We start from the raw sequence: 115,343 nt of genomic DNA, 5'->3' as shown, positions 1-115,343 counted from the left end.
AGGCGTGGAAGAAGGGCTTTGTAAACAGGATGCCGATGAGGGCGAACAGAATCCAGGTGGCCACGCCCAGAATAGCGCCGTGGTTGGCCGCGTCGTTGGCGTCCTCGATCTTCTTTTCCCCCAGGCGGCGGGAAATGAGGGAATTGAGGCCCACGCCGGTGCCCACGCCCATGGCGATCATCAGCATCTGGATGGGGAAGGCCAGCGAAACCGCCGTCAGCGCGTTTTCCCCCACCTGCGCCACGAAGATGCTGTCCACCACGTTATACAGCGACTGTATCAGCATGGAAAACATGGCGGGAAGACTCATTTTGATAATCAGGCCCAGCATGGGCTGGGTTCCCATTTTGTTTTGTTCCAATCAAATACCTCCTTACTCTCTCTCTTTGGCGGACACGAGTTTGTCCACCGCTTCTTTCTCCATTTTTTCTCATCCATTCGGATTTTTCGTGCTCATAGTCACCCATTATAACACAATTAAAATTTTGATACAATCACCAATTTCGACAGGATTGCGGCCTTTTGGACGTCTTCCTTTGGAGGACATCGTCGAATGGGACACAAAAAAAGGACGGTGTTTCACCGTCCTTTTTTGCAGTCTGCGACCGCCTATTTTTTCGCCTTCTGCCAGCTGTCCTTGAGGGTGACAATCTGGTTGTAGGTGTTTTCATTCTTACTGTCCTTGCAGAAATACCCGAGCCGGACAAACTGGAACCGCTCTCCCGCTTTGACGTCGGACATGGACTCCTCCAGCTTGCAGCCGGTGAGAATCTTTTTGGACGCGGGGTTGAGATAATCGTCGTAGGTCTTGTCCTCCGGGATGTCGGACACGTTTTCGATGGTGAAAAGCTTGTCATAGAGGGCCACGTCCGCTTCCACGCAGTGGGAGGCGCTCAACCAGTGGATGGTGCCCTTGATCTTGTGCCCGTCCTCCGGATTGCGGCCGTTGGTGTAGGGATCGTAGGTGCAGCGAAGCTCCACGACCTCCCCGTTTTCGTCCTTGACAAAGTCCTCGCACTTGATGACATAGGAGCCCATCAGCCGCACCTCTCCGCCGGGTTTGAGGCGGAAGTACTTGGGCACCGGGACCTCCATGAAGTCACTTCGCTCGATGAAAAGCTCCCGGGTGAAGGGCACCTTCCGGGTGCCGGCGGAGGCGTCGTTGGGGTTATTGCTCACCTCAAAATACTCCACCTGATCTTCCGGGTAATTGGTGATGGTCACTTTGAGCGGCTCGGTCACTGCGATGCGGCGGGGGGCCGTGAGGTTCAGCTCGTCCCGGATGCAGTGCTCCAACAGCCCGATGTCCACCACGCTGTAATTTTTCGAGACGCCGGCGGTCTTTACAAATTCGAGGATGGAGGTGGGGGTATAGCCCCGCCGCCGCAGTCCGCACAGGGTGGGCATTCTCGGGTCGTCCCAGCCGTCCACTAAGCCCTCGTCCACCAGCTTTTTCAGATAGCGCTTGCTCATGACGGTGTAGGTGACGTTGAGCCGGGCAAATTCGTACTGATGGGGCTTTTTCTCAAAGCCGATGTTGTCCACCACCCAGTCGTAGAGGGGACGGTGATTTTCAAATTCGATGGAGCACAGGGAGTGGGTGATGCCCTCCAAAGCGTCCTGGATGGGATGGGCGAAGTCGTAGAGGGGATAGATGCACCACTTGTCCCCCTGGCGGTGGTGATGGGCCCGGACGATGCGGTAGATGGCCGGGTCCCGCAGATTCATGTTGGGGGAGGCCATGTCAATCCTGGCCCGCAGGGTGCAGGAGCCATCGGGAAATTCCCCGTTCTTCATTCTTTCAAAGAGGGCCAAATTTTCCTCCACCGAGCGGTTGCGGTAGGGGCTTTCCTTGCCCGGCTCGGTCAGGGTACCGCGGTACTGCCGCATTTGCTCGGCGTTTAAGTCGCAGACATAGGCCTTGCCATCTTTGATGAGCTTGACGGCGAACTCATAGCATTGGTCGAAGTAGTCCGAGCCGTAATAGATGCCGCCGTTGGGCTCGGCGCCCAGCCACCGCAGGTCCTCCTCGATGGCCTGGACGTACTCGTCGTCCTCCTTGACGGGGTTGGTGTCGTCGTAGCGCAGATTAAAGAGACCGCCGTATTTTTTGGCGGTGCCCGAGTTAATCCAGATGGCCTTGGCGCTGCCGATGTGGAGATAGCCGTTGGGTTCCGGCGGGAAACGGGTGTGAATCCGCTCCGAGAACCCGTTTTTGATGTCCTCGTCGATAATATCGTGAATAAAATTGGAACCGTACTCTTCCATGTGCCGTCAATTCCTTCCTTTTTTCGTCCCGATTATTTACAATCTGTATATTTATTTCTGTTTTATACGAGAAATGGCATCCTGGAGCCGCTGGGTGACCCGCTCTTTGCCCAAAATCCGCATGACGTCGTACATGTCCGGAGAGTTGGTGCGGCCGGTGACCGCCACGCGCAAAACCATGCTCACATCGCCCACATGGCCTTTAAAGGCGTCGGGGTTTTGTTTGTACTCTTTGGTCTTGGCGGCAAAGCCCAGGGATACGCCCAGATTGGTGATCTTTTCAAACCATGCGTTCTGATCGTCGCTTTCGTCATAGAGGGCGGGATACTGCTCCAGGATGGAGAGGATGTCCGCCTCGGAAAGCTGGGAGGGATACGCGCTGCCCGGCGTGTAGAGCTCGTCGAAGAAGAAGTCCAGATACGCTTTGACCTCGCTCCAAACGGCGATGTCCTTCCGGGGCTTTTTGCCGCCCCGGCCGATCTGGAAGATGGCGGTGGCATAGGCGGGGTCCCGGGTGAGCAGGGCGTGAAGCTCCGGGTCAAATTCTTTGGACCACTGGGCCACCTGCTCGTAGACTTCCCCCGCCGGCAGCAGGGCGATGGTGTTCTTGCTCACGTCCCCCAGCTTGTCCATATCAAAGAGGGCACCGGAGGTGCTCATCTTATTGGTGGTAAACTTAAAGTCTTCCAGCTTCGCGGTGGGATTGGCCAGCCGCCATTCCTCGAAGTTGGAGTTTAAAAGCGTCATCAGGTATTCTTTCACCGAAATGACTGGATAGCCCTGAGCCCGGTAGAAGTCTAGCGCCAGCTCCGGGTCCTTGCGCTTACTGAGCTTGCGTTTGGACGCGCCGTCCATCTTCATCAGCTGCGCGGTGTGGACGTATTTGGGCATCTTGAAGCCCAGCGCCCGGAACAAATCCACATGGATGGGCAGGGTGGCCAGCCACTCCTCGCCCCGGACCACATGGGTGGTATGCATGAGGTGGTCGTCGATGACATGGGCGAAGTGGTAGGTGGGGATGCCGTCGCTCTTTAAGAGCACCACGTCCTGGTCATTGACCGGCATCTCCAGCTCGCCCTTGACCAAATCCTTGAGCTTAAAGCGCTGGATCCCGTCGCCGGACGCCCGGAAGCGAAGGACATATTCTTTCCCATCGGCCAGGTTTTTCTTAATTTCGTCTAACGTCGTGTCCCGATGGACCGCCCACTTGCCGTAGTAACCAAAGTTGGCCTTTTCGGCCTCCTGTTTCTGGCGCATGTCGGCGAGCTCCTCCTCGGTGCAGAAGCAGGGGTAGGCCAGGCCCCGGCGGACCAGGTCTTTGGCATAGGTATGATAAATATGAGCGCGCTGCCGCTGTCGGTAGGGGCCGTAGGCGCCGTTGTCGCCTTCAATGGTGGCGCCCTCGTCAAAGGGAAGGCCAAACTCGTCAAAGACGCGGATGATGGTCTCTACGCCGCCTTCCACCGCCCGCTTTTGGTCGGTGTCCTCAATGCGCAGATAGAAGACGCCGCCGCTTTGATGCGCCAGACGTTCGTCGGTGATGGCACCGAACAGATTGCCCAGGTGCATGAAGCCGGTGGGACTGGGCGCCATCCGGGTGACCTTGGCGCCTTCCGGCAGGTCCCTGGGCGGGTATAGAGCCTCCATCTCCTCCGGCGTCGCGGTGACGTCGGGGAAGAGAAGCTCAGCAAGAGCCAGGTTGTCTTTTTCGCTCATAAGGGATTACCTCCGTCGATCATTTGAGAAGTATCATAAAGAAAAGAATAGCATATTTGCCTGTGAAATTCAATCCGCCGCCTACCGGCGGGGGATGCCGGGTGGGTGCGTGGATAGCGGGAGCGCCGAGGACGCGCAGAGGCCGAATCTCCGTCTTGGTTCCGCCGCCTACCGGCGGGGGACATCGCGCTGGGGTGCAACAAAAACCCAAACGCGGGCAACGCGGCAGTGGCTTAAATAAGACTGGTGTCGTGTCATCCTCGCCGGAGGCGCGCCGCCTGCCGGCGGGGGCATCACGCTGCGGTGCGATACGCGGCGGGAAGTCGGAACAAAAACAGTGGTGCATCCATCAGTTTTTGGGCGCTTCTTTTTGTAGGTAGACTTTCAGCGACGTCTCAAACGGCAGACAGACCGCAGCCTCCCCAGGCTCGGCTACCCAACCGGTGTTTTCACAGATTTTATCGGGACACTGGGCGTCGATGAACCGGATGCGGTCACCCTCCAGGGAGAAGGTGACGGTGTGGCCTTTGGCGTCCATGGAAAACGTCTCTGTTTTGGTGTTTTGAGTCAAATTGATAGACCTTTCCACCCGGCCACTGATGGTAATGACGGCGATGCGGTCGTCCCCGCGCCCGGCCCGTAACCAGAAAAAGAAAGCAGCGCCTAGGGCAATCAAAAGAAGAATGCCGATGGCTACCGCGTCGCCGCGGCGAAATTTTCTGCTCCCCATATTTTCCATCATGGCGCTTGGCCTCCTTTGCGTCGTTTTCCGATCCTTCTTATTGTAAACGATACAGGCAAACTTATCCAGAGGGCAGGGCTCATTTTCGCAAAAAACCGCCGTATTCGATAAGAATACGGCGGCTCAGGGAAGAGGTTAAACCAAATTTTTGACGGTTTCGTAGTATTTGGAGGTGTACTCCCGATATTTCTCCGAATAGACCGCGTTTTGGCCCGAATGCATCAGGCGGATATATTCGTGGCGGTCGAGACCCTTGTGGGTCCCTTCATGTCCCATGACATAGACGGCTACATTGGAACAGTGGTCGGAGATGCGCTCGATGTTGGTCAGCGTCTCTAAGAAGGCGACGCCCGCGTCCACCGTGCACTGGCCCAGCTTCAGCCGGTCGATGTGGCGGAATTTGAGCACGTCGATGATGGCGTCGATGGTCTCCTCCAGTGGCTCGATGTAAGCGGCCTGTTTGAGGTCAGAGTTGCCGAAGCACCCCACCGCCAAGCCGATAATCTCGCTCACCGCCCGGCTGAGAATGGCAAGCTCACTATGGGCTTTGTCGGAGAATTTGACGTCGTTATCGTAGAGGTAATCAGCCTGTTCCATGATGTTGACCGAGTAGTCGCCCACCCGTTCAAACTCGCTCATCACCTGCAAAAGCTCCGAAATTTCCCGGCTTTCCGGCTCGGTCAAATCCTTTTCGGTCAGGCGCAGCAGGTAGTTGTCCAGCCGGTCCTCCATCTTGTCGATGATGTTCTCATTTTCCTTGATGCGCTCGGTAGTCTTGGCGTCATAGGTGCGCAAGAGCTTGGAACATTCGTTAAAGTTGTATTCGGCCAGGTTTGCCATGGAAAGCACCGTCTCCCGCGCCTGGTTGAGGGCAAGGCCCGGAGAGACCAAGAAGCGCTCGTCCAGGTTGTTGGCGATGGCGTCCTGACTGAGTTCCGCCTCGTCCGATTTGATGAGATGATTGGCCAATTTTTCTAAAAGTCCCACAAAGGGGATAAACAAAACAGTGGTCACCACGTTAAAGAGGGTGTGGAAGTTGGCGATCCCCCCCCGGCTGATGACGTCGTCCCAGAAGGGGAAGCCGATGGTGTACTGAATGGCATACGTCACTACGAGGAAGATAGCCGTACCGATGACATTAAAGGCCAGATGGACACAAGCGGAACGTTTGGCGTTCTTATTGGCGCCGATACTGGCGAGGATGGGGGTGATACAGGTACCGATATTTTGGCCCATGATGATGGGGAAGGCCGAAGAAAAGGTGATGAGTCCCGTGGAGCTCAGGGCTTGCAGGATACCGATGGAAGCCGAAGAACTCTGGATGAGAGCCGTGACCAGCGCGCCCACGATGACGCCCAGGATGGGGTTGGAGAGGGCGGCGAAGAGCTCGGCGAACTGAGGCATGTCGCTCAAGGGCCGGACAGCCGCTTCCATGGAGAACATGCCGGTAAAGAGGACGCCGAAGCCCAGCAGAATCTGGCCGATGTCCTTTTGGCGGGACTTCTTGCTGGCCATGAGGAAGATGATACCCACGACGGCCGCAATGGGCGCCAGGGTGGTGGGCTTTAGAAACTGGATGAAGAAGTTGCCGCTATCCAGGTCCGACAGGCGCAGAATCTGAGCGGTGACGGTGGTACCGATGTTGGCGCCCATGATGACGCCGATGGCTTGCTTGAGCTTGAGAATGCCGGCGTTGACCAGACCGACGACGATGACGGTGGTAGCTGAGGAGCTCTGAATGGCTCCGGTGACCAACGCACCGAGCAGGACGCTTTTGATGACATTGCTGGTCATCTTTTCCAGGGTTTTTTCCAGACGGCCGCCGGAAAGGCGTTCCAGGCCGCTTCCCAGGGTGGACATACCGTATAAGAACAGAGCGAGTCCTCCCACCAGGTCCACAATACTAAAAAAATCCATACCTGCCTCCGTTATTATGTTTCTCTATTTCACAGATAGGTCTATTATATCATTTGGATATTGGGCTTGTATAGAGAAAAAATAGAAAAAACACGGGAAAAAGAAATTGTCTTATAAAAATGTCGGAAACGGGGAGGAAAGGTCCGCGGTTCATCCATAAAAAGCCGCGGGCAAAAGCCGGATGGCTTTCTCCCGCGGCGGAAGGGAAAAATGCGGCGTTTGACTGAAGGAAAAAGGAGGTTAAAGAGCAAATTTTGCCACATTATAGCCGCTTTGGCGCATGTGGTCGATGACGTCGCCCAGGATGGCGGTGTTGGTCTTGCTCACGGCGTGGAGCAGATAGATGGCCCCGGGATGCTCGCCTTTGCAGATTTTTTCATAGGCGGAGGCGGTGTCCGGCTGATTGTTGACGTCCCAGTCCTTGTAAGCCCAGGACCAGAAGAGGGTCTTGTAGCCCAAGCTATCGAGAAGTCCCAGCATTTGCTCGCTGAATTCGCCGTAGGGGAAGCGGAAGAGGGTCATGGTATAGCCGAAATTTTCCTTGACGTAGTCGTGGAGTTTAACGATGTCCTCCTGGGCTTTCTCAAGGGAAGTCTCGGGGAAGTGGGGATGGGTGTAGCTGTGGTTGCCCACCACGTGGCCCTCGTCGATCATCCGCTTGACTAAGTCCGCGTTTTTGGAGACATAATCATAGGTGACGAAAAAGACGGCGCTGCATTTTTTCTCCTTGAGGACATCGAGAATCTGGGAGGTATAGCCGTTCTCATAGCCCTCGTCAAAGGTTAAGTAGATATGGTTGCCCTCGTCGGGCGCGATGTAGTAGGCGTTATATTTGCCGTACTTCTCCTGAAACATGATGGAACCGGTGGGTTGATTCTTGTCATTGACCTCCACGCCCTGTCCCCAGCCCTGCGCCTTGGTGGGGAGGTTCGCCAAGCCCGCCAAATCAGACTGAAGGGCAGGAGCCGAAGGCTCCTGCGATTCAGGGGTGCTGGTAATGGCACCGCTGTCTGTACCGTTTCCTGTCGTGGTCCCGGATGTGGTGGGTTCAGATGTTGTGTTTCCGGATGTGGTGGTGGTCGTCGTGGTTGTCGTGATAGGAGCGCTCGAGGAAGAAGAACCGTTGTTCTTATCCTTATTGGTGCATCCGACCATGGCAAAACTCAGAACCAGCGCCAGACACAGGCCTACGGCGATCATTTTTAAAGACTTCATCAAATTTACCTCCAGATAATCCTTAAGTTCCATCTTACGAACTTTTGCCGATTGATGCAAGATGTTAGTTTTTCCGCTGACGTGCGGATTTGCAATCGACGTTACTTATTGTGCCGCTTCGGCAGAAAATTATTTATTAAAAATGCGGTATATATTAACAAAAAAATTGTACACTAAACATAATCTAAGCGTAAAAAGCGCAAATGGGAGGAATACCTATGAAATATTCGACGAGAATTGAAAAGATAAAAGGCCGGGAGATCATCGACTCACGGGGCAACCCCACGGTAGAAGCGGAAGTTACCCTCGCTTGCGGCGCCACCGGGCGGGCCGCCGTCCCCTCGGGAGCGTCCACCGGCATGTTTGAGGCGTACGAGCTGCGGGACGGGGACAGCGCCCGCTTTGGCGGCAAGGGCGTGCGCAAAGCCGTAGAGCATGTAAACGGCGTCATCGCACAGGAGCTGACGGGACGAAACGCCGCCAACCAGATGCAGATCGACCGGCTGCTCTGCGGGCTTGACCCCAGCGAAAACAAATCGAAGATCGGCGCCAACGCTATGCTGGCGGTTTCGCTCGCCTGCGCCAAAGCGGCGGCCAAGGCCTGCGGCCTGCCGCTGTTTCGCTATCTGGGCGGCTGTCACGCCCACGTGCTTCCCGTGCCCATGATGAATATCTTAAACGGCGGCGCCCATGCGGGCAACAACGTGGACATCCAGGAGTTCATGATCATGCCCACCGGCGCCCCCACCTTCCCCGAAGCGGTGCGCTGGGGGTGTGAAATCTTCCACACCCTGGGCAAGATTTTAAAGAGCCGGGGCCTCTCCACGTCGGTGGGCGACGAGGGCGGCTACGCCCCCAACCTGCCCGACGATGAGGACGCCATCAAGGTGATCTTGGAGGCGGTGGAGCAAGCGGGCTTCGTACCGGGGGACGACGTCAAAATCGCCATCGACGCGGCCTCCAGCGAATGGTTCTCCGACGGGGAATACCTGCTACCTAAGAAGCAGACTCGGATGACCACCGACGAGCTGTGCAGCTACTGGAAGGACCTGTGCGCACGCTATCCCATCATCTCCATCGAGGACCCGCTGGCCGAGGACGACTGGGAGGGCTTCCAGAAGATCACCCGGAGCCTGGGCGACAAGGTACAGCTGGTGGGGGACGATCTGTTCGTCACCAATGTCAAGCGTCTGCGCAAGGGCATCGAGCTGGGAGCGGGCAACGCCATTCTGGTGAAGGTCAACCAGATCGGCACCCTCTCCGAGACCATGGCCGCCATCGACATGGCCCACCGGGCCGGCATGACCAGCATCATCTCCCACCGCTCGGGTGAGACCGAGGACAGCACCATCGCGGACCTGGCCGTGGCCGTGGGCGCGGGGCAGATCAAGACCGGCGCCCCCTCCCGCAGCGACCGGGTGGCCAAATATAACCGCCTGCTGCGCATCGCCGACATGATTCCGTCGTCCGGCGTCTACCTGGGGGACGGAGCGTTTACCAATCTGCGTTTGGGGCAGACAAAAGGCACACTGGGCGAATAAAAGCGGGAACGATCCATGATCGCCGCTGCAAAACAAGAGCCGCGTAAGCGGCTCTTGCCCAGAGAGCGCGGCGAAAAGTCCGGGAAAATGATAACGGATAGCAACAAAAAAAGACGTACCGATTTCGGTACGTCTTTTTTCTTTAGAATGGAGAAGCGCGTCCACAAAGGACATTATTTCTGCTTTCTACCGGCAAAGACGGCTGCCGCGCTCACAGCGGCCAGAGCCAGGGCCAGACCCAGGACGCCGTTGTCGCCGGTGTCGGGATTGGTCTTGTCGCCCTTCTTGTCGGGATTAAGAGCCGCGAGAATCTTGTCGATGACGCTGCTGTTGCCGCTGCCGCCGGAGATGATACCGGAGCCGCTGCCGCCGTTTTTCTTGACGATGATGAACTCGGCGGTTAGGTCGGATTCATCGGACAAGGCGTAATTTTTGGCGGCGTCCTCAGAGAGGGCGGCGGTGACGGTGTAGGTGCCCGCTTTGGTGGGCGCGTCGGCGGAAACATTGCCCTTCGCGTCGGTATAGGTCAGGGTCAGCGCCACGCCGGAGGGATTGCTGATGCTGGATGCAGGATAGGGGATGGGGCTGCCGATGTAGTCGACCTTGGTATCGCCGAGGGTCACGGTGACCGGCGCTTTCTCGATGATGTAGGTGGCGCTCAGGACCGAGGCCTCATCGAGGATAAAGTCGTCTTCGGCTCCCTCAGAGAGAGCGGCGGTGACGGTGTAGGTGCCCGCCTCAGTGGGAGGAGTCACGCTGTTGTAGCCGTCGGCGCTTGTGTAGGTGAGTGTCAGGGGCGCCGCCGCGGGGTTGGAAATCTTCTCGGTCGGGAACGCCTGCTCCGCACCGTTATAGCTGGCGGAAGCGTCGGACAAGTCAACCTTGGCTGTGGTTCTGCCGTCCACGATGGCGAAGGTGGCGCTCAGTTTGGATGCGGCGTCGAGCTGATAGTGAGCGGCGGACGCGTCGTCCAGAGCGGCGGAGACGGTGTAGACGCCCACCTCGGTGGGAGCGGTGATGGAGCTATTGCCCACTTCGTTCGTATAGGTCAGAGTGAGGACCACATGGTCGGGATTGGAAATTTTATCGGCCGGGAAAGCGATTTCGCTTCCGGTGGCCGTAGCGCTGGCATCGGAAAGGTCCACTTTGGTGACGATCTTATTGATGGTCAGGGTGGCATCCACGTCGGAGCTTGCAGCCAGCTCATAGTGATCGGTGTCGTCCAAGGTAGCGGTGACGGTATAGAGGCCGGGCTCGGTGGGAGCGGTGGTGCTGTTATAGCCGCCGGCGCTTGTGTAGGTCAGGGTGTAGGGGGTGCTGTTGGGGGTGACGGAAATCTTGTCGGCGGGAAGAGGCTGCGGGTTGCCGTCATAGGTGACTTCCGTGTTGGTGAGCGTGACTTCGGCGCTGATTTTGCCGATGGTCAAGGTGGCGTCCAGATCGGAGTCGGCCGCCAACTGGTAATGATCGGTGTCGTCTAAGGTAGCGGTGACGGTGTAGACACCGGGCTCGGTGGGAGCGGTGGTGCTGTTATAGCCGCCGGCGCTTGTGTAGGTCAGGGTGTAGGGGGTGCTGTTGGGGGTGACGGAAATCTTGTCGGCGGGAAGGGACTGGGAATTGCCGTCATAGGAAACCTGCGCGTCGGTCAGAGTGATTTTTACGCTGACTTTTTCGATAGTATAGGTGGCGGAGAGCACCGACGCGGGATCGAGCGCGTAGCCGTTGGCGGCATCGGCGGTCAGCGCCAGGGTGACGGTATAGGTGCCAGGCTCTGTGGGGTCGTTGGTGCTGTCATAGGTGTCGTTTTTGTAGGTGAGGGTGTAACCCACGCCGGCGGGGATATCCACGCCGTTAAACGCGATGGGAGTACCCACATAGGTGACTGTGTCATCGGTCAGGTTGGCGGTGACGACGGTCTTGCCGTCCTCGATCTTGTTGGATACCGCGTCGACGGGGGTGCCCCCCGCGGTCAGGAGATACTGTCCCGCGGAGCGGGGAGTGGTGTCCTTAGCGATGGCGAAGCCGTCGGTGTCGGTGACAACAATCTTTCCAGTGACGATGGGAAGGGTGTTGCCGCTATCGATCACGCCGTAGGTTTTGGCATTGACCACAGCGCCGGTGCCTACGGTGAGCTGGCTGCTCTGGGCACCCAGCTTGATGGCGGGCTCGGTGGCGCTGGTCGTGCTCACGGTGGCGTTCTCGATGCGCAGGGAGGAGTTGGAAGCTAAGTCGATTGCCGTGCCGGTGGAGGACAAGGTGCCGCCGCTCACCTTCACATTGCTGTTGTCGATCACAATGCTGCCGGTGAGGGTGTGGCCCGCCAGGTCCAGCGTGATGTTTTTTCCGGTAATGGTGAGAGGGGCGCTCAGGGTCAGGTCGGTGGTGAGAGCGACGGTGTCCCCCTCAGACGCGTTGGCGATGGAATCGAGGAAGGTGTCCAGCGCCGCTTCCCCGGCGGTTTTGACGCTGCTGAGGAAGTAGTCGGAGCAGTGGTTGATGGAGAAGGTGAACTTCCCGTTTGCCACGGTGACATTCTGCTGGAACTCCACCTTGCCGGCGGAGGCGTTGTAATAATAGAGATAATAGGTGCCGTCGGGATAGACGGCGGTGTCCACGTCCACTGTGACGCCGACCGTCTGGGGCAGGACGCCGCTGTGGGCGAAGGAAAGCATCATGAGCTTCGCGTTTTCCGGCATCAGCGCGGCCACCGCATCCGCGTTTGCGGAGGTGGTGCTCATGGTATAATCGATGCCCGAGGCAATGTCCTCATAGGTCAGGCCCTCAATGGTGTAGGAGAGCTGATTCTTGGCGGAATCCTTGCCCGCCACGCCGGTGATGGAGAGGGGATCCTGCTTGGCCGCGTCGGCGGGGGAGAAGGTCTCGGTGGCGGAAGTCAGGGTTTTGGCCGTGGGGTCCCAGTTAAAGTTATAGTTTTTGCTGTAAGTGCGCACAGTGACTACCGCGCTGGTGACAGCGCCGTCGGAACCGTGCTGATATTCGACGGAAATGGGGGTCATGGTGATGATTTCGTCCTTATAGACCGCCTTGCCGTCGGCCATGATGCTCAAAGTCTCGCCGGCAGCGTTGTGATAGAGGTTGGCAAAGGCGGAAAAATCGGCGGAGGGTGCGGAGAACTTGTCGAGCGCAACGCGGGCGTTGTACTGATAGCTCTTGCCGCTCAGGTCGGCTACGGTGTGGACTGCCACGGAGGGGCCGTCCCACTCGCTGGAAGCCTTGGCCACCTCGGCTACCGGAACAGAGCACTCCCAATTTCCATTCAGGCTCACCACATGGGTAAAGTCATTTTCCTGGTAGGAGAACACCAGATGGTCCACATATTTCTTACTTTCCGCCGGGACCTCCGCGCGGAAATAGAGGGTTTCCTTGGTGGTGTCGATGCTAAGGGTGGATTTTGCATACCCGCCGGCATAGTTAAACTGCTCCGGGGTGAAGACCTGGGGATCGGAGAAATCGGCGTTATAGGAGAAGCGAAGGGTCAGCGGAATCCGCACATAATCGGGCGCGACGTCTCCCGCCGCCTTGACGCTGCTGAGGAAGTAATCAGAGCAGTGGTCGAGGGAGAAGACAAACTGGCCGCCGGAGACCTGGACGCTCTTTTGCAGCTCGGGCGTGCCGGTGGATTCGTTATAATAATAGAGATAATAGGCGCCGTCCGGATAGACGGTGGAATCCACCGCCATGGTGACGGTCGCAGTGGCGGGGAGGGCCCCGTCGTGGGAGAAGGACATGATCATCAGCTTGGCGTCCGCGGGCATGGCGGACTTGATGGCGGACTTATTGCTGGAATAGCTGCTGATATTTAGCGAGTTGAGGGTGGAAAGCTGATTGTAATTGAGGCCCTCGATGGTGTAGCCCAGCGTCGCACCGGCGCTGTCCCGGCCCATGGAGCCGTTGATGACCACGGGGGAAGATTTGTCGGCGCCGGCGTTGAGGGTGAAGACCTCAGAGGAGCCGTCGGGGCCGGTCAGGGTGTGAGCGACGGTATCCCAGTCAAAGAGGTAATTTTTGCTGTAAGTGTAGACTTTGACCTTGGAGCTTGCCACACTGCCGTCGGCGTTATAGGATATTTCGGTACTCACGGCCGAAGCAGCCGCGGCCTCGTCTTTGTACTGCGCCCGGCCGTTTTCAAAGATCATCAATTTTTCGCCGGCCGCGTTTTCATAGATGCCGGAGAGGTTGGAGAAATCGGTGTTGGGCTGGGCGAAGCTGCTGAAGTTAATGAGCCCGATAAACTCGATAGGCTTATCCGTCCCCACTACATTGGTGGTGACGGTGTAGTAAATACCTTCGTATTCGCTGATGGCCTTGGCCAAATTCGCAACGGGGAAGGTGACTTTGTAGCTGCCGCCGTCCTGGGTGGCAGCCACGATATGGGTGTTGTAGTTTTCCTGGTAGTTAAACTCCACCTTGGTCACTTGATCGCCGTACTCAGGAAATTCCAGCGTCAGGTAGAGATTTTCTTTTGTCGTATCCAAGGTGATGGTGGCGTCGTCATAGTCACCATAGTTGTTATAGTAATTATGTCCAGTGGGTTCCAGCACGGTGGGGTTGGAGCCGTCGCTTTCATAGGACAGGCTCAGCTTCACTGGAACAACGGAACCACCCGTTTCCAGCGCGATAGCAGGGGTGATGGCTGTGATACACAGCATCACGGCGAGCAATAAAGCCAGCAGTTTTTTCATCGTGTTACTTCCTTCCATATGAGTCACATTCTTGCAGACCCTTTTACATATAAGTATATTACTGTGACCAAATAAGTCAATCCGAATGACGAAAAAAAAGGAAAAACGTGAAAATTAACAAGATCACGCCTTTTTTTTGGAAGATTGGTATTGAAAAAAGGTACAAAAAAGCCCGTCGCATTTTATGCAACGGGCTAAAGTTCCACCAGGTGTAAAACAGGGTGAAATACATATGGAATCGACACAATTTGTCCGGTCACAGCGAGAATTCTTTGAGCGTCATCTTGAGCGCCATGGTTTCCAGGGTGTCGTCGTAGGCAATCTGCTCCCGACCGATGAGACGGCCGAGAAATTCCCGAGCCATCTGAGGGTTTTTGACGAGCACCGGCCCCAAGAGCCAGGTGGAAAAGAGGTTCTTATAGAGGTTGCCCTCAAAGGCGTCCCCCTTCTTTTCATCCCCGGCGCCTTTGACGATTTTGAAGAGATAGGGGCCTACATTGTCCTTGATGCGCCCAGTGCGGTTGATAAAGCCGTAGAGCAGGGACTCGTTGGTCTCGAACTGGGGGTTGGCCACCACGTCGCTGATAAAGACCTTCCCCGTCTCCTCGCCGGTGTAGGGGAAGAGCTCCAGCCCCTTAACAAAGGAGCCGTCCTCGTCGGTGTAGCCCTTGCCCAGAAGGAGCCGGGCGTTGCCGGTGACGAGAATGACCTTTTCTTCGTCGATGGCTTTGACGATTTCGTCTTTTAACGTCAGGATATGCTCACAGGCCCGGCGCAGGTTTTTGGCCTTGCCCGGCCCGATATAGACCATGTCGTATTCGCTGACCTTAGGGGAATCGGCGAGGCTCGCCCGAGTGAGGAACATCTGATAACCCAGCTGGGTCAGGCGCTTTTTGATGAGGGTCAGGTTGCCGCTGTCCCCATACAGGTCCAGCAGATCGTCGTAGAGCCACAGGACCTGGACGTTTTTTTCTTCGCTCATCGGCTGATCACCTCCAAAATGCCTTTGGCGTCGTAGAGTTCGGTGAGGACACAGATGGTGCCTTTGGTCTCGTCCACCGTGGCCTTGAGACGGGAGCGGAAGGGCTGGACCTTCACCTTCTGCATGTCGAAGTCCGCCATGTTGAGCCGCACCGCCAAGTCGTAGGCCCGGGGCCCGGTGCAGACCAGGTTTTCAATCTTTCCTTTGAGCCGCTCAAAGGCGATGTCGTAAAGCCAGGTGGTGTCCCGGTGGCCGGTGTGGTTGATGTTGTTGACATAGATGACCACCGTCTTTTCCCCCTCCATGGAGAGCACCTGAGAGATGGACTGGTCAAAGGAGACAGGATTCTGGTTCTTGGAGAGGATCATAACCGCCTTGCGCTCCCCCACCTGGAATTCGTCGTAGCGCTCTTTACTTACCTGGAAAGAGGACACGGCCTTGCAGGCCTCCTCCTCGGGGATGCCCGCCTCGCAGCAGACGGCCACACAGGCGGTCATGTTGAGGATGTTGAAGAGGCTGTTGTAGCCGGTCTTGACCGGGTGATCGTCGATCACAAAGGCGCCCTCGCTCAAATTCTCGATGCGGGAAACATACTTCATCTGCGGGTTTTCATACCCGCAGGCGTCGCAGTGGTAGCCGCCGATGTGGTTATAGTGGAAGTAGTCGTAGCGCAGCCGGTGGAAGCAGACCGGGCAGACCTTGGCGTCGTGGGTGATGCTCTGGCACTCCTTGGTGGAGGCCTCGCTTTCGCACAGGCCGTAGTAGACCCGCTCATTTTGCAGGGCCAGGCGACTGCTGATGGGGTCGTTGGCGTTGAGGACCAGCTTCACCTCGGGCCCGATGGCCTCGTGGAGCTTGTCGATGATGACGTCCACGTTGCCGTTGCGGGTCAGCTGGTCCCGGAAGAGGTTGGTGACCAGCATATAGTGGGGGGAGAAGGATTTAAAAATGATGCGGGAAAACCGCTCGTCCACCTCGAGCACCACATATTCCTGGGGGACGACGCCGGAAAAGTCGGCGGCGTTTAAAAGCGTGGTGGCCACGCCGCCGGTCATGTTAGAGCCTTTGGCGTTGTTGGTCACGGTGTGGCCGCACTGTTGGAGCACATGGGCCACCATGTTGGCGGTGGTCGTTTTGCCGTTGGAGCCGGTGACGGCGATGATCTTGCCTTTGATCTGAAAGCGTCCCAGCATATCCGGGCAGATTTTCAGGGCGATGTCACCGGGGAGATTGGAGCTTTTGCCCACAAATTTGCCGAAGAAATAGAGGATTTTACCGACGAGAAGCGCCAGCTTGAATTTCATAGCATCACTGCCTCCTAGTAGCTGATTTGATGGTGTCTGTCCCAGGCGTACACATTACAGGGTGATGCCGTACACCCGGCAGGCGTTTTCGCAGGTGATGTCCGCCAGACGCTGGGGGTCCACCTCTTTGACCTGGGCCAAGGCCCGGACGGTGTATTTGAGGAGCGTCGAATCGCAGCGCCGTCCCCGGCAGGGCTCGGGCGCCATATAGGGGGCGTCGGTCTCGATGAGCAGCCGGTCCAGCGGCACGGCCTTGGCCGCCCGCAGGGTCTTGGACGCGTTTTTGAAGGTGACGACGCCGGTAAAGCCGATATAAAGCCCCAGCTTCAAAAGCTCCTCCGCCATCTCCGGGGAGCCGCTGTAACAGTGGACGATGCCCCGGGGCCGGTATTTACGCAAAAGGTCCAGGGTGTCCCCGTGGGCCTCCCGGTCGTGGACGATGACGGGCAGGTCCAGCTCCCGCGCCAAGGCCAATTGGTCGGCGAAGATTTTCTGCTGCACCGGCCGGGGGGAGCCGTCGTCGTAGTGGTAGTCGAGACCGATTTCCCCGATGGCCATGACCTTGGGATGGCGGGCCAGAGTGCGCAGGGTGTCGATGGTTTCCTCCACCGCGGCCCCCGCGTCCTGGGGATGGAGCCCCACCGCCGCGTAGAAATAGGGGTACTTTTTGGCGTAGGCAATGGCTTCCAGGGAAGAGCTCAGGTTACAGCCCGGATTCATGACCGCGCGAACCCCCCGTGAAGGCAGGGAGGCCATCAGCTCGCCCCGGTCGGGGTCGAACTGGCGGTCGTCGTAGTGGGCGTGGGAATCGAATAGATTTTCCAAAGGAGTACCTCGTCTCTAGTGAATTTTCGCGCCGTTGGGGATGGAAGCGTCCACAAAGAGGACCTTGACGTCGTTGTCATGGCAGTCGGCGGCCAGAATCATGCCGTTTGAAAGCACGCCTCTGAGCTTAACGGGCTTGAGGTTGGCCACAATGATGACCTTTTTGCCCACGAGGTCCGCGGGGGCGTACCACGGGGCGATGCCCGAAACCACCTGGCGCGGCGCGGCGCTTCCGTCGTCGAGGGAGAGCTTTAAGAGCTTATCCGATTTGGGAACCGGCTCGCACGATTTGATTTCAGCCACCATGAGTTCCACCTTACCGAAGTCGTCGATGCCGATCTGGGCCACGCCCTCGGGCGCATGAGCGTCCTTCTTCTCCGCCTTGGGGGCTTCCTTGGCGGGAGCGGCCGCCGTTTTGCGCCCTGCTTTCTGCTCCTCCAAGAGGGCCAGCTCCTTTTTGACGTCAATGCGGGGGAAGAGGGTCTCGCCCTTGTGAACGGTGACCTGGGCGGGCAGGGTGCCGAAGCGGGCCGCGCTCTCCCAGGTGCGAAGATCCTCCGATGCGCCGATCTGGGCGAAAATCTTCTCGCAGGAGTCGGGCATGAACGGGGTCAAGAGCACCGCCGCCAAGCGGATGCACTCCAAGAGGTTGTACATGACCCGGGCGAGACGGGGACGGTTGGCCTCGTCCTTGGCGAGAATCCAGGGGGCGGTTTCGTCGATGTATTTGTTGGCTCTGGAAATGAGCTTAAAGGTCTCGATGAGGCCGTTTTGGAAGGCGTAGCGCTCCATCTGGGCTTCGTAGTTGTCCCGCAGGGCGTTTGCGATAGCAAGCAGCGGCGCGTCCTCAGGCCCCTCGGCCTGCTCGGCAGGGAGGGTGGAGCCAAAGTATTTTTCCACCATGGAGACGGTCCGGGAGACCAGATTGCCCAGGTCGTTGGCCAGATCGGAGTTGATGCGGCCGATGAGGGCCTCGTTGGAGAAGACGCCGTCCGAGCCGAAGGGGAACTCGCGCAGCAGGAAGTAGCGCAGGGCGTCCACGCCGTAGCGCTCGCACAGGACCACCGGGTCCACCACGTTGCCCTTGCTCTTGCTCATCTTGCCGCCTTCCAGCAGCAGCCAGCCGTGGCCGTATACCTTTTTGGGCAGGGGCAGGTCCAGCGCCATGAGCATGGCTGGCCAGATGATGGTGTGGAAGCGGATGATCTCCTTGCCCACAAAGTGGACGTCGGCGGGCCAATACTTGTCGTAGTCGTCGTACTTCTCATTGCCGTAGCCCAAGGCGGTGATGTAGTTGGAGAGGGCGTCAATCCAGACATAGACCACGTGCTTCGGGTCAAATTCCACCGGCACGCCCCAGGAAAAGCTAGTGCGGGAGACGCACAGATCCTCGAGACCGGGTTTAATGAAATTGTTGATCATCTCGTTGAGGCGGGACTGGGGCTCCACAAAGTCGGGGTGGGCCTCGTAGTAGGCGACCAGCTTGTCCGCGTAGGCGGAGAGCTTAAAGAAATAGGCCTCCTCTTCGGCGTCGATGACCTCCCGCCCGCAGTCGGGGCATTTGCCGTCGACGAGCTGGCTTTCGGTCCAGAAGGACTCGCAGGGGGTGCAGTATTTGCCCTTGTAAGTACCTTTATATATATCGCCCTGGTCGTAGAGCTTTTTGAAGATCTTTTTGACAGACTCCTCGTGGTAGTCGTCGGTGGTGCGGATGAAGCGGTCGTTGGAGATGTTCATCAGCTTCCACAGGTCCTTGATGCCGGCCACCACGTTGTCCACGTACTGCTTGGGAGTGACGCCGGCCTCCTTGGCCTTGAGCTCGATCTTCTGGCCGTGCTCGTCGGTGCCGGTCAGGAACATGACATCATACCCCTGCATTCGTTTGTACCTGGCCATGGTGTCGGTGGCGACGGTGCAATAGCTGTGCCCGATGTGCAGCTTGTCCGACGGGTAATAGATGGGGGTGGTGATGTAGAACGGCTTTCTACTCATGTTCATTTCCTCCTGCATGTATTGATTTGGGCGCCGCGTGGATAAAACGGCGCGCCTGATTCATCGTCCTTCCTGCCGCCGCGGCCCAAAACGGGCAGAATGCGGCAACAGCTAATAAATTATTATAGCAAATCTTCCCTTAAAATAAAAGGGGAGGAGGGGAAGAAGCGCCGGCGAAAAAGCAGAAAACTTCTCCTTTCCGACATTATGGACAAGAGAGGAGCGGGAATTCGGCGTCTTTGCCAAAAATATGTCTAAATCGTGAAAAAACTGTTGAATTTCTATGTTTGAGCTGGTATGATAAATGTGTCATGGGGCTCGAACACGTCCCCTAAAGCCAGATACAAACACTTGTGATTGTCAGTCGAAAGCGAAACGCATCACCAGTCTTGTATCTTTTTTGTTTTTCCGGGTGAATGGCGCGCGGCTCCCCGCGGGGGGAGGGCGCCGCCTGAGCAAATAAAATAAAGAAAAGAGGAGCTGTAAGCAGTGGACAAATTCTTTAAACTCAAGGAAAACGGCACCAATGTGAAAACAGAGGTCGTCGCGGGTATCACTACCTTCCTGGCAATGGCCTACATCATCTTCGTCAACCCCAACATCCTGGGGCTGGCCGGCATGGATAAGGGCGCGGTCATGGTCGCGACCTGTATCGCGTCGGCACTCGGCACGCTGCTGATCGGACTGTTGTCCAACTACCCCTTCGCCCAGGCGCCGGGCATGGGTCTCAACGCCTTCTTCGCCTTCACAATCTGCGGAACCCTCGGGTACTCCTGGCAGGCAGGTCTGGCGGCCGTCTTCATCTCCGGCTTGGTTTTCATCCTGATCACCGTCACGGGGCTCAGAGAGAAGATCGTCATCGCCATCCCCGGTTTCCTCAAAAAGGCCATCAGCGGCGGTATCGGACTCTTCATCGCCTACATCGGCATCAAGAACGCCGGGTTCCTCAAATTCACCATCGACCCGGGCAACTATGCGGATTTCGACGGCACCATCGTCGCCAACAGCTCCCCTGTTCCCGCATTTAACTTCGCTTCCGCCGGTGCGATTCTGGCCATTATCGGCTTAATCATCACCGTCGTCCTCTATGCTTACCACGTCAAGGGCGCCTTCCTCATCAGCATCGTGGGCACCTCCGTCATCGGCTGCATCATGCAGTTCGGCTTCGGCATCGAGCTTGGCATCACCCTGCCCACCGGTTTCTCCATCGCTTCCCTGGCTCCCACCTTCGGCGCTTTCCTGGGAGGATTCAGCGAGCTCTTTATCACCAGCCAAGGCATCTTTGTCGCCATCATCTCGGTGGTCGCGGTGCTCATCTCCCTGACCATGGTGGACATGTTCGACACCATCGGCACCCTGGTGGGCGCGGCTGCCAAAGGCGGCTTCCTCGATAAAGACGGCAACCTGCCCCGGGCGGGCAAGGCCCTCTTAGCCGACGCCATCGCCACCTCCTGCGGCGCTGTCCTGGGCACCTCCACCGTCACCACCTATGTGGAATCCTCCGCCGGTATCGCGGCGGGCGGCAAGACGGGGCTCACCTCCGTCACCACCTCCATCCTCTTCCTGCTGGCCATCGTCTTCTCCCCGGTGCTGGGACTGGTCCCCACTGCGGCCACCGCTCCGATTCTCATCATCGTGGGTGTGCTGATGATGGGCGCCATCAAGGACATCGACTGGCACGACTTTGAGGTGGCGGTCCCCGCTTTCCTGACGGTCGCCTGCATGCCCCTTGCTTACTCCATTGCCGACGGTATCGCGGCGGGCTTCATCTTCTACTCCCTGATCAAACTCTTCCGCGGCAAGGGCAAGGAAGTCAGCCCCATTCTGTACGTCATTTCTATTTTGTTCATCATCCGTTACTTTATTATCATGATGTAGTTTTCTTGGGTCCGCTGTGCTATAATAGAGCCAGCGGACGCAAAGATTAAGCAGCGGACTGCAAAAGCCGCCTTTCCTTCGTCCAAAGAGGGAGGGGCGGCTTTTTGGACGCTTTCCTTTGACAAAAACGGGCCGCGGCAGCGGCTGACGAACCAGGGAGGAATTCAGATGGAAAAAAGCTATAAAATGACGGTGGCGGGGCTCGAGAGAGAGCTGCCGCTGTGCAAGCTGTCGGATGAACTGTACATCGGGGCCTTTGTCATTTTCGGCGATGTGGAACTGACCATCGCGGCGGCCAGAGAACTGGAAAAGATCGCCCCCGAGCACGACATCATGATCACGGCGGAATCCAAAGGTATCCCGCTGCTCTATGAGATGGCCCGGCAGGAGAAGTCCAAGAAATACATCATCGCGCGAAAAGCACCCAAGCTCTATATGAAAAACGTCATTTCCACCGAGGTCACCTCCATCACCACGGCCAAGAAGCAGATGCTGTATCTGGACAGCGAGGACATGGAGGCCATGCGGGACAAGCGGGTCCTCATCATCGACGACGTCATCAGCACCGGCGAATCCCTCCGAGCGGTGGAGAAGCTGGTCAAGCGGGCAGGCGGCAAGATAGTGGGCAAGATGGCCATCTTGGCCGAGGGGGACGCCAAGTACCGGGACGACATTCAGTACTTGGAATATCTGCCCCTCTTTAACGCCGACGGCACGCCCAAGGCCGAATAAGAATAGCCATAGGCTATTTTTAGCGCATGAGAAGTGGAGCGCGCAGCGCGAACTTCAAGCGCATTGTTTTCATGAAGCCATAAAAAATGCCCCCAAAGGGGATTTGATGTATGATGGCGTCCGGCCGCCCTTGTGCGCGGGCGCCGCAACTGAATCAGCGAGGAGGATTCATATGAAACAATCCTATAAGGACAGAGTCGCCATCGTCACCGGCGGAGGCGCCGGTATCGGCCGGGCCATCGCCGTCGCTTTGGCCCAGCAGGGCATGCATCTGGTCCTGTGCGGACGCACCGTGGCCAAAATGGAGGAAACCGTACAGATGGTGAGCGAATACGGGGTCAAGACCCTGATTTGTGCCGGGGACCTCAAGGAGGAAGACTACCTCATCCGGGTGGTGGACGAAACCATGAAGACCTTTGGGCGCATCGACGTGCTCATCAATAACGCCGGTGTATCCATGGCAAAGCCCATTGTGGAATGCACGGCCCAGGAGTTTGACGACATCATGGACACCAACGCGAGAGCCCCCTTCCTGCTGTGCAAATACGCCATCCCTCACATGAAGGCGTCCGACTGCGGCACCATCATCAACATCGCGTCGGTGGTGGGCCACAAGGGTTACATCAACCAGAGCATTTACGGCGCTTCCAAGCACGCCCTGACCGGGTTTACTAAGGTGCTGGCCCAGGAGGTGCAAAAGGACGACATCCGGGTGCATCTGATCTCACCGGGCGGCGTTTACACCGAGATGGTGGCCCAGGTCCGGCCTGATTTGGACCCCACCTACCTGATCAAGCCGGTGGACATCGCTAATATCGTCACCTTCCTGCTCGAAAGCAGAGGAAATGCTGTCATCGACTCCATCAATGTCCACCGCATTTCTAATACCCCTTTCATTTAACTGAACGAATAAAAAAAGGCCCCTCCTACGAGGGGCCTTTTTGCTGGAATGCCGCCGGCATCCGGGGAGGAAGGGCGGAGAAAGCCTTCGTGGGGTGCTTCGTGGGGTGGGAGGAGGATGGGGAACAGACGGATCAAAGCGGGGCAAAAATAGCGAGAGAGTCCGGGGAAAAGCCGCCCCAGGTTTCATCGGACAAGGCAACACCGGTGGAAATTTGGCCGATTGATAGATCCCCATAATTAAAAGATGGCGTCATCTCATTTTCGCCAAGGCAGAATCCGATGCGGGAAGTACGCAGTATTTGATAGGGCGTCCCTGTGGCAGCGGCCATGCGGGCGTATTGATGATTATGATACAGGAGCTGAAGGCGGTGAGACCATCAAAATCGGAAGAGAAGAAAGGAAGTTGCCTATGAAAGTAAACTGGAAGGTGCGGGCAAAGAATCCGGTGTTCTGGGCGCAGATTGCAGCTGCCGTCCTGCTGCCCATCCTGGCCTATTTCGGCCTTCAGTGGCAGGACATGACCACCTGGGCGGCCATCGGAGAGGTGCTTGTCCGTGCCGTCAGCAATCCCGTCGTGGTGGTGGCTGTGCTGGTGAGCGTCGTAAATGCCGTCAACGACCCCACCACTGCGGGGCTGCAGGACAGCACCCGGGCCCTGACCTACGAGAAGCCCTACCCCAAGGAGGGGAAGTAGCATGGAAGTCAAAGGCATCGACGTCAGCTACGCCCAGGGAGTCATCGACTGGAAGAAGGTCAAAGCTTCGGGCATCGGATTTGCCATCATCCGGGCCTGCTTCGGTTGGGACAACGACAAGCAGATTGACCGGTACTTTAAGCAGAACGTGGCAGGTGCACAAGCGGCGGGAGTGCCCTTTGGCCTCTACCATTACAGCTATGCCACCACCCCCGAAGAGGCGGTGAAGGAAGCGAAGTTCTTCCTGCGGGTCATTGCGGGCCTCAAACCTACCTACCCCGTTGTCTTCGACCTGGAGGATCCCAGTCAGCAGAAGCTGGGGAAGGCAAACCTGACGGCCATAGCCAAAGCATTCCTTTCCACGGTGCAGGAGGCGGGGTATTACGCCATGCTCTACACGAACTTAGACTGGATCCGGAACCGCTTGGATATGAGCCAGTTATCCTCTTACGACATATGGCTGGCCCAGTGGTCGAGTAAACCCAGTTACACGGGACATTTTGGGATGTGGCAGTACACGTCCAGCGGAAGTGTGAGCGGCATTGGGACGAGGGTGGACATGGATATTGCCTACCAGGATTATTCGGGCATTATCAAGGGAGCGGGGCTCAATGGGTGGAAGGCAGAGGAAGAGCCGCCCATTGTAGGTCCGACCGTGGATGAGAAGTACGAGATACTCTCGAAGGAATACGACAAGCTGGCAGAGAAGTACGAAAGGCTCAAAAAGGAGCTTGGCGGCGTCTTGGAAAGGTATTTGTAGGGGGTGGAACGATGAGTTGTGAAACATGCCCCAACGAGGACCGGATCAAGGCGCTGGAAGGCGACAGCGAGCGCAATCAAAAGACGCACAAGGAGTTTTTCTCCAGGTTTGAGGAGATGAAGGTGGAAGCCAAGGGGATTCAGAAGGACTTCCAGAACATCCTGAGTGTTCTCAATGAGGTAAAAAGTGACGTCAAGGAACTCAAGGACAAGCCGGGAAAGCGGTGGGAGAGCGTCGTGAATCTCCTGTTGCAGTGGGCGGTGCTGGGACTTCTGGCGGCCACCATGATCTTTCGGTAGGATTTCGATACCCTGAAATTGCCTGTAAGAATTAGGGGAGACAAAAAGGCCCCGTTCCTTGCCTCAGTTGAGGTGGGAGCGGGGCTTTTTTTATGTTTTTGATGTACTCATTACAAATATATTTTATAGAATAATGGTACATTTTATAGCAACTTAATTAAGTTGGACGTGATTATCAGATTTAATATGGGAGGTTTTTGCATGTACGTTTACATATTCTAGAAGATAATCAAACGGGTAATCCATCAAATTCGTGGGAACAGAGGAAATTCATTGTCCCTCGCGAGCTAATTTGGATGAGATGGTACCATTGTCAACTGAAAAGAAGGTGGCGAGAGTCATATCGAATTATACAATATGGTATAAATAGTAAAAATCAAGAGGATGCTGTATCGAATAAGGAATGGAAAGTTACCCATGAACAACTACCTATGGATGAAATTAATGAAGAGATTGATAAATTGTTTGATGAAAGTTATAATGATTTTAAAGAACAATTAGAGCTCACTATACTATCATCCTATTATAACACCATCTATAACGACAAAAAATATCAGACTTCTGTAGCAGAGGGGCTGGTAAGAGACTTTCCTGAACTCCCAGTTGATATGACAAACAAAAACGACCCGAGAGATCAATATAGGATTATACAAGGTGTAGAGCTTTATGAAAAAGTACATAAAAAGAACAGTTAATTTAAAGGAAAAATCCAGGATAAAGGGTAGCGAAAAAAGAAAATGGCCTGAATGTTTGATATTATCACTATCATGCTATGCAAGCATTCTGCTCTTTTGTGTATTGAGTCCAACAATGATTCCGTTTTATATGGCTGGGCCGTGGATCATTGGAACAATCCTAATGTACATAGCCTCTTTCATACTTGCGATTAAAATGAGGGAAGAAGAAAAAGCTACAAAGAAATTAAGAGACATTGCTCTCATATTGAATATTCTTTTAGCATTTTTATTCCTCCTCATCTTACTTCTTGTTTTATTATCGTTTTCGATAGAACCCGATTTTTGATTCTTGCTTCGACGGAGGCAAACGCCTCGGTACGGGACATCCATCACCGGATGCCGGTGGTGCTGCCGGAGGAGAAGATACCGGCCTGGATAGAGGACACGGGTGCGGCCTAACCATCCTCAAAGAGACGCCGCCGGAGCTTGAGAATTACCCGATGTAGGCGACAACTTAAAGACTGAATTTATGATGCATTTTCTGTGTAACATGGTACGGATTTTTATGCTTTTTCACACCATTTTATTCCACCATAATATGAGGGGATAAAAGCCGTTAAACCACATGGCTAATAAAAAACTTCATGAAAAAAGGCTCCGTAGATGCTTTTCTACGGAGCCTTTTTTGGCGGAGAAGGAGGGACTCGAACCCTCGCGCCAGTTACCCGGCCTACGCCCTTAGCAGGGGCGCCTCGTCACCAACTTGAGTACTTCTCCATGGTAACAATGATGATCTATAAAATTGTGAGGGCGTTCGTTGGCGGAGAGGGTGGGATTCGAACCCACGGCTCTTGCGAGTCACTGGTTTTCAAGACCAGCTCCTTAAACCGCTCGGACACCTCTCCATAGCAATGTGACGCAAATTATAATAGCATAATTTGCGTCACAAGTCAACCTTTATTTGGTTTTGTTGCCCAAAGAATCAGGATTTTGCGCCTAAAATTCTGGCGGCATTGAGGACGCACAGGACCGTGACTCCCACATCGGCAAAGACAGCCATCCACATGGCGGCGTATCCCAGTGCGCCGAGGATGAGAACCAGCGCCTTGACGGCAATGGCGAAGATCATGTTGAAAGTGGCGATGGACATGGTGCGCTTTGAGAGGCGCACAGCGCTTTCCAGCGCGCCCAGCCGGTCGGACACCAGCACCACGTCGGCGGCGGAGATGGCCGCGTCGCTGCCAAGGCCCATGGCCACGCCCACGTCGGCCCGGGCCAGCACCGGTGCGTCATTGATGCCGTCGCCCACGAAGGCGGTGGCGCCGTACTGGCGCGCAAGCTCTGCCAGATGGGACACTTTGTCGCCGGGCAGCAGCTCATAGAAGGCTTCGTCGAGTCCGGCGGCCGCCTTGGCTTTGAGGGCGGCGTTTCTGCCGTCCCCGGTAAGGAGCGCCACCTTTTCCACACCGGCGGCTTTGAGGGCGGAGATAGTCGCCGCCGCGTCGGGCCGCAGCTGGTCGGACAGGATAATGGCGCCCAGCAGTACGCCGTCCCGGGCCACATAGACATTGGCTTCCGGCGCTTTTGCCGTGTCCACGCCGAAGTCGTCCATCAGCTTCTTGCTGCCGCACAGGACTTCACTGCCCTCTAGGATGACGCGGATGCCCTTACCTGGCATCTCCTCCGTGGCTTCCACAGCGCCGGTCATACCGGGAGCGTAAGCGCAGACGGCTCGGGCCACCGGGTGGTCGGAGTAGCTTTCACACAGGGCGGCCAGGCGCATGACCTCTTCTTCGCTAACACCGAAGGGGGTCACCTGGTCCACCATCAGGCTACCGGTGGTGAGAGTGCCGGTTTTGTCAAAGACCACGCATTTGAGCTTGGAGAGGCTCTCCACAAAGCGGGAGCCCTTGATGAGCACCCCCTGCTTGGAGGCCGCGCCGATGCCGGAGAAGAAGGACAGGGGGATGGAGATGACCATGGCGCAGGGACAGGAGGCCACCAGGAAGACAAGGGCCCGCATGAGCCAGGTGGTGAAGGTGCCTAGATTCAACAGGGGAGGCACCAGGGCGATGAGCACGGCCAGGAGCACCACCACAGGGGTGTAAATGGTGGCAAAGCGGGAGATGAATTTCTCGGTGGTGCCCTTTTGCGCCGCCGATTCCCGGACCAGCTTGATGATGGTGGAGGCGGCGGAGTCCTCAAAGGTGCTCAGGGTCCGGCACTTGAGGGAGCCGTTTAAGTTGATCATGCCGGACATCAGTTTGGTTTCCGGCTGGGCGGGACGGGGGACGCTTTCGCCGGTGAGGGCGGCGGTGTCCACGTCGGAGGCGCCTTCTAGCACCACACAGTCCAGCGGCACCTTTTCGCCGGCCTTGATGAGGATGAGGCTGCCCACCGGCACTTCCCTGGCCTTGACTTCTCGGGCCGCGCCGCTTTCATCGAGGAGGTTGGCGTACTCCGGACGAATGGCGGTGATGGCCTCGATCTGCCGTTTGGAGCGGCCCACCGCCACCCCTTCCAGGACGTTGCCCAGACGGAAGAGGATGGTCACCAGCATGGCTTCCGGATACTCTCCGATGAGAAAGGCGGCGGCCACCGCCACGGTCATTAAAAAGTTTTCGTCAGGCCGCAGCTTCATGACCCCTTTGAGTCCGTCCCAAATGATGGGAGCGCCCGCCACTAAGATGGAGCAGAGGGCCGCCGCCGCTTGCAGCCAGGGGATGGGGATCAAAAAGTAGCCGCCCAGCAGCAGGGTGGAGAGGATGACCACCGCCACATCCCACTTGCCTGCGGAATGTTCGTGTTCGTGGCCGTGGTCGTGTTCTTCCTCGTGTCCGCCGCAGCAGGGACAGCCGCCGATGTGGCAGAGCTCTTCATCCAGTTCGCAGCCGGCGTCGTGTACGTGGCCGTGCTCACCACTGTGATCGTGTTCGTGTATATGTTGGTGCTCCCGGCTGTGGGAGGAAGCCTGCAGTGCGGTGCAGGAGCATTCCGCTGCAGCGTCTGTCAGGACTTTTTTATTCGTTTTCATGATGTTCGCCCCTTCTTTCTAATACGTGGTCCAGTCCGGCCCGGATAATGCTGGAGATGTGCTCGTCGTCCAGGGTGTAGTAAACGAGCCTTCCCTCCCGGCGGTATTTGACCAGGCGGTGGGACCTCAGGATTCTCAGCTGATGGGAAACCGCCGACTGGCTCACGCCCAGGGCGTCGGTGATATCGCAGACGCATAAGGGGCCGGTGAGCAGGGCGGATATAATTTTGACGCGGGTCGTATCGCCAAAAACACGGAAGGTGTCCGCCAAATCCATCAGGGCATCTTCGTCCGGGAGCTTTTGCTGGAGTGACTCAATGGCGTCGGCGTGGTGATGGTGTTCGCTGCACAGTTCGCCGCCGGCCGCATGGAGCTCAGATTCTGTCATGTTCGCTCGCCTCTCTTTATTTAAAACTAATATATGAGCATGTGTTCATATGACAATATTATATTATGCCCGATTGACAGAATTGTCAAGGCTTTTGGAGTAAAAATTACCGGTATCGGGGAATCATATGCCTATGGTTTCCCTTGCCTTTTACCATGGGGGGTGCGCGCCTACTCCATACATGCCGGGACGCGGCATCCTCCACCGGCAGGTGGCATCAGGCGGCCCGGTCCTGCACCGCACCACCGGCGCGTGGTGCGCGCCTACTTCATACATGCGTCGGGACGCGGCATCCTCCACCGGCAGGTGGCGGCAGGCGGCCCCTTGCAAAGCGGGGTGGGCTTCCTGTATGATAATTGAAAGACCAAGCGGCGCATGATCTGCCGGGTGTGTCCTCCGTGCCGCTTTGGCGGCGGGAAACGATGACAAAAAATCCCGGTTCGTGCTGCGGCGTAAAAAATTTTATACAAGCGGCAAAATAGGGGTTGACTCTCCTGCTGGGGGAGGCTGTAAAGTGGAAACACAGGAAGGAGTGAGGACGATGTTCAGAATCGGAGAATTTTCCAAGATGGGCAAAACGACCATCAAAACCCTGCGCTACTACGACGAGGCGGGACTGCTTAAGCCTCAGTCCATCGACCCGATGACCGGGTACCGCTTTTATACCACCAACCAACTGATGCAGCTGCATAAGATCCAATCTTTGCGGCAGTGCGGACTCTCCATCGACGAAGTCAGGATGGTGCTAAGCGGCGAACAGCCGCGGTTCATTTTGGAGCGGCGCAAGGCGGAGATGGAAGCGGAGCTCCGGGAAGTTTCCGATCAACTCTCCCGCCTGACCTTCCTATTACAGGAAAAACAGGAGGAATTACTGATGAACTACACTGCCACCATCAAAGATCTGCCCGGCTGTATTGTCTATTCCAAAAAACTGACCGTGCCCAACTTCCGGTCGAACTTTGAGCTGATTCCCGCCATCGGCGCCAAAGTGCAGGAAAAGTATCCCGATCTCAAATGCACGGTCCCCGAGTACTGCTTCATCGTGGAATTGGATAAGGAATACCGGGAGACGGACATCCATCTGGAATTCTGCGAGAGCGTAGATCAGATGAAGCCCGATTTTGACGACATCCACTTTAAAGAAATGGAACCGATCACCGTGGTGTCGGTAATGTGTAAGGGTCCCTATGATCGGATTCCCCAGGCGTATGCTTTCGCGTTCCAGTGGATGGAGGAAAACGGCTACGCGGTGGGTGGGGCGCCGCGGGAAAGCTATATCGACGGCATTTGGAACAAGGAAAAGGAGGAGGACTGGCTGACGGAAATCCAGGTCCCCATCCTCAATCGATAATATCCCATATAAAAAGCGCGCGCCGCTAAAAGCGGTGCGCGCTTTTTATATGGGAGAAACTCAAAAGTCGATATTGACAAGACTGACGCCAGTGTAATAGTGGGTGAGAATTTCGGTGTAATCGCTGCCCTGTCGGGCCATATAGTCGGCGCCATATTGACTGAGCCCCACGCCGTGGCCGTAGCCCTTGACAAAAAAGGTGAAGCTGCCGTCCTGGTAGGAAACGGTAAAATGAGGGGAACGCAGGCTGAAAAGGCTGCGGATCTGGGTGCCGGTCAGAGTCTGGTCACCCACCGAGGCGGTGAGCACGGTACCGCTGTCGGACTGGGAGAGAATTTGAATCCACTTCTTTTCGCTGGGATCCAGGGCGATGGAGGGGTAGGCCGTGGTCAGGATTTTCTGAACCTCTGCCTTTGACAGGGTGACGGTGCTCTCATAGCCCGGCGCGATTTCATCTCCACTGCTGTCCACGCTCCGCAGATAGTCGCAGGAAGAGCTCCAAATATTCTCGCTGTTTTCGGTGGCGCCGGGGGAGATGGCGTGATAGGCGGCCACAATGGGGGAATTATTATAGGAAAGCCCCATGTGGAGGACCTCGTCCACCGCCTTTTCAATTTTGCCGTAATACAGGTCGAAGTTTTCCCCAAAGCGTTCCTTGGCCTGGTCACGGGTTACATAGCCCAACCAATGGGAGGGATCGGCGGAAAAATCCGCCCCTTTGAGAGAGTCGGTAGGGGATTGCTTCTGCTGCTCCCGCAAGCGCAGGGCATAGGTGTGGGAGGCCACGGCCTGGGCCTTGAGGGCCTCGGCGTGGAAGGTGGGGGGCATCTCAGCACAGACGGCCCCGATGACGTAGTCCCGCTCTTTGACCTTTGCCACCTTGCCGGTGGTCTCGTCCAGAATCTGAAAATACCCGTCGCTCTTGAGTGCCCCGTCGGTGGAGGCCGGCGTCTGTACCGGCGTCTGCGCCGGGGTATCCACCGGCGAGATGGGTTGAGGCTTGCCGCCCTGAGGGGCGCTTTGTCCCGATGATGCCGGCGGCGCCGGGGAAGAGGGGAGGCCACCTAGGGAGAGCAGGGGGACGGTAAAGAGCAATACCCCGATCAGGCAGAGAAAGCATACGTTCCATTTCCACATCGACAAAACCTTGCCTTTCCTGTTGTGTCATTCCAATTCTTGAAAGGGAACGGATGACAAACTTTCATATTTTTCAGCGAACAGCCGGTTTGTTTCCAAAATATGCCCAATTCCTGGAGATAAAATGAATGAAAACATGTAGAATTATGCATATTCTGCTTCTCCTCACTGGAAAAATATTGACTTTCCCATAGGGGGAAGATACAATATAGAAATAAAAGCCGACTGGAGGCCCGCCGGCCGTCCCGATGAGAAGGCTGGAAGAAGAGAACAGGGGTCAGTATCGAGAAGGAGTGGGTGCAGATGGAGAAAAAACAGAAGGAAAATGCCCTTTGGAATCAGAGCATGGAACAGCTGTGTAAAGAATACCGGATGAACAATCACATTGACCCGGAAAATTTTGAGCGGTTTAAAGTCAAGCGGGGACTGCGCAATGCCGACGGCACCGGTGTGGTGGCGGGCATCACCCAGATCTGCAACGTCCACGGCTATGTCCTCGACGAGGGAGAAAAAGCCCCCATCGACGGAGAGTTGACCTACCGGGGCATCAGCGTGACGGATTTGATCGGCGGCTGTGTCCGGGAAAACCGGTTCGGCTTTGAGGAAACGGTTTACCTGCTCCTCTTCGGGTGCCTGCCCACGGCACAGGAACTTCACAGCTTTACCCAAATCATCGCCCAATACCGGGAGCTGCCGGATGATTTTGTGGAGGATATGATTATCAAGGCCCCCTCTCCCAACGTGATGAACAAGTTGGCCAGAAGTGTCCTTGCACTCTATTCATATGACGATAACCCCGAGGATAATTCCTTGGAAAATGTCCTGCGCCAGTCGGTGCAGCTTATCGCCCGGCTGCCCAGTATCATGGTGGCGGCCTATCAGGTCAAGCGCCGCAGCTACGACCACAAGAGCATGTATTTCCACATCCCCAAGCAGGAGCAGAGCGTTGCCGAGAGCATCCTCTTCACCCTGCGCTCGGATAAGCACTATACCGATGAGGAGGCAAAACTCCTCGATTTGTGCCTGATGCTCCACGCCGAGCACGGCGGCGGCAATAACTCCACCTTTACCACCCGGGTTCTCACCTCCTCGGGCACCGACACCTACTCCGCCATCGCCGGCGGCATCGGCGCCCTCAAGGGCCCCCGCCACGGCGGCGCCAATTTGAAGGTGATGGAGATGCTCGAACACATCAAAGCGGGCGTGCAAAACTGGGAGGACGAGGAGGAGGTCCGGGACTTTCTGCGCCGCATTCTTCTGCGGGAGGAGGGCGACGGATCGGGGCTCATTTACGGCATCGGCCACGCGGTCTATACAAAGAGCGACCCCCGTGCTATAATATTAAAACGCAATGCGAAAAAATTGGTGGAGGGCAGCCCCTTTGAGGCGGAGTTCCATCTGTTGGAGCGGGTGGAAAAGCTGGCCCCCGGCGTCTTCGCCCAGGTGCGGGGCAACGATAAGCCCCTGTGCGCCAACGTGGATTTGTACTCGGGGCTCGTCTACAAGACCTTGGGTATCCCCCAGGACCTGTTTACCCCCCTCTTCGCCGTCTCCCGGATGGCGGGCTGGTGCGCCCACCGGCTCGAGGAGATGACCACCACCTCCCGCATTATGCGTCCGGCGTATAAAAGCATCGCCTCGGCCCAAGGGTATGTGCCGCTGGGCGATCGATAACTGTGTTCGGAGCTGATCATATTGAAAATGAAGTCCTCGTTTTTCCTCTTTTTGGCCTCCTTTGCGGTGCTGATTCCTCTGCGGATTTATCTGTGCCTGGGGAGAATCGACGCGGAGACCGGGTTCTATTTGCGTCCCAATCCCGTGGGAATCCTCTTTACGGCGCTGTTTCTGCTGACTTTGCTCGTCCTTGCCATCCTGCCCCACATCGGCAAGGTGAAAAATGAGGACCTGTCGCCGGCGGGGAACAAGCTCATCGGCCTGCTGGGCTTGGTGCTTGGCTTTCTCTTTATCGTGGAAACGGTGTCCGGCGGCTTTGGCAATGTAAGCGCCTATCTCAAGAATCTTTCCAGCATGCCCGCCCTCTTCTCCGCCGCGGCTGGAGTGGCAGGTTTTATCAGCGGGCTGCTCTTTGTCTTTTACGGCATGCTTACCCTGTTCAGTAAGCCCATCGGCGGCGCAGTGGCGGCGCTCATCATGCTCCCGTCCCTGTGGTGCCTGTTTTTGATGATGCACCGTTTCCTCACCTTTACGAATATCGTCTCCGTCTCCAACCGGATGATCCTCATCCTGTTTCTGGGGCTGGGGGCCCTGTTCATCCTGGGACACGCCCGGGTGGTGACCAACGTTTACAGCGGACGGGGCGTCAAAGACAGCGTTGCCTACGGCTTGGGAGCGGCCATAGCCGGGTTTGTCTACACCATCCCCCGGACCATCGCGTCCTTGGCGGGTATGGACCCAGGCTATGAGCCCTTTGCGAGTGAAAACCTGCTCATCTTTTTTTTCGCCCTCTATGCGGCGGCCTTTGCCCTCTATGTCTTGCGGGGCTACCATCGGGCGGCTTCCCGAGGCGAGGCCCAAAGCCGGGCGTTGGAAGATTTGGGTAGGGAGGAATAGTCCTCAATTTTTATTGGATGCAACAAAAAACGGACAGCCCAAAAGGGCTGTCCGTTTTTTATCCAACCTATGCGGGTGATTCGACGCAATTCGACGACGCTTGGTGGGACGAAAGAGTAAGATGATTTATGAAGATGAATGGAGGTCCCTCCATTTATGTTCGAAATTCAATGAGGTCGGAAAAGATCACATTGACAGGCGAAAATTTGTCCTGCAAATATTCCAGGGGGGAAGCCTGGACATATTCAGGATAATCACCGGTGTCCCGGATGGGAATGGTGAAGACGACGGTGGTACCGACGTGCTCGACGGAATTGAGAGCGACGGTGCCGCCGTGTTCTGTAATGATGAATTTGACCAGGGAAAGACCAATTCCCGCGTCCGCGTAGAGCTCCCCGGCTGGGTCAAAGGAAAAATAGGGATCGAAGACCCGGGAGAGATAGCTGTCGGGAATGCCATAGCCGCTGTCCTTGACCGAGATAATCACCTGGCTGTCCGACACGGTGCAGTTCAAGTTGATTTCATTGCACTCCTTGCTGAAGCGGCAGGCGTTGAGCAGGATATTGAGCAGCGCCACCGACAGCTTTTCCGGATCGATCAGGGTGATGACCGGCTGCTTGGGGACTTGGAACGTAAAGGGGATGTCCAGGGTTTTGATCAGCATGGCACAGGCTTCGCAGATGCTGCTCACAAAGCCCGACAGGTCCGCGCGTTTGAGACTCAGGGCACTCAGTCCGTTGGTATAGCGGGTCAGTTCCGTAATGTTGGAGCAGGCCCGCAAGAGTTTGTAACACATTTTGCGGATACGGCCGAGCATCTGTCCCGACTTGGGGTCCTCAAGAAACTGGGGGCTTTGGGAGAGCATGGAAACAATGGAAAAGATAATATGGACCGGATCGCGGATTTGCGTATTGAGGGTATTAATCAGCACTTCGGTAGTCGACTGGGAAAAATTGGACTCCTTGGCGACCTGAATGGCCGGAGGATGATTGAATACGCACAAAGCGAACAGAAAGTCGTCGCCCTCCAGATAGGGCAGAAAATGCAGGATGGTGTGAGGACCCGCGATGGCGGGAACGGGGAAGTCCACAGGGCTGCCCTGGCGGAGTTTTTGAGCCAGTTCTTCCGAGCCGCTGGGAATCCATTGATGCAGGCCGCCGGGGACCTTGAGGCAGGGATGCAGCCGGTTGGCGGCATCGTTGATCCAAAGAATTCCAAGGTTTTCATCTACCACGGCCGCGGGTAGGGTCGAGGCTTGATACAGGCGCGTCACCATGTCCAGCTGGGGTGCAAGATCACTGGTCATTCCGGTGCGGTTTTCATACAAGAGGCATCACCTCCTTTGTGCCTAACTTCTATTATATACTTGGGAGACAGCCGATGTAAACTATATTTGTCGAATTATGGCGAAACAGATCGAAAATATGACGGCTGGTCAGGGCGGCGCCGTTGGACGATTGCCGGGGCCATGGACTTCTATTTTTGGGGCGCAAACTGCGTGGCTATGCGCTTTCCGCCCGGCGGGGAAAGGGCGGGGAAAGGTTGCGGGAGAGACTTTGGGGAGCTTGTGATTGCTCGGAAAACCGGCAAATTACGGGAAAAGAGCCCCAGGCATCATTTTTCACGCATAAGGGGAGAAGTGCAAAGCACGGATACCCCTGCGTATCATTTTTTTATGCGAAGCTATAAAAAATAGTATCTCTCCAATTGAGCAAATAAGCGTTGGAAATATTTACATGGGCGGTTGTTGCGATTTTAACAATGTGCCGGAAAACCGCGTATCATCAGTGAAAAAATTGTAGGAACTTTTCTGATCTTTTGAGGGAGAAAGGCTTGTATCTTTTCGGAAATTGGTATAGAATATGGATTAGACAATAAAAACTAGGAGGAACTCACCTATGGCAATTAAAATTGGTATCAATGGTTTCGGCCGTATCGGAAGACTGGTTTTCCGTGCTGCCATGGCACAGCCCGAGACTTTTGAAGTTGTCGGCATCAACGATCCGTTTGTAGATCCGGAGTACATGGTCTACATGACCAAATATGACACCATGCATGGTAAATTCGACGGCTGCGTCGCTATCAAAGACGGTAAATTCACTGTCAACGGCAAAGCAATCGAAGTTTACGGCTGCATGAACCCGGAAGAGATTCCTTGGGGTGCCATCGGCGCGGAGTATGTCGTTGAGTCCACAGGCGTGTTCACCACCACCGAAAAAGCTTCCGCTCACATCAAAGCTGGCGCTAAGAAAGTCGTCATCTCCGCTCCTGCCAAGGACAAAGAGACCCCGACCTTCGTTATGGGCGTCAACGATGATAAATACACCAAGGACATGATGGTTGTTTCCAACGCATCCTGCACCACCAACTGCCTGGCTCCTCTGACCAAAGTCATCAACGATAAATTCGGCATCGTCGAAGGCCTGATGACCACCGTCCACTCCACCACTGCCACCCAGAAGACCGTTGACGGTCCTTCCAAGAAAGATTGGCGCGGCGGCCGTGCGGCAGCTGGCAACATCATTCCTTCTTCCACCGGCGCTGCCAAAGCTTGCGCTCTGGTTATCCCGGAAGTCAAGGGCAAACTGACCGGTATGGCGTTCCGCGTTCCGACCCTGGACGTCTCCGTTGTTGACCTGACCGTCCGTCTGGAGAAATCCACTACATACGAAGAGATCTGCGCTGCCGTCAAAGAGGCATCCGAAGGCTGCATGAAGGGCATCCTGGGCTACACCGATGAAGACGTCGTTTCTTCCGACTTCCTCACCGATCCCCGCACCTCCATCTTCGACGCCAAAGCCGGCATCATGCTCAACCCGAACTTCGTCAAACTGGTTTCCTGGTATGACAACGAGTGGGGCTATTCCAATAAAGTCCTGATGCTCATTGCTCACATGGCGGAAGTCGACGCGAAATAATTGAGTTTCCTAAAAAGGAGCGCGTATGCGCTCCTTTTTTTATTGCCCAAAACTGCGCGACGCCCTTTCCTTCGGGAAAACAAGCTGCCTTTGCGGCGATGTCTTTATGTTCCCCCGTTCTCCGATGATTACGCTTCGTTTGGAAGCCCAACGGCAGCCACAAAGGTGGCTGCCGTTTTTGATGGGGGCTGGCCTTGTAATGCCCCGCCGCCGGAGGGAAGGCTGTTTAGCGCTTGTGAATCAGATGGAGAATCATCTGCGGAAATGGTAAAAAAATACAGTTTAAACAATCTTATCCAGCCAAATTCGACAGTGGGTTTGTACTATAATAAATAGGCTTTGCTGAGAAAAAGAAAAAATGAATCAATCCAGGATACAAATCTTCTGGACGCTTTGCAAGTGATCGAAAGAGGTTCAAAATATTTGGTGGAAATCCACAATTTTGTTATTTTGTCACATAGAATATTATGAAATTTTACACAATGGACAATTGAAATCACAGGGAAATACTGCTAGAATAAAGATAACAACAAAGGGGGAGAGAACGATGGCGAACAGTTCCAAGAAAAACAACGTGCCTCTCTATCTGTTCCATCAAGGGACGAATTTTAAAGCCTATGAGTTCCTGGGCGCCCATCCAGCCAAACGAGGCCGGAGCGAAGGCGCTGTTTTCAGAACCTGGGCGCCCCATGCGCAGAGCGTATCGGTGGTGGGAGACTTTAACGACTGGGACCCGCAGAAGCATCCGATGAAAAAGCTCAGCGACGCGGGATTGTGGGAGGGCTTTATCCCCCGGGTGGAGCGCTTTGACACTTACAAATACTGCATTACCGCCGAGGACGGCCGGCAGATTCTCAAAGCGGACCCCTATGCCTTTCACAGCGAGACAAGACCCTATACCGGCTCCAAGTTCTACGACATCTCCGGTTTCCCCTGGGGGGATGAGAAGTGGATCGAAGAGCAAAAATCGGCCAACCACTATCAGCAGCCTATCAACATCTACGAGGTGCACTTCGGCTCCTGGAAACAGAAGGAGAACGGCGACCCATACAGCTACGGGGAGCTTGCCGACGAGCTGATTCCCTATGTCAAGGAAATGGGCTACACCCATGTGGAGCTGCTTCCCGTGTGCGAATACCCCTTTGACGGCTCCTGGGGCTATCAGGTCACCGGCTACTTTGCCCCCACCTCCCGCTACGGCGAGCCCAAGGGGCTGATGGAATTTATCAATAAAATGCACAAAAACAAGATCGGCGTCATCATCGACTGGGTGCCGGCCCACTTCCCCAAGGACGAGCACGGCCTGTACGAGTTTGACGGCGGTTATTGCTACGAATACAGCGACATCCAAAAGCGGGAACACAGCCATTGGGGCACCCGTATCTTCGATTTCGGCCGCAACGAAGTGGTCAGTTTCCTCGTCTCCAACGCCATGTTCTGGGTGGAGCAGTACCATGTGGACGGCATCCGGGTGGACGCCGTGGCCTCCATGCTCTACCTCGATTACGGCAAGGAGGACTGGGAGTGGACCCCCAACAAAAACGGCGGCCGGGAGAATCTGGAAGCGGTGGAGTTTCTGCGCACCCTCAACAAGGCGGTCCTCTCCGAGCATCCGGAAGTCATGATGATCGCCGAGGAATCCACGGCCTGGCCGCTGGTGACCAAGCCCACCTTCGTGGGAGGGCTCGGCTTCAACTTCAAGTGGAACATGGGCTGGATGAACGACATGATTTCCTACATGTCCTTGGACCCCCTGTTCCGGTGCTATAACCACGATAAGATCACCTTTAGCCTCTGCTATGCCTTCGCGGAAAACTATGTCCTGCCCATCTCCCACGACGAGGTGGTCCATGGCAAGTGCTCCCTGATCGGCAAAATGCCCGGCGAATACGAGCAGAAATTCGCGGGAGTCAGGGCCTTCCTCGGCTACATGTACGCCCATCCGGGAAAGAAGCTCCTCTTCATGGGCCAGGAGTTCGGACAGTTCATCGAGTGGGACTATAAAAAGGGTCTCGACTGGATGCTGCTGGACTATCCCATGCACCAGAAGCTGCGGGACTTTGTCAAGGAACTCAACCTCTTCTACCGCAAAAACCCGCCCATGTGGCAGGTGGACGACAGCTGGGATGGATTTACCTGGATTTCCCACGACGACAACACCCAGAATATTATCGCCTTTAGGCGCATAGATGAAAAGGGGAACGAGATCATTATCGTGTGCAACTTCGCCCCCGTCAAACGGGAGCATTACCGCATCGGCGTCCCCGATTACTGCCACTTTAAAGAGCTTCTCAACTCCGACGACGTCCGTTTCGGCGGCACCGGGGTTCAAAATACAGAACCTGTGAAGGTCGACGACATCCCGCTCCACGGCTATGAAACTTCCATGGAGATCACCATTCCGCCGCTGTCCACCGTCTATTTTAAGGGCCTGCGGAAGAGAAAACGCTCCAAGGTCAAGGCGGTACCGGCGGTGAAGGAAGCCAAACAGGCGCCAAGAAGAAAGAAAAAGGAACCTGAAAAACAGGAAGAAGCCACAGACAAATAGATGTTAGGGAAGAATGGAGGTACTCATATGTTTCGCAAAAAGGAAATGATCGCAATGCTTTTGGCCGGCGGACAGGGCAGCAGGCTGTATGCCCTGACCCGGAATTTGGCCAAACCCGCGGTACCCTACGGCGGAAAATACCGCATTATTGATTTTCCCCTTTCCAACTGTGTCAACTCCGGCATCGACACGGTGGGCGTCCTGACCCAGTACCAGCCCCTGGTCCTCAACGAATACATAGGAAACGGCCAGCCCTGGGACTTAGACCGGGTCAACGGCGGCGTTTATGTCCTGCCGCCCTACCAGAAGAGCAAGGGCTCCGACTGGTACACCGGAACGGCCAACGCCATCTATCAGAATATCCCCTTTATCGAGCGGTATGACCCGGATTACGTGGTCATCCTCTCCGGCGACCACATCTACAAGATGGACTACTCCAAGATGCTCAGCTACCACAAGAAGAACAATGCCGACTGCACCATCGCGGCGCTGGAAGTGCCCATGGAAGAAGCACCCCGCTTCGGCATCATGAACTGCAACGAGGACATGAGCATCTATGAATTCGAGGAGAAGCCCCCCCAGCCCAAGAGCAACTTGGCTTCCATGGGCATCTATATCTTCTCCTGGAAGAAGCTCAAGAAATATCTGGAAGAGGACGAGCAGGATCCCAGCTCCTCCAAGGACTTCGGCAAGAACATCCTGCCCAAGATGTTGGCCGACGGCCAGCGGATGTTCGCATGGCCCTTTGACGGCTACTGGAAGGACGTGGGCACCATCGACAGCCTCTGGGAGGCAAACATGGACTTGCTCGACCCCAAGGTGCCGCTGGAACTCAGGGACCAGAGCTGGAAGATCTACGCCAGGAACCCCATCATGCCCCCCCACTTTGTGGCGAAGGGCGCTGTGGTCCAGGATTCCATGGTGACCGAGGGCTGCAAGATTGAAGGGACGGTGGACTTCTCGGTCCTGTTTGCCGGCGTGACGGTGGAGCAGGGCGCGATTGTCAGAGACAGTATCATCATGCCGGGTTCCGTCGTGAAGGCCGGCGCGGTTGTGGAATACGCCATTGTGGCGGAGGACTGTGTCATCGGGGAGGGCGCCCATGTGGGCAAGCGGCCCGAGGAGATGGAAGACAAGGACGCCTGGGGCGTGGCGGTCATCGGCGCTGGTGTGACCATCGGCGACAAGGTGGAAGTGGGCCCCAAAGCAATGGTAGAACGGGACATTTTGGAGGTGTAAGCGATGAGGGAAAACAAAGTACACGGCATTATCTTTTCCAATATGCATGACCACGCCCTCAGTGAACTGACAGAGAAGCGGACCATGGGCTCCATTCCCATCGGCGGCAGATACCGGCTCATTGACTTCATTTTGTCCAACATGGTCAATTCCGGTATTTCGGACATCGGCGTGGTGACCAAGAGCAATTACCAGTCTTTGATGGACCATCTGGGTTCGGGCAGAGAGTGGGATTTGGCCAGGAAAAAGGGCGGTATTAGCATCCTGCCCCCCTTCGGCCACGCGGGCTCCGGCATTTACCGGGGTAAATTGGAGGCGCTGCACGGCATCCTGGGCTATATCCGCCACTCCCAGGCCCAGTATTTTGTATTGGCCGACTGCGACGTCATCGCCAACATCAATTTGAAGAAGGCCATCGACCAGCATATGGAGACCGGCGCGGATGTGACCATCCTCTACAAAAAGGACTATGTGGTCCCCGACGCGGTGCAGGAGTGCACGGTATTTGAAATTGACGACACCGGCCGGGTCACCGACGTGCTCATCAACCCCCAGACTTCCGGGGAGTGCAACATCAATCTCAACATGTACATCATCTCCAAGGACCTGCTCGAAAGGATTATCACCGATACTTCCAGCCGCAACCTCTACTCCTTCCGCAAGGACTTCTTGCAGGCAAGCGCGGGCAAATTGTGGTTCCAGGGCTTTGAGGTCACCGAGGAAGCGCGGAAGATCAACTGCATGAAGAGCTTCTATGAAGCCAACATGGATATGTTAAACGAAGACCTGCGGGATTCCCTCTTCCCCAAGGACCGCCCCATCTATACCAAGGTCCGGGACGAGGTGCCCACCATGTACGGCTTGGGCGCCCGGGTATCCAACTCCCTGGTGGCCGACGGCTGCGTCATTGAGGGAGAGGTGGAAAATTCCATTATCTTCCGCGGTGTCACCATCGGCAAAGAAGCCAAGGTGAAAAACTCCATCGTCATGCAGGGCACCACGGTGGGAGAGAAGGCCAATCTCGACTATGTGATCATCGACAAGGATGTCACGGTCAGCGACAACCGGATGCTGATGGGCTTTAGTACCTATCCCATCTTCATCTCCAAGGGAAGCATTGTCTAACAAAATTGCCATCAGGGTAACCGCGCCGGAATGCGGCGCGGTTACCCTGCCGTTTTTACATCGAGAGGGGTGCGATCAATGAAAATATTATTTGCAGCAAGCGAAGCGTTCCCGTTCATGGCGTCGGGAGGATTGGCCGATGTGGCGGGAAGCCTGCCCAAGGCGCTCCAAGGCCGGGATCAGGAATGCAGAATCGTCATGCCGCTCTACGGGGATATCCGCAGCGAGCTCAAGGAAAAGATGAAATACATCACCAACTTTACCGTCCCCCTCGCCTGGCGGCAACAGTATTGCGGCGTCTTTGAGGCCGAAGTCGACGGCGTGACTTACTATTTTCTCGATAACGAATACTACTTTAAACGCAAGGGCATCTACGGGTTCTATGACGATGCGGAGCGGTTTTCCTTCTTCGCCAAAGCCATTCCCGAAATGCTCAATTACATCGACTATGCGCCGGACATCATCCACTGCAACGACTGGCAGACCGCGCTGACTCCGGTTTACCTCAATCTCTATTTCCGGCACAACCCCAAATTCCAGAATATCCGCACCGTGTTCACCATCCACAATATCCAGTATCAGGGCCGCTACGGCATGGAGATTGTGGAGGACGTCATGGGCATCCCCAAATACGCGGGCAGTATGGTGGAGATGGAGGGCTGCTCCAATATGATGAAGGGCGCCATTGAACAAAGTGATATGGTGACCACCGTCAGTCCCACCTATGCCTGGGAGATTACCGATCCTTGGTTCTCCCACGGCCTGGATGAGCTGCTCAGGCGTTACAACTACAAACTGGCCGGCATTCTCAACGGCATCGACGGAGACGTCTACAACCCGGCCACCGACCCCAACATCGCCAAGAACTATACGGTCAAGACGGTGGCGGACAAAAAGGTAAACAAGCGGGACCTGGTGGAGAGCATGGGGCTCGAATATAAGGACGAGGTGCCCGTCGTCGGCATGGTCACCCGTTTGGTGGCCCACAAGGGGTTGGACCTGGTCAAATACATCTTTGAGGACCTGCTCAGGCTGGGCGTCCAGTTTGTCATCCTGGGTTCCGGCGACTATATCTTCGAGAACTTCTTTAACGAGATGCAGGCCAGATATCCCGAGCAGGTGGCCGTGAAGATCGGCTTTATCCCGTCGTTGGCTCGGAAGATCTACGCCGGAGCGGATATGTTCCTCATGCCCTCCAAAAGCGAGCCCTGCGGCTTAGCACAGATGATCTCCCTGCGTTACGGCACCATCCCCATCGTCCGGGAAACCGGCGGCCTCAAGGATTCCATCAAGGACCTGGGCGGGGAAGGCGGCAACGGTTACACCTTCAAGACCTATAACGCCCACGATATGCTGGGCGCCGTCCAGCGGGCGGTGAGCCTCTACCACTACCACGATAAATGGAAGGCGGCAGTGGTAAACGCCATGAAATGCGACTTCAGCTGGGCCCGTTCCGCCGACGAGTACATCAAGGTGTACAAACGGGTGTTGGGGCTGAGCGAGTAAAATGGATTCTTGCGCTATGGCAAAGGAGCCGGAAGGCACATCTGTGGTCCTTTGGCGGTCCCTTGCGTACAGCGCATGTCAAAAACAAGAGAAAGCCCGGCAACGAGCTGCCGGGCTTTTTTGATAGAGAGGATGGAAAAAACATGGAGGTAAGAAAAAAGAAGACGCTTTTATCCCTGTTGTTGCTGGCAGCGGCCATTGTGCTCATGGCGCTGCCCACCAGCGCCGTACTCACCTTTGCCACCAGCCCCACCGAGACGGTGGAGAAGACTTTTTCCTACTTTAATTTCCAGATCTTCGGCATGGGGGCCGTCCTCCCGCCAATCATCGCTTGCCTGTCGGTGGCGGCGGCGCTCATCACCTTATGGAACCTGCTGGCCAAGGAGGAATCGGCCATGCGAAATCTGGCGGCCTGGATTCTCTCCCTCATTTGCCTTCTCGGCTCCTTGGGCAATCTCCTGCTCACCGGCAGTGTGGGCTGGGCGGGCATCGGCATTGCGGTGCTTCTCTTCGGCGCTTTTTCCATGCAAAAGCTCGCCTGAGACAATCCTCTCGTGAGACAGTAAGCGCGGTAAAGCCCCGGCTTAAAAAAACGGGGCTTTACCGCGGTACATAGGCGGCGCGGAATTTGCATCCTGCCCCAGCATGGCCCCTTGGGCTCCATGCCGACGCAGGCTGGCCGACGCAAAAGTATCCGGTGGATGCCGGTTTCCAAGACGCGAAAGAAAATAAGGGAGGAAAAATCATGACAGGAGACCGTTTTGAAAAAGTATACGCGCAGGGAATGATGACGGTGATGGAAATATGGGTGGATAGAGAAACAGGCGTCCATTACATCTGGCACGCAAGCGGTTACGCGGGGGGCTTTTCGCCTCTCTTGGACCAGGATGGAAAAGTGGTGGTGACGCCGGTGGCAAAATAACCGCGTTTCCCCCAGCAACATTCCGGTATAAAAAGAAGCCGCACAAAAAAGCCCCGGCCTACTAGGCCGGGGCTTTTAAAGATAAAAGATTTATGGACAAATCGTTAAAAGGCGGAGGGGAACTTTATTTTCCCGGGAGAAGATGGTAAAATAGGAAAAGGACCTATTTTTTGTCGCCTTGAATCCGATGCTCGGAATTTTGGATGAGATTTAAAAGGGAAGAGGCGAACATGGGATAGCGCCGGGAAATTTCCTCCGTTGTCAGGCTCAGCGGCTCCACGCTTTCCAGCGGCATCACATCTCCCACCGCGTCGTTTTCCACGCAGGCTTGGAGTTTGGCTTCGCAGGTTTTCATGGCCGCGTCGGCCACATCCCGGGCCATGGACTTGGGCACGGTGAAGAGCCCGGCCTGGTTCCTGGGATTGGCGCTGTAAAGACAGCGGAACATCTTGTACACCGCCAACATCAGGTAGGTGGAAACTTCGCTGACCACCGTCTTATTCTTGGTTAAGGAAACCATGTCAAAGAGAATGTTGAGGGAGTTGGCCAGCAGCTTTTTGTTGAGGGTAGGGAGAATGCTTCCCTTGATCTGATTTTCCTTGCCCATAGCGTCGGGATCGGGGATGTCCTCCACCGAGAGCTTGGCCCCATTGCGGTCGGGCGAGCGCCCCAGCAGATAGTCACAGGACACATGGTAGTAGTCCGCACAGCGGATTACAAAATCAAGGCCACATTCCCGGATGCCCTTTTCATAATGGGAAAGCAGCGCCTGGGATATGCCAAGGTCTCCGGCAGCCATTTTCTGACTGATTCCACGTTCTTTCCGAAGCAATGTCAATATTCTCGGAAAATCGGCATTCACCGGAAATCCCCTCCTCACTGAGTTCATCTCATCCTACCAATACGTATAGTAAATTATATTACAAGGGATACCTTTTGTAAAGGCATTTTGCGAAGGAAAACGTCGTTTTGTAAAAATAAATAAGTGTTAGGTGAAAAATCTATGATAACTTACAAGATCCATTTGATCCGTCACGGCCTCACCGAGGCAAACCAGGCCGGCCGCTACATCGGCCGCACCGATACGCCGGTGTGCGGCGAAGGGATGGAAGAATTGCGGACGCTACGGGATACTTACGAGTATCCGGTGGTACAAAAGGTCTATGTCAGCCCCTTGCTGCGCTGCCGCCAGACGGCCGAAGTGCTCTATCCCGACAGCTTCACCCAGGTAATGGAGGCCTTTGCCGAGTACGATTTCGGCGATTTTGAAGGCAAGACCATGGAGGAGCTCAAAGACAACGAGGACTTCCGCCGTTGGGTTACCGGGGGCCTCCAGGGCACCGTGCCGGGCGGGGAAAACGGCGGCGAATTTATGAAAAGAATTATTCTGGGCATTCATGATGTCTTTCAGGACATGATGAAGCAGAAAGTGACCTCCGCCGCCGTCATCACCCACGGCGGGGTCATCATGAATCTACTCTCCGGCGTGGGCGTTCCCAAACGGGAGCCCATAGACTACGCCGTGGGCAACGGCCGGGGCTTCACCATCGTCATGACCCCTCAAATGTGGATGCGGGACCGCTGCTTCGAGGTGTTCGATGTGGTGCCTAAGGGGGAGCGGATCGGATCCAACGCAGGGGCATTGGATCCATTTATCACACTGGACGAATAGGAGGCGGCGGCATGGCGGAACAAATCTATGGCATGAACCATCTGTATATCGGCGACGGCAAGGGGAAGACCACTGCCGCCGTGGGCCTGTGCGCGCGGATGGCGGGTGCGGGAAGACGGGTGCTGTTTTTCCAGTTTCTCAAAAGTGGGGAGAGCAGCGAGGTTATGAGCCTGCAAAAGCTGGGAGTTGAGACGGGCCACACCCCCAAAGCGGACAAGTTCACCTGGCAGATGGATACAGAAGAGTTTGCAAGCTGCCAAGAGGCGGTGCGGCGCTGCTTTGCGGAGGTGCTCTGCGCCGCCCAAAGCGGGGACTATGGGCTCATCGTCCTGGACGAGGTGCTCGACGCGGTCAACTGCCGCATGCTGGAGGACGAGAGCCTCCAGCGCCTTTTGCGGGACAAAGCGCCGGTGACGGAGCTGGTTCTCACCGGGCGCAACCCGTCGGAAGCGGTGGCGGCAAAATGCGACTATATTTCCGAGATCAAATGTGTGCGGCATCCTTACCAAAAGGGGATTACCGCTCGCAAAGGCGTGGAATACTAAAGTTGATCCCATGTTCCGGGACGCCCCCGACAGAGGGCGCGGACGGGGGACTCGTCCGGACATATGGGGTCCGGGCAAATGACGGAAAGGGGAAGCGCGAAGGAAGCCGACGCGCGGTGGAAGAAAAAATGCTGAGAAGAAAGATCAAACGCGACGCGAGATCGGCGCTGTGCAACAATTGGGGGAAGGCTGTCTGCATTCTCATGATCATGCTGGCGGTGGGGGTGCTGTTCGCCCTTTTTGAATCGGTGATTTCGGTGGCGCTGGGCATGCACACCTTTCGGGAGCTGCTGTTCCTGGACGGCTATGCCCCGGAAGCGATCAGTGTGACCCGCCTGGCCCTATCCGGCGCCATGCTGCTTCTCTCCTTTTTGGTGCTGGCGCCTTTGTCCATTGGGGTTCTTCAATGGTATTACCGCATCACCGGCGGGGAAAGTCCCGAAATTTCCTCCATCTTTGCCATGTTTTCTTCTATGAAGACCTATTGGAAAAGCATCTGGCTCTCCTTCAATATCACCATCCGTTCCGCCATCTGGACGGCCTTCCTCACAGGGCCCGGCGCGCTCATCCTCTATTGGGGTGTCCAAACCCTCCGGCGGGTGGAGGGAAATACCGGCAAAGCCCTGGCCATTACCGGTATCCTGTCGGGGCTGGTCCTCTTCTTATTGGGGACTGTCTTCCTGTTGACGACATTGAGCAAATATCTGTTGGCGTTTTATCTTTTCGCGGAGGGTCCGGAAGTGAAAGTGAGCGAAGCGATCCGCGCTTCCCTCAAATACACTTGGGAACACCGGTTCCGGCTGTTCGGCTTTTTTCTCTCCTTCCTGCCCTGGTTCATTCTGTGCATCCTGATGGTGCCGGTTTTATATGTGGCGCCTTATCTCAGCTGCGCCACGGCGATTTACGCCCGGTATCTGATCCAGCTGGGCCGCAGCAAGGAGATGGAGGCGACTAAAGCCTATGAGGCGCCGGTCCATTCCGATGCCCCGGTGGTGGACGTAGCCGATTACAATGAAGAAATCCGTCCGTAAACGACGGCATAAGGAAAGGCCCCCTTCGTTTGGAAGGGGGCCTTTTTGCATTGACGAAAATGAATCCCTCTGTCCATCATACAAAGGGAAGAAAGACAAGGACCGAATTATTTTTTCAGTTCGGCCAGACAGCTTTTGCAGATGTTTTTACCTTTAAAGGTGACAACATCGCTAGCATTGTTGCAGAAGATACACGCGGGTTCATACTTTTTGAGAATAATTTGGTTGGTGTCCACATAAATTTCAAGTGCGTCTCTTTCGTTGATGTCCAGTGTTCTGCGGAGCTCGATGGGCAGAACAATTCGACCCAGTTCGTCAACCTTACGTACAATACCGGTTGATTTCATTGCAAATACCTCCCTTTAGACATAGAATACGCCGATTTCGATATTTTTTGCATTGCCTGCCTCTTAAATATAGCTGATTTTTGTAAAATTGTCAAATAATTACAACGTTTTTTTTGAAAAAGTTCTGATTGTTGTTCATACAACTGCATTGTAGATGAAAGAAAGACGGGACAGTTTTTGGACAAAACTTATAAAAATAAAAGAAAAATTCCTACATATGGGGGGTAATTATCATGATGACCTGGATATTTTGTGTCATGATAGGCTTATCTTTTCTCTTTGGGGCGCTGACAGGGCGGATGCCACAAGTTTCCCAGGCGGCGATCAGCTCCTGTTCGGAGGCGGTTAAACTGGTCATTACCCTGCTGGGAACCATGTGTCTGTGGAGCGGGCTCATGAAGGTGGCGGACGAATGCAGAATCACCGACGGCCTGGCCAAGCTCTTTTCCCCTATCAACAAGCACATCTTTAAGGGCTTGGATCAAAAGTCCAAGGCGGCCAAGGCCATCTGTATGAACATGGCGGCCAACCTCTTGGGCCTTGGCAACGCGGCCACTCCCCTTGGCATGGCGGCTATGCGGGAATTGGAAAAGCTCTCGCCGGACAAAACCATGGCCAGCGATCACATGGTCACCTTTGTGGTCCTCAACACCGCCTCTCTCCAGCTCATTCCCACCACCATTGCGGCGCTTCGTTTGGAGATGGGGGCTAAAGCGCCGCTGGATATTCTGCCCGCCGTCTGGGTGACGTCGCTTTCCTCCATTGTGGTGGCACTGCTGGCCGCCCGGTTTTTCGGCATGTTTACCCGTCCCAAGGGCCGTCCTCAGCAGGGAAAGGGAGAAAAGAAAAAGATCGTGCATCTCAAAGGCGCGGCCTAAGGAAGGAGGGAGCGGCTCTGAGCGATTACATCATTCCCGCAGTTATTGTCATCATCATCGTCTATGCTCTCATTCGGGGCGTTAAGGTGTTCGACGTCTTCATCGAAGGGGCCAAGGAGGGCTTTGGCACCGCTGCCACCGTGCTGCCCGCCCTGATTGGCCTGATGACCGCCATCGGTATGTTTAAGGCGTCCGGGGCCCTCGACATGCTCACCGCGGCCCTGCGTCCCGTGGCCAGTCTTGCCCAAGTGCCCCCCGAAGTGGTGCCCTTGGCCATCGTGCGGCCCATCTCCGGCTCCGGCGCCCTGGCGGTCTTCCAGGACATTCTGAAAACCTACGGCCCCGACAGCCTCATCGGTCAGGTGGCCAGCGTCATGCAGGGCTCCACCGAGACCACCTTTTACACCATCGCCGTCTATTACGGCGTGACCAAGGTCAGCCGGACCCGCCACACCCTGGTCAGCTCCCTCACCGGCGACCTGACCGGGTTTTTGATGAGCGCCCTCACCGTCCAGCTCATGCTCCACTGACAACCTACCGCCACCTGCCGGTGGAGGAGGACGCGCAATGGGCCCGTGTTGACCGTATGGTGCGGTGCCCGCGTTACAGCTGCTTGCCGGGGGATGCCAGGGAAGAGGCTGCGAAAACAAATATACATGGGACGCGCAAAGTCTATGGCGCGGCACGATCTAGAATGGTACCGCCGCCGCGGCGCCGAGATCATGTTACGTGGAAAGCCCAAACGCGATATGGCCGCGGGCCCTGCCCGCCCACCTGCCGGTGGAGGAGGACGCGCAATGGGCCCGTGTTGACCGTATGGTGCGGTGCCCGCGTTACAGCTGCTTGCCGGGGGATGCCAGGGAAGAGGCTGCGAAAACAAATATACATGGGACGCGCAAAGTCTATGGCGCGGCACGATCTAGAATGGTACCGCCGCCGCGGCGCCGAGATCATGTTACGTGGAAAGCCCAAACGCGATATGGCCGCGGGCCCTGCCCGCCCACCTGCCGGTGGAGGAGGACGCACAATGGGCCCATGTTGACCGTATGGTGCGGTGCCCGCGTTATAGCTGCTTGCTGGTGGGGAAGGACACGCACTGGGCCCGTGTTGACCGTGAATGCGATGCCCGCGTTGCAAGAAAATCTGCAACCAAAAGAGGTTCCCTGCCGATGGGCAGGGAACCTCTTTCCTTTGCGATATATTTCTGTGCACCCCGAAAAGGGGGCCATCCGCGGAAAGCCGGCTTATTTGAGGAAGCCGACCTTTTTATAGACTTTGTCCAGCGTCCGCTGGGAGATGGCGAGGGCTCGTTCCGCTCCCTTGGCGTAGCACTCTTCCAGATAGGCTTTGTCTTTGATGAGAGCGTCGAACTTTTCCCGCACCGGGCGCAGATGTTCGGCCACCGCCTCGCCGACGGCCACCTTGAAGTCCCCGTAGCCCTTCCCGGCAAATTCGTTCTGGATTTCGTCGAAGCTCTTGCCGGTGACCACGCTGTAAATGGTCATCAGGTTGTTGATGCCGTCCTTGCCCTCCCGGTAGGCCACTTCCATCTCTGAATCGGTGACCGCCCGTTTAAACTTCTTGATGATCTGTTCAGGCTTATCGAGAATGGAGATGAAGGCGTTTGGATTGGAGTCCGACTTGGACATCTTTTTGGTGGGTTCGGAGAGGGACATGATCTTGGCCCCCGCCTTGGGGATGTAGGCGTCGGGGACGGTGAAGACGTTGCCGTAGACGCCGTTAAAGCGCTGGGCGATGTCCCGGCTCAGCTCCAGATGCTGCTTTTGGTCGATGCCCACCGGCACCAAATCCGCCTGATAAAGGAGAATGTCCGCCGCCATCAGTACCGGATAGTCGAAGAGGCCGGCGTTGATGTTGTCGGCGTACCGGGCGGATTTGTCCTTAAACTGGGTCATGCGGGAAAGCTCGCCGAACTGGGTGAAGCAGTTGAGCACCCAGGTCAGCTCCGCGTGGGTCTTCACATGGCTTTGGATGAAGGCGATGGATTTTTCTGGGTCGATGCCGCAGGCCAGGATGAGGGCATAGGCTTCCAGAGTGTTCTGCCGGAGCTTCTGCGGGTCCTGCCGCACGGTGATGGCGTGCATATTGACGATGGAATAGACACAGTGATATTCCTCTTGTAGGGTCACCCAGTTTTTGATGGCGCCCAGGTAGTTGCCCAGCGTCATGACGCCGGTGGGCTGGATGCCCGAAAAGATCACCTTTTTGCGCGCCGGTTTGTTTTCCTGCACCGGCTGGATGGTTTCACTCATGGCTCAAAGCTCCTTTTAGAACATTTCTTTGGTCAGCTGGCCCAGAATCCGACAGCCCTCCACGATTTTCTCGTCGGTGGGGGTGGAGAAGTTCATGCGGAAGGAGAAGGTGGGGTCAGATGCCTTGGCGGTGAAGGCGTTACCGGGCACCATGGCCACGCCGTGCTCCACCGCCCGCTTGCAGAAGCCGGGCATATCGCTGCCCTCGGGCAGGGTGCACCAGAGGAAGAGTCCGCCGTCGGGATCGGTGTGGGCCACGTTGGGGCTGAAGTTCTGATCAATTTCCGAAATCATCAGGGCGCATTTCTTGCGGTAGATGTCCCGCAGGCCCTGTACATGTTCTTCGAAGTCGTACTCGGCCAAGAACCGCTCGCAGATCATCTGGCTGAGGATGGTGGTGTGGACGTCGGTGCACTGCTTGGCCACGACAATCTTGCCCATGAGCCCCTTGTCCGCCACTAAGTAGCCCACCCGCAGTCCGGGGGAGAGCACCTTGGAGAAGGAGCCGCAGTAGACCACCAGGCCGTCGGTGTCCAGGGTCTTGATGGAGGGGATGGTCTCGCCCCGGAAGCGCAGATCGCCGTAGGGGTTGTCTTCCAGGATGATGACGCCGTACTGCTTGGCTAGCTCATAGACCGCTTTTCTCTTTTCATAGCTCATGGTGATGCCGGAGGGATTCTGGAAGTTGGGGATGAGGTACATTAACTTCACATTGGGGCTTGTCTTGAGGGCCTCCTCCAGCTTTTCAATGTTGATGCCGTCGTCGTCCATCTCCACGCCCACCAGGTTGGCATTGTAGGAACGCATGGTGTTGAGCGCGCCCACAAAGCTGGGGGCCTCCACGATGATGGTGTCTCCCTCGTTGCACAGGCACTTGCAGACCAGGTCGATGCCCTGCTGGGCGCCCGATACGATGATGAGATCGTCATTTTCTCCGATGACGCCGTAGCGGGTGCGGCACAACTCTCTGAGCGCGTCCCGCAGAGGGGGGTAGCCCTCCGAGATGGAATACTGCAGCGCGCCGATGGGGTTCTTGGTCAGAATTTCGGCGGTGATTTTTTCAATGGCTTCACAGGGGAAAGCCTCCGGCGCCGGATTGCCCGCCGCAAAGGAAATGATTTTGGGGTCGGCGGTGGCTTTGAGGATTTCCCGGATGGCCGAGGGCTGCAAAGCCTCCATTTTATCAGAGAATGTATAGTTCACTTCATCTCTTCCTTTCCATGATGGCTCTGATGTCTTTGTATGCTGTTTATTTTATCACAATAAAGCGCCGGTGAAAAGGAAATCTTTCGCAAAAATCCCCGGGAGGGGTTGATTCTCAGTGAAAAAGACAAAAACCGGCCTCGGGAAGAGTGGAAATGAGACAAACAGACAAAATAATCGGTCCGATTCTGACATCCTTTTTTGCGGGGACAGGCTATAATGTGGACAAAAGGAAATAATTTACAATTCTACCATTCTATGAAACCATTTTTTAGAATAGAACCGGATGGGGAGGGCGAAAGAATGAAAAATGCATCCATCACAGCCGGGGGCGTTTCGGGACGCGTCTCCGACTTCCTCAAAGAGCACCGGGCGGTGTTCCTCTTTTTAATGACGGCTCTTTTGGGCTATGTCTTCGCAAACTCGGTGATGATCGAATCCATCGCGCCCTTCGGGGTGGCCTTCGCCGCCGCCATGACTTACGACTACGCGGTGGCCGCCTTTGCCGGGACGCTGATTGGGTATCTAGTCCCCATCACCAGCCCATCCAGCATGAAGTACGTGGTGGCGGTCCTCATCGTCATCGGCGCCCGCTGGACACTGAGCAAGATTAAGACCCTGCGGCGCAGCGCGGTCTTCTCCTGTGTGGTGGCCTTCGCGGCCCTCTTTGTCACCAATGTGCTCTCCATGCCGGGGCTGGACCTGTTCTCCATGATCATGGCCTTTGCCGAGGGCGCTCTGGCCGCCGGTTCCACCTACTTTTTGATGAAAGCGCTGGACCTGGTGGCCTCCTCCAAGAGCCTCAAAGACTTTTACAGTGCCAGCGCCCCCTGCCTCATGATTTCGATGGGCATCCTGCTCATGGCGCTGGGCTCCATGCAGATCGGCGGGTTTTCCATCGGACGGATGGTCTGCGTATTGGTCACCCTGGTTTCCGCCTTCTCCCTGGGAGCTTCGGGGGGCGCGGTCACCGGTATTTCCACCGGCGTCGCTATGGGGCTCATCAGCCAGCAGTACGGGCATCTGGTCATGTCCTACGGTCTGGGAGGCCTGTTGGCGGGCGTCTTCGCCTCCTTTGGACGGGTGGCCTCCTGCGGCATCTTTATCGTAGTCAACGCCGTCAGCGCCTTAGTATCCGGCGCGGGCTTCAATGTCTACTCCTCCCTCTATGAGGTGTTCGGCGCCACCGTTCTCTTTATGTTCCTGCCCGCTTCCTCCTTTGCCTCGGTCCGGGAGCTGGCGAGCCCCGCGGTGGATCCCAACCGCCTGATGGACGTCAAGAACATTGTGGCGGGCAGGCTCCGCTTTGCCTCCACCGCCCTCACCGGCATCGCCGACACCACCCGGGCGGTGTCGGACAAGCTGACCAAAATTAGTGCCAGCGACATCAGCTGCGTTTACAACCGGGCGGCCGACAAGGTCTGCGCCCACTGCGGCCTCAACGCGTTTTGCTACGAGACCGGATACACCGATACCATCAACGCCTTTAACGACATGGTCCTCGTCCTCAAAGAGAAGGGCCGGGTGACCAAGGAGGACATTCCCGAATATATGGTCAAGCGCTGCTGCAAGGCCGACCAGCTGGTGGAGGAAATCAATCAGAATTACACGGCCTTCCTCACCGAGGCGGCGGCCGGCCGGAAGGTAACCCAGATTCGGGGTGTGGTCACCGACCAGTTTGAGGGTGTGTCCATGATGCTCGACGCCATGGCCTCTGAGATGGACGACATCCGCAACATCGACGGGGAGCTGGTCAAGAGCGTCACGGAGGTCATACGCAAAAACGAGCTGGAGCCGCTGTATGTCAACTGTTACGAGGACCGCTTCTCCCGGGTGACGGCAGAGGTCACCATCCGGGACCGGCAGCGGCATAAAATATCGAAGAAGAATTTGGCCATGGATTTGTCGGAAGTCTGCGAACGGGAGTTTGACTTCCCCCTCATTCAAGAGGCCGACGACATGATCAAGCTCACCTTTATTGAGAGCCCCAACTTTGTGGCCCAGTGGTCCATCGCCCAGCACAATGCCGGGGAGGCCAAGGTCTGCGGCGATGCCTGCGACTGCTTTGTGGACACCAAGGGCCGGGCCAATCTGATCATCAGCGACGGCATGGGCAGCGGCAAGCGGGCCGCTGTGGACGGCGCCATGGCGGCGGGACTCATCTCCCAGCTGCTCAAAGCCGGCATCGACTACGACGCGGCGCTCAAACTCGTCAATTCCTCCCTGCTCATCAAGTCCGGCGAGGAGTCGCTGGCCACCCTGGACATCGCTTCCATCGATTTATTTACCGGCATCGCCCAGTTTATGAAAGCGGGCGCGGCTCCCACCTTTATCAAGCGAGGCAGCAAGGTGCTCAAAGTGGAGAGCTCTTCCCTGCCCGCGGGCATCCTGATGGGGGTGGGCTTTGAGAAGAAGAGTGTCACCCTCAAGGAAAACGACATGCTGGTCATGGTGTCCGACGGCTGTCTGGTCCCCGACGAAGACTGGATTCAGGCCGAGATCGAGACCTTCGGCAACAAGGACGCCGAGGCGCTGACCCAGCGCCTCATCTCCCAGGCGAAAAAGCGCCAGCCCCAGGACCACGACGACGACATCACCGTCATCGCCGCCCGGATTGCCCGGGTGTCCTGACCCCAACTAATGTGTACTTCTATTTTTCGATAGTCCCCCATGAACCGAAGCGTTCATGATCCCTTCCATCCCCTCTATTCAGAAAGGCGGCCGTTTGATAACGGCCGCCTTTCTGCCGCCTACCGGTACAGGATGCCGGGGAAGAGGCTGCGAAAACAAACACGCATGGGACGCACAAAGTCCGCGATGCTCCATGAGCCTAAATGAAGCCACTGTCGCGGTCCCCGCGTTGATGTTACGTAAAAAGCCACAGCGCCATATGGCTGCGGGTCCTGCCCGCCGCCTGCCGGTGGGGGATGACGCGCTATGAACCTGCATAATGTTCTTTCAATAAAAAACCCGGCGGACTTTTGTCCGCCGGGTTTTCTTTCTAAGAAATGTTTTTTTATGCTTTGCCAGCGCAGCCGAGCACGGTGTTAATCTTGTGGGCCACCATGTCCTTGATCGCGGTGCGGGCCGGAGCCAGATACTGCCGCGGGTCAAAGTGGCTGGGATTCTCAGCGAAGTATTTGCGGATGGTGCCGGTCATGGCAAGACGCAGGTCGGAGTCGACGTTGATCTTGCACACCGCCATCTTGGCCGCCTCGCGGAGCATGTCCTCGGGGATGCCGATGGCGTCGGGCATCTGGCCGCCGTACTGGTTGATCATCTGCACAAACTCGGGGATGACCGAAGAAGCGCCGTGAAGGACGATGGGGAAGCCTGGCAGACGCTTGCCGACCTCTGCCAGGATGTCAAAGCGCAGCTGGGGCTTCTGGCCGGGTTTAAACTTGTAAGCGCCGTGGCTGGTGCCGATGGCGATGGCCAAGGAGTCGACGCCGGTGCGCTCCACAAACTCCTGCACTTCGGCGGGGTTAGTGTAGGAAGCGTCGTCCGCGCTGACGTTGACTGCGTCTTCGATGCCGGCCAGACGGCCGAGCTCTGCTTCAACGGTGACGTTGTATTTGTGGGCATACTCCGCGACCTTGTGAGCCAGCTCCACGTTCTCGTCAAAGGGAAGGTGGGAACCGTCGATCATGACGGAGGTAAAGCCGCCGTCGATGCAGTCTTTGCACAGCTCATAGGAAGAGCCGTGGTCCAGATGCAGAGCAATGGGAATGTTGGGGTTTTCTTTGACAGCCGCCTCTACCAGTTTGACCAGATAGGTGTGGTTGGCATATTTGCGGGCGCCGGCGGAAACCTGCAGAATCACCGGAGCTTTCAGCTCCTGGCAGGCCTCGGTGATGCCCTGAACGATTTCCATGTTGTTGACGTTGAATGCGCCGACAGCATATCCGCCGTCATAAGCTTTTTTAAACATTTCCTTTGTATTTACTAATGCCATTGGAATCACTCTCCTACGTCTTAATGTGGCTTTATTATACCATAGTTTGTCCGAAGAACCAAGGAAAACAGCACTTTTTTTCTTGGAGCCCGCAAGAAAAAGAAAACGCCGTCTCATCAAGTGGCATCGCCCCCTTTTTGGGGGAAAACAGCCCTCAGCGGAATAGCACCGGATGGCAGCGGCTGTAATGGAACAGATACTGCTGGGCGATGCCCTCCACCCCTTGGGAGCAGGGGGGCAGGCCGCAGGGAAAGAGGGTGGAGATGCATTTTTTCATCCACACGTCCATGGGACAGCACTCCATCCGGCCGAAACCGTAGAGCAGGGCGCACTCGGCCACCTTGGGCCCCACGCCGTGAATCTGCTGAAGGACCTCCCGGGCGTCGTCGATGTCCATGGCGGCCACGGCATCCAGGTCAATTTGACCGGAGGCCACCCTCCGGGCGGCGTCCAGCACATAGCCGGCCCGGAAGCCGCACCGGACGGGAGCCAGGTCCTCGGGAGAAAGGGGGGCCAGACGCTCGGGAGTAGGGAAGGAGAAACCGCCCTCCACCGGGTCGCCGAAATGCGCGCAGAGCCGGGCCACCAAGCCCTTGATCCGTTTGATGTTGTTATTCTGGCTCAGGATAAAGGAGCACAGCGCCTCCCAAGGCTCCTGGCGCAGGATGCGGATGCCCGGGGCAAATCGGGCCGCCTCTGCAAGAATGGGGTCGCAGGAAAACTGGGCTTTGAGGGACCCATAGTCCCGATCCAGGTCAAAATAGGGCCGCCAGACGCGCTGAAAGTCGTCCTCGTCTACCCCGTGAAAGAGCACCCGATCCCCTTGGCGCTCCACCCGGCAAAACCGTCCCCGCACAATGCCGGTGTAGCTGCCGTCTTCCTGCCGCTCCCACCGAAAGCATTGTCCGCAGTCGAGCGTTTCGTCCAAATCCAGGTCGGCGCGGGGAAGCGTCACGGCAATTTCCTCCAAAATGGGCAATATGACCCCCTCCTTCCGAAAATTTTCTCTATTATAGCATCCTTTTCCCTCCATTTCACCAGTTGTCCCGAAATTTTGGCAGGAACATGGGAAAAAGTCAAAATGGAGAGCAAAAATGTATAGGATTCTGGTTTTTATAGCGTATTTTCTTTCCACCATTCGGTTTCCACGGACATTATTTTCAAAAAAAGGAGAATGCCGAAGGATTTTTCGGGGGTGCTTGTCCTTGTTTTCCACATATTCCACAGGGTTTTCCACTGACCTTTGTGAAAACTGGAAAATCGCAGGGAAGGGGGAAAGGAGGAGGTCCGTGAAATCCAAAATGGGGAAGTGCATACCGAGGAAAAAACTGACGCAAAATATAGGTAGAATTTTTCCGGCGGATACTGCCGGGGGAGAGGGTGGAACGGATGCTCAAAGGCGTCAACAAAAAGGTGGTCGAGGTAACCAATCCGGAGAACGAATATTTCGAGCGGGTCATTTTTATCCTCAAAGATACCGCCGTGCGGGACAGCGAGGCGCAGATTACCCAGCAGGCGGCCAATTATATCGACACGGCCTGCCGCAAGCCCAGGGGGTCGGCGGCGCTGCCCTTTGTCCCGCAGCGCAAGAAGCGGCGGCTCAAAAACCGCTGGAAGCGCCTGGCCGTGCTGGCCGGGGCCATCCTGGCGGTGGCCTGCGGGACCCTGGCCCTCTTTCTGTTTTGACAGAAAAGGGAAGGGCTGGGCGAAAGTGGTGGAAAAAGCGGAAAGAAGCGGTTTTTCTTTGGGAAAAGTTATGCTATAATAAAGCGTAGTCTTCCGCTTTATGCAGGAGGCGGGCGGCCGGCGCGGGAAAAGGAAGAAAATTCCCATCGCCGCGACGGAAAAGACGCCGAAAAAAGGAAAACCGTCTGAACCCCGCGGCGGGGTGCCGGACGGCGGGAGGACGCAATGGAAAAAGACAGAAATACAGACAGACAGCATCCCGATGTGGTCGCCGGACGCAACGCCGTCCTGGAGGCTCTGCGGTCGGGGAGGACGATTGACAAAATAGATATTCTCTCAGGAGAAACCAAAGGAAGCATCGGCAAAATCGTGGCCATGGCCAGAGACGCGGGCATCCCCGTGCGGGAGACCACCGCCCAGAAACTGGACAAAATCTGCCCGGGTGTCAACCACCAGGGGGTGGCGGCCTATGTGGCGGCCCACGATTACGCTGAACTCGACGACATTTTTGCGAAGGCCGAGGCGCTGGGGGAGGCCCCCTTCCTCCTCATCTGCGACGAGCTGGAGGACCCCCACAACCTGGGGGCCATCATCCGTTCAGCCGAGGCTTGCGGCGCCCATGGGATTGTCATCCCCAAGCGGCGCAGCGTGGGGCTCACTTCCACCGTCTATAAGACGGCGGCCGGGGCCTGCGAATATGTACCGGTGGCCCGGGTTTCCAACCTGGCTTCCGCCATCGACGAGATGAAAAAACGAGGCGTGTGGATTTATGGCGCCGACATGGACGGCACCCAGTGGTGCACCCAGGACTACACCGGCGGCGTGGGGTTGGTCATCGGGGCGGAGGGCTTCGGCATCAGCCGCCTGATCAGAGAGAAATGCGATTTTATCGTATCTCTGCCCATGCGGGGGAAGATTTCCTCCCTCAACGCATCGGTGGCGGCGGGCATCCTGATGTACGAGGTGGCCCGTCAGCGGCTACAGATTAGCGCAAAATAGTGCGGCCAAAACCAGAGGAATGGGAAGTGGAGCAAAAGCATGGATAAAAAATACAATGTAGACGATATACTCAGCGAAGTCAAAAGCAAGAGACAGCGCCAAGCGTCCCGCCGGGCTCCCGGCCAGACGGAGCGCCCGGCTTCCGTCTCGAAAGGGGCGCAGGAACCCGCGCCTTTCCGGTGGGAGCCGGACGGCCCGTCGGCGGGCGAAAAGCCCCAGGGCGCTCCTGTGGAGCGTATGGCCCCTCCCGCCCCCAAAGCCCCGGCGCAGCAGGTTCCGGCCAAGGAAAGGGAGGAGCAGGCGGCCAGACGTGCCGCCATGGAGGACTTTACCGGCCGTTTTTCCAAGGAGTTTGTGCCGCAAAAGCCCCCAGCGGCCCATGTGGCGGTGGAGGACGTCCCCTCCTCTGCGCCGGCGAAAGAGCCGGCCGCGCCTCGTCCACCGGTTTCCCTACATACAGGGGAGGCGGCCAAGGACGCGGCCCAATCAGCTTTCGCCCGGGAGGACGCGCCCGATCAAGGGGCGGCGTCCGGGGCGGGCTTTTCCTTCCAGGCGGAATCGCCCGCCGGTGTGACCGGGGAGGAGAAAGCAGCCACTGCGGTGCGCCCCAATGAGAGAGGCGCGGCCGGGGAAAAAGCGTCGCCCGCCGCCAAGGCGGCCCCGGCGAAGACGGCTCCTGCGGACGATGTAATGAGGAAAACGGCTTCTAACGGATCCGACGGCGAGAAGAATCCCTCGGAAGAGGCGTTTACCGCGCCCGTGAACGCGGCGGGGACAACCGGCTCCACGGCTCCCACAGGGCCGGCGGAGAACACCCCAGGCGGGTTCTCCTTTGACCTGGATAACACCGCGTCCTCCGGCTTTGAGCCCCTCCTCACCGAGGAGGACGAAGCGGCCCAGATCGGATTTACCCGGGTGGTGGACGGCAAGAAGGTCCACACCATCGATGACAAGGTGATTAAGCAGCACAACGAGGTGCAAAAGAGCCGGGAAAAAAAGATCCAGGACTTCGTATTGTTCTCCGACGAGGAGCCGGAAAATGATCTGAGCGAAGAATACGAGGGGCCGGCAGTGCCCGAGGAAATCGATGACTACCACTCCAAAGAGGACAAGCCTTCGGTCATTCATGACCTGAGCAATCTGCACACCTCTTTGTTTATCCGCATCTGTATCGTGGCCCTGATGGGCCTCTTCAGCGCCTACCTGACGGCGGCGGAGGTCTTAAACCTCCCCATCCCGGCGGCCATCAGCCCCGCCACCGCCCCTCAGATCTACGGCATTTGCCAATTGGCGCTAGTCTTCATCAGTTGTATCGTCTGCCATCAGACGGTGGGTGGCGGTATCCTGTCCCTTTTTAAACTCCGGGCGGATTCCGACAGCCTGACGGCCCTTGCCAGCCTCTCGGTGATCATCGGCTGTGTGGCCACCGTCATTTCCCCCGAGAGCTTCGCCTCCTCCGACGTCCACATCTATCCGGTGGTCGCCATTTTGGGACTGCTCTTTAACACCATCGGCAAACTGCTCATTGTGCGGCGGGTGGCGCAGAACTTCCATCTCGTCTCCGCCGACGGGGACAAATACACCCTCTCCCGGGTGGAGGATGAAAACATCGCCTTTGAGCTGACCAAGGGCATGGGGATTGTCAAACCCAACGCTGCGGTTTCGGCCAAGACCCACTTCCTCTCCAACTTCTTAGAGTACTCCTACTGCGAGGACATCACCGACAACGTCAGCCGGGTGCTGGCGCCCATCAGCCTCATCGGCGCGCTGGTGGTCTCCATTTCCTGCTTCTTCATGGAGAAAAACGCCTTCGAATGCATCACCATCTTTAGTTCCATCCTTTGCATCTGCGCCCCCTTCTCCGCCATGTTCATCGCCAATCTCCCCCTCTACAAGGCCTCCAAGCGCCTCTCCGAGGAGGGCGGCATGATCTCCGGCTACCGGGCCATCGAGGAGCTTTCGGACTTAAACGCGGTGGTCATCTCGGCCGGGGAGCTTTTCCCCAAGGGCTCGGTCATGCTCCACGGCATCAAGACCTTCGGACAGCGCCGGATCGACGAGGCCATCCTGGACGCGGCCAGTGTCGTATGCACCTGTGAAACTACCCTGGCCGACGTCTTCCTCCAGGTCATCGAGGGCAAGCAGGATATCCTCAAACCGGTGGATTCTTTGGTTTATGAGGACGCCATGGGCCTTTCGGCTTGGGTGGACTCCAAACGGGTTCTCATCGGCAACCGGGAGCTGATGCTCAACCACGGGGTGGACATCCCCTCCAAGGACTACGAGGACCGGTACGCCAAGGACGGCCGGGAGATCCTCTACCTCTCCAACTCCGGGGAGCTGACGGCCATGTTCATCCTCAGCTACAATTCCCTGGAGCACATCCGGGACGCGGTGGAGGAACTGGTGGACAACGATATCGTGCTGCTCGTTTCCACCAACGACCCCAACGTGACGGCGGAAAAGATCGCCTCCGTCTTCGGCATCGGCATCGAGTTTGTCAGCATCCTGTCCACCCGTCTCAGAGAGGACCTGCGGGATGTGCAGAAGGTTAAACCCAAAGCGCCCGCCTCCATTGCCTTTGCCGGCAAGTTCTCGGTCCTCACCGACACCCTCTCTTCTCTTTTCGCCATCAAGAGCTCCATCGGCATGGGACTCATCGTCCAGACCGTATCGGTCATCCTGGGCTACGGCCTGGCGGTGTTCTTCGCCTACTTCGGCGGCATGGCCCAGCTTACAGTCCTCTCCGTCCTGGTCTACCAGGTGTTCTGGCTGGCGGCCATCCTCATCCTCAATATGATCAAAAAGGTATAATCAAAGCCCCGGAGTCGCTCCGGGGCTTTTTTGCGGCCGGACCGCTTTTATTACATCCTGATAAAATAGCGGAGATCGAAGGAGGGACAGAGACAGAGGGGGCGATTTTGTGCAGTTTTGGCAGGAAAAAAGCGGACTGGCGGACGATTTCTACATATTGCACAAGGGTGTGGAAACGTTTTTGGCAGGAGGGACCAGGTTTTTTGCAAAAATTCGATTGATTAATCGCTGTGGCTTGTGTATAATATACACGATAAGTCAGAATTATGCGGAGTAATTTTATCAAATTTAGACAATAAATCTTCGCCGCTCTTGTGCGTATGGCTTTTGAATCAGAGCTTTGCCCATGAAACAGAGCAAAAGTGGAAAGGAGAGATTCACATTGAAACAGTATACTGCTGACAGGATCAAAAACGTCGCCTTCGCGGGCCACGGCAGCGCGGGAAAATCTTCGCTGGCTGAGGCGCTTCTCTTTCAGGCGGGCGTGACCGACCGTCTGGGAAAGATTGAGGACGGCAACACCATTTCCGACTTTGATCCTGAGGAGATCAAAAGAAAGGCTTCCGTATCCACCTCGATTCTGCCCGTAGAGCATGAGGGCTATAAAATCAATATCATCGACACTCCGGGACTGTTCGACTTTGCCGGCGGCTTCTACGAGGGCGTGCGCGCCGCGGAGAGCGTCGTCATCGCCATTTCGGGAAAATCCGGCGTGGCTGTTGGCTCGGAAAAAGCCTATAAATTGGCATCAGAGCAAAATAAATCCACCATGTTCTTCGTCAGTAAGCTGGATCGGGAGAGCGCGGACTTCTACAAGGTCCTCGAAGAGCTCAAGGCCTCCTTCGGCCCCGCCGTCTGTCCGGTGGTGGTCCCCTATGTCCGCAACCAGAAGGTCCTTTGCTATGTGAACCTCATCGACATGAAAGCCTATGAATACGAGGGCGGGAAATCCAAAGAGATTCCCATGCCGGAAATCGGTCACCGGTTGGAGGGACTCATCGCGGCCATCTCCGAAGCGGTGGCGGAAACCGACGAAGCGCTCTTTGAAAAATACTTTTCCGGCGAGCAGTTTAGCCCCGAAGAGATGCGGGAGGGCATTGCCCAAGGCGTCAAAGCGGGCACGATTGCGCCGGTATACTGCGGCTCCAGCTTGACCATGGAGGGCATCGACCTGATGCTCGACGGCATGGCGGAACTGCTCCCCAGCGCCAAAGAGAAGGCGGGGGAAATCGCCGTGGACAAAGACGACGAGCCGGTGGAAATCGAGTGCGATGAAAACGCGCCGCTGGCGGCCTACGTCTTTAAAACCGTGGCCGATCCCTTCGTCGGAAAGCTTTCCTACTTCAAGGTGGTGTCCGGCAAGCTGACCGCGGAGGTCACCCCGGTCAACGCCCGCACTGGACAGCCCGAGCGTCTGGGCAAGATGCTCGTCGTCCGCGGCAAGAAGCAGGAGGAGGCCAAATACATAGCCGCCGGCGATATCGGCGCCGTCACCAAACTGGGAGAAGCCAAAACCGGGGACTCCCTGTGCGACCCCAAGCGGGTGGTCTCCTTTGAGAAGACTCAGTTCCCGCTGCCCACCCTGGCCATGGCCATCAAAGCCAAAGCCAAGGGCGACGAGGGCAAGATTGCCCAGGGCATCGCCAGGCTGATGGAGGAGGATCCCACCATCGCCTTCGAACAGAATAACGAAACCCACCAGCAGGTGCTCACCGGTTTGGGCGAGCAGCACCTGGATGTCATTATCTCCAAACTCAAGTCCAAATTCGGCGTGGAGGCGGGCTTAGTCCGTCCCCGGGTCGCCTACCGCGAGACCATCCGCAAGAAGGTCAAGGTGGAAGGCAAGCACAAGAAGCAGACCGGCGGCCACGGCCAGTACGGCCATGTCTGGATCGGCTTTGAGCCCTATGACGGCGAGGACCTCCTCTTTGAAGAGAAGGTGTTCGGCGGCTCGGTGCCCAAGGGCTTCTTCCCGGCGGTGGAAAAGGGCCTGCGGGACTGCATCAAGAAGGGCACCGTGGCCGGGTATCCCATGGTTGGACTCAAAGCCACCCTCTTGGACGGCTCCTACCACCCGGTGGACTCCTCGGAAATGGCCTTTAAAATGGCGGCCACGCTGGCCTACAAAGCGGGCATCCCCCAGGCGAGCCCCGTCATTCTGGAACCCATCGGCACCCTCAAGGCGCTGGTCCCCGACACCAACACCGGCGATATCATCGGCGAACTCAACAAGCGCCGGGGCCGGGTGCTGGGCATGAACCCCATGGGAGACGGTATGCAGGAAGTGGAGGCCGAGGTCCCCATGTCCGAGATGTTCGACTTCACCACCATTCTGCGCTCCATGACCCAGGGCAGAGGCAGTTACACCCTGACCTTTGCGCGGTATGAGCAGCTCCCGGGCAATCTGGAAGCGGCCGTCATCGAGGAAGCAAAAGCCAGCGAGGAAGCGGAATAAATTGCAAAAAGACAAAGCGGGACGCGAAAGCGTCCCGCTTTTTTGTAATATCTTCAAAAAAGACGACGGGAAGTCCCCGTAAAGAGGGCCTTTTCGCTATTGACAGAAAATCGTAGAAAAAACTTAATAATTTTCTTTGGCCGGTTATGCTATAATACTTAAGGATGCGAAGGATAGGGAGGGCTGACAACTTGATCAAAGAAAAGACACAGGGGGAAGTATCCTCTCAGGGCAGCCAGCTCTTGGAGGAGCGTCCCTTTGCTTATGGCATGCATATCTATAAATTTGTCTGGATTTTCCTCATCGGCTGTGTGGCGGGCTACGTGGTGGAGATGCTCTGGGGCTATGTGCAGATGGGCCATTTCGAGAGCCGCCAGGGCTTAATCTACGGCCCGTTTAGCCCCGTGTATGGGTTTGGCGCCGTGCTCTTCACCCTGCTCATGTGGTGGCTGCGCAAGGCAAGCGGCGTGACCATCTTCGTCATTAGCGCCGTAGGCGGCGCCCTGTTTGAATTTTTCTGCTCCTTTTTCCAGGAGGTCGTGTTCGGCACCCTGTCCTGGGAGTACAGTCACTCCCCGTTTAACCTGGCGGGGCGCACTAATCTCAAATACGCGGTCTATTGGGGCATCTTGGGCTTTGTATTCATCCGGCACACCCTGCCCTGGGTCAGCCGGCAGATCGAGAAGATTCCCAAGAAGGTGGGGGTGCCGCTGACCAATGTGGTCATCGTCCTGTTGGCGCTGGACATTCTCCTCTCGGCGGCCGCCGTCAAGCAGTGGTCCAACCGGCAGCAGCATGCGGCCGAGTCCGGGGTCATCTCCACCTTTTTGGATACCCATTACCCCGACGAGCGGATGGAAAAGATTTATCCCAACATGAAGCTGGCCGAAGACCATCGGGAAGAGAGTGAAAAAAAGAAGGCGGAATCCGAATCGAAGGAATCTGCGTCCCATGCACAAACAAAAGGGAACGACTGAAAGTCGTTCTCTTTTTTGACGGCATTTTTTATTGTTGGGAGTAGCCTAAGAAGAGGCTGGCGTGGGCGAGAGTGTCGTTACGAAAATAAAATTTGACTGCCTTGCCGTTTTCCGGGAGATAGACCAGCGTGTCATACTCCTCCTCCGTGGCCGCCGTCTCGGGGGTGCCCAGGGCGCTGAGCGTATCGTTGTAGGTAGCGCCTTTGCCAATGCCCAGGACGTTAAACGGGACGTCTTTATCGAAGTTGGCGGCCATGGTGACGATCTTGCCGTCCTGGGTGGTAACGGAGAGCCCGTCGTAGGTGTAGGTGGTAACCACAATTTCCGTTTCGTTGCCCTCGGCGTCGGGGTAGGTCTGGGTGACGCTTTCCTTGTCCTTGGGCTGTCCCAGCTGACTCTCATAGCTTGCGAAATCTCCGAACAGGATGTCGCTGAGATCGATGGCCGCGGGCTCGGCGGGCGGCGGCGTGGTCTCGGGGGGCGCGGTGGTCGTGGTTTCCGGCGGCGCAGAGGAGCCCGCCGGTGCGGCGGGCTCCATTCCCAGTTCTGCCAGTGCCTTTTTGATCCGCTCGTCCTGGGTTTTGGCGTAGCCCGCCTGGAGCAGCTCCACGGCCTTTTCCTTTTCCGTCATGTTGACATAACAGTCGGCCAGGTTGAGGATGGCGGCCACATTTTCCGGCTCCTTTTTGAGCACCTTGAGGAATTTTTCCGAGGCGGCCTTGTATTCCCCTTTGGCCATGAGCTGGACGGCCTGGTCGTAGAGCTCCTCCGGAGTGGCGCTGTTTTGTATCCAGAGATAGGCGCCAAAGCCGACCACTGCCAGCGCCAGCACGCACAGCAGCGCTATGAGCCCCGTGCGGCGCTTCTTTTTGGGAGAGCGCTGTTGGCTTAAAGCGCGCCCCTTTTTCCCGCCGGATGACGTCCGGGGCGCGGTACCGGCGCTTGTCCGGCGGGCGGGCGCTTTGCGGGAAGCTCCCGGCTCCACCGTTGCGTCATAGTCCACATAGGGGCTTACAAAGGCGTCCAGATCGTCCTCGTCAAAGGAGGGGGCGGGACGGGAAGGCGGGGTGAAGGAAAAGTCCTCCCTTTCGTCTAAGAAGGAGCGGTAGGACTTGGGTGAGGGGCTCGCAAAGCTGTCAAATCCCTCTTCGACGGAGGCTCCGTTGTCCTTGGGCCGGGATGAATCCGCGTCAAAGGAGAATCCCGCCGGTTTGCCGGCGTCAGGGACATGGAACCCGCCAAAACCGTCTCCGGCATCCTTGGGCCGGGATGGATCGGCGTCAAAAGAGAAGCCCGCCTGCTTTCCGGTTTGCGGGGTATCGAAGCCGTCAAAGCCATGGGGGGCGGCGTCCCGCCGTCGGGGCGTGTCCGCGTCGAAGGCAAAGCCCTCCGGTTGGGAGGCGCTTTCCCGTCCCGGGGAGGGGGAGGACGCGTCCACCCGAGCGGCCCGGACGACCTTGGCGCCGCATTCGCTGCAAAAAGCCGCCGTTTCCGGTAGCTTGGCGCCGCAATTGCTGCAATATGGCATGAGAATTCCTCCGTTTTTTTGATTGATGCGCTGTGCCGTGATGGAATAACGCAAAGTACCGATGATCCGGTGCCTTCCGCATTCGGCGGAGCACAGGCTTTCTTTACTAGTTATTATATCGGATACCGGCGGGATATTCTACTGCCAAACAGTAAACAAAGGCGAATTTTTCACAGAAAACGCGAAAAAGGGAGAGGGACTTGGGGCGTGCGCCCCGGTCTCTCTCCCTTTGACGATAGGAGGAACGTCAGGAAATGGTGTCGGGACTAAATCCATGCATGAAGCCGTCGAGCTCCAAGCTGCAAATGTCACCGGCGATGATTTTGTCTTTATAGACCACCAGGTTCGCGCGCACGCCCTCTTTGACGTTGGGGTAGTTGGTCACCGTGTAACTGTAGCGCTTGGCGGTCTTGCCTTTGAATTTTTCCAGGTCCAACCCTTGTTTTTTCTGGATGGCGTTATAGTTTTGATAGGTGTCGTTAAACTCGGCCGGGATGACGAATTCCACGATCTCCGCGGGGTCGCTTTCCACCTGCCAGCCGAAGTGGCCGAGGAAATCGAGCCGCTCCTCGTTGGTGGCGCCTTTAAAGGTGATGGCGCCCGCTTTTGACGAACTGGAATTTTGACTTGACATGGCTTGCATCCCCCTGTTGGCTGATAGGGCCCAAATGCCCAGACAGACCACGGCCAGCACAATGCAGAGCAGACCGATCAGTTTCTTTTTACTGGTTTTAATGGACTTGACAAACATGGTTCTCCCCCATCCTCTCCGATTGTTTTCGCCGGGCCGGACCGCCGCCAGCCGTTTTAAACTATCCCATATATATGCGGGGAAACGAGCCTATATGCGTGGGAAAAATCGGGTGTAGGAATGCGGGGGACGGATATGGTATAATTGGGGTATCGGCCGAGAGCGGCGGGAGTCCGGGACGTTTGGGCGCGGGAGCGTCCCGCAGGCGTAGTCCGGGATGTTTGGGCGCGGGAGTATCCCACAGGCGGAGTCCTGGAAGGTTTGGACCCGGGAACGTCCCCGGGCGAGTGCGCGCGGGGCCCTGAGCGGCGGTAAAGGGCCGGGAAGATGGCGCTTTTGTGCGGTGAAACGGCCGCATCAAAAAAGAAGGGGGCAAAGCGATGGAGAGGCTCGACAAGGTGCTGGCGAATATGGGCGCGGGCTCCCGCAAGGAGGTCAAGGCCCTCATCCGGCAGGGAAGGGTCCGGGTGGACGGCGCGGTCGTCTCTTCCGGTGAAACGAAGGTGGACCCGGAAGAAAGCCGCATCGAGGTGGACGGCGCGCCGGTGCGCTACCAAAGGCATGTGTATCTGATGATGAATAAACCTTTGGGGGTCATCTCCGCCAGCAGCGATCCCAAGGAGAAGACGGTGGTGGACCTGGTGCCCGAGCGCTGGCGCCACTGGGATCTCTTTCCGGCGGGGCGGCTGGACAAGGACACGGAGGGCTTTGTGCTCCTCACCGACGACGGGGCGTTTGCCCACGACATCCTCTCCCCCCGCAAGCACATCCCCAAGACCTATGTAGCCAAGGTGGACATTCCCCTGGACGAGCGGGCGGTCAAGGCCTTCGCTTCGGGCATGGACATCGGCGCGGGGCAAATCTGCCAGAGCGCCGAACTTATTTTGCGGGAAACGGAGGGCGGGCAGGAGTGCGTGGTGGTCCTCAAAGAGGGGATGTATCACCAGATCAAGCGGATGTTCGGCGCTCTGGGCGGGAAGGTCCTCTCCCTCAAACGGGTGCGGATGGGCGACCTTCCGCTGGACGAAAGCTTGGCGCCGGGGGAGTGCCGGGAGCTGACAAAAGAGGAGCTGGCACGGGTCCAGTGCCGGGGCTAAATTCTTTGTGCAAATTGTCGGAGGAATGGAAAAAAACCCAGAAATTGACGGGGAAGGTCTGGAAATACGAGGGTTTCTTCATGTTTCGTTCATAAAATCTCAAAATTCGTGGGTTAAAATAAGCCCTGTATTGCGCCAAAGTTGACTGTTTGATAAAAAAACAGGGGTTTTACACAACTTTTATTCATCAATATGTTGCAAATTGTATTTTTTTTGTGTAAAATATATAACAGCAGTTTCGTACATTTTACATAAATCGCACCGCAGTGCTTTTTCCAGATACAGATACAATTTGTTGAAGAAGGGGAATCAAGGTTATGTCGAACAGATTATTCCAAGGCGTAGTACATCAAATGCGCGATACCCTCGACCGTGTGATCGGCGTGGTGGACGACACGGCCACCATTATTTCATGTAGTGACCTGACCAGAATCGGCGAGACCAGCGAATATATCTCACTGGACCTGGTGGAGTCCAACGACCTGTTTGTGCGCGACGGCTACACCTATAAGCCGTTTGGCACCAGAATTAAACCCGATTACGCCGTCTTCGTGGAAGGAACCGACGATATGGCGGCCAAATTCGCCGGGGTGCTGGCGGTATCGCTGGCCAGCATCAAGCAGTATTACGACGAAAAGTACGACCGCAACAACTTCATCAAAAACGTCATTCTGGACAATATCCTGCCCGGCGACATCTATGTCAAAGCCAGGGAGCTGCACTTTAACACCGACATTAACCGTGTGGTGCTGCTCATCCGCATCGTCTCCTCCAACGACATTTCCGCCTTCGACGTGATTCAGAACCTCTTCCCGGACAAGCAGAAGGATTTTGTCTTCAACATCAGCGAATCGGACATCGTGCTGGTCAAGGAGATCAAGCCCGGCATCGAGTCCAAAGATCTGGAAAAACTGGCCCGCTCCATTGTGGATACCCTGGGTAGCGAATTCTACACCCGGGTGGTGGTGGGCATCGGCACTTCGGTGGCCGGCATCAAAGACCTGGCCCGCTCCTTTAAGGAAGCCCAGGTGGCGCTGGAAGTGGGGAAGGTGTTCGACACCGAGAAGTCCATTGTCAGCTACGACAATCTTGGCATCGCCCGGCTGATCTATCAGCTGCCCACGACGTTGTGCGAGATGTTTTTGCGGGAAGTGTTTAAAAAGGGTTCCATCGAAAGTCTGGATCATGAGACCCTCTTTACCATCCAGAAGTTCTTTGAAAACAATTTGAACGTCTCCGAAACCTCCCGCAAGCTCTTTGTCCACCGGAACACCCTGGTCTACCGGCTGGAAAAGATCAAAAAGCTGACGGGCCTGGATCTGAGAGAATTTGACCACGCCATCATCTTCAAGGTGGCGCTGATGGTGAAAAAATATCTGACAGCGAATCCTGTAAAATATTAATGACAGTCCATACGGGATGCACGCCCCCTGGGGCTGTGTGATGAAAATGCGCCTTATGGCGCATTTTTGGCTATCGTCCCGCGCGGGGCGGCAGATACCCCACCGGTCAGACAGGGGATGCCGCGGAAAAACCGGCGGAACGAGAGCGGGCGGGTTCCTTTTTAGGCGGCCGTCTGCGTGAAACAAAGGAAGAGAATCTTCCTGCCAAGAGGCGGTGCAAAAGTGATCAGTTTCAGCAATGTGTCCAAGGAGTACCCCAACGGCACCCATGCGCTCAAGGACGTCAACCTATTTATTGATAAAGGGGAGTTCGTCTTTGTGGTGGGAGCTTCCGGCGCGGGAAAAAGCACGCTGGTCAAGCTCATTACCCGGGAGGAAAAGCCCACGTCGGGGAAAGTCATGGTCAACGGCTATGACCTGGGCGCCCTCAAACGCCGTCAGATCCCCAAATTCCGGCGGACCGTGGGGATGGTATTCCAGGACTTCCGGCTCATCCCCAATATGAATGTTTACGACAACGTGGCGTTTGCCCTTCGCGTGACCAACGTCTCCTTCCGGGACATCCGCCGCCGGGTTCCCTACATATTAGGCTTAGTAGGGCTGGCCTCCAAGGCGCGGAGCATGCCCGACCAGCTTTCGGGCGGCGAGCAGCAGCGGGTGGCGCTAGCGAGAGCGCTGGTTAACAACCCTTCCCTGATTATCGCCGACGAGCCCACCGGCAACATCGACCCAGAGCTGTCCTTTGAAATTGTGGACCTGTTAAACGAGATCAATCGCTGCGGGACTACCGTCATCATGGTGACCCACGAACACGATCTGGTGGCTAAATTTAACCGTCGGGTGATCACGCTGGACAGCGGCGTCATCGCTTCCGACCGCAACGATTGGAGGTCCTCTGATGAAAGCGAGTAGTTTCCGTTATCTTCTCAAGGAGGGATTCCGGGGATTTTGGGTCAACCGTCTCATGTCTCTGGCGTCCATCGGCGTCCTGGTCGCCTGTATGCTCCTCATCGGCGCCGCGGTGCTTGCCTCCATCAACATCAATTCCATGGTCGGCTATGTAGAGGACCAAAACGAGATGGTGGTCTTTGTCAAGGAGGACGTCAGCGACAGCGAAGTCAAAGAGGTGGAAAAGGCCTTAAACCAGGTGGACAACCTGTCCGAAGTGGTGTTTGTCTCCAAAGAAGCAGCCCTGGAAGAAACGCTCAAAAGCGTGGGCGAGCAGGACGAGTTCTTTGAAGATCTCAAGGACCAAAACCCCATGCCCTTCTCCTTCAAGGTCAAGGTGCAGGACCTGGAAAGACTCAGCGAAACCCAGCGGGAGGTGGAGCAGGTCGCGGGGGTGGACTACGCCCGGGCTCCCACCGAGATTGCCGGGACGCTGACCACCATCGAGCGCATCGTCTATGTGGCGGGGGTCGCCATTGTGGGGATCCTGCTGGTCGTTTCCATGATCATCATTTCCAACACCATCAAGATCACCGTCTTTAACCGAAGAAAAGAAATCAACATCATGAAATATGTGGGCGCCACCGACGGTTTCATCCGGATGCCGTTCCTCGTCGAGGGCATCATCCTGGGGCTCATCTCCGCGATTCTCAGCTTCTTCCTATTGTGGGGAGGCTATACGCTGCTCATCAATTACATCGGCTCCGCCCCGCTTTCCTCCCAGTGGATTCGGGAGGTCTTCATGAGCGTGGTGCCCTTCACCACCGTGGCCAAGGAACTGGCCATCGGCTTCGGCGTGGGCGGCGTGGGACTGGGCGCCTTGGGCAGCCTCATCTTTGTCAGAAAATATTTGAAGGTATAATATACGAAACATTCTGTGTGAGGAGGGTGATTCGGATGCGAAAACATCACAAGCGCACCTATAAGCTGATGGCGGTGCTCCTTTGCCTGAGCATCCTGTTTGCGTCTGGCAGCGCCTACGCGGCGGAGGAAGACGCTAAGGACAAGACCGACGGTTCCAGCCAGACCCAGACCGAGTCGGAAAAGGAAACACCCAAGGTGGACCAGGGCCGGATCGACGAACTACAGGACCAGCTCAACGATTTGAAGGCCAAGCAGGACGCTTTGCAGCAGGAAATCGACAATGCAAAGACCGAGCGGGACAAAAAGCTGGCGGAGAAAAAGCAGCTGGACAGCCAGATCAGCCTCATTCGCCAGGAGATTTCCGTGCTTTCCGAAAAAATCGGCGCGCTGGAAGATAAAATCACAGCCACCGAGGAGAATATTACCGTCACCCAGGAAAACATCAACCGCAAGGAAGAGAACATATCGCAAAACTACGAGCTATTTAAACAGCGCCTCAAAGCCATGTACATGCGGGGCGAGGCAAGTTCCCTCGGCCTCATTCTGGGGGCCGACAGCTTCTATGACTTCCTCACCAAGTCCGAGGTGGTCAAGCGCATCACCGAGCAGGACAAGGAGCTCATCGAGAACTTAAAGACCGACAAGGCGGAGCTGGAAGAGGACAAGGCGTCCTTAGAGAAGGACATGGAGTCTCTGGACGCGGCCAAGAGCGAGGTCGAATCGGACAAGGCGGATCTCAGCGCCAAGAAGAAGGACCTGGACAATAAGGTGGCCCAGACCCAGAAGGAAATCGACTACATTAGCCAGCTGGAGCAGCAGTATCTGGACAACCAGGCCACCATCAAAAAGCAGATGGACGCCGCTTCCGCGGAGATTTCCCAGATCATTCAAAACGCGCAGAATAACGGTTCCGGCCAGGGCGGGGAATTTGTCGGCGGCGAATTTAGGTGGCCGCTGCCGGGATTTAGCAACATCACCTCCTATTACGGTTGGCGCTTTAACCACACCGACTTCCACACCGGCATCGATATCTCCGGCGGCGGCGTGTACGGCGCACCCATTGTGGCGGCCAACGACGGCACCGTCATCAAGGCAAACCTCACCTATGTGGACGGCGTGGGCTACGGCAAGTATGTCCTCATCGACCACGGCGGCGGGTACAGCACCCTCTACGCCCACACCAGCTCCATCGCTGTGTCGGAGGGACAGAAGGTCAGCCGGGGCGACACCATCGCCTATGTGGGCTCCACCGGTTGGTCCACCGGCGCCCACCTCCACTTCGAAATCCGCGTAGGCGGATCCCATACCAATCCGCTGCCCTATCTTCAGGGATAACAGGCGGGTATAAGGAGTAGATTCATGAGTAAAAAGATATCCCTGGGCGCGGCGATCACCTTCATGATCATCACCGCGGCCGTCACCTTCTGCATCGCCATGGTCTTTTCCATGAACAACTTCAACGAAAAGGTCCACAACGTCAAAGAGCGGGAGGCCATGTACGAAAAGATCGCCGAGGTGGACCGCATTGTGCGGCAGAATTACAGCGGTGACATCGATGAGACCCAGCTCACCGACGCTTTGGCCAAAAGCTACATCGAAGGCGTGGGCGACAAATACGGCACCTATCTCAGCGCCAAGGAATACAAGGCCCTCAAGGAGTCTTTGGAGGGCAAGCGCGTGGACGTGGGCGCGGTGTTTGAAATTAACAACGGCTACCTGCGGGTGACACAGGTCTACGACGACTCCCCGGCCCAGAGCGCGGGGCTTAAGGTGGGGGACATCGTCGTCAAAATCGACGACACCGACCTGACCATGAATAATATCAGCGACGCGGCGGAGCTCATCAAGGGCGACGCCGGTACCACGGTAACTTTGGTGGTGCGCCGGGATAACACTGACGAGCCGCTGGAAATGACCCGGCGCAGCGTGGAGATACCCACCGTGGAGTCCAGGCTCATCGGGGACAAGGGCTATATCCGCATCACCACTTTTAACGACGTCACCCCCGATCAGTTTGACCGCGCCCTGAACAGTATGCTCAACGGCGGCGCCAAGAGCCTCATCTTCGACGTGCGGGATAACGGCGGCGGCACCATCGACGCGGCTGCCAAAATGCTCGACCGGCTGCTGCCGGAGGGCCCCATCGTTTCGGCTGTCTATAAAAACGGCAAGACCGAGGTCCTGGCCACCTCCGACCGCATTTCCATCGACAGTGTGCCCATGGTGGTCCTCACCAATGAGAAAACCGCCAGTGCGGCGGAGCTCTTTGCCCAGGCCCTTAAAGATTATAGTGTGGCCAAAGTGGTGGGCACCACCACCTTCGGCAAGGGCAAGATGCAACAGCTTTTCACCCTCAACGACGGCTCCGCCATCAACTTAACGGTGGCCGATTTCCTGCCCCCGGTCAGCGGCAGCTTCGATGGGGTAGGCGTCAAACCCGACTACGAGGTGGCGCTCAAACTGGAGCAGGGCCAGTCCTTCACCGATCTCGAGGAGGGGGAGGACAGCCAGCTCATCCGGGCCATCGCCCTGCTTGAAAGCATGGCCCAAAATCAAGGCATCGATGAGATCATACCGCCCGCAACGCAGCAGGATGATTCCTCATCCCAGAGTGAATCCTCCAGCGAATCGTCTTCGCAAAGCGAATCCTCCTCCGAAGACCAGGCGGCATAAAAGGAAACACGCCAAGACCTGATGAAAATCAGGTCTTTTTTCCTTCTTTTCCCCATAGGATAGTGGTGCAAACGCTCCAAAGCACCCTGGGACAGGCAGGGCGGGGAAGAAGGAAGGTGGACGTGATCTTTGTGGTGCTGACGGCTCAGCGCCCTGAGGAAAGGGCGCGCTTTTCATGGCGCCGTCTCTTTGAGAGGAAACAGGCGCAAATAGAATATGTAAAACGGGATAGAATAAGGTTTGCGGTCATCACTTGGTCGGGCAGCCTTTCCGATATGGACTGGGAGGAGATCGCCGAAATGGCGGGCCGGGCGGGCCGGATGCTGGTGCTCCCTCGCCAGATCACGCCGCCCGAGGAGCTGGGGCTTTCCCGGCTGCCGGTGTGGGAGTATGCCGACCAGGTGGCCCGTCAGTTTGTCCTGCAGACCATCCAGCAGTCGCCCCTGCCCCTTTACCGCAAATCCATCGGCGTGGTGGATCTGCGGGGGAGCGCGGTTCCCTTTGTCCGGCAGGCCATCCGGTACGCCTCGGTGGTGCGGGTCGTCACCCGCAACCAGGCCATGTACGATGGGGTGGCGGAGGAGATGATGGAAACCTACGGCGCTTCGGTCCTCGTCTCTCAAAACCAGGACGACGCCTACCGCTGCGCCATCGTCTATGCTCCCCACGGGCTCACCGACCGGCATAGCGCGGAAATTTCACCGCCCATCGTCACGGTGGACCGGGTGGAGGTAGCGGGACACGCAAGGGTCATTAACGGTTTTCATCAGCAAATACCCGAGGACATCCTGGCCCTCAAGCCGCCCATGATCGCCGACGGGGACTTTTTGGCGGCGCTGTGGCAGATGTGCGGGCAGCGGGAACTTTCCACCCTCCCCATCGACCGTTGCAGGGTGGGAGACAACGACGTTTCCCTTGGGGATGTCAGTATGTATCTGGCAAAAATGGAAGAGAAGGAAAGACAGGGGGACACGGCCCTCCGCCGGGCGGAGGAAAGTACTGTCAGGGCTTGACAGAGCACGTTTGTTCCCCTATAATACAAATATTGTCGTGGTCTGAGGAAAGGCCAGACAACGAAAGGAAGATGCACTGTGGCGGCACAAAAACAAATGGTATTGACTGATGAGGGACTCAAAAAGCTGGAAAACGAGCTGGAAGAGCTCAAAACGGTCAAACGGAAAGATATAGCGGAAAAGATCAAAGTGGCCCTCTCCTTCGGCGACCTGTCCGAGAACAGCGAGTACGATGAGGCGAAGAACGAGCAGGCGTTTGTGGAGGCGAGAATCGCCCAGTTGGAGGCCATGCTCAAAAACGTCAAGGTCTTGGATGAGGAAGAGCTGACCAATGAACATGTGGGCATCGGTTCCAAGGTAAAGGCCATGGATTTGGAATATAATGAAGAAGTCGTTTACCAGATTGTCGGCTCCACCGAGTCCGATCCGGTGGCGGGCAGAATCTCCGACGAATCCCCAGTGGGCCAGGCGCTGCTGGGACGCAAGGTAGGCGACATCGTCGAGGTGGAGGCGCCTGTGGGACTGCTCAAGTTTGAGATTTTGGAGATCACCAAATAATCCATCATCAAATGAACAGAATCTTTTAGATGCGAGCTTTCTCCCGCGTCCCGGCTGGGGTGCAGAGGGCTCGTTTCTATCTATTTACAGCGTCAAACCGAATGGAAAGGAACGGGGGAGCAGAAGATGCAGGAAAACAAAAACGTGCAAAATGATGCTTCCAGGGAACAGAGCCTGGAAGAGATGTCCGAAATTTTGCGGGTGCGCCGCGAAAAGCTGGAGGAATTAAAATCCACCGGCAAGAATCCGTTTACCATCACGACCTATGAACGCACCACAACCGCCAAGGAAATTGTGGACAACTTCGAGACCATGGAGGGTCAAGAGGTTGCCATTGCCGGACGGATGATGAGCTGCCGCAAGATGGGCAAGGCCAGCTTCCTCGACGTGCGGGACGCCTCGGGAAGAATCCAGATCTATGCCCGGCTCGACGGCGTGGGCGAGGAAAACTATAAGGAATTTAAAAAGTGGGACATCGGCGACATCATCGGCGTGGAGGGAACGGCGTTCCGCACCCAGAAGGGTGAAATTTCGGTCAAAGCAAGCGCCCTCAAGCTCCTCTCCAAGTCCCTGCAGCCTCTGCCGGAAAAATGGCACGGCCTCAAGGACACCGAGCTGCGCTACCGTCAGCGCTATGTGGATCTGATCGTCAACCCCGACGTCAAGGATACCTTCGTCAAGCGCTCCATGATCATCCGGGAGATCAGAAACTATCTGGACAGCCGCGGCTATCTGGAGGTGGAGACCCCCGTTTTGCACACCCAGGCCGGCGGCGCTTCCGCCCGTCCCTTCATCACCCATCATAACGCCCTGGACATCGACATGTACCTGCGCATCGCCCTGGAACTGCACCTGAAGCGGCTCATCGTGGGCGGCTTTGACAAGGTCTACGAGATCGGCAGGGTCTTCCGCAACGAGGGCATCGACGTGCGCCACAACCCGGAGTTCACCCTGTTGGAGCTCTATGAGGCCTACACCGATTACCACGGCATGATGGACCTGTGCGAGAACCTCATCCGCCATGTGGCTAAGGCGGTGCTGGGCTCGGCGCAAATTTGTTACAACGGCATCGAAATCGACTTGGAGAAGCCCTTTGAGCGTCTTTCCATGGTGGACGCGGTCAAGAAATACGCGGACGTGGACTTTTCCACCGTCAAGACCCTGGAAGAAGCCAGGGCCCTTGCCAAAGAGCACCATGTGGAGTACGAGGAACACCACCTCAAAGGCGACATCCTCAACCTCTTCTTCGAGCAGTTTGTGGAAGAGAAGCTCGTACAGCCCACCTTCCTGATGGACCACCCGGTGGAGATCTCTCCCCTTGCCAAGAGAAAGCCGGAGGACCCCGATTACACCGAGCGCTTTGAACTGTTCATCGTCGGCCGGGAGCACGCCAACGCGTTCTCCGAGCTTAACGACCCCATCGATCAGCGCTCCCGCTTCGAGCGCCAGGCCCAGTTGAAGGCGGCCGGCGACGAGGAAGCCTGCGACATCGACAACGACTTCATCAACGCCCTGGAATACGGCATGCCTCCCACCGGCGGCATCGGCATCGGCATCGACCGGCTCATCATGCTGCTCACCGACAGCTATTCCATCCGCGACGTGCTGCTCTTCCCGACCATGAAACCGCTGCGTCAGGCGGGCAAAGAGGAAGACGAGGAATAAAAATGCAACAAAAAGCAGGGAATCCATCCGATTCCCTGCTTTTTTCTACGCGAGTGCGTTCTTCGTATTGACAGGGTTTCCCTGGTGATATAGAATAAGAAAAAGAAGATTTTTTTGTTTAGTTTGCAGTACGACAAAGCAATCTATTGCCTTAGGTCCCGCCAGATTGGCGGAGCTCATACGCCTTGAAACCGGTCCCGTGAGGCCGGTAAGGTATGGAAGGAAGGAGTGCCGGGGAAGGTCCCCACGCTCACCATCGACATTGTTCACCATACCGCGGCGGTGCGGTATGGTGATTTTTCTTTTGCCGGGGGCTGCGAGGGGGAGGGCCGGGAATGCGGCCGCGGGCGCGATGATGCCCCACCGCCCGTCATGGGGCCGCGATTTGGGGCCCACCCAGCACCGGGGCGGAAAAGACAGAGCAACATTCAGAAATTAACGGGAAAGGAGGCGGCTGGATGCTCATAGAAAAGGCGCAGATCATGGACGAAAAGGCCATGGCCAGGGCCATGGCGCGCATCACCTACGAGATTATCGAGCGAAACCACGGGGTGGAAAATGTCTGCATCCTGGGGCTCAAATCCCGGGGCGGGGAAATTGCAAGGCGGATTGCGGACAAAATCCAGGAGATCGAGGGGCGCAGCATCCCGGTGGGGATGTTGGACATTACCCCCTTCCGGGATGATATCCCCAAAGACGCCCAAATCGAGGACACCAGCTCCATCCCCTTTGACGTCACCGGGCGCAAAATCGTGCTGGTGGACGACGTCATGTACACCGGCCGGAGCACCCGGGCGGCGCTGGACGCGGTGATGGCCCGGGGCCGTCCCGAGGCGGTGCAGCTTGCGGTGCTTATCGACAGGGGGCACCGGGAACTGCCGCTGCGGCCCGATTTTATTGGAAAGAATGTGCCCACCTCCCGGAACGAGGAAATCCGCGTCATGATGCGCGAGCGCGACGGGGTGGACAAAGTCAGTATTTATGTAAAAAAAGAGGAGGCGCGCTGATGGAACTGCTCATCAAAGGAGCGACCGTGATCGACCCCAGAAACCGCCTGCACCGGGTGATGGACGTGGCGGTGGACCATGGCGTCATCACCGGCGTCCACCCCCAGATCGACGCCGCTTTGGCCGAACGGGTCATCGACGCGACGGGCATGGTGGCGGCCCCCGGTTTTGTGGACATGCACGTCCATCTCAGAGACCCGGGCCAGACCCACAAGGAGGACATCCTCTCGGGGTGTGAGGCCGCCGCCGCCGGAGGGGTGACGTCGGTCATCTGCATGCCCAACACCAATCCCCCGGTGGACAGCGAGGAGATCATCTCCTACATCTACGATAAGGCGGCGGGAGCCAAGGCCAAGGTCTATCCGGCGGCCACCATTACGAGGGGGATGCGGGGGACAGAACTGGGGGACTTCTCCCAGCTCATGGCGGCAGGGGCCATCGCCGTCACCGACGACGGCCGCCCGGTGGAGAACGCCCGGCTCATGCAGGAGTGCATGGAGCTCTGCGCCGCCCTGCGTCTGCCGGTCATCAGCCACTGTGAGGATTTGGGTATCATCGACGGGGGCATCATCAACAAGGGCGTCGTGTCGGCGGATCTGGGCGTCAAGGGGATGGACCGCAGCTCGGAGGACAGCGTCACGGCCCGGGAGATCGCGCTGGCCGAGGCCACCGGTTCCGCCATCCACATCGCCCATGTGAGCACCAAGGGTTCGGTGCGTACCATTCGGGACGCCAAACGGCGGGGTGTGCGGGTCACCTGTGAGACGGCGCCCCACTATTTCCTCCTCACCGACCGGGAGCTGAGAAGCCGGGACGCCAACCTCCGCATGAACCCGCCGCTGCGGGAGCGGGCGGATGTGGCGGAAATCATCGCGGGGCTTGTCGACGGAACCATCGACGCCATCGTCACCGACCACGCCCCCCACACCGAGGAGGAGAAGGCCGACTTCCTCACCGCCCCCAACGGCGTGGTGGGGATGGAAACCTCCTTCGCCGCCTCTTATACGGCGCTGGTGGACACCGGCATCCTGTCCCTCGACCACCTGGTGCGGCTGATGAGCTTAAATCCAGCCAAGATCATGAAGCTGGGGGACAATTCCCTCAGAGAGGGCAACCCCGCCGACATCGTCATCTTCGACCCCAAGGAGCGGTGGACGGTGGACCGGGAGAAGCTCCATGGAAAGAGCAAGAACACGCCGTTTCACGGGCGGACCTTCACCGGCAAGGTGAAGATGACCATCCTGGGCGGCAATGTGGTATTTACCGATCATAACTGGGGCAGATAACGCCCCCACGCGCCGGAGAAGGCGCGGGAAGCTCCGTCAAAAATGACTTCGCCGGCGGGGCACAAGGAAGGAGCGGCCGGAGTGCGAAGCGGCCGGGGAGGATATTATGGCTTTGGACCGACTGATTGAAAGAATTGTAGCGACGCAAAACCCCACCGTGGCGGGACTGGACCCCAAACTGGACTACCTGCCTTCTTACCTCAAAGAGGAGGCCTTTGCACGGCACGGCAAGAACCTGGCGGGGGCCGCGGCGGCGATTTTGACGTACAATAAAGCCCTCGTCGACGCGCTGTGCGACATCGTGCCGGCGGTCAAGCCTCAGCTTGCCTACTACGAGATGTACGGCGTGGAGGGGGTCAGGACCTTCTATGAAACGGTGGCCTATGCCAAGGAGAAGGGCATGTTCGTCATCGCCGACGGCAAACGCAACGACATCGGCACCACCATGGAGGCCTATGCCACCGCCCACCTGGGAGAGGTGGAAGTGGAAGGGGAGATGTTTACCCCCTTTGGCAGCGACGCGCTGACCGTCAACGGCTACCTGGGCTCGGACGGTGTGAAACCGCTCTTAAACGTCTGCGAGAAACTGGACAAGGGCATCTTCGTCCTGGTCAAGACCTCCAACCCCTCCTCCGGGGAGTTGCAGGATGAGCACATCGGCGATCGGACCGTCTATGAGGTGATGGGTTCCATGTGCGAGGAGTGGGGAAAGGCTTTGCCGGGCAAATACGGCTACTCGGGCGTGGGCGCCGTGGTGGGCGCCACCTACCCCGAACAGCTCGCCGAGCTGCGGAAGAAGCTGCCCCACACCTTCTTCCTGGTGCCGGGCTACGGCGCCCAGGGCGGCGGGGCCAAAGACGTGGCCGGCGCGTTTGATGCCCGGGGCCTTGGCGCCATCGTCAATTCCTCCCGGGGCATTCTTTGCGCTTGGAAGAAGGAAAACTGCGACGAGCGGGACTTTACCGGTGCGGCCCGCCGGGAGGCCATCCGGATGCGGGACGACATTGTCTCGGTCAGCGGCAAGGCTTCCCTCTAGGAGCGGTTTGGGCGAAAGGCAATGTTTACAAAAAGGAACTAGTTCCAAGCGCAAAATTGGCGGGGCCGCCCCTTGCGGGGGTGCTCCGTTTCCGTTACAATAAAAGGGTGGGCAAAGGAGGGCGCTCCGGGGCCCGCCCTTTGCGCGAAAGAAAGGCGGTTGTGGGGATGCAATATCAGCAAGGGAGCTTTCCCATCGTCGGCAGACAGGAAATCGCCGACGGCATTTATGACTTTAAAATCCAGTGCCCCGAAATGGCCGAACAGGCCAAAGCGGGCCAGTTTGTACATATTCGCTGCCCAGGGGTGACCCTGCGGCGGCCCATTTCCATCTGCCAGATTGACAGAGCGGCGGGAACCCTCCGTCTGGTGTTTGAAGTCAAGGGGGAGGGCACCCGGAACTTGGCACAGCTTCGCGTGGGCGATGAGATGGACGTGATGGGGCCGCTGGGCAACGGTTTCGATCTGCGAAAGACGGCCGGGAAAGCCGTCTTTGTGGGCGGCGGCATCGGCGTCCCTCCCATGGTGGAGGCGGCGGCCGCTTATGGCGCTAAGGCTGCGGCCGTCCTCGGCTTCCGGGACAAAAGCCGGGTCATCTTGGAGGAAGACATGAAAGCCCTTGGCTGCGACGTCACCGTCTGCACCGACGACGGCTCCTATGGACGAAAGGGGCTCGTCACCGACGCGGTGAAGGAGCTGCTCATGGAGGGCGATGTGAACGCCATCTACGCCTGCGGCCCCATGGTGATGCTGGAGGCCCTGGCAACCCTCGCGAAGGAGTACGGCGTCCGGTGCCAGGTATCCCTGGAAGAGCGGATGGGCTGCGGCGTGGGCGCGTGCCTTGTCTGCGCCTGCAAGACAAAGACCAAAGACGGCGAGGAAAATTACAGCCACGTCTGTAAAAACGGCCCCGTCTTTGACGCACAGGAGGTGGTATTCCATGGCTGATCTGCGGGTCAACATCGCGGGGGTAACACTCAAAAATCCGGTCATCACGGCTTCGGGCTGTTTTGGCTTTGGCCGGGAATATGAGGACCTCTACCCCCTGTCCAAGCTGGGGGGCGTCTCCCTCAAGGGGATGACCTATCAAAAACGCCTGGGCAACCCGCCGCCCCGCATCGCGGAGACGCCGTCGGGGATGCTCAATTCCGTGGGCCTGCAAAACCCCGGAGTGGAGAGCTTCATTGAAAACGACCTGCCCTATTTAAAAACCCAGGACACCGTGCTCATCGCCAACGCGGCGGGCTCCACGGTGGAGGACTACTGCCGTCTGGTGGAGCGCCTTTCCGAGACGGAAATCGACATGATCGAGCTCAACATCTCCTGCCCCAACGTCAAGGAGGGCGGCGTCGCCTTCGGCGTCTCCTGCGAGGGCGCGGCGGGCATGGTGAAAGCGGTGCGGAAATACTGCAAGAAGCCGCTGATGGTCAAGCTCTCCCCCAACGTCACCGACATCGTTTCCATCGCCAAAGCGGTGGAGAGCGAGGGGGCCGACGCGGTGAGCCTCATCAACACCCTCCTGGGGATGCGCATCGACATCCATTCCCGGCGTCCGGTACTCAAAAATAACGTGGGCGGCATGTCCGGCCCGGCGGTCTTCCCCATTGCGGTGCGGATGGTCTGGCAGGTGGCAAACGCCCTCTCCATCCCGGTAGTGGGCATGGGCGGCATCGATAAATGGGAAGACGCCGTGGAAATGATGATGGCGGGGGCCGCGGCCGTCCAGGTGGGCGCCGCCATGTTCTGGGACCCCTGGGCCCCGGTGAAGATCGTGGAGGGGCTGGAACATTATCTCGAAGAAGAAAAGATTGAGAAAGTTTCCGACATTGTGGGAACCGTCCGGCCCTGGGCATAGCGGGGCCGATATACTGATACAGGTAACACGCCAAAAAAGGAGCTTGTAAGAATGACTAAGGTTTATTTAATTCGCCATGGAGAAGCGCTGGGCAATGTGACCCATGTTTTTCAGGGGCTGTCCGACCTGCCGTTGACCGATAACGGCAGAAAACAGGCAAAGCTGGTGGGAGAGCGCATGAAAGCAGTGCATCTGGACAAAGTATATGCGAGTCACATGACCCGTGCCCAGGATACGGCCCAGGCGGTAGCTTCCTGCCAGGGGCTGCCGGTGATCACCGAACCCGGCGTGGTGGAGATCAACGGCGGGGAGTGGGAAGGCCAGTATTGGCCCGACATGCCCAAAAAGTATCCGAGGGAAACCTATCTGTGGGACCACAACATTTATAAGCTCTGTATCCCCGGCGGTGAGCCCATCCAGCACGTATGCGAGCGGATGCGGGATACCGTCCGGAAGTTAGCCAAAGAAAACGAGGGGAAGACCATCGCGGTGGTGTCCCACGGCGGCGCCATTCGCTGCCTCATGCAGTCGGCTATGCACTTGGAGCCCGATGAGATGGACAAACTGCCCTGGTGCGACAACACCTCGGTGACTCTGGTAGAATACGACGACAATTTTGATACCCATGTGGTATTTTATAACGATGCTTCCCATCTGGATGTGGACGGCGTGGAAGTCAACGACGACAAAGCCTGGCAGATGGAAAGCCTGGAGGAGAAACGCGCATGAAGATCATGGCTGTTGATTTAGGAGACGCGAGGACCGGTCTGGCCGCCTGCGACCGCACCGAGTTTTTGGCGTCCCCCATCGGCGTCATCCACGAGAAGGACATGAAAAAGGTCCTGATGCAGGTGTCCATCGCCGTGGATGAATATCAAATCTCCCACGTGGTGGTGGGCTACCCCAAGAATATGGACGGCACCGTGGGGGAGCGGGCGCTCAAATGCGAGCGCTTTGCAAAGCTCCTTCAGAACATCGTACCGGTTCCGGTGGAGCTGTGGGACGAGCGCAGGACCACGGTGACCGCCCACGACATCCTCAATGAGGCCGATATCCGGGGCCAAAAGCGCAAGGACATGGTGGATGAGGTAGCGGCGACCATCATACTGGAAAGCTATCTCGATTACCGCAGAAACCAAAAGGCCAAGGAGAAAAAAGAACAGCAATAGCCGCAGGCTTTTGCGCGAAGAGGGAGTCCCCAAGGACATTGATGAAAAGAAAGCAGCCGCTTCAATCAGCGGCTGCTTTTTCAGTTCCTTTTATTTGATGCGGGAAACCAGCTGGCAATAGACATAGACGTTTTGAATCTTCTTGGCCTCCACGTTGTCGTCCGCCTGGATCACAGGCTGGGTTTCGGAGGGGGTGATGTAGAGCTTGAAGACGATGGCGTCCTGCCCCACCCGCATGTTGCGGATGTGCTTGTAGGTAAAGTTGCGTTTGGCAATGTCCAGGTAGTGGAAGATGATCTCCTCGATGTTATTGTCGGTAAAACAACGCAGGATATCCGATTCGTCGTGCATTTCTAAAATGGCCTTGGCCTCGGCGAAGCTCAAGTTGGTGCATTTGAACTCCCCTTGGTTGAGGATGGACATCATGTTGCTGTTGTCGAGCAGCAGCAGCGGCGTATAATTCATGTCTGACATAAGGATACCCTCTTTCTATCATCATTCGCTTCTTCCTACGGAATTCCTGCCAGAGAGGGCTTTTGTTGCAATTTTAACAAAGATATTTTGCATTTTTTGGCTTATTTTCCGCTTGTAATTTTATCCTAGCATGAAAAATGCACGAAAGCAACCGCTTTCATGCATTTTGTAGGAAGTACAGAAGGGGGGAGCAGAATCTTGGAGGATATGCCAAAGGAAGGCCCCCGCCCACAATAGCTTCTCCCGGCCGCGCTCAAAATTCTTGCAGCGTCGCAACAGCCGGGAGGGGAACTGAGAGCCGAAAGAGTGGCGCGAGGATTACACGCTTTACCCAGGCGTTCCCAAATCCCTGATGGCGGCGGACCAGCCAAAGGAAATGGAAGGATGCACGCCTTGCCCTGGCCCAAAAAGGAGCTGCGGGAAAAACTAGCCTATTTTTTAGACCGGAGCACGGTCATGGCCGCGTAGTGGAGGATGTCGAACCGCTCGGGTGCGATGCGCTCGAGCAGCGCCCGATGCTCCCTTTCAAAGGCGGCGATCTCAGCGTCGGGCAGGGAAGCGCCGATGCCCCGGCAGGCCTTGATGCGGCCATTCCAGCTTTCCCGGGTGAAGGGGACGGAAAGATCGAAACATAGGGATGCCTCCACGTCGAAGAGGGAATCGGCTTCTTTCGGTATGGCGATGGGGTGCCTCACCTCGCCGCCCCCCGACCACTGTGGGTTATGGCGCAGGACCAGCGCTTCGCTTTCTCCCGCGATGGGGTCCTCCTCGGGCAACCAAGCCATATAGAGGATGGCCAGTTTGCCGCCGGGGCGGAGCATCCGGTGGATATTGGGCAGGACTTTCGCCGGGTCGAAATAGAAAAAGCATTGACAGGCGGTGACGACGTCAAAGCTCTCGTCGGGGAAGCACAGGTCCTCCGCCGGGCCCACCGTGAAGTCGATATCCATGCCGGCCTCCCCGGCCAGGCGGCGGGCCTGGATGATCTGATTTTCCGCGATGTCGGCGCCGGTGAAGCGAGCGCCATGGGCGTAAAGGTTCCGGGGCAGGACGCCGGTGCCGGTGCCGAGGTCCAGCACCCGCTGGCCCCGGGTGCAAAGACCCAGCTCCAAAATTTTTTCATAAAAGGCGGGCGGGTAGATGTCCCGGTAGGCCGCGTAGTCCTGGGACGTGCGGCCCCAGTCAAAGGATGCGCCCGCGTCGATGTTCACTCGGTTCATATTGCACCAGCTTTCTGTAGAATCTCGGGGATTGCGGGCGAAACCCGCGGATAATAAGAGGGGCAGGACCATGAGGTCCTGCCCTTGTCGGTGTCGTTAGAGCTTGCGGCGCTGTTTGATCGCCTTATACTTCTTTCGGTTGTGGTTGCGGATGATCATCAGGACAATATAGCCGATGATGACGATGATGATAAACGCGAAGAAGAACTTAAACCAAAAAGATTTAAAGATGTTGCCGATGGCGTCCAGGATGGAAAGGAGGAAATTGGGCTCGTGGGACTCGTTGGCGATCAGGTCGATGGTGCCGATCTTCTCCCCCGAGAGAACCACGCTGGCCGTACCCAGCTTCTCTCCCTGCTTGATGGGCGCTTTGACAAATTCGGGCAGGTCGTCGTTGGGGATGATCTGCACGCTGGAAGCGTCGATATCGGCGGGAATGAGAGCGGAGAAGCTCTGGCCGGTGGCCAAGGGAATATAATCTTGTCCCCAAACGAGCTTGAGGGGCAGCTCCTGGATATGCTCCCCGGTCTCCACCAGGGTTTTGACACGGAAGGTCTCAAAGGCCCAGTTGAGAAGGTTGTTGGTGTCCACAAAGGCCAGGTTATCCGCCAACTGGTTGCCCTTGTCGTCGGTCTGGGGCGCGCCCATGACCACGGTCAGATAGGTGTAGCCGTCCTTGGTGGCGGTGGAAATAAAGCACCGGCCCGCCTCGTCGGTGGTGCCGGTCTTGACGCCGGTGACATAGGGGTTATAGTATTTGCTGCCGTTTTCCATCAGATAGTTGGTGGAGACGAGCGTAAAGGTCCCCCGCTTGTTGGTGCCGTCGATGGTGTATCGGGAGGAACCGCAGATTTCTTTAAAGACGGGGTTTTTTAAGGCCTCCTGGGTGATGAGGAACATGTCCTTGGCGGTGGTGTAGTGGCTGGGGGAATGGAGGCCATGGGGGTTGACGAAGTTGGTGTTCTTACAGCCGAGCGCTTTGGCCCGCTCGTTCATCATGTCGATGAAGTTGGGGATGGAGTCGTCGCCCAGGTCGTAGGCCACCATGTTGGCCCCCTCGTTGGCCGACTGGAGCATCATGCAGTAGAGCAGCTGCCGCATGGTCAGCGTCTCCCCGCCTAAAATGCCCGCGGTGGAGATATTCAGCCCCGCAAACTCGTTAAAGAGGGAGTTCTTGGCAGTGACGGTGTGAGCGTCCAGATCGTCGGTGTTTTCCAGCGCCAACAGGGTGGTCATAATTTTTGTCAGCGAAGCCGGATACATCTCCTTGTCCGCATTTTTTTCAAAGATTACTTCGCCGGTGTCCAAGTTCACCATATAGACCGCCTCGGCGTTGACCTCAAAATCGGGGGTATAGGCGGCGAATGCTGAAAAGAAAGTGGAGAAGATGGAACAGCAGATGACAAATGATAAGAAGAAGGCAATTTTCTTTTTCATAAGTTTTCTCTCCCGCATGTTGGTTGTCTATGCAAATCGGTTTTACTTAAATCAAGGAAATCAAAAATTTATTCTCTTTTAGTATATCAGAAACCAAAAGAAATAGAAAGGTATATTTCCAGCTTTTTGCCCGATTCGCCGGGATAAAAGGGTTCTTGACAAATTGCGGGGAGAGGGCATACAATAAAGATGATAAATGCCCCGCGGGGAGTCTGGCCGCGGGGCCAATTTTCTGTCAGGCACTCCACGGCAAAGGGGGAAGCGCATTGATTTACGTGACGGGAGATCTACACGGCGACTTGGAACGCTTGAAAAGCAAGAGCTTTAAGAAGCTCAAAAAAGGGGACACGCTGATCGTCTGCGGCGATTTTGGCTTTGTCTGGGACGGCGGCAAGAAGGAGCAGAAGGTCCTGAAGTGGATTGGAAAGCGCCGGTATCAGGTGCTGTTCGTCGACGGCACCCATGAGAACTTTGACCGTCTCTTTGACTATGAAAAATACGAGTTCGGCGGCGCCGAGGCTCGGCACATCAGCGGAAAGCTCTCCTATCTCCAGCGCGGTTGCGTCTACGAGATCGAGGGGAAGAAGATTTTCACCTTTGGCGGCGGGGAGAGCGAAAACATTGAGACGCGGGAGAAAAACAAACTTTGGTGGCCCCAGGAAATGCCGGAGGAAGAGGAGTTTGCCCGAGGCCGGGAAAACCTGCGTGCGTGCGGCAATGAGGTGGACTACATCATTACCCACGAGACTACCGCCACCGTCCGCACCTTTTTGGATATGGACTGCCACGACATCAACAATCTCCACGATTACCTGGATGAAATCGCGAAGACCACCAAATTTAAGGGATGGTATTTCGGCAATTATCATATGGATAAAATGATATCCCCGCTTTATACCGCCGTGTTTAAAGAGGTCGTGGCGCTCAAATAAGGGGCCCAACGACAAGATGGCGGCAGAAAATCAGGATTTGCAGCGCCTCTTTCCCCTAGTTTTACGCTGGGGAAAGAGGCATTTTGCCGGGAAGTCCGGCGACAAGATGGAGGAGAGAACACAAACATGGGAACAGTGTTAATCAAGGCGGTCAGCTTTCTGCTTATCATCGCCGCGGGCTACACCCTCAAAAGGGTGGGCCTATTTGGGCCGGGGGACTACCGTATCGTCATCAAAATTATCATGAACATCACCCTGCCCGCTGTCATCATCACCAGCTTTGCGGACTTTCCGCTGGACCTTTCCATGCTGGGCATCATCGTCCTGGGACTGTGCGCCAACCTGTGTATGGCCGGCGTGGGCTATCTGATGGCACGGAAAAAAGACGGCGATCACAAGGCCTTTAACGTCCTCAATTATTCCGGCTTTAACATCGGCTGTTTCACCCTGCCCTATGTCCAAAGCTTTATGGGCTCCTTTGGCGTCATCGTCACCAGCATGTTTGACGCGGGTAACTCCATCATGTCCACCGGCGGCACCTATGCCGTGGCCTCCCAGTTCGCCGGGCAGGGGGAGCCCCAGTCGGTCAAGCGCTTTTTTCAGAAGCTCTTCTCCTCGGTGCCCTTTGACACCTATGTGCTCATGCTCCTTATGGCCTTTCTGGGCCTGCGCTTTCCCTCCTTTGTCTACGACATCACCGGCACCTTCGGCGCGGCCAACACCTTCCTTTCCATGCTCCTCATTGGCCTGGTCTTTGAGTGCAACCTGGACCGCAACAAGCTCAAGAGGGTGGCCAGCAACGTGATCCTGCGCTATGTCTGCGCCACCGCCCTGGCGCTGTTTTCTTACTTTGTCTTGCCCTTCTCCCTGGAAATCCGGCACGTGCTGGTGGTGGTGGCCTTTTCCCCCATCCCGGTTATGGCCCCCGTCTTCACCGAGAAACTGGGCGGGGACGTCACCCTGGCGGGGGTTATCAATTCCATCTCCATCATTATCAGCCTCACGGTCATCACGTCACTGATGGTGCTTTGGCAGATATAAAAGGAAGAAAAAGCGGGACACCATGAGGTGTGTCCCGCTTTTTGATGCGCGCAGCTGTGCTCCATTCCCTGCGCGCCTGGGACGGCAGGGGGCGAAAGGCGCGTGGAAAGCAGACCGCTGTACGGCGAGCTTCCCATAAGCGACCGGGAAAGCGGCCGGTTTTCCCCGCCGCGCAGAGTGAAAGCGCAAAACGTTTTGCCTTCCCAACAAAAAAACAGCCGCGTTGAAGTGCAGCTTCAACGTGGCTATTTTTATTCGATCACTTTTATGCGTAAGTCTTGACTTCGATGGACTGGATGATGACATCCTCCTTGGGTTGGTCCTTGTCGTTGCCGGTACCGCCCTTTACTTCCACCGCGGCGATTTTGTCCACCACGTCCATGCCCTCGATGACCTGACCGAAGACGGTGTGTTTGTTGTCCAGATGGGGCGTGCCGCCCACCTCTTTGTACTTGTCGATGGCGGACTGGTAATATTTTTTGGCCTCCTCGGGGACACCTTCCTTGACAGCGGCCTGGATGGCGGCGTTTTCCTTGTCGGCCTCGGCGTTAAATTCCTCCTCGGTCACGTCTTTTTTGTCGGAAAACTTGGCGTAAAGACGGGCGTTTGCTTCGGCCACCAGCTTGTTAAAATAAATGTTTTGTAAAAAGGCTTCCTCCTCCTCGGCGGTGGTGGGCTTTTGGGAGGATTGGACAATGAAGAACTGACTGCCGTTGGAGTTGGTGCCGGAGTTTGCCATGGAGAGAGCGCCCCGGAAGTTGTAGAGATTGTTGGAGAACTCGTCCTCAAACGGCTTACCCCAGATACTCTCGCCACCGGTGCCGTTGCCCTTGGGATCGCCGCCCTGAATCATGAAGTCCTTGACCACTCTGTGGAAATTCAGGCCGTTATAATAGCCATCTTTGGCGTGGGTCAGGAAGTTTTCCACTGCCTTGGGTGCCTCATCCTTAAAGAAGCGGACGGTGATGTCTCCCAAACTGGTCTTGATGACCGCAATTTCTTCCCCCGCTTTGGGCGGCTCAAACTGTTTAAGGGCAACCGGGTCGCCCGCCTGAAATTCCGGCGCCTGGGCGGTGGACCCGCTGGAGGACGAGGAAGAAGTGGAAGACGAGGAAGAAGTGGAAGACGAGGAAGAGGACTCATTCTTTTTTGCACACCCTGTCCATGCGAAAACCATAGACGCGGCAAGGAGTGCTGCCAATACTTTTTTCATCAAATTTGTCACCTCATTATATTCTTTGCCGGCCATCCCGGAACATGCGCCGCATCTATGGAAAAGGCTCTACACTTCGATGCATATGGCGCGTGTTCTAGGCCGCTGGGGTTCCCATCCTGCGCCGGGAAGGGAAGCGGGCCTTTGCCCCCTGAGATTACGCCAATGCCCGCCATGCAACGAACCTCATTATACCGCAAATGAGGGGACGAGACAACGACAGAACGTAAATAATTTGTAAATCAAAGGGTAGGGGAGAAAATGTAAGCGGAGAATCGCAGAAACGAGGATGCATCTACGCAAAAAAACAAGCCGCTATGATTTTCATCATAGCGGCTTGTTTTTATTTCATGTGAAATTAAGACTAAATTTGTCTGTAGCTTAGGTTCATCCCTTTTCTATCAGCAACAACTCGCGGCTTCATACTTGTGAAAACTTTACATGATGTCAACAGGATACACTGCTTACTTTTGTCTTAGCTTTTTTAAAGATAAGCTATACCTTTCACTTATCTTCTTACAAGTAGAATCTGGATCACCGCAGTGATCGGTGAGAAGCTAGTTTCGCATTGATTACATTTCATCGCTTTACAGAGGGTACAATTAAAATCTTGGTATTGATTTTACGCGTTCATAGGAGACTTTTTCGTGTATCCTAAGGGTAACGCTTTGTTCTGCCGCATTGGATGCAGAACGATTGTATTCCTGCGGGTGTATTGCTGATTTGTTTTCAATACTGACATACGCTTCGCTTGCTGCAAGAATTCAAGTTGCTGAAATAACAGGATCAAATCAAATATTACATTGGAAGAATGCTCCATTCGATTTTTTTGTCCCATCGGATGTTCTCAATTTCATCCGACTCGGCAGACATATCTGCTACCCTTGCTATTTCATGGGATTCACCACTTTCAGATATTTTATATCTTAAGAAAGCCCTTCGGCAAATCTTTCGTTCCATCAATATGCTGGGATCTCTTCTTTTTTTACAGAAGACTATCAGCGTGTATCATCATCTTCTTCGGAATAAGACTCCGCTATCTGTTAACCATCAGAACATGCTTCAAATCGAAATGTTTCCTTATCTTGGTGTAACCAAACAGGACAGATGATGTTATCGAGCGCCGCCCATATATTCATGGAACGCAGCTGAATTTCCTGGCATTTCTTCGTACATGGGTACCGCCCCCTTTCGTTTATTTGAGGAAATTCAGTATCACTTCTTGTTTGGCGGTGCTACTTACTCATTTTCCAGTTTCACCACCGAAGGGATACTTCTCGGAGGAAACACCCGCTTCCCAAATGCAGTGAGACATCTTTCTCGGACAGTAGTTCCATCCTTCTACAGGATCTCATTTACCATCTTTCAGATACTATGGATTGGGGAGAAGGTTTACTTTCCTTCCTGTGACTATAATATACCACAGGGGATAGAAGTTGTCAATAGTTTTTTTTAACTGATTTTTATATTTTTGTGAATATTGTATTGTTTTTGCAAAGGTGGATTGACAGGGGTCCGCAATTGCATTACACTTTTATTACATCGCCCGCTGATGGGAAGAATGAACCAAAGGAGATGATTGGAATGCCGGAAGAGATGGAGTTTGGCCCGGATATCCTGACACTGGTGGATGACGAAGGCGTGGAGCATCAGTTTGAGGTTATTGATACCCTGGAGTTGGAAGACGACCGTTATATCGCGCTCATTCCCGTCTATGACGACGCGCAGGACGCGGTGGAAGACGACGGGGAGCTGATTCTGCTCAAAGCGGAGATGGAAGGGGACGAAGAGTTCCTGGTGGCCATCGAAGACGAAGAGGAGTTTAACAAAGTGTCTGAAATTTTCCTCGATCGTTTGGATGAATATTACGATATTCAAGAATCCTAGGCGATCATCCTTGTTTATCCTGTGACAAATGTGATATAATAAGAGCGTGGAAAAGACCATGCAACCAAGTCAAAGAAAATACACCCTGCGAAGTGCGATAAAGTGTGACCATATATAATCCAACACTTGATGAAAAGGAAGCTCGGCTCCGGCAGCGGATTGCAGACCTCCCGCCCTCGGGCGGACGAAGGGAGCGTGAAGCTGCAGGGCGGGCATCCACCCTGTCTAAAGACGGGTTTTCATACAGTCACATGGCGGCTTTGTGGGGTATATTTATGCCCATTTTTAAAAGGAGAGAATGCCATCATGGAACACTGGCTTTCCAGAACCGAGCTGCTGCTGGGGACTGAAAATTTGGAAAAGCTCCGGGAGAGCCGGGTGGCGGTGCTGGGCCTTGGCGGCGTGGGGAGCGCGGCGGCCGAGGCGCTGGCGCGCTGCGGCATAGGACACCTGCTCCTTGTCGACAGCGACCGGGTGGAGCTTACCAACCTCAACCGTCAGCTGGTGGCTACCCGGGACGTGCTGGGGAAGTATAAGACCCGGGTTTTGGCCGAGCGCTTTTCCCGCATTGGGGATGGGCTCCAGGTGGAGACGGCCGAGGAGTTTTACCTGCCTGAAAACCGGGATTTCCTCTTTGAGTTTGCCCCCCATTTTCTGGTGGACGCCATTGATACGGTCACAGCCAAGCTGGATCTGGCCGTACAGTGCCGGGACCGGGGCATCGGCCTCATCACCTGCCTGGGCACAGGCAACCGGATAGACCCCTCCCAGCTCGTTTTAGGCGATATTGCCGACACGGCGGGGTGCGGCTGCAAGCTGGCCCGGGTCATGCGCCGGGAGCTGCGGCGCCGGGGCATCGAGCACACGCCGGTGCTTTACAGCACCGAGACGCCCATGCAGACTCTCTACGTTCCCGATTCCCCTAAGGGGCGCCATTCACCGGGAAGCACGGCCTTTGTGCCGCCGGCCGCCGGATTCTTTCTGGCCTCCTATGCGGTGCGGCAGCTGCTGGGGCTATGATAAACAAAAGAAAAACTGCTGGCTCATTCATTTCCTGTACAAAACAGGGAATACTAGAGCCAGCAGTTTTTTTGGTTAGGCAAGTCATAGCCCATGCATATGAGAAAAAGTTCTGTGAAGAATGCGCGCTGGCAAAACAAGTCGCGGCAATCACGCTACTTAAAGCAAGCCAGTGGGGAACGCCTGGAAGAGGAACGCGCCGCAGAAAAGCCCGCCGGGCGCGCAATGCAGGGGCAGATCACAGGGGAAAGGAGGGAAGGCCGTATGGCGGAAAAAAAGAAAAAGAGCATCACCACCTCCCTCATCGGGGTGGCCATCGGGTTTCTCAACGGCATTTTCGGCTCGGGGGGCGGCATGGTGGCGGTGCCTTTTCTCAAGGCGAGCGGACTGGAAGCGAAAAAGGCTCATGCCACCTCCATCGCCGTCATCTTTTTTCTGAGCATCTTCAGCCTCTGGCTCTATATGGGCAAAACTCAGCTCCAATTTACCGAGTGGATCTATTACATCCCCGGCGGCGTGGCGGGCGGCATCTTAGGCGCTTGGTTGCTTCCGAGGATTCCCCAGAAGCTTCTGCGCCGCATCTTCGGGGCGCTCATTATTTTTTCCGCCGTGCGGCTGCTGATGCGATGAATTGGACGGAAATCCTGCTTACCACCCTGACCGCCTTCCTAGCGGGCACCATCAGCTCCATGGGCATGGGCGGGGGAGGTATCCTCCTGCTCTACCTGACAGCTTTTGCCGGTGTGGCCCAACTAAAGGCCCAGACCATCAACCTGATCTTTTTTATGCCCATCGCCGTCATCGCCCTCATCATGCATACCAAGAACAAGCTGGTCAATTGGAAGGTGGTGCTTTGGGTTACCCTCTTCGGTTACCTGGGCGTTTTTCTCGGCTACCAGGCGGCCGTCTTTGTGGGGGAGGACATGCTGCGCAAGCTCTTTGCCGTGTTTCTGCTCTTGATTGGTGTCAAAGAGCTGTTCTTCAAAGACAAGTCGGAGAAGAAAGAGCCCGTCAAAATCCACCCCGCGCCGGAAGGAGAGGAGAATCTGGAAAAGATCCACCAGGAGGAAAACGGCCTGGACTGACCGTCTGCCGGTGGGCCACCTACCGGTAGGGGATGTCGCGCCAAAGTGATAAGTGATACAGATATGTGGGCGCATACCACGCGGTGTGAGTCCAGTTCAAAGTACAAAGCTGTGGCCCATCTGCGCTATAAACGTGTGCGCCGCGCCAGGGTTTCGGATGGCATGGGGGCGCGATATGCCGACCGCTAGGTCCAGCGGTCGCTGAAACTAGCGCAAAAAAAGAGGATTCGCAACCGCGAATCCTCTTTTTGTTGATCCAAAGGATCTTATTTAACTTCAACTTCTGCGCCGGCATCGGCCAGTTTCTTGGAGATGTCGTCAGCGTCAGCTTTGGAAACGCCCTCTTTGATTGCTTTCGGAGCGTTGTCAACCAGCTCTTTGGACTCTTTGAGGCCCAGGCCGGTGATCTCTTTGACCAGTTTGATTACGCCCATTTTGCTTGCGCCGGCGTTCTTCAGGATGACGTCAAACTCGGTTTTCTCTTCAGCAGCGGCAGCACCGGCAGCAGCGGGAGCAGCAGCGACAGCAACAGGAGCGGCAGCGGAAACGCCGAACTCCTCTTCCAGAGCTTTGACGAGCTCGGAGAGCTCCAGAACGGTGAGGGATTTAACCTCTTCAATCAGATTTAAAACTTTCTCAGAAGCCATGATATGTTACCTCCATCAATTTCTTTTCATTTGTTTTGGGTCCTACTCAAAAGCGCGGGAATCCTTCCCTTATGCGCTCTGCTTTTCAGCGATTGCGTTAAGCGCGACGACCAAACCACGCAGATTCGCAGACAGTACGTTTGCAAAGCCGGAGATCGGTGCGTTGAGTCCTCCCAGAGTCTTGGCGATAAGCTCTTCTCTGGAGGGCAGTTTGGAAAGTTCTTTGACGCCTGCGGCATCCAGAGGCTTTCCGTCGACAAAACCTGCTTTGATCGCAAATTTACCTTTGGTGTCATCGGAATATTTGCACAAGATTTTTGCCGCGGCCACAGGATCGGATGCGCTGGTAGCCAGCGCGGTGGTGCCTTCCAGGACAGAGGAAATCTCTTCCAGGTCGGTGCCTCCCAGCGCGAAGCGGAGCATGGTGTTCTTGATGACCGCATATTCGACGCCGGCCTCGCGCAGATCGCGACGCAGCTTGGTGTCGTCGGCCACCGTGATACCCTTGTAATCCACCAGAACGCCTGCGGCGGAATCACTCAGCTTCTGGGCGAGATCCGCGACCAGCTGCTGTTTGGATTTCAGTACTTTCTCATTTGGCAAGATTTTTCACCTCCCGTACCTTCTCCCTGCAGGGGAGAAAGAATGTTTCACTCAATATCTTACATATCAAATGGAAACCAAATTGTTGCCGGTCCAAACAAAAAGCCCTTCCCACGTCGCCGCAGGAAGGGCTATCAATCACATTACAGGACAAACGGCCCATGGCCATTCGTTCTTTGCATTGATCGCGCGTCCTCGGCAGGCGGGTAGCATACCCATTATGTTTGAACACCTGCTGTCTTTGGAAACAGCTTTATTATCATAACACAGACCTTAGCCTATGTCAATATCCGCCCTCAATTTAAGCGGAGTATTTCGCCGGGTTGATCTTGATGCCAGGGCCCATGGTGGTGGCGACCACACAGGACTTGATATACTGGCCTTTGGCCGCGGCGGGTTTTGCCTTGACAATGGCGTCCATCAGGGTGGAGAGGTTCTCGCCGAGCTTCTCTACGCCGAAGGAAGCTTTGCCGATGGGGCAGTGGATGATGTTGGTCTTGTCGAGACGGTACTCGATCTTACCGGCTTTCGCCTCAGTGACAGCCTTGGCCACATCCGGGGTGACGGTGCCGGCCTTGGGATTGGGCATGAGTCCGCGCGGGCCGAGGATTTTACCGAGACGGCCAACGACGCCCATCATGTCCGGAGTGGCGATGACCACGTCAAAGTCCAGCCAATTCTCCTGCTGGATCTTCTGCATCATATCTTCGCCGCCGACAAACTCAGCGCCAGCCGCTTCGGCGGCCGCGATGTTGTCGCCCTTGGCGAATACCAGCACGCGGACCTGTTTACCGGTGCCGTTGGGCAGCACGACCGCGCCGCGAACCTGCTGGTCAGCGTGACGGGAATCGACGCCCAGTCTCACATGAACTTCAACAGTTTCATCAAACTTGGCCTTCGCGGTCTTCACAGCCAGATCCAACGCCTCATTGGAATCATAGGTCTGGAAGCGGTCGAACAGTTTGGAACTGTCTTGATATTTTTTACCGTGTTTCATTAGTGTTCCTCCCTCATAAGTGGTGTTTACGGAATGTTCCTCCCACCGGAGAGCATTAGTCTACAACTTCAATGCCCATGCTGCGGGCCGTACCCGCGATCATGCTCATAGCGGACTCGATGTTGGCCGCGTTGAGGTCAGGCATCTTCTGCTGCGCAATCTTTTCGACCTGCTCCTTGGTGATCTTTGCAACCTTGGTTTTGTTCGGCACGCCGGAACCGCTTTCAATGCCGCAGGCCTTTTTGATGAGGACCGATGCGGGCGGAGTCTTGGTGACGAACGTGAAGGAGCGGTCAGCGTAAACAGTGATAACAACAGGAATGATCAGTCCCGCATCGTTCTTCGTGCGCTCGTTAAAATCTTTTGTAAAAGCCATGATATTGACGCCGTGCTGTCCAAGAGCAGGACCAACGGGGGGCGCCGGAGTGGCTTTTCCGGCCGGTATTTGCAGCTTGATGTAGCCGACTACCTTTTGAGCCATAATTTGCACCTCCAAAAATTGTGGTCAATGGCGGAAGACCTATAACGGATCCTCCTCCCACAGGTGAAGCTCCACGATATTGTTCTTCACCCTTGTAAACACATGAGGCTTCCGCCCCATGCAACTCAAAGCCCCTTTCGGAGCGTTTAAGTTCCTTTAAAAAAATCAGTCGACGAGTTCGACCTGGCCCAACGCCAGTTCCACCGGCGTCTCGCGGCCGAACATAGAAACGGTGACCCGCACCGAACCGGCGTCCCTGTCCAGCGCCTCGACAATTCCCACAAAGCCTTCGAGGGGACCCTCGATGATCTTGACGGAATCGCCCACGCTGTAGGTGACCTCGACCTGTTTGACTTCGACGCCCAGCGCCTCCACCTCCGCTTCAGTGAGGGGGACGGGCTTGGAGCCGGGGCCCACAAAGCCGGTGCAACCGCGGGTGTTGCGCACCACGTACCAGCTGTCGTCGGTCAGCACCATCTTGACGAGCACATAGCCCGGGAAGATTTTGCGTTCCACTTCGCGACTTTTGTTGTCCTTTAGTTCCACCACCGTTTCGGTGGGAATTTTCACCTCATGGATCAGATCGTGAAGACCGCGGTTCTCGACCACTTTTTCAATGTTTTGAGCAACCTTGTTTTCATAACCAGAATAGGTGTGGACAACATACCATTTTGCAGCTTCAGACATGATTTAATCCCTCCACGCTTTTCACTTAAGCGATTTTAAGGAAAGCGTTGACCAGCAGGGACATTAAGGCGTCCACGCCCCAGATGAACGCGCCCACGATCAGCATCATCACAATGACCACGATGGTGTTGTTGACGACCTGTTTTTTGGTGGGCCATACGATCTTCTTGGACTCGCCTTTGAAATCCCTGAAGAAACGGCCAATTCTTTTGGCGATATTTTTCGGACTAAATCTGCCTTTTTTCGTGTCCTTCGTTTGGGTAGATGACATCTTGACAGTCCTGCCTTTCTCGCCTACTTGGTTTCCTTGTGAAGCGTGTGTTTCCTGCAGAAACGACAATACTTGTTCATTTCGAGTCTGTCAGGGTCGTTCTTCTTGTTCTTCATGGTGTTGTAATTGCGCTGTTTGCACTCTGTGCACGCCAAAGTAACTTTGACTCTCATATCGGCACCTCCTGAGTAACGGAATTTTTTGCCTCCCTCGTAAAGAGAACGCTTGAGTTTTGCCATCCCTTTTCGGCTGCCCGTCGGGCGAGAAAGGGGACCTTTTCTTTGTGCGCTTCCAAGCGGCGGAGCCCGCGGTCATGCGCCGGACAAAGCGTCCTTTGCACGCGCAAACTTAACCGGTTAAAAAAGCGCATAAAAAAATAACCCTTTTAGAGGTAGTAATACTATACCACAAGACCCTGGGACAAGTCAAGAAAAATCCGAAAGAAATTCTAAAATTGGAAACAATCTACTATGAATTTAAGAGGAAAACAATTGCACGGGAAAGCGTATTATGATACACTACTACTGTTCATGTACTTTTATTTATGTACGTTTGACAGAGAGCGTACGTCTGCGCCTTTTCCCGGCGCGGCGTAGTTTATTGTATAGGAGTGTGACAGCCCGTGTCAAGGCTATGTTTGGGCGTCCTGTTCGGCGGGGCCTCCAGCGAACACGAAGTATCTTTGGTTTCCGGCGCTTCGGTGCTGCGAAACGTTCCCCGCGACCGGTATGACGTGGTGATGATCGGCATTACGAAGGACGGCCGGTGGTACCATTATACCGGAGAGATCGACCGCATCCCCGACGGCTCCTGGGAGAAGGAGCACTGCACCCCGGCGGCTATCACCCCCGACCGCGGCCGCCATGGCCTCACGGTTTTCCACCCGGAAGGGGTGGAAAACATCCGCCTCGACGCGGTGTTCCCCGTGCTCCACGGTAAAAACGGGGAGGACGGCACCATGCAGGGGCTCTTGGAGCTCAGTGGCATTCCCTGTGTGGGTTGTGGCACCCTGGCTTCGGCGGCCTGTATGGACAAAACCGTCACCCGCACCCTTTTGGAGCAGGCGGGCATTGCCGGCGTCCGGTGGGAGAAGGTCATGTGCTACGAGATGGATTCCTTCGACGAGATCGAAGCGCGCATTGAAAAGAACCTCGGTTATCCTGTTTTCGTCAAACCCGCCAACGCCGGGTCCTCGGTGGGCATTTCGAAGGCCAGGGATAAAGATTCCCTGAAGGCGGCTTTGGAGAAAGCCTTCGTCCACGACCGCAAGGTCATCGTGGAGGAAGCGGTCGTCGGCGACGAGGTGGAATGCGCGGTGCTCGGCAACGACGACCCGTTTGTTTCGGTGGTGGGCGAGATCGTCCCCGAGGCGGATTTTTACGACTACGACGCCAAGTATAAAGACGGCACCACCGCCCTCTACATCCCGGCCCGCATCGAGCCGGAGGTGGCGCAGGAAATCCGCCGCACCGCCAGACAGGCGTTTTTGGCGCTACACTGCGCGGGGTTTGCCCGGGTGGACTTTTTCGTGAGAAAAAGCGACCGGAAGGTGCTCTTAAACGAGCCCAACACTATCCCGGGCTTTACCGATATTAGTATGTATCCCAAGCTGATGGAGCATTCCGGGGTGCCATATCCCCAGCTCATCGATAAGCTCGTACAGCTTGCCATGGAAAGGGCGGGTGCAAATGGATAAGCGACCCATCGGCGTGTTCGACTCGGGGCTCGGAGGACTGACCGTGGTCAAAGAGCTGAGAAAAATTCTCCCGGGGGAGGACATCATCTATTTCGGCGACACCGGCCGGGTCCCCTACGGCACCCGGAGCCGGGAGACCATCCGCCGGTATGCGGCCCAGGACATCCATTTCCTGTGCAGCCACGACGTCAAGATGGTCGTTGCCGCCTGCGGTACGGTCAGCTCCGTCCTCACCGACAAGGATGTGCAGGATATCGGCGTCCCCTACACCGGCGTGGTGCGCCCGGCGGCCCAGGAGGCGGCCTCCCTGTCCCAAAACGGCAAGATCGGGGTCATCGGCACCACCGCCACCGTTCATTCCGGCGCTTATGGCAAGGCCATCCGGGGCATCCGCCCCGACGCCGCGGTGGTGGGACGGGACTGTCCCCTCTTTGTGCCGCTGGTGGAAAACGGCCAGGTGGGCAGGGACAATGAGATCACCCGGCTGACGGCCAAGATGTATTTGGAGCCATTTTTTAAAGAAAACATCGACACCCTTATCCTCGGATGCACCCACTATCCCATCATCTACGACATCATCGCCGACGTCATGCAGTACGCGGTGGTGTTTGTGGACCCGGGCCAGGTGACGGCCCGGTATGTGAGCAGTTATCTGATGCAAAACGGCCTGAGCAGTGAAAAGGCCCAGGGCGGGACCTGCCACTATTACGTCAGCGACCAGCTGGATACGTTTGCAGACGTGGCCGGCATCTTCTTAGGGGAGAATGTGGACGGTAAAGTAGAATATGTGAGTGTGGACACGTTATAATTCGCGCAAAAGAAAGGGCAAAAGCATTGAAAAAGGAAGTTATTATCTCGATCACAGGCAAACAGCGGGTGGACGGAGAGGACGACGTGGTGGAACTGACCACCATGGGCAACTATTATGTCCGGGACGGGGTCCAGTACATCCGCTACGATGAAAGCGGCGCCACCGGTTACGACGGTTGCAAGACGACGTTGAAGGTCAAGGGCAACGACATGGTCACCATGATCCGTTCCGGCCCCTGCCGCTCCCAGCTCATTGTGGAGAAGGGGCGGCGGCATCAGTGCCACTACGCCACCGAAATGGGAGATCTGATGGTGGGGGTGTTGGGCAGCAACATCCGAAACGGCCTTGACAGCCACGGCGGCAGTATCCGCTTTGCGTATTCGCTGGATGTCAACGCCTGTCTCGCCAGTGAAAATGAAGTGTCAATCAACATCAAGGAGTGCAACGGATAGATGGCAAATCTGGTAAAAGAAGCGAAAGATCAACTGAAGGAAGTCATTCTCAACGCCATGGGCATGGCGGTGGCCGACGGCCAGTTGGAGCCGGTGCCCTTGCCGCCCTTCACCATTGAAATCCCCAACGATACCTCCCATGGCGACTTTGCCGCCAATGTGGCCATGGTCTGCGCCAAGGCGCTGAAAAAGAACCCCCGGCAGATCGCGTCCGTCCTCATGGAGCGGATGATCTTTGACGGCACCTATTTTGAGCGGTGCGAGGTGGCGGGACCGGGATTCCTCAACTTTTTCCTGTCCAAGCGTTGGTTTGCCAAGGTCATCAAGGCCATCGAGACCGACGGGGAAAACTACGGCCGCTCGGATGAGGGCGGGCACAAAAAGGTGATGGTAGAGTTTGTCTCGGCCAACCCCACCGGCCCCATGCACATGGGCAACGCCCGGGGCGGCGCGCTGGGCGATTGCCTGGCGGCGGTCCTCGACTGGGCGGGCTGCGATGTGACAAGGGAGTTTTACGTCAACGACGCCGGCAACCAGATCGAGAAGTTTGCCGGTTCCCTGGAGGCCCGGTACCTTCAGATCTATAAGGGAGAGGACGCCGTCCCCTTCCCGGAGGACGGCTACCACGGCGAGGATATCAAGGTGCGGGCGAAAGAATTTGCCGCTCTGCACGGCGACGCTTTTGTGGAGGCCGGCTCCAAAGAGCGCCGGGAGGCACTGGTGGACTACGCCCTGCCCAAGAACATCAAGGGGCTGCGCACCGATCTGGCCAAATACCGCATCGAGTACGACGTGTGGTTTCGCGAGAGCGTCCTCCACGAGAGCGGGGCCATCGACGACGTGGTGAAGACCCTCTCCGACAAGGGCCTGACCTATGAGAAGGACGGAGCGGTCTGGTACAAGGCCACCTCCTACGGCGGGGAAAAGGACGAGGTCCTCATCCGCGCCAATGGAAATCCGACCTATTTCGCGGCGGACATCGCCTATCATTACAATAAATTTGCGGTCCGGGGCTTTGACAAGGTCATCAACGTCTGGGGCGCGGACCACCACGGCCATGTGGCCCGTCTCAAAGGGGCCATGGACGCCATCGGCCTAGACGGAAACAAGCTGGACATCGTACTCATGCAGTTGGTGCGGCTGACAAGGGACGGGGAAGTGGTGCGGATGAGCAAGCGCACCGGCAAGGCTATCACCCTGACCGACCTCATCGACGAGGTGCCCATCGACGCGGCCCGCTTCCTCTTTAATATGCGGGAGCCGGGGAGCCAGATGGAGTTTGACTTGGGGCTTGCCGTGGAGCAGTCCTCCCAGAACCCGGTCTACTACGTCCAGTACGCCCACGCCCGCATCTGCTCGATACTCAAGAATCTGGCGGCCGAGGGCATCGCTCCCGCCGCGCGGAGCCTCGACGAGCTGCTGTGCTTTGAAGCGCCCGAGGAAATCGAGCTCATCCGCTATCTCTCCATCTATCCCAACGAGATTTTGGAATCCGCCAAGACCTATGACCCGGCCCGGATTACCCGGTATGTCATCGAGCTTGCCAACAAGTTCCACAAGTTTTATAACGCCTGCCGAGTCAAGGGCGAGGCGGAAAATGTGATGCAGGCCCGTCTGGCCCTGTGCCTGGCCGTGCGCACCGTCATCCGCAACGTGCTGACCATGCTCAAGATCAACGTCCCCGACACCATGTAGCCACCTGGCGGTGGGGCGAGACGCGCTCTGGGCCGTTTTGAGGCGGAGATGCCACGCCCACGCCGAAAGACGGGACGCCACCTAGCGGTGGGGCCCGACGCGCTCCGAACTATACGCATGCATAGAAAACGAAATATCATAGACTTTCGGACCATGCGGTCCAGAAAGGGAGGAAAGAATGGAAGTACCCTTGCCACCCCGATTATTGGATGGCGCCACAGGAACCAATTTAATGAGAGTGGGCATGCCAATTTCCGCCTGCCCGGAACAGTGGATACTGGAGCACCCCGGAGTGCTCCTGGAATTACAGCGCGCCTATATCGAGGCGGGGGCCCAGGTCCTCTATGCCCCCACCTTTACCGCCAACCGCGCCATGCTCTCCCGATTCGGGAAGGACGATGAGGTGGACGCGCTTAACGCCAAGCTGGTGGCTCTCACCAAAGCGGCGGCGGAGGCGTCCGGCGTGCTGGTGGCGGGGGACATCGCCCCCACCAATCTCGCTATCGAGCCCTTTGGAGAGACGCCCTTTTTGGAGCTGGTGAACATTTACAGCGAGCAGGCCTTCGCCCTCAAAAACGCGGGGGTGGATCTGATCGTCTGCGAAACCATGATTTCCATGACCGGGATGCGGGCCGCTGTGCTGGGCGCCCGGCAGACGGGGCTTCCCCTCTATGTCACCATGTCCATGAACGAGGAGGGCGAAACCTTAGACGGCTCCAACATGTTAAGCTGCATGATCGCCGCCCAGTCGCTGGGGGTCAAAGCCTTCGGCATCAACTGCACCGGCCGTTTCGACAAGCTCACCGAGCAGATCGAGCGCCTCATCCCCTACGCCCAGGTGCCGCTGATTGCAAAGCCCAGCCTGGGAGAGCCCGACGCCCATGGGGAATACCCGATGACGCCGGAAGAATTTGCCGCGGCTATGAAGCAGGTGCTGGACGCCGGGGCTTCCATGGTGGGCGGCTGCTGCGGCGCCACGCCCGCGCACATCGCGGCGCTCAGGCTGATGGTGGAAAGCTATGACTTCGCCGGGCGCAAACTTCCCCAGCCCAACCCCGAGGACATCATCGCGTGCAGCTACGACGAGACCTTCTTCCTCACCGAGGACCTGGAGTTTTCCGAGCCGCTCTCCTGCGAGGTGGATATGACCGAGGACATTTTGGAAGCGGAGGACGAGGGCTGGGACGCGGTGCTCGTCGAGGTGCCCACTCCCGACGACGCCTACCATTTTGCCCAGAACGCCCACATGACCGACCTGCCGGTGGCCTTTCTCTCAGATAACGAAAGCGCCCTGGAAATGGCGCTGATCTACTACCCCGGCCGGGCCATTGTGTGCAGCTCCATGACCGACCTGGAGCGGGAAGTGCTGGAAAAGATCTGCGAAGGCTACGGCGCGCTCCTTTTCTAGCCGCTACGGAGGCTCCGCAAATCATAGGCCGCGCGTACCCGGCGGCGTCCCGTGCGGTTTTCCGCATCTTGACCGTGAACAAGGCCGCTGCCCCCAGGAGGGGCAGCGGCCTTTGCGCGTTTTAACCCGGGATGACGGGCCCGTTCGATGGACCGGCGGCAAAAAGGGCCGGAGGAAGCTTCCTCCGGCCCTTTTCTTTGTAAAACTAATAGCCCCGTTTGCCCTCCAGAGACTCGTCGTTCATCACCCATTCGTCGTAGACATAGGTGACCCGGAAGTCCTCGGGGGTGTCCCTCACCACCACCGTGCTGATGCCCGCGTTGATGATCATCCGCTTACACATGGCGCAGGGGTTGGCGTCCTTGACAAGCTCCTTGGTGGCGTAGTCCCGGCCCACCAGATATAAGGTGCTCCCCAGCATATCCGCCCGGGAGGCGGAGATGATGGCGTTGGCCTCCGCATGGACCGAGCGGCACAGTTCATAGCGCTCGCCCCGGGGGATCCCCAGTTCTTCCCGGGTACAGTAGCCCAAGTCACAGCAGTTTTTCCGCCCGCGGGGCGCACCCACATAACCGGTGGAGATGATCTGGTCGTTTTTAACAATAATGGCACCGAAATTCCGCCGTAAACAGGTACCGCGTTCCAGAACAGTCTGGGCGATATCCAGATAATAATTGATTTTGTCGCGTCGATTCATAAGGTTTGCGCCTCCCTCGGCTTTGATTTTCTTTTATTGTAGTTGATTTGCCCTTTCGTTGCAATGGCTTTTCCAGACTTTTCTTATATGAGGGCGAATTTTGTAAAAAGAACGCCTTTGCCAGTCCCATCCACGGACCCTATAAAAAGAGTGGAAACTGTGGTATAATAACACCAATCCGGCCCGAGGCCAAAGAAATACAGGGGGACCGCTAATTTATGAGCAAGCTTTCCAACATCGGCACCATCAAAGACATTGTCAACCGCTACGGCTTTTCCTTTTCCAAGGCCCTGGGGCAGAATTTCCTCATCAATCCTTCGGTCTGCCCCCGCATCGCCGAGATGGGAAACGCCCGGCCCGGCTTCGGCATCATTGAAATCGGCACCGGCATCGGCGTCCTCACCGCGGAGCTTGCCCAGCGCGCGGACAAGGTGGTCTGCATCGAACTGGACAGCCGCCTCCTGCCGGTCCTGGACGAGACCCTCAGCGAATTTGACAACATCAAGGTCATCAACGACGACGTGCTCAAGGTGGATTTAAAAAAGCTCATTGCCGACGAGTTTGCCGGTATGCAGGTGGCGGTGTGCGCCAACCTGCCCTATTACATCACGTCCCCCATCCTCATGTCCCTCTTGGAACAGCGCCTGCCCATCGTTTCCATCACCGTCATGGTGCAAAAGGAGGCCGCCGTGCGCATCTGTGCCAAGCCCGGGAGCCGGGAGTGCGGCGCGCTGAGCCTGGCCGTCTCCTATTACAGCGAGCCCAAACAGCTCTTCTCCGTCTCTCGGGGCAGCTTCCTGCCCGCCCCCGACGTGGACTCCGCAGTCATCCGCCTCGACGTCCGGGAGTCCCCCGCCATCCAGGTGCCCGACGAAAAGGCCCTTTTTGCCATCATCAAGGCGGGTTTCTCCCAGCGCCGCAAGACCATCGTCAACGCCCTCTCTTCCGGCCTCGGCCTGCCCAAGGAGGAGGTATCAAGGATGCTGGAACGCGCCCAGGTTTCCCCCAAGGCCCGCGCCGAGCAGCTCACCCTGGAGGACTTTGGCCGCATCCGCCTACCAGCGGAGGATGACGCGGCACCTACCGGTGCGGGATAACGCGCCCCAAGATTAAATGAAACCATTGTCGCGTCGCCCGCGACCGTGATGCGGACCGACCACAGCGCGGTATGGCGGCGGGCCCTGCCCGCCACCTGCCGGGACAGGATGACGCGGCACCTACCGGTGCGGGCTGACGCGCCCCCAAGCTTAGATGGAACCGTTGTCACGTCGCCCGCGACCGTGATGCGGGCTGACGCGCCCCAAGTTTAGATGAAACCACTGTCGCGTCGCCCGCGATGATGCTGCGCGGAAAGCCACGCATAACAAAAGCCCCGCAGAAAACTGCGGGGCTTTTGTTGGGGCCCTAAGCTATTCCCGGAACTCGAAGAGCAGCTTGGGCTCGATCTCCAGCGCTTTGGCAATGGCCAGCAGGGTGGAGACGGAAAACTTGGTTTGAACGTTATATGATTCGATATGACTGAGATGGCCGCGGCTCATTGGAACCCGGTCAGCAAGCTGTTCTTGTGTATAGCCTTTCCTCTTGCGATGGTATGCGATATTGAGCCCAATTTGTCGAATCATTTCTTCAATTTCCACTAAAATCACCTCTCAAGGTTAATCTTAGTGGTTTCAATAGAAATATACCGCTTGACAAATTATACAATTTGCGATATATTATGTATAGTTAGCTTGAATTTAGTTATCATTTGCGTGATAAGATCGGAATTTGAAGATCAGCACCGCCACGGCGGCCATGGCCAGCATCAGATAGATGAGGCTGCACACGAGTATGAGCACATTGTTGGTCCGCCGTTCCCCCTGGCCGCCCGCCACGGGAACCGCCGCCTCGTCGGAGAGGATGAGCTTCATCTTCCCGCCGCTTTCGCCCGAAGAAACTTGGGAGCCGCCGGAGCTGGGGCCGGCGCCGTTATAGTAGTTGTTGGTGATCTCGAAATACTGGGTGATCTTGTCCCCGGAGGTGTTCCGGCTGGAAGCGGAGGAACGGTGGATGATATAAAAGCCCTCCACGTTGAACATGGGATCGGGTTCCTCCTCCTCGTCGGGAGGCGGGTCGCCCCAATTGAGGTATTCGCCCTGAAAATCCACCCGGGCCAAGCGCATCATGTCCCCATTGGGATTGTGGAGGGTACCGCCGTCCGCCATGGGAATTTCTTCGGGGTAGTTCATCTGTAAGCCGATGTAGCGGGTGCCGCTGGGAATGGGAAGATAGAGCGTGGTGTAATAATAGGTCAGCGGACTGGAAGATTCCAAGGACATGCGGCAGGAGGCAATATCGTAGTCCAGCGAATGATAGCTTTCCCCATCATCGGAGACAAGTACCTCCAAGAAGCTGGTGGTGAGGGTGTCCTTGATCTGGGAGAGGAAAACGTCCTCATCGGGCAGCGGGCGAAAGACGCCGGCTCCCTTTTCCACCATGTAGAGCAGATATCCTTCATCCGGCGTGTGGAGATACAGGTTGCCGTCCACCGGACTGTATGAAACGGGCAGGGCCCCGTCCAAATCCATGGTCCCTTCCGGGTCTCCCGCGACGTCCATCAGCACATAATCGCCGTACATGTTCCGGCTGGCCATGGGCGACATGGGGAGATAGCAGCTCACGGTGAGCCGGTCCACGCCCGAGATGTGGTAGATGGCCGAGGGAGGGCCGCCGGCAAAGTCGGCGGTCAGGACGGTGCTGTCGGGCGCATTGGGCCAGCCCACTTCCTCGCCGAAGTCGGGGGAAGCGGCGCGTAAATTACTGTAAGAGATGAATTCGGTGTTGTCGGCACTCTCACATTCGTCGAAATATGTCGAATCAGCAAGTACAAAAAAGCTCGCTGCCATTCCCATGAGGACAATGACGGCGAGGAAAACGCAAAATCTTTTCATTTTGTCATCCATCCATGTTGTCATTGACGGGGGAGTTCCCCCGTCTTTTTTCTGTTTGTGTTATAAGAGCCGCACGCCGTTGATGGTCAGCTCAAAAACGACCTCTAAAAACTCCGCGGCCTTTTTGCAAAGGAGCATCCGACCCAAGAAAATTTCAAAGTAATCCATCACCGCGCAAATGGAAGTGTCGATACTGATGTTCAGCGACACGGTGCGGCGTTTCGCGTCGATGGTGAAGCTGGAATCCTCCACGGCGTAGTTGACCCGGTCGTGGATATCGAAGGTGAGCATATCCCGGTTGCGGACCCGGGAGCGGCGCACATCGGTCTTGTCGGCGAGAATGAGGGCGGCGGCCACGGCGTTGACCGGGACGGCGGTGCCCTCGTCGTGGTTGCCGATGGCGGTCACCACGGTGGCGATCTCTTCGGGGGGCATTTCCATGTGATCCAGGATGCGGAAGGCCATGATGGCGCCGCTCTGGGCGTGGTCGATGCGATTGATGAGGTTGCCGATGTCGTGCATATAGCCCGCAATTTCCCCGAGCTCACAGGTGCGCTCGTCGTAACCGAGGCTCATGAGGATGTCCCGGGCGTAGACGGCGCAGCGGGTGACATGGGCGAAGCTGTGCTCGGTAAAGCCCAGATGGGAGAGGACCTCGTCGGCCTTGGCGATGTAGGTCTTAATTTCCGGATTGTTTTTGATGTCCTGAAAGGTGACGATTTTCATAGTACCTCCCTAAATTTTCTTATCTATTATTATACACGATTTTTGTGAGAATAAAAAGCTGGAACTGCACATTCCGCCGATTTTTCCGATAGGGGGATAAACGGCTTGCCAGGGGGGAAAATTGAGGCTATACTGAAAGGGACAGAAAGGGAAGGGAGGGGAACCCCATGATACTCACGCTGCATGTGGAGAACACACTTATTTCCATCGGCGGATACAAGGAGGGGCGGCTAGGCTTTGCGGTGCGGATGAAAACCGACGTCGGATTGACGGAAGATCAGTACGCAGCGGCAATGGCACAGCTCATAGCGCCTCACGGTCTGACCGGAGGGAAAGGGGAGGGCGGCATCGTATCGTCGGTGGTTCCGGAGCTTACCGAAAGGCTCCGGAGCGCCCTCTCCCGTTTTTGCACGGGCAAGGTTTATGTGGTGTCGCCGGGGCTCAAGACGGGGCTCAACATCCGTTCCCAGAACCCGGCCATGTTTGGCAGCGATATTGTTTGCGGCTGCGCGGCGGCGGTCAAACGGTATCCGTCCCCCTGTGTGGTGGCGGACATCGGCACGGCGGTGAGCTTTTCGGCGCTGGATGAAAATGGGTCGCTCATAGGAAAGGCCCTCTTTCCCGGCCCTGAGATCGCGCTTCAGGCCCTCAGCGACAAGGCTGCCCTTCTGCCCCGGGTGGGGCTGGGGGAGCCGGGGGAGCTGATTGCAGCCGGCACCACCGACGCCATGCGCTCGGGGCTCGTATATGGCTATGCCAGCATGATCGACGGCATGTTCCGCCGCTTCCGGGCGCGCCTGGGAGGCAGTCCCACCCTGGTGGCCACCGGCGCGCTGGCGGGCCTATTGGTGCCCCACTGTGAGGAGGACATCCAGCTCGACGAGCATCTGGTGCTGGACGGGCTCTATCAGATTTATTGCAAAAACGCGCCTCCTGTCCGGGACTAAGTCCTGCAAAACTAGCGCTGTATCCGTATAAGACGGAACGGCAGCAAGGAGGAATGGCTTATGAGAGCCAATGAGAAGACAAAACGAATGGTACAACTTTCCCTGCTCATCGCCTTGGAGGTTGTGCTGGCCTTGACCCCGCTGGGCTTTATCCCGCTGGGGTTCACCAAGGCGACCACCATGCACATCCCGGTGATTATCGGCGCCATCCTATTGGGCCCCATGCAGGGCGGCATTCTGGGCGGCGTATTCGGCGTGTGCAGCCTGCTCACCAACACCTTCACCCCCACCGCCACATCCTTTGTATTCAGCCCCTTCTTTAGCCTGGGCGACGTGGGCGGAAACGGGTGGAGCTTGGTCATCTGCTTTGTGCCCCGCATCCTCATCGGCGTGGTGGCGGGATATCTCTTCCGCGCCATCGGCAAGGGCGGAAAGCGCCAGGTCCTGGCCTCGGCGGTGAGCGCCGTGGCCGCGTCGCTCACCAACACCATCCTGGTTATGGGCGGCATCTATTTGTTCTTCGGCAGAAGCTACGCCGCGGCCCGAGAAATTCCCTTCGACACCCTGTTCAAGGTGATCATGGGGGTCGTTGGTATCAACGGTGTGCCCGAGGCCATCGTGGCCGCCGTTCTGGTGACGGCGGTGGTCATCCCGCTGCGAAAGGCGCTGCGCCGGGCTTGAGGCGGGGCGTACTGTTTCCGTGGTGGAGCCAAGAGGAAAGGCGGTCCGTGCGGCCTCGTTCACGGGAAAAGTTGATAGATAAAAAGGCGGAGCTTGCTCCGCCTTTTTTCATATCCGCGCCCATGCCACGCCGTGAGCCGCAACGCGGGTGCCGCGACAGTGATACGAAAAAACCAAGGAGCGCGGCATCCCCCGCCGGCAGGTGGTTAGAGGATGAGAACGAAGGTGCCGGCGGTGATGAGGATGCCGCCGATGATGGTCTTGATGGTGACGGCCTCCTTGAGGATGACGAAGGCTAAGACCATGCTGATGACAACGCTGAATTTATCAATGGGCACCACCTTGGAGGCCTCCCCAATTTGGAGGGCCCGGTAGTAGAACATCCAGGACAGACCTGTGGCCAGGCCCGAGAGGACGAGGAAAACCCAGCTCTTGGCGGTGATGTCGGAAATCTGGCTCTGGGTGCCCGAAATGAAGACAATGCCCCAGGCCATGACGAGCACTACCACGGTGCGGATGGCGGTGGCCAGGTTGGAATTGATGCCCTCGATGCCGATTTTGGCCAAAATGGAGGTGGCGGCCGCGAAAAAGGCCGAAAGCAGTGCAAAGATGACCCACATGTTCTTTCCCTCCTTTTGTGCAAATGCGCGCATCCCATTCCCCCCTCTTATTGTGTTTCTGTCTTTATTATAGGTAAATCACCGCAAATAAACAAGATTTTCATCGGTCAAAGAAATTTCTTGACATTCGCTTTAAAGTGGTATACTATAAAAGTCAGAAACAACGGGAGGGAACGATCATGAGAAACCAGCTTTGCGGCACAATGGAGATGACCTATTGGTATTCCCTGCGCTATTATTTTGGCGCGGGTCCTTTTTGCTGCGAAGAAACCGATGGAATCGTCCCCCGCTGATCCCTTTGTGGATATGCGTTGGCTGAGCCGGTACTTTCGCAGAAAGTACCGGCTTTTTTGTCGGTAAAAATGACGAGAGAAATGGAGAAACCAATATGATTATCATCTTAAAAGAACAGGCGGCCCCCCAGAAGATTCGGGAACTCATCGCGGACATCGAAGGCCAAGGCCTGAGCGTCCACCAGTCCCAGGGCGTCAACACCACCCTGTTGGGCATTATCGGCGACACCACCAAGGTGGATGTGGAAAAGCTGCAAGCCTTGGACGTGGTGGCCCAGGTCAAGCGGATTCAGGAGCCCTACAAGAGCGCCAACCGGAAATTCCATCCCCAGGACACCGTCGTGGACATCCGGGGCCGGAAGCTGGGCGGGGGACACTTCCAGGTGGCGGCGGGGCCCTGCTCGGTGGAGAACCGGGAGCAGATATTGACCGTGGCGGACCAGGTGAAGGCGGCGGGGGCGGGGCTCCTGCGGGGCGGGGCGTTTAAGCCCAGGACCTCCCCCTACGCCTTCCAGGGCCTGGGCGGGGAGGGCATTGAGCTGCTCAAGGAGGCCAGGGAGCGCACAGGGCTTCCCATCGTCACAGAGATCATGAACATCAGCCATCTGGACCTGTTCGAAGATGTGGACGTCATCCAGGTGGGGGCCAGGAACATGCAGAACTTCGAGCTGCTCAAGGAGTTAGGCCATGTGGACAAACCCATCCTCCTCAAGCGAGGTCTGGCCAACACCCTAGAGGAACTTCTCATGAGCGCCGAATACATCATGTCGGGAGGCAACGAGCAGGTCATCCTCTGCGAACGGGGCATCCGTACCTTTGAGACTTCCACCCGCAACACCCTGGACATCTCCGCCGTGCCCATGCTCAAGAAGAAGTCCCATCTCCCCGTGGTCATCGACCCGAGCCACGCGGCGGGCCTCACTTGGATGGTGGAGCCGCTTTCCATGGCGGCCATCGCCGCCGGGGCGGACGGCCTGATCATCGAGGTCCACAACTGCCCGGAGAAGGCCCTCTCCGACGGCGCTCAGTCCCTGCGTCCGGCACAGTTTTCTGAAATCATGGACAAAGTGAAGAAGACGGTGGATTTCTTTGGAAAGAGCATGGACGAGAATCAAATGTGACAAAGTTACAGAATCCTATACTACCGTTGTATATAATAAAAACATCAAAAGCACAGCACCCCAAACAAACTTTCAAGGAGGCTTTTATAATGGCAGTACATACATTTACAAAAGATAATTTCGATCGGGAAGTCAACGCTCCCGAAACCGTCCTCATCGACTTCTGGGCGCCCTGGTGCGGACCCTGCCGGATGGTATCCCCCATCGTCGACGAGGTGGCCGAGGAGGTCGAGGGCAAGGTAAAGGTGGCCAAAGTCAACATCGACGAACAGCCCGAGCTTGCCAGCCGCTTCCAGGTCATGACCATCCCCACCCTGATGGTGATGAAGAAAGGCAAGATCGTCTCCACTTCGGTGGGAGTGAAAAGCAAGAAGGCCATCATGGACATGGTCAGCGAATAAGCATTTGACAGAATGAGCCCAAACCCCTACAATAAAAGAAAGGGCGGCCGTTTTTAGCCGCCAATAAATCAAAGCTCTGCGCTCCCTCACCGGCGCAGAGCTTCGGTTGTTTTGTGTGCGGAGGTGCAAGCTTATGGTATTGCAGGAACAGGAGATCGCGTTTGTGCGGGAAGTGCTGCCCTTTTGGAAGGACTTGACCGAGACCCAGCGGTCAGAGCTCATCGATCACATGCGGCCGCGCAGCTTTGCGCGGGGGGACCATCTCCACGCCGGAGAGGCCGACTGTTCCGGCGTCTTCCTTCTCCGCAGCGGGCAGGTGCGGACCTTCATCATCTCGGACAGCGGCCGGGAAATCACTCTGTTTCGCCTGTTTGAGCGGGATATCTGCATCTTTTCGGCCTCCTGCATGATGCCCAATATCAACTTCGACGTTTATATCGACGCGGAGAAGGACACCGAGACCCTGCTGATTCCTACCTGTGCCTACAAAGCCCTGTCCGCCCAATCCCCGGCGGTCAAGGAGTACACGGCACAGCTCATCGCCAGCCGCTTTTCCGACGTGATGTGGATGCTTGAGCAGGCCCTTTTTCAGAGCTTTGACAAGCGCCTGGCGGCCTTTTTGCTGGAACAGCGCAACATCGAGGACAGCCTCACCCTCCGCCTCACCCACGAGGAGATCGCCAAGCACCTGGGCTCGGCCCGGGAGGTGGTCACCCGGATGCTCAAGGTGTTCCAGGACCAGGGGATGGTGAAGCTCTCCCGGGGCGGCATCGAGATCATCGAGCCCAGGCAGCTCGAACAACTGGCGGAGTGATAGCGCTTTCAAAGGCAAAAGAAAAAAGCGGAGGCGAAAGCCTCCGCTTTTTGTATGCGCCCCGCGGAGACGCCCTGGACCCGGGCTCCACAGGGATGCGCAAGGGCTTCGGCGCTTATGCGCTCCGCCCTCTATGCGCAAAAAACAGCCGCAAAGCGGCTGTTTTTATGTACGCTATTCTTTTTCCTGGGGCCCCTCAGGATTTTGCTCGAGGACCTCGTTGACCCGGTAACAGAGGGTCATCAGGCTGTCCCCCAGGTGGACGTTTTCCACCACGATGTTGTCGTAGTCCAGCGCCAGATCGTAGTGGGAGAAGTTCCAAAATCCCCGGATGCCCAATTCCACCAGGTTGTCGGCGATCTCCTGGGCGGAGTTTTTGGGGATACAGAGCATGGCGACCTTGGGCCTGCGCTGGCGGCAGAACTCGGGGAGGGTGTCCGCGTGGGAAACCCGGATGCCCCGGATGGTCTGGCCGATGATGTCCTCGCTGACGTCAAAGATGCCGATGAGGTTAAAGCCCCGGCTGTCGAAGGACATGTGGGAGGCGATGGCCCGTCCCAGGTTGCCCGCGCCTAGCAGAATGATATCCAGACCCTTGTCAATGCCCAGAATGGAGCCGATCTCCTTGTGGAGCGCCTCCACATTGTAGCCGTAGCCCTGCTGTCCAAAGCCGCCGAAGCAGTTGAGGTCCTGGCGGATTTGGGAGGCGGTGACTCCCATCTTCAGCGAGAGCTCCCGGGAGGAAATCCGGTGGATACCGTTTTTTAACAGGTCCCCCAGAAACCGGTAATACCGGGGCAGCCTGCGGATGACAGACAGGGAGACATTTTCATGCTTCGCCATTTTTTCGCCGCCTTATCAAAGTTTCTGCGTGGTCTCCATGACATAGTCGCCAAACTCTTTGCAGGTGGCGCCGTTGTCACGGCCAGTGATGACATATTTTTTCTCTTCATACATGCATTTGTCCAGCGCCCGCTCCAGCTTGTCGGCCTCTTTCTGATAGCCGATGTGGGAAAGGAGCATGACGGTGGCCCGGAGCATGGAGCAGGGGTCGGCATATTTGTCACGGCCTTCGGCCACCATCCGGGGCGCGGAACCGTGAATGGCCTCGAACATGGCGTAATGGTTGCCGAGGTTGGCGCTGCCGGCGGTACCCACGCCACCCTGGAACTCGGCCGCCTCGTCAGTGATGATGTCGCCGTAGAGGTTGGGGAGGATGAAGACCTTGAAGTCGCTCCTGCGCTTCTCGTCGATGAGCTTGGCGGTGGTGATGTCGATGTACCAGTCGTCGGTGACGATCTCGGGATATTCCTTGCCGATCTCCTGGCAGATTCTAAGGAATTTGCCGTCGGTGGTCTTGACCACGTTGGCCTTGGTGATGATGGAAACCTTGCCCTTATTGTTGTTGCGGGCGTATTCGTAAGCGAGTCTCGCGATGCGCTCGGTGCCCTGGGAGGTGGTGACGGTGAAGTCAAAGGCCAGGTCGTCGTCCACATTGAGCCCGCAGGAACCCAGGGTGTAGGCGCCCTCGGTGTTCTCTCTGAAGAAGGTCCAGTCAATGCCCTTGTCCGGCACCTTGACCGGGCGGACGTTGGCAAAGAGGTCCAGCTCTTTTCTCATGGCCACGTTGGCGCTTTCGATGTTGGGCCAGGGGTCGCCGGCTCTCGGCGTGGTGGTGGGACCCTTGAGGATGACGTCGCATTTTTTGAGCTCTTCGAGCACGTCGTCGGGGATGGCCTTGTTGGCCTTGACCCGGTTTTCGATGGTCAGGCCGTCGATGACCTTAAATTCCACCCGGCCCTTTTTCACCTCGTCCCGGAGCAGATATTCCAGCACCCGGTGGGCTTCGCTCGTGATAACCGGTCCGATGCCGTCGCCGCCGCAGACGCCGATGACGATTTTATTGAGCTTCGTGTAATCCACAGCGCCGGTGTCCGCCTTCATCCGGGCGACACGGGCCAGCTGGTTTTCAATGAGTGCCTGATATTTTTCCAAGGCCGCTTCGATTTTTTTCTCCATGTTTTTTCCTGCTTTCTATTTCCTGATTTGCGGCGGCGCGTCGCCGCTGCCATATCGCGCTACGGTGCGGCCAAAACTGCAACACGTGTGTCACAGTGTGGTCAAATGGCGGGCCGCAGTGCGCCATCCCGCCCCAGAGGGGCTGTTTGCAGTGGGTTTATCTCGGACAAAAGCCGTGTTCGATTATGAAAGCTGCAACGCGGGGCCTTCGTTGCGAACCCAAGCACAGGCGCGCCATCCCGCTTTGGAAGGGCTATTTTACGGACTCTTTGGTGTAGTTGAGGAGTCCTCCCGAGAGAAGGATGTCCTTCTGCCGCCCGGAGAGCTCGCAGACGAGGGGGATGTCCTCGCCGTTTACCTTGGCCGCGATGGGCTTGCCGTTTTCAATGCACGCCCGGATGCCGGTGAGTTCCACCGCGTCGCCCAGGCTCAGTTTGTCGTAGTCCGCTTCGTTTGCAAAGGT

At 56.6% G+C, this 115,343-nt stretch carries 107 protein-coding genes, 2 tRNA genes, 1 other RNA gene and 1 other annotated feature (2 of these 111 running past the window's edge); of the genes, 65 read left to right on the top strand and 45 right to left on the bottom strand.

What is annotated here, in order from left to right:
* From H8709_RS09585 to H8709_RS09560, 6 genes are all read right to left on the bottom strand, one after another.
* Positions 1–361, bottom strand: the beginning of a protein-coding gene (locus H8709_RS09585) for an MATE family efflux transporter (protein WP_316248757.1). 1,001 nt of this gene lie to the left of the window's left edge; only the first 361 of its 1,362 coding nucleotides appear in the window; its start codon is at positions 359–361; the stop codon falls past the left edge of the window.
* A 248-nt stretch (positions 362–609) separates the two neighbouring features.
* Positions 610–2,268 (bottom strand): glutamine--tRNA ligase/YqeY domain fusion protein, encoded by a 1,659-nt coding sequence (locus tag H8709_RS09580; RefSeq protein WP_262398157.1) that lies wholly within the window; start codon positions 2,266–2,268, stop codon positions 610–612.
* 51 nt (positions 2,269–2,319) lie between these two features.
* Entirely contained in the window at positions 2,320–3,984 is a 1,665-nt protein-coding gene (gene gltX / locus H8709_RS09575) for a glutamate--tRNA ligase (protein WP_262398156.1), read from the bottom strand.
* Positions 3,985–4,333: 349 nt separating this feature from the next.
* Complete coding sequence (locus H8709_RS09570) at positions 4,334–4,726, bottom strand: NusG domain II-containing protein (protein ID WP_262398155.1); 393 nt, start codon at positions 4,724–4,726, stop codon at positions 4,334–4,336.
* Between the two features lie 135 nt (positions 4,727–4,861).
* On the bottom strand, positions 4,862–6,643 hold the full coding sequence (locus H8709_RS09565) for a Na/Pi cotransporter family protein (RefSeq protein ID WP_262398154.1): 1,782 nt from the start codon (positions 6,641–6,643) through the stop codon (positions 4,862–4,864).
* 240 nt (positions 6,644–6,883) lie between these two features.
* The gene (locus H8709_RS09560) at positions 6,884–7,858 is read right to left on the bottom strand and encodes a delta-lactam-biosynthetic de-N-acetylase (protein ID WP_262398153.1); all 975 of its coding nucleotides are present in this window, start codon (positions 7,856–7,858) and stop codon (positions 6,884–6,886) included.
* Positions 7,859–8,076: 218 nt separating this feature from the next.
* On the opposite strand from H8709_RS09560, the gene eno reads away from it, so the two are divergent.
* Positions 8,077–9,399 carry a phosphopyruvate hydratase gene (gene eno / locus H8709_RS09555; RefSeq protein WP_262398152.1) on the top strand — a complete coding sequence of 441 codons (1,323 nt, stop codon included), beginning with the start codon at positions 8,077–8,079 and terminating at the stop codon, positions 9,397–9,399.
* Between the two features lie 173 nt (positions 9,400–9,572).
* Here the strand turns inward: eno and H8709_RS09550 are convergent, their stop codons facing one another.
* The 5 genes from H8709_RS09550 to metG form a co-directional block, all read right to left on the bottom strand.
* On the bottom strand, positions 9,573–14,102 hold the full coding sequence (locus H8709_RS09550; RefSeq protein ID WP_262398151.1) for an MBG domain-containing protein: 4,530 nt from the start codon (positions 14,100–14,102) through the stop codon (positions 9,573–9,575).
* 256 nt (positions 14,103–14,358) lie between these two features.
* Complete coding sequence (locus tag H8709_RS09545; RefSeq protein WP_262398150.1) at positions 14,359–15,084, bottom strand: hypothetical protein; 726 nt, start codon at positions 15,082–15,084, stop codon at positions 14,359–14,361.
* A complete protein-coding gene (locus H8709_RS09540; RefSeq protein WP_262398149.1) occupies positions 15,081–16,388 on the bottom strand; it encodes a MurT ligase domain-containing protein in 1,308 nt (435 codons plus the stop codon). The genes H8709_RS09545 and H8709_RS09540 overlap by 4 nt, the downstream gene beginning before the upstream one ends.
* Positions 16,389–16,442: 54 nt before the next feature.
* Positions 16,443–17,213: a TatD family hydrolase gene (locus H8709_RS09535; protein WP_262398148.1), complete on the bottom strand. Its 771-nt coding sequence runs from the start codon at positions 17,211–17,213 to the stop codon at positions 16,443–16,445.
* Positions 17,214–17,228: 15 nt separating this feature from the next.
* Positions 17,229–19,205 carry a methionine--tRNA ligase gene (metG, locus tag H8709_RS09530; RefSeq protein ID WP_392391676.1) on the bottom strand — a complete coding sequence of 659 codons (1,977 nt, stop codon included), beginning with the start codon at positions 19,203–19,205 and terminating at the stop codon, positions 17,229–17,231.
* A gap of 489 nt (positions 19,206–19,694) precedes the next feature.
* On the opposite strand from metG, the gene H8709_RS09525 reads away from it, so the two are divergent.
* The 9 genes from H8709_RS09525 to H8709_RS09485 all read left to right on the top strand — a co-directional run bounded on the left by H8709_RS09525 (position 19,695) and on the right by H8709_RS09485 (position 25,607).
* Positions 19,695–21,083, top strand: a complete 1,389-nt coding sequence (locus H8709_RS09525) for an NCS2 family permease (protein ID WP_262398146.1) — start codon at positions 19,695–19,697, stop codon at positions 21,081–21,083.
* A gap of 168 nt (positions 21,084–21,251) precedes the next feature.
* On the top strand, positions 21,252–21,815 hold the full coding sequence (locus tag H8709_RS09520; protein WP_262398145.1) for a phosphoribosyltransferase family protein: 564 nt from the start codon (positions 21,252–21,254) through the stop codon (positions 21,813–21,815).
* Positions 21,816–21,987: 172 nt separating this feature from the next.
* On the top strand, positions 21,988–22,716 hold the full coding sequence (locus H8709_RS09515; protein ID WP_262398144.1) for an SDR family NAD(P)-dependent oxidoreductase: 729 nt from the start codon (positions 21,988–21,990) through the stop codon (positions 22,714–22,716).
* Positions 22,717–23,127: 411 nt separating this feature from the next.
* Entirely contained in the window at positions 23,128–23,412 is a 285-nt protein-coding gene (locus H8709_RS09510; protein ID WP_262398143.1) for a phage holin, read from the top strand.
* Between the two features lies 1 nt (position 23,413).
* On the top strand, positions 23,414–24,172 hold the full coding sequence (locus H8709_RS09505; RefSeq protein ID WP_262398142.1) for a glycoside hydrolase family 25 protein: 759 nt from the start codon (positions 23,414–23,416) through the stop codon (positions 24,170–24,172).
* An 11-nt stretch (positions 24,173–24,183) separates the two neighbouring features.
* Entirely contained in the window at positions 24,184–24,471 is a 288-nt protein-coding gene (locus H8709_RS09500; protein ID WP_262398141.1) for a hypothetical protein, read from the top strand.
* Between the two features lie 431 nt (positions 24,472–24,902).
* A complete protein-coding gene (locus H8709_RS09495) occupies positions 24,903–25,166 on the top strand; it encodes a hypothetical protein (protein WP_262398140.1) in 264 nt (87 codons plus the stop codon).
* Complete coding sequence (locus H8709_RS09490) at positions 25,138–25,494, top strand: hypothetical protein (RefSeq protein ID WP_262398139.1); 357 nt, start codon at positions 25,138–25,140, stop codon at positions 25,492–25,494. Before H8709_RS09495 ends, H8709_RS09490 begins: the two co-directional genes overlap by 29 nt.
* On the top strand, positions 25,491–25,607 hold the full coding sequence (locus tag H8709_RS09485) for an SOS response-associated peptidase (protein WP_262398138.1): 117 nt from the start codon (positions 25,491–25,493) through the stop codon (positions 25,605–25,607). The genes H8709_RS09490 and H8709_RS09485 overlap by 4 nt, the downstream gene beginning before the upstream one ends.
* 227 nt (positions 25,608–25,834) lie before the next feature.
* Here the strand turns inward: H8709_RS09485 and H8709_RS09480 are convergent.
* The 4 genes from H8709_RS09480 to H8709_RS09465 all read right to left on the bottom strand — a co-directional run bounded on the left by H8709_RS09480 (position 25,835) and on the right by H8709_RS09465 (position 28,570).
* A tRNA-Ser gene (locus H8709_RS09480) sits at positions 25,835–25,925 on the bottom strand.
* A gap of 41 nt (positions 25,926–25,966) precedes the next feature.
* Positions 25,967–26,053: transfer RNA gene (locus H8709_RS09475), tRNA-Ser, on the bottom strand.
* A 77-nt stretch (positions 26,054–26,130) separates the two neighbouring features.
* Positions 26,131–28,182, bottom strand: coding sequence for a heavy metal translocating P-type ATPase (locus tag H8709_RS09470; RefSeq protein WP_262398137.1), 2,052 nt, complete (start codon positions 28,180–28,182; stop codon positions 26,131–26,133).
* The gene (locus H8709_RS09465; RefSeq protein ID WP_262398136.1) at positions 28,169–28,570 is read right to left on the bottom strand and encodes an ArsR/SmtB family transcription factor; all 402 of its coding nucleotides are present in this window, start codon (positions 28,568–28,570) and stop codon (positions 28,169–28,171) included. The genes H8709_RS09470 and H8709_RS09465 overlap by 14 nt, the downstream gene beginning before the upstream one ends.
* 541 nt (positions 28,571–29,111) lie before the next feature.
* Here H8709_RS09465 and H8709_RS09460 point away from each other — a divergent pair.
* The gene (locus tag H8709_RS09460; protein ID WP_262398135.1) at positions 29,112–29,921 is read left to right on the top strand and encodes a MerR family transcriptional regulator; all 810 of its coding nucleotides are present in this window, start codon (positions 29,112–29,114) and stop codon (positions 29,919–29,921) included.
* Positions 29,922–29,981: 60 nt separating this feature from the next.
* Here H8709_RS09460 and spoIID read toward each other — a convergent pair whose 3' ends face one another.
* A complete protein-coding gene (gene spoIID, locus H8709_RS09455; RefSeq protein ID WP_262398134.1) occupies positions 29,982–31,058 on the bottom strand; it encodes a stage II sporulation protein D in 1,077 nt (358 codons plus the stop codon).
* A gap of 303 nt (positions 31,059–31,361) precedes the next feature.
* On the opposite strand from spoIID, the gene H8709_RS09450 reads away from it, so the two are divergent.
* Positions 31,362–32,732, top strand: coding sequence for a citrate/2-methylcitrate synthase (locus H8709_RS09450; RefSeq protein ID WP_262398133.1), 1,371 nt, complete (start codon positions 31,362–31,364; stop codon positions 32,730–32,732).
* Positions 32,733–32,753: 21 nt separating this feature from the next.
* Positions 32,754–33,629, top strand: coding sequence for a hypothetical protein (locus H8709_RS09445; protein WP_262398132.1), 876 nt, complete (start codon positions 32,754–32,756; stop codon positions 33,627–33,629).
* A gap of 154 nt (positions 33,630–33,783) precedes the next feature.
* Here the strand turns inward: H8709_RS09445 and H8709_RS09440 are convergent, their stop codons facing one another.
* Positions 33,784–34,935: a sensor histidine kinase gene (locus H8709_RS09440; protein WP_262398131.1), complete on the bottom strand. Its 1,152-nt coding sequence runs from the start codon at positions 34,933–34,935 to the stop codon at positions 33,784–33,786.
* A gap of 592 nt (positions 34,936–35,527) precedes the next feature.
* Between H8709_RS09440 and gap the strand changes: the two genes are divergently transcribed.
* From gap to H8709_RS09405, 7 genes are all read left to right on the top strand, one after another.
* Positions 35,528–36,547 carry a type I glyceraldehyde-3-phosphate dehydrogenase gene (gap, locus tag H8709_RS09435; RefSeq protein WP_262398130.1) on the top strand — a complete coding sequence of 340 codons (1,020 nt, stop codon included), beginning with the start codon at positions 35,528–35,530 and terminating at the stop codon, positions 36,545–36,547.
* A 547-nt stretch (positions 36,548–37,094) separates the two neighbouring features.
* Complete coding sequence (glgB, locus tag H8709_RS09430; RefSeq protein ID WP_262398129.1) at positions 37,095–39,095, top strand: 1,4-alpha-glucan branching protein GlgB; 2,001 nt, start codon at positions 37,095–37,097, stop codon at positions 39,093–39,095.
* A gap of 27 nt (positions 39,096–39,122) precedes the next feature.
* Positions 39,123–40,334: a glucose-1-phosphate adenylyltransferase gene (locus H8709_RS09425; RefSeq protein WP_262398128.1), complete on the top strand. Its 1,212-nt coding sequence runs from the start codon at positions 39,123–39,125 to the stop codon at positions 40,332–40,334.
* Between the two features lie 3 nt (positions 40,335–40,337).
* A complete protein-coding gene (glgD, locus tag H8709_RS09420) occupies positions 40,338–41,459 on the top strand; it encodes a glucose-1-phosphate adenylyltransferase subunit GlgD (RefSeq protein WP_262398127.1) in 1,122 nt (373 codons plus the stop codon).
* Positions 41,460–41,537: 78 nt separating this feature from the next.
* Positions 41,538–42,965: a glycogen synthase GlgA gene (glgA, locus tag H8709_RS09415; RefSeq protein ID WP_262398126.1), complete on the top strand. Its 1,428-nt coding sequence runs from the start codon at positions 41,538–41,540 to the stop codon at positions 42,963–42,965.
* Between the two features lie 143 nt (positions 42,966–43,108).
* A complete protein-coding gene (locus tag H8709_RS09410; RefSeq protein WP_262398125.1) occupies positions 43,109–43,507 on the top strand; it encodes a hypothetical protein in 399 nt (132 codons plus the stop codon).
* 203 nt (positions 43,508–43,710) lie between these two features.
* The gene (locus H8709_RS09405) at positions 43,711–43,887 is read left to right on the top strand and encodes a DUF6440 family protein (protein WP_262398124.1); all 177 of its coding nucleotides are present in this window, start codon (positions 43,711–43,713) and stop codon (positions 43,885–43,887) included.
* Between the two features lie 163 nt (positions 43,888–44,050).
* On the opposite strand, the gene H8709_RS09400 is transcribed toward H8709_RS09405, so the two are convergent.
* The gene (locus tag H8709_RS09400) at positions 44,051–44,749 is read right to left on the bottom strand and encodes a helix-turn-helix domain-containing protein (protein ID WP_262398123.1); all 699 of its coding nucleotides are present in this window, start codon (positions 44,747–44,749) and stop codon (positions 44,051–44,053) included.
* A 141-nt stretch (positions 44,750–44,890) separates the two neighbouring features.
* Between H8709_RS09400 and H8709_RS09395 the strand changes: the two genes are divergently transcribed.
* The 3 genes from H8709_RS09395 to H8709_RS09385 all read left to right on the top strand — a co-directional run bounded on the left by H8709_RS09395 (position 44,891) and on the right by H8709_RS09385 (position 47,135).
* Positions 44,891–45,559 (top strand): histidine phosphatase family protein, encoded by a 669-nt coding sequence (locus tag H8709_RS09395; protein ID WP_262398122.1) that lies wholly within the window; start codon positions 44,891–44,893, stop codon positions 45,557–45,559.
* 11 nt (positions 45,560–45,570) lie between these two features.
* On the top strand, positions 45,571–46,104 hold the full coding sequence (locus H8709_RS09390; RefSeq protein ID WP_262398121.1) for a cob(I)yrinic acid a,c-diamide adenosyltransferase: 534 nt from the start codon (positions 45,571–45,573) through the stop codon (positions 46,102–46,104).
* Between the two features lie 116 nt (positions 46,105–46,220).
* Positions 46,221–47,135, top strand: coding sequence for a DUF975 family protein (locus tag H8709_RS09385; RefSeq protein WP_262398120.1), 915 nt, complete (start codon positions 46,221–46,223; stop codon positions 47,133–47,135).
* Between the two features lie 107 nt (positions 47,136–47,242).
* Here H8709_RS09385 and H8709_RS09380 read toward each other — a convergent pair whose 3' ends face one another.
* Positions 47,243–47,482 (bottom strand): AbrB/MazE/SpoVT family DNA-binding domain-containing protein, encoded by a 240-nt coding sequence (locus H8709_RS09380; RefSeq protein WP_262398119.1) that lies wholly within the window; start codon positions 47,480–47,482, stop codon positions 47,243–47,245.
* A 236-nt stretch (positions 47,483–47,718) separates the two neighbouring features.
* Here H8709_RS09380 and H8709_RS09375 point away from each other — a divergent pair, with 236 nt between their 5' ends.
* Together H8709_RS09375 and H8709_RS09370 are read left to right on the top strand one after the other, a co-directional pair.
* On the top strand, positions 47,719–48,360 hold the full coding sequence (locus H8709_RS09375; RefSeq protein WP_262398118.1) for a nucleoside recognition domain-containing protein: 642 nt from the start codon (positions 47,719–47,721) through the stop codon (positions 48,358–48,360).
* 86 nt (positions 48,361–48,446) lie between these two features.
* Entirely contained in the window at positions 48,447–48,890 is a 444-nt protein-coding gene (locus H8709_RS09370; protein WP_262398117.1) for a spore maturation protein, read from the top strand.
* A gap of 714 nt (positions 48,891–49,604) precedes the next feature.
* Here the strand turns inward: H8709_RS09370 and trpS are convergent.
* Both trpS and H8709_RS09360 read right to left on the bottom strand, forming a co-directional pair.
* Entirely contained in the window at positions 49,605–50,633 is a 1,029-nt protein-coding gene (gene trpS, locus H8709_RS09365) for a tryptophan--tRNA ligase (RefSeq protein WP_262398116.1), read from the bottom strand.
* 15 nt (positions 50,634–50,648) lie between these two features.
* Complete coding sequence (locus tag H8709_RS09360) at positions 50,649–51,836, bottom strand: aminotransferase-like domain-containing protein (protein WP_262398115.1); 1,188 nt, start codon at positions 51,834–51,836, stop codon at positions 50,649–50,651.
* A gap of 303 nt (positions 51,837–52,139) precedes the next feature.
* Between H8709_RS09360 and H8709_RS09355 the strand changes: the two genes are divergently transcribed.
* Positions 52,140–54,467, top strand: a complete 2,328-nt coding sequence (locus H8709_RS09355) for a SpoIIE family protein phosphatase (RefSeq protein ID WP_262398114.1) — start codon at positions 52,140–52,142, stop codon at positions 54,465–54,467.
* Positions 54,468–54,852: 385 nt separating this feature from the next.
* Here the strand turns inward: H8709_RS09355 and fba are convergent, their stop codons facing one another.
* Complete coding sequence (gene fba / locus H8709_RS09350; RefSeq protein ID WP_262398113.1) at positions 54,853–55,791, bottom strand: class II fructose-1,6-bisphosphate aldolase; 939 nt, start codon at positions 55,789–55,791, stop codon at positions 54,853–54,855.
* 154 nt (positions 55,792–55,945) lie between these two features.
* Entirely contained in the window at positions 55,946–56,770 is an 825-nt protein-coding gene (locus H8709_RS09345; protein ID WP_262398112.1) for a DNA-3-methyladenine glycosylase family protein, read from the bottom strand.
* Between the two features lie 401 nt (positions 56,771–57,171).
* On the opposite strand from H8709_RS09345, the gene H8709_RS09340 reads away from it, so the two are divergent.
* The 5 genes from H8709_RS09340 to H8709_RS09320 all read left to right on the top strand — a co-directional run bounded on the left by H8709_RS09340 (position 57,172) and on the right by H8709_RS09320 (position 64,722).
* Entirely contained in the window at positions 57,172–57,477 is a 306-nt protein-coding gene (locus tag H8709_RS09340) for a hypothetical protein (protein WP_262398111.1), read from the top strand.
* Positions 57,478–57,702: 225 nt separating this feature from the next.
* Positions 57,703–58,476, top strand: coding sequence for a 23S rRNA (guanosine(2251)-2'-O)-methyltransferase RlmB (rlmB, locus tag H8709_RS09335; RefSeq protein WP_262398110.1), 774 nt, complete (start codon positions 57,703–57,705; stop codon positions 58,474–58,476).
* Positions 58,477–58,515: 39 nt separating this feature from the next.
* Positions 58,516–61,290 (top strand): hypothetical protein, encoded by a 2,775-nt coding sequence (locus tag H8709_RS09330; RefSeq protein ID WP_262398109.1) that lies wholly within the window; start codon positions 58,516–58,518, stop codon positions 61,288–61,290.
* A 346-nt stretch (positions 61,291–61,636) separates the two neighbouring features.
* Entirely contained in the window at positions 61,637–63,745 is a 2,109-nt protein-coding gene (locus tag H8709_RS09325; RefSeq protein ID WP_392391675.1) for an elongation factor G, read from the top strand.
* 191 nt (positions 63,746–63,936) lie between these two features.
* Complete coding sequence (locus H8709_RS09320; protein ID WP_262398107.1) at positions 63,937–64,722, top strand: putative ABC transporter permease; 786 nt, start codon at positions 63,937–63,939, stop codon at positions 64,720–64,722.
* A 28-nt stretch (positions 64,723–64,750) separates the two neighbouring features.
* Here the strand turns inward: H8709_RS09320 and H8709_RS09315 are convergent, their stop codons facing one another.
* A complete protein-coding gene (locus tag H8709_RS09315) occupies positions 64,751–66,250 on the bottom strand; it encodes a tetratricopeptide repeat protein (protein ID WP_262398106.1) in 1,500 nt (499 codons plus the stop codon).
* A gap of 247 nt (positions 66,251–66,497) precedes the next feature.
* Positions 66,498–67,001 (bottom strand): DUF4830 domain-containing protein, encoded by a 504-nt coding sequence (locus tag H8709_RS09310; protein WP_262398105.1) that lies wholly within the window; start codon positions 66,999–67,001, stop codon positions 66,498–66,500.
* A gap of 380 nt (positions 67,002–67,381) precedes the next feature.
* On the opposite strand from H8709_RS09310, the gene H8709_RS09305 reads away from it, so the two are divergent.
* The 16 genes from H8709_RS09305 to ruvX all read left to right on the top strand — a co-directional run bounded on the left by H8709_RS09305 (position 67,382) and on the right by ruvX (position 83,574).
* Positions 67,382–68,098: a pseudouridine synthase gene (locus H8709_RS09305; RefSeq protein WP_262398104.1), complete on the top strand. Its 717-nt coding sequence runs from the start codon at positions 67,382–67,384 to the stop codon at positions 68,096–68,098.
* 317 nt (positions 68,099–68,415) lie between these two features.
* Entirely contained in the window at positions 68,416–69,501 is a 1,086-nt protein-coding gene (locus H8709_RS09300) for a PucR family transcriptional regulator (RefSeq protein WP_262398103.1), read from the top strand.
* Between the two features lie 222 nt (positions 69,502–69,723).
* Complete coding sequence (gene ftsE, locus H8709_RS09295; RefSeq protein WP_262398102.1) at positions 69,724–70,413, top strand: cell division ATP-binding protein FtsE; 690 nt, start codon at positions 69,724–69,726, stop codon at positions 70,411–70,413.
* Positions 70,400–71,311 carry a permease-like cell division protein FtsX gene (gene ftsX, locus H8709_RS09290; RefSeq protein ID WP_262398101.1) on the top strand — a complete coding sequence of 304 codons (912 nt, stop codon included), beginning with the start codon at positions 70,400–70,402 and terminating at the stop codon, positions 71,309–71,311. The genes ftsE and ftsX overlap by 14 nt, the downstream gene beginning before the upstream one ends.
* Positions 71,312–71,346: 35 nt before the next feature.
* Entirely contained in the window at positions 71,347–72,648 is a 1,302-nt protein-coding gene (locus H8709_RS09285) for a murein hydrolase activator EnvC family protein (RefSeq protein ID WP_262398100.1), read from the top strand.
* Positions 72,649–72,672: 24 nt separating this feature from the next.
* A complete protein-coding gene (locus H8709_RS09280; RefSeq protein ID WP_262398099.1) occupies positions 72,673–73,986 on the top strand; it encodes a S41 family peptidase in 1,314 nt (437 codons plus the stop codon).
* A 62-nt stretch (positions 73,987–74,048) separates the two neighbouring features.
* On the top strand, positions 74,049–74,999 hold the full coding sequence (locus H8709_RS09275) for a hypothetical protein (RefSeq protein ID WP_262398098.1): 951 nt from the start codon (positions 74,049–74,051) through the stop codon (positions 74,997–74,999).
* Between the two features lie 78 nt (positions 75,000–75,077).
* Positions 75,078–75,557 carry a transcription elongation factor GreA gene (gene greA / locus H8709_RS09270; RefSeq protein ID WP_262398097.1) on the top strand — a complete coding sequence of 160 codons (480 nt, stop codon included), beginning with the start codon at positions 75,078–75,080 and terminating at the stop codon, positions 75,555–75,557.
* A 126-nt stretch (positions 75,558–75,683) separates the two neighbouring features.
* Positions 75,684–77,222 carry a lysine--tRNA ligase gene (lysS, locus tag H8709_RS09265; RefSeq protein ID WP_392391674.1) on the top strand — a complete coding sequence of 513 codons (1,539 nt, stop codon included), beginning with the start codon at positions 75,684–75,686 and terminating at the stop codon, positions 77,220–77,222.
* 458 nt (positions 77,223–77,680) lie between these two features.
* Positions 77,681–78,229, top strand: a complete 549-nt coding sequence (pyrR, locus tag H8709_RS09260; protein ID WP_262398096.1) for a bifunctional pyr operon transcriptional regulator/uracil phosphoribosyltransferase PyrR — start codon at positions 77,681–77,683, stop codon at positions 78,227–78,229.
* Positions 78,229–79,515, top strand: a complete 1,287-nt coding sequence (locus H8709_RS09255; protein ID WP_262398095.1) for a dihydroorotase — start codon at positions 78,229–78,231, stop codon at positions 79,513–79,515. The genes pyrR and H8709_RS09255 overlap by 1 nt, the downstream gene beginning before the upstream one ends.
* A gap of 106 nt (positions 79,516–79,621) precedes the next feature.
* The gene (gene pyrF, locus H8709_RS09250; RefSeq protein ID WP_262398094.1) at positions 79,622–80,551 is read left to right on the top strand and encodes an orotidine-5'-phosphate decarboxylase; all 930 of its coding nucleotides are present in this window, start codon (positions 79,622–79,624) and stop codon (positions 80,549–80,551) included.
* A gap of 167 nt (positions 80,552–80,718) precedes the next feature.
* A complete protein-coding gene (locus tag H8709_RS09245) occupies positions 80,719–81,498 on the top strand; it encodes a dihydroorotate dehydrogenase electron transfer subunit (RefSeq protein WP_262398093.1) in 780 nt (259 codons plus the stop codon).
* Complete coding sequence (locus H8709_RS09240) at positions 81,491–82,405, top strand: dihydroorotate dehydrogenase (protein WP_262398092.1); 915 nt, start codon at positions 81,491–81,493, stop codon at positions 82,403–82,405. The genes H8709_RS09245 and H8709_RS09240 overlap by 8 nt, the downstream gene beginning before the upstream one ends.
* A gap of 51 nt (positions 82,406–82,456) precedes the next feature.
* Positions 82,457–83,134, top strand: a complete 678-nt coding sequence (locus tag H8709_RS09235) for a histidine phosphatase family protein (RefSeq protein ID WP_262398091.1) — start codon at positions 82,457–82,459, stop codon at positions 83,132–83,134.
* Positions 83,131–83,574, top strand: a complete 444-nt coding sequence (gene ruvX, locus H8709_RS09230) for a Holliday junction resolvase RuvX (RefSeq protein WP_262398090.1) — start codon at positions 83,131–83,133, stop codon at positions 83,572–83,574. Before H8709_RS09235 ends, ruvX begins: the two co-directional genes overlap by 4 nt.
* Positions 83,575–83,664: 90 nt before the next feature.
* Here the strand turns inward: ruvX and H8709_RS09225 are convergent, their stop codons facing one another.
* The 3 genes from H8709_RS09225 to H8709_RS09215 form a co-directional block, all read right to left on the bottom strand.
* Positions 83,665–84,048, bottom strand: a complete 384-nt coding sequence (locus H8709_RS09225) for a hypothetical protein (protein ID WP_262398089.1) — start codon at positions 84,046–84,048, stop codon at positions 83,665–83,667.
* Between the two features lie 431 nt (positions 84,049–84,479).
* Complete coding sequence (locus H8709_RS09220; protein WP_262398088.1) at positions 84,480–85,268, bottom strand: class I SAM-dependent methyltransferase; 789 nt, start codon at positions 85,266–85,268, stop codon at positions 84,480–84,482.
* Positions 85,269–85,364: 96 nt separating this feature from the next.
* Positions 85,365–86,705 (bottom strand): D-alanyl-D-alanine carboxypeptidase family protein, encoded by a 1,341-nt coding sequence (locus H8709_RS09215; RefSeq protein ID WP_262398087.1) that lies wholly within the window; start codon positions 86,703–86,705, stop codon positions 85,365–85,367.
* Positions 86,706–86,980: 275 nt separating this feature from the next.
* Between H8709_RS09215 and H8709_RS09210 the strand changes: the two genes are divergently transcribed.
* Positions 86,981–87,637: a metallophosphoesterase gene (locus H8709_RS09210; RefSeq protein WP_262398182.1), complete on the top strand. Its 657-nt coding sequence runs from the start codon at positions 86,981–86,983 to the stop codon at positions 87,635–87,637.
* Between the two features lie 126 nt (positions 87,638–87,763).
* Complete coding sequence (locus H8709_RS09205) at positions 87,764–88,678, top strand: AEC family transporter (protein WP_262398086.1); 915 nt, start codon at positions 87,764–87,766, stop codon at positions 88,676–88,678.
* 265 nt (positions 88,679–88,943) lie between these two features.
* Here H8709_RS09205 and H8709_RS09200 read toward each other — a convergent pair whose 3' ends face one another.
* Positions 88,944–89,891 (bottom strand): peptidylprolyl isomerase, encoded by a 948-nt coding sequence (locus tag H8709_RS09200; RefSeq protein ID WP_262398085.1) that lies wholly within the window; start codon positions 89,889–89,891, stop codon positions 88,944–88,946.
* Between the two features lie 798 nt (positions 89,892–90,689).
* A complete protein-coding gene (locus tag H8709_RS09195; protein WP_262398084.1) occupies positions 90,690–90,851 on the bottom strand; it encodes a hypothetical protein in 162 nt (53 codons plus the stop codon).
* 624 nt (positions 90,852–91,475) lie between these two features.
* On the opposite strand from H8709_RS09195, the gene H8709_RS09190 reads away from it, so the two are divergent.
* The 5 genes from H8709_RS09190 (at position 91,476) to H8709_RS09170 (ending at position 93,883) form a co-directional block, all read left to right on the top strand.
* Positions 91,476–91,778, top strand: coding sequence for a DUF1292 domain-containing protein (locus H8709_RS09190; RefSeq protein WP_262398083.1), 303 nt, complete (start codon positions 91,476–91,478; stop codon positions 91,776–91,778).
* A gap of 79 nt (positions 91,779–91,857) precedes the next feature.
* Positions 91,858–92,051, top strand: a non-coding RNA gene (gene ssrS / locus H8709_RS09185) — 6S RNA.
* Between the two features lie 33 nt (positions 92,052–92,084).
* Positions 92,085–92,798 (top strand): tRNA threonylcarbamoyladenosine dehydratase, encoded by a 714-nt coding sequence (locus H8709_RS09180; RefSeq protein WP_262398082.1) that lies wholly within the window; start codon positions 92,085–92,087, stop codon positions 92,796–92,798.
* Between the two features lie 264 nt (positions 92,799–93,062).
* Positions 93,063–93,428 carry a sulfite exporter TauE/SafE family protein gene (locus tag H8709_RS09175; RefSeq protein ID WP_262398081.1) on the top strand — a complete coding sequence of 122 codons (366 nt, stop codon included), beginning with the start codon at positions 93,063–93,065 and terminating at the stop codon, positions 93,426–93,428.
* Complete coding sequence (locus H8709_RS09170; RefSeq protein ID WP_262398080.1) at positions 93,425–93,883, top strand: sulfite exporter TauE/SafE family protein; 459 nt, start codon at positions 93,425–93,427, stop codon at positions 93,881–93,883. Before H8709_RS09175 ends, H8709_RS09170 begins: the two co-directional genes overlap by 4 nt.
* Before the next feature lie 266 nt (positions 93,884–94,149).
* On the opposite strand, the gene rplL is transcribed toward H8709_RS09170, so the two are convergent.
* The 7 genes from rplL to rpmG all read right to left on the bottom strand — a co-directional run bounded on the left by rplL (position 94,150) and on the right by rpmG (position 97,742).
* On the bottom strand, positions 94,150–94,530 hold the full coding sequence (gene rplL, locus H8709_RS09165) for a 50S ribosomal protein L7/L12 (protein ID WP_262398079.1): 381 nt from the start codon (positions 94,528–94,530) through the stop codon (positions 94,150–94,152).
* A 69-nt stretch (positions 94,531–94,599) separates the two neighbouring features.
* Positions 94,600–95,133 (bottom strand): 50S ribosomal protein L10, encoded by a 534-nt coding sequence (rplJ, locus tag H8709_RS09160; RefSeq protein ID WP_262398078.1) that lies wholly within the window; start codon positions 95,131–95,133, stop codon positions 94,600–94,602.
* 89 nt (positions 95,134–95,222) lie between these two features.
* Positions 95,223–95,396: a sequence feature (ribosomal protein L10 leader region), on the bottom strand.
* Positions 95,397–95,434: 38 nt separating this feature from the next.
* Positions 95,435–96,130, bottom strand: a complete 696-nt coding sequence (gene rplA / locus H8709_RS09155) for a 50S ribosomal protein L1 (RefSeq protein WP_262398077.1) — start codon at positions 96,128–96,130, stop codon at positions 95,435–95,437.
* Positions 96,131–96,185: 55 nt separating this feature from the next.
* On the bottom strand, positions 96,186–96,611 hold the full coding sequence (gene rplK, locus H8709_RS09150) for a 50S ribosomal protein L11 (RefSeq protein ID WP_262398076.1): 426 nt from the start codon (positions 96,609–96,611) through the stop codon (positions 96,186–96,188).
* A 165-nt stretch (positions 96,612–96,776) separates the two neighbouring features.
* Positions 96,777–97,298, bottom strand: coding sequence for a transcription termination/antitermination protein NusG (gene nusG / locus H8709_RS09145; RefSeq protein ID WP_262398075.1), 522 nt, complete (start codon positions 97,296–97,298; stop codon positions 96,777–96,779).
* 25 nt (positions 97,299–97,323) lie between these two features.
* The gene (secE, locus tag H8709_RS09140) at positions 97,324–97,569 is read right to left on the bottom strand and encodes a preprotein translocase subunit SecE (protein ID WP_262398074.1); all 246 of its coding nucleotides are present in this window, start codon (positions 97,567–97,569) and stop codon (positions 97,324–97,326) included.
* 23 nt (positions 97,570–97,592) lie between these two features.
* Positions 97,593–97,742: a 50S ribosomal protein L33 gene (gene rpmG / locus H8709_RS09135; protein ID WP_178489057.1), complete on the bottom strand. Its 150-nt coding sequence runs from the start codon at positions 97,740–97,742 to the stop codon at positions 97,593–97,595.
* Between the two features lie 449 nt (positions 97,743–98,191).
* Here rpmG and H8709_RS09130 point away from each other — a divergent pair, with 449 nt between their 5' ends.
* The 5 genes from H8709_RS09130 to H8709_RS09110 all read left to right on the top strand — a co-directional run bounded on the left by H8709_RS09130 (position 98,192) and on the right by H8709_RS09110 (position 103,631).
* Positions 98,192–99,265 carry a D-alanine--D-alanine ligase family protein gene (locus H8709_RS09130; protein ID WP_262398073.1) on the top strand — a complete coding sequence of 358 codons (1,074 nt, stop codon included), beginning with the start codon at positions 98,192–98,194 and terminating at the stop codon, positions 99,263–99,265.
* Positions 99,258–100,073: a glutamate racemase gene (gene murI, locus H8709_RS09125; RefSeq protein WP_262398072.1), complete on the top strand. Its 816-nt coding sequence runs from the start codon at positions 99,258–99,260 to the stop codon at positions 100,071–100,073. Before H8709_RS09130 ends, murI begins: the two co-directional genes overlap by 8 nt.
* Before the next feature lie 26 nt (positions 100,074–100,099).
* Complete coding sequence (locus H8709_RS09120; RefSeq protein WP_262398071.1) at positions 100,100–100,528, top strand: DUF1934 domain-containing protein; 429 nt, start codon at positions 100,100–100,102, stop codon at positions 100,526–100,528.
* Entirely contained in the window at positions 100,529–102,223 is a 1,695-nt protein-coding gene (argS, locus tag H8709_RS09115) for an arginine--tRNA ligase (RefSeq protein WP_262398070.1), read from the top strand.
* 178 nt (positions 102,224–102,401) lie between these two features.
* Positions 102,402–103,631: a homocysteine S-methyltransferase family protein gene (locus H8709_RS09110; RefSeq protein WP_262398069.1), complete on the top strand. Its 1,230-nt coding sequence runs from the start codon at positions 102,402–102,404 to the stop codon at positions 103,629–103,631.
* A gap of 205 nt (positions 103,632–103,836) precedes the next feature.
* Here H8709_RS09110 and H8709_RS09105 read toward each other — a convergent pair whose 3' ends face one another.
* Complete coding sequence (locus H8709_RS09105) at positions 103,837–104,328, bottom strand: deoxycytidylate deaminase (protein WP_262398068.1); 492 nt, start codon at positions 104,326–104,328, stop codon at positions 103,837–103,839.
* A 218-nt stretch (positions 104,329–104,546) separates the two neighbouring features.
* Between H8709_RS09105 and rsmA the strand changes: the two genes are divergently transcribed.
* The gene (rsmA, locus tag H8709_RS09100; protein WP_262398067.1) at positions 104,547–105,425 is read left to right on the top strand and encodes a 16S rRNA (adenine(1518)-N(6)/adenine(1519)-N(6))-dimethyltransferase RsmA; all 879 of its coding nucleotides are present in this window, start codon (positions 104,547–104,549) and stop codon (positions 105,423–105,425) included.
* A 312-nt stretch (positions 105,426–105,737) separates the two neighbouring features.
* Here rsmA and H8709_RS09095 read toward each other — a convergent pair whose 3' ends face one another.
* The 3 genes from H8709_RS09095 to H8709_RS09085 all read right to left on the bottom strand — a co-directional run bounded on the left by H8709_RS09095 (position 105,738) and on the right by H8709_RS09085 (position 107,984).
* The gene (locus H8709_RS09095) at positions 105,738–105,950 is read right to left on the bottom strand and encodes a helix-turn-helix transcriptional regulator (RefSeq protein ID WP_262398066.1); all 213 of its coding nucleotides are present in this window, start codon (positions 105,948–105,950) and stop codon (positions 105,738–105,740) included.
* A 114-nt stretch (positions 105,951–106,064) separates the two neighbouring features.
* Positions 106,065–107,258, bottom strand: coding sequence for a hypothetical protein (locus H8709_RS09090; protein ID WP_262398065.1), 1,194 nt, complete (start codon positions 107,256–107,258; stop codon positions 106,065–106,067).
* Between the two features lie 60 nt (positions 107,259–107,318).
* Complete coding sequence (locus tag H8709_RS09085; RefSeq protein WP_262398064.1) at positions 107,319–107,984, bottom strand: HD domain-containing protein; 666 nt, start codon at positions 107,982–107,984, stop codon at positions 107,319–107,321.
* 167 nt (positions 107,985–108,151) lie between these two features.
* Here H8709_RS09085 and H8709_RS09080 point away from each other — a divergent pair, with 167 nt between their 5' ends.
* Positions 108,152–108,931 (top strand): type III pantothenate kinase, encoded by a 780-nt coding sequence (locus tag H8709_RS09080; protein ID WP_262398063.1) that lies wholly within the window; start codon positions 108,152–108,154, stop codon positions 108,929–108,931.
* 60 nt (positions 108,932–108,991) lie between these two features.
* Entirely contained in the window at positions 108,992–109,612 is a 621-nt protein-coding gene (locus H8709_RS09075; protein WP_262398062.1) for an ECF transporter S component, read from the top strand.
* 206 nt (positions 109,613–109,818) lie between these two features.
* Here the strand turns inward: H8709_RS09075 and H8709_RS09070 are convergent, their stop codons facing one another.
* Positions 109,819–110,232 carry an EamA family transporter gene (locus H8709_RS09070; protein ID WP_262398061.1) on the bottom strand — a complete coding sequence of 138 codons (414 nt, stop codon included), beginning with the start codon at positions 110,230–110,232 and terminating at the stop codon, positions 109,819–109,821.
* Between the two features lie 388 nt (positions 110,233–110,620).
* Here H8709_RS09070 and aroF point away from each other — a divergent pair, with 388 nt between their 5' ends.
* The 3 genes from aroF (at position 110,621) to H8709_RS09055 (ending at position 112,861) form a co-directional block, all read left to right on the top strand.
* A complete protein-coding gene (aroF, locus tag H8709_RS09065; RefSeq protein ID WP_262398060.1) occupies positions 110,621–111,646 on the top strand; it encodes a 3-deoxy-7-phosphoheptulonate synthase in 1,026 nt (341 codons plus the stop codon).
* 89 nt (positions 111,647–111,735) lie between these two features.
* The gene (gene trxA, locus H8709_RS09060; RefSeq protein ID WP_262398059.1) at positions 111,736–112,047 is read left to right on the top strand and encodes a thioredoxin; all 312 of its coding nucleotides are present in this window, start codon (positions 111,736–111,738) and stop codon (positions 112,045–112,047) included.
* Between the two features lie 133 nt (positions 112,048–112,180).
* Positions 112,181–112,861 (top strand): Crp/Fnr family transcriptional regulator, encoded by a 681-nt coding sequence (locus H8709_RS09055; protein ID WP_262398058.1) that lies wholly within the window; start codon positions 112,181–112,183, stop codon positions 112,859–112,861.
* 174 nt (positions 112,862–113,035) lie between these two features.
* Here the strand turns inward: H8709_RS09055 and H8709_RS09050 are convergent, their stop codons facing one another.
* The 3 genes from H8709_RS09050 to H8709_RS09040 all read right to left on the bottom strand — a co-directional run.
* Positions 113,036–113,704: a redox-sensing transcriptional repressor Rex gene (locus H8709_RS09050; protein WP_262398057.1), complete on the bottom strand. Its 669-nt coding sequence runs from the start codon at positions 113,702–113,704 to the stop codon at positions 113,036–113,038.
* A 15-nt stretch (positions 113,705–113,719) separates the two neighbouring features.
* Positions 113,720–114,880: an isocitrate/isopropylmalate family dehydrogenase gene (locus H8709_RS09045; RefSeq protein ID WP_262398056.1), complete on the bottom strand. Its 1,161-nt coding sequence runs from the start codon at positions 114,878–114,880 to the stop codon at positions 113,720–113,722.
* Positions 114,881–115,133: 253 nt separating this feature from the next.
* Positions 115,134–115,343, bottom strand: partial view of an aconitate hydratase gene (locus tag H8709_RS09040; protein ID WP_392391677.1) — the final stretch only. 1,665 nt of this gene lie beyond the right edge of the window; 210 of the gene's 1,875 nt are visible here — the last part of the coding sequence; its start codon lies off the right edge, out of view; its stop codon occupies positions 115,134–115,136.

The organism is Zongyangia hominis, from assembly GCF_014385095.1.
Classification (GTDB): domain Bacteria; phylum Bacillota; class Clostridia; order Oscillospirales; family Ruminococcaceae; genus Zongyangia; species Zongyangia hominis.
The sequence above is the reverse complement of the archived record's forward strand: the minus strand, read 5'-3'. Positions and strand labels throughout refer to the sequence as shown.

Bases quoted from the DNA above. Each gene is read 5' to 3' on its own strand.
- H8709_RS09580 (WP_262398157.1), bottom strand. From the start codon at position 2,268: ATGGAAGAGTACGGTTCCAATTTTATTCACGATATTATCGACGAGGAC.
- gltX (WP_262398156.1), bottom strand. From the start codon at position 3,984: ATGAGCGAAAAAGACAACCTGGCTCTTGCTGAGCTTCTCTTCCCCGAC.
- H8709_RS09570 (WP_262398155.1), bottom strand. From the start codon at position 4,726: ATGATGGAAAATATGGGGAGCAGAAAATTTCGCCGCGGCGACGCGGTA.
- H8709_RS09565 (WP_262398154.1), bottom strand. From the start codon at position 6,643: ATGGATTTTTTTAGTATTGTGGACCTGGTGGGAGGACTCGCTCTGTTC.
- H8709_RS09560 (WP_262398153.1), bottom strand. From the start codon at position 7,858: ATGAAGTCTTTAAAAATGATCGCCGTAGGCCTGTGTCTGGCGCTGGTT.
- eno (WP_262398152.1), top strand. From the start codon at position 8,077: ATGAAATATTCGACGAGAATTGAAAAGATAAAAGGCCGGGAGATCATC.
- H8709_RS09550 (WP_262398151.1), bottom strand. From the start codon at position 14,102: ATGAAAAAACTGCTGGCTTTATTGCTCGCCGTGATGCTGTGTATCACA.
- H8709_RS09545 (WP_262398150.1), bottom strand. From the start codon at position 15,084: ATGAGCGAAGAAAAAAACGTCCAGGTCCTGTGGCTCTACGACGATCTG.
- H8709_RS09540 (WP_262398149.1), bottom strand. From the start codon at position 16,388: ATGAAATTCAAGCTGGCGCTTCTCGTCGGTAAAATCCTCTATTTCTTC.
- metG (WP_392391676.1), bottom strand. From the start codon at position 19,205: ATGAGTAGAAAGCCGTTCTACATCACCACCCCCATCTATTACCCGTCG.
- H8709_RS09520 (WP_262398145.1), top strand. From the start codon at position 21,252: ATGGAAAAAAGCTATAAAATGACGGTGGCGGGGCTCGAGAGAGAGCTG.
- H8709_RS09515 (WP_262398144.1), top strand. From the start codon at position 21,988: ATGAAACAATCCTATAAGGACAGAGTCGCCATCGTCACCGGCGGAGGC.
- H8709_RS09510 (WP_262398143.1), top strand. From the start codon at position 23,128: ATGAAAGTAAACTGGAAGGTGCGGGCAAAGAATCCGGTGTTCTGGGCG.
- H8709_RS09505 (WP_262398142.1), top strand. From the start codon at position 23,414: ATGGAAGTCAAAGGCATCGACGTCAGCTACGCCCAGGGAGTCATCGAC.
- H8709_RS09500 (WP_262398141.1), top strand. From the start codon at position 24,184: ATGAGTTGTGAAACATGCCCCAACGAGGACCGGATCAAGGCGCTGGAA.
- H8709_RS09495 (WP_262398140.1), top strand. From the start codon at position 24,903: ATGGATGAAATTAATGAAGAGATTGATAAATTGTTTGATGAAAGTTAT.
- H8709_RS09490 (WP_262398139.1), top strand. From the start codon at position 25,138: ATGAAAAAGTACATAAAAAGAACAGTTAATTTAAAGGAAAAATCCAGG.
- H8709_RS09470 (WP_262398137.1), bottom strand. From the start codon at position 28,182: ATGAAAACGAATAAAAAAGTCCTGACAGACGCTGCAGCGGAATGCTCC.
- H8709_RS09465 (WP_262398136.1), bottom strand. From the start codon at position 28,570: ATGACAGAATCTGAGCTCCATGCGGCCGGCGGCGAACTGTGCAGCGAA.
- H8709_RS09460 (WP_262398135.1), top strand. From the start codon at position 29,112: ATGTTCAGAATCGGAGAATTTTCCAAGATGGGCAAAACGACCATCAAA.
- spoIID (WP_262398134.1), bottom strand. From the start codon at position 31,058: ATGTGGAAATGGAACGTATGCTTTCTCTGCCTGATCGGGGTATTGCTC.
- H8709_RS09450 (WP_262398133.1), top strand. From the start codon at position 31,362: ATGGAGAAAAAACAGAAGGAAAATGCCCTTTGGAATCAGAGCATGGAA.
- H8709_RS09440 (WP_262398131.1), bottom strand. From the start codon at position 34,935: ATGACCAGTGATCTTGCACCCCAGCTGGACATGGTGACGCGCCTGTAT.
- gap (WP_262398130.1), top strand. From the start codon at position 35,528: ATGGCAATTAAAATTGGTATCAATGGTTTCGGCCGTATCGGAAGACTG.
- glgB (WP_262398129.1), top strand. From the start codon at position 37,095: ATGGCGAACAGTTCCAAGAAAAACAACGTGCCTCTCTATCTGTTCCAT.
- H8709_RS09425 (WP_262398128.1), top strand. From the start codon at position 39,123: ATGTTTCGCAAAAAGGAAATGATCGCAATGCTTTTGGCCGGCGGACAG.
- glgD (WP_262398127.1), top strand. From the start codon at position 40,338: ATGAGGGAAAACAAAGTACACGGCATTATCTTTTCCAATATGCATGAC.
- glgA (WP_262398126.1), top strand. From the start codon at position 41,538: ATGAAAATATTATTTGCAGCAAGCGAAGCGTTCCCGTTCATGGCGTCG.
- H8709_RS09410 (WP_262398125.1), top strand. From the start codon at position 43,109: ATGGAGGTAAGAAAAAAGAAGACGCTTTTATCCCTGTTGTTGCTGGCA.
- H8709_RS09405 (WP_262398124.1), top strand. From the start codon at position 43,711: ATGACAGGAGACCGTTTTGAAAAAGTATACGCGCAGGGAATGATGACG.
- H8709_RS09395 (WP_262398122.1), top strand. From the start codon at position 44,891: ATGATAACTTACAAGATCCATTTGATCCGTCACGGCCTCACCGAGGCA.
- H8709_RS09390 (WP_262398121.1), top strand. From the start codon at position 45,571: ATGGCGGAACAAATCTATGGCATGAACCATCTGTATATCGGCGACGGC.
- H8709_RS09380 (WP_262398119.1), bottom strand. From the start codon at position 47,482: ATGAAATCAACCGGTATTGTACGTAAGGTTGACGAACTGGGTCGAATT.
- H8709_RS09375 (WP_262398118.1), top strand. From the start codon at position 47,719: ATGACCTGGATATTTTGTGTCATGATAGGCTTATCTTTTCTCTTTGGG.
- trpS (WP_262398116.1), bottom strand. From the start codon at position 50,633: ATGAGTGAAACCATCCAGCCGGTGCAGGAAAACAAACCGGCGCGCAAA.
- H8709_RS09355 (WP_262398114.1), top strand. From the start codon at position 52,140: ATGAAAAATGCATCCATCACAGCCGGGGGCGTTTCGGGACGCGTCTCC.
- fba (WP_262398113.1), bottom strand. From the start codon at position 55,791: ATGGCATTAGTAAATACAAAGGAAATGTTTAAAAAAGCTTATGACGGC.
- rlmB (WP_262398110.1), top strand. From the start codon at position 57,703: ATGGAAAAAGACAGAAATACAGACAGACAGCATCCCGATGTGGTCGCC.
- H8709_RS09330 (WP_262398109.1), top strand. From the start codon at position 58,516: ATGGATAAAAAATACAATGTAGACGATATACTCAGCGAAGTCAAAAGC.
- H8709_RS09325 (WP_392391675.1), top strand. From the start codon at position 61,637: ATGAAACAGAGCAAAAGTGGAAAGGAGAGATTCACATTGAAACAGTAT.
- H8709_RS09315 (WP_262398106.1), bottom strand. From the start codon at position 66,250: ATGCCATATTGCAGCAATTGCGGCGCCAAGCTACCGGAAACGGCGGCT.
- H8709_RS09310 (WP_262398105.1), bottom strand. From the start codon at position 67,001: ATGTTTGTCAAGTCCATTAAAACCAGTAAAAAGAAACTGATCGGTCTG.
- H8709_RS09305 (WP_262398104.1), top strand. From the start codon at position 67,382: ATGGAGAGGCTCGACAAGGTGCTGGCGAATATGGGCGCGGGCTCCCGC.
- H8709_RS09300 (WP_262398103.1), top strand. From the start codon at position 68,416: ATGTCGAACAGATTATTCCAAGGCGTAGTACATCAAATGCGCGATACC.
- ftsX (WP_262398101.1), top strand. From the start codon at position 70,400: ATGAAAGCGAGTAGTTTCCGTTATCTTCTCAAGGAGGGATTCCGGGGA.
- H8709_RS09285 (WP_262398100.1), top strand. From the start codon at position 71,347: ATGCGAAAACATCACAAGCGCACCTATAAGCTGATGGCGGTGCTCCTT.
- H8709_RS09280 (WP_262398099.1), top strand. From the start codon at position 72,673: ATGAGTAAAAAGATATCCCTGGGCGCGGCGATCACCTTCATGATCATC.
- lysS (WP_392391674.1), top strand. From the start codon at position 75,684: ATGCAGGAAAACAAAAACGTGCAAAATGATGCTTCCAGGGAACAGAGC.
- pyrR (WP_262398096.1), top strand. From the start codon at position 77,681: ATGCTCATAGAAAAGGCGCAGATCATGGACGAAAAGGCCATGGCCAGG.
- H8709_RS09255 (WP_262398095.1), top strand. From the start codon at position 78,229: ATGGAACTGCTCATCAAAGGAGCGACCGTGATCGACCCCAGAAACCGC.
- pyrF (WP_262398094.1), top strand. From the start codon at position 79,622: ATGGCTTTGGACCGACTGATTGAAAGAATTGTAGCGACGCAAAACCCC.
- H8709_RS09245 (WP_262398093.1), top strand. From the start codon at position 80,719: ATGCAATATCAGCAAGGGAGCTTTCCCATCGTCGGCAGACAGGAAATC.
- H8709_RS09240 (WP_262398092.1), top strand. From the start codon at position 81,491: ATGGCTGATCTGCGGGTCAACATCGCGGGGGTAACACTCAAAAATCCG.
- H8709_RS09235 (WP_262398091.1), top strand. From the start codon at position 82,457: ATGACTAAGGTTTATTTAATTCGCCATGGAGAAGCGCTGGGCAATGTG.
- ruvX (WP_262398090.1), top strand. From the start codon at position 83,131: ATGAAGATCATGGCTGTTGATTTAGGAGACGCGAGGACCGGTCTGGCC.
- H8709_RS09225 (WP_262398089.1), bottom strand. From the start codon at position 84,048: ATGTCAGACATGAATTATACGCCGCTGCTGCTGCTCGACAACAGCAAC.
- H8709_RS09220 (WP_262398088.1), bottom strand. From the start codon at position 85,268: ATGAACCGAGTGAACATCGACGCGGGCGCATCCTTTGACTGGGGCCGC.
- H8709_RS09215 (WP_262398087.1), bottom strand. From the start codon at position 86,705: ATGAAAAAGAAAATTGCCTTCTTCTTATCATTTGTCATCTGCTGTTCC.
- H8709_RS09205 (WP_262398086.1), top strand. From the start codon at position 87,764: ATGGGAACAGTGTTAATCAAGGCGGTCAGCTTTCTGCTTATCATCGCC.
- H8709_RS09200 (WP_262398085.1), bottom strand. From the start codon at position 89,891: ATGAAAAAAGTATTGGCAGCACTCCTTGCCGCGTCTATGGTTTTCGCA.
- H8709_RS09195 (WP_262398084.1), bottom strand. From the start codon at position 90,851: ATGGAACGAAAGATTTGCCGAAGGGCTTTCTTAAGATATAAAATATCT.
- H8709_RS09190 (WP_262398083.1), top strand. From the start codon at position 91,476: ATGCCGGAAGAGATGGAGTTTGGCCCGGATATCCTGACACTGGTGGAT.
- H8709_RS09180 (WP_262398082.1), top strand. From the start codon at position 92,085: ATGGAACACTGGCTTTCCAGAACCGAGCTGCTGCTGGGGACTGAAAAT.
- H8709_RS09175 (WP_262398081.1), top strand. From the start codon at position 93,063: ATGGCGGAAAAAAAGAAAAAGAGCATCACCACCTCCCTCATCGGGGTG.
- H8709_RS09170 (WP_262398080.1), top strand. From the start codon at position 93,425: ATGAATTGGACGGAAATCCTGCTTACCACCCTGACCGCCTTCCTAGCG.
- rplL (WP_262398079.1), bottom strand. From the start codon at position 94,530: ATGGCTTCTGAGAAAGTTTTAAATCTGATTGAAGAGGTTAAATCCCTC.
- rplA (WP_262398077.1), bottom strand. From the start codon at position 96,130: ATGAAACACGGTAAAAAATATCAAGACAGTTCCAAACTGTTCGACCGC.
- rplK (WP_262398076.1), bottom strand. From the start codon at position 96,611: ATGGCTCAAAAGGTAGTCGGCTACATCAAGCTGCAAATACCGGCCGGA.
- nusG (WP_262398075.1), bottom strand. From the start codon at position 97,298: ATGTCTGAAGCTGCAAAATGGTATGTTGTCCACACCTATTCTGGTTAT.
- secE (WP_262398074.1), bottom strand. From the start codon at position 97,569: ATGTCATCTACCCAAACGAAGGACACGAAAAAAGGCAGATTTAGTCCG.
- rpmG (WP_178489057.1), bottom strand. From the start codon at position 97,742: ATGAGAGTCAAAGTTACTTTGGCGTGCACAGAGTGCAAACAGCGCAAT.
- murI (WP_262398072.1), top strand. From the start codon at position 99,258: ATGGATAAGCGACCCATCGGCGTGTTCGACTCGGGGCTCGGAGGACTG.
- argS (WP_262398070.1), top strand. From the start codon at position 100,529: ATGGCAAATCTGGTAAAAGAAGCGAAAGATCAACTGAAGGAAGTCATT.
- H8709_RS09110 (WP_262398069.1), top strand. From the start codon at position 102,402: ATGGAAGTACCCTTGCCACCCCGATTATTGGATGGCGCCACAGGAACC.
- H8709_RS09105 (WP_262398068.1), bottom strand. From the start codon at position 104,328: ATGAATCGACGCGACAAAATCAATTATTATCTGGATATCGCCCAGACT.
- rsmA (WP_262398067.1), top strand. From the start codon at position 104,547: ATGAGCAAGCTTTCCAACATCGGCACCATCAAAGACATTGTCAACCGC.
- H8709_RS09095 (WP_262398066.1), bottom strand. From the start codon at position 105,950: ATGATTCGACAAATTGGGCTCAATATCGCATACCATCGCAAGAGGAAA.
- H8709_RS09090 (WP_262398065.1), bottom strand. From the start codon at position 107,258: ATGAAAAGATTTTGCGTTTTCCTCGCCGTCATTGTCCTCATGGGAATG.
- H8709_RS09085 (WP_262398064.1), bottom strand. From the start codon at position 107,984: ATGAAAATCGTCACCTTTCAGGACATCAAAAACAATCCGGAAATTAAG.
- H8709_RS09080 (WP_262398063.1), top strand. From the start codon at position 108,152: ATGATACTCACGCTGCATGTGGAGAACACACTTATTTCCATCGGCGGA.
- H8709_RS09075 (WP_262398062.1), top strand. From the start codon at position 108,992: ATGAGAGCCAATGAGAAGACAAAACGAATGGTACAACTTTCCCTGCTC.
- H8709_RS09070 (WP_262398061.1), bottom strand. From the start codon at position 110,232: ATGTGGGTCATCTTTGCACTGCTTTCGGCCTTTTTCGCGGCCGCCACC.
- aroF (WP_262398060.1), top strand. From the start codon at position 110,621: ATGATTATCATCTTAAAAGAACAGGCGGCCCCCCAGAAGATTCGGGAA.
- trxA (WP_262398059.1), top strand. From the start codon at position 111,736: ATGGCAGTACATACATTTACAAAAGATAATTTCGATCGGGAAGTCAAC.
- H8709_RS09055 (WP_262398058.1), top strand. From the start codon at position 112,181: ATGGTATTGCAGGAACAGGAGATCGCGTTTGTGCGGGAAGTGCTGCCC.
- H8709_RS09050 (WP_262398057.1), bottom strand. From the start codon at position 113,704: ATGGCGAAGCATGAAAATGTCTCCCTGTCTGTCATCCGCAGGCTGCCC.
- H8709_RS09045 (WP_262398056.1), bottom strand. From the start codon at position 114,880: ATGGAGAAAAAAATCGAAGCGGCCTTGGAAAAATATCAGGCACTCATT.